Annotated in this window: 114 protein-coding genes and 3 pseudogenes (1 of these 117 running past the window's edge); 53 read left to right on the forward strand and 64 right to left on the reverse strand. The window is 69.7% G+C overall.

Annotated features, from left to right (window positions below):
• Both G6R20_RS18675 and G6R20_RS08420 read left to right on the forward strand, forming a co-directional pair.
• Positions 1–172: pseudogene (locus G6R20_RS18675) on the forward strand (AAA family ATPase); the annotation flags it as partial.
• Positions 173–277: 105 nt separating this feature from the next.
• Positions 278–622, forward strand: a pseudogene (locus G6R20_RS08420) (recombinase family protein); the annotation flags it as partial.
• A gap of 144 nt (positions 623–766) precedes the next feature.
• On the opposite strand, the gene G6R20_RS08425 reads toward G6R20_RS08420, so the two are convergent.
• Positions 767–2,344 carry an MFS transporter gene (locus G6R20_RS08425; RefSeq protein WP_163376118.1) on the reverse strand — a complete coding sequence of 526 codons (1,578 nt, stop codon included), beginning with the start codon at positions 2,342–2,344 and terminating at the stop codon, positions 767–769.
• 117 nt (positions 2,345–2,461) lie between these two features.
• Here G6R20_RS08425 and G6R20_RS08430 point away from each other — a divergent pair, with 117 nt between their 5' ends.
• The gene (locus G6R20_RS08430) at positions 2,462–3,148 is read left to right on the forward strand and encodes a TetR/AcrR family transcriptional regulator (RefSeq protein WP_163376119.1); all 687 of its coding nucleotides are present in this window, start codon (positions 2,462–2,464) and stop codon (positions 3,146–3,148) included.
• Positions 3,149–3,319: 171 nt separating this feature from the next.
• Here the strand turns inward: G6R20_RS08430 and G6R20_RS08435 are convergent, their stop codons facing one another.
• The 4 genes from G6R20_RS08435 to G6R20_RS08450 form a co-directional block, all read right to left on the reverse strand.
• Positions 3,320–4,381 (reverse strand): BtrH N-terminal domain-containing protein, encoded by a 1,062-nt coding sequence (locus G6R20_RS08435; protein WP_063972865.1) that lies wholly within the window; start codon positions 4,379–4,381, stop codon positions 3,320–3,322.
• 120 nt (positions 4,382–4,501) lie between these two features.
• A complete protein-coding gene (locus tag G6R20_RS08440; protein WP_067718087.1) occupies positions 4,502–5,722 on the reverse strand; it encodes an FAD-dependent oxidoreductase in 1,221 nt (406 codons plus the stop codon).
• Positions 5,719–7,059, reverse strand: a complete 1,341-nt coding sequence (locus G6R20_RS08445; RefSeq protein ID WP_067718083.1) for a cytochrome P450 — start codon at positions 7,057–7,059, stop codon at positions 5,719–5,721. The genes G6R20_RS08440 and G6R20_RS08445 overlap by 4 nt, the downstream gene beginning before the upstream one ends.
• Before the next feature lie 71 nt (positions 7,060–7,130).
• The gene (locus G6R20_RS08450; protein WP_163376120.1) at positions 7,131–7,451 is read right to left on the reverse strand and encodes a 2Fe-2S iron-sulfur cluster-binding protein; all 321 of its coding nucleotides are present in this window, start codon (positions 7,449–7,451) and stop codon (positions 7,131–7,133) included.
• 118 nt (positions 7,452–7,569) lie between these two features.
• Between G6R20_RS08450 and G6R20_RS08455 the strand changes: the two genes are divergently transcribed.
• Positions 7,570–8,571, forward strand: coding sequence for an AraC family transcriptional regulator (locus tag G6R20_RS08455; protein ID WP_082924073.1), 1,002 nt, complete (start codon positions 7,570–7,572; stop codon positions 8,569–8,571).
• Between the two features lie 149 nt (positions 8,572–8,720).
• On the opposite strand, the gene G6R20_RS08460 is transcribed toward G6R20_RS08455, so the two are convergent.
• The gene (locus G6R20_RS08460; RefSeq protein WP_017836045.1) at positions 8,721–9,245 is read right to left on the reverse strand and encodes a PaaI family thioesterase; all 525 of its coding nucleotides are present in this window, start codon (positions 9,243–9,245) and stop codon (positions 8,721–8,723) included.
• 296 nt (positions 9,246–9,541) lie between these two features.
• Between G6R20_RS08460 and G6R20_RS08465 the strand changes: the two genes are divergently transcribed.
• Entirely contained in the window at positions 9,542–10,183 is a 642-nt protein-coding gene (locus tag G6R20_RS08465; protein ID WP_067719222.1) for a TetR/AcrR family transcriptional regulator, read from the forward strand.
• A gap of 174 nt (positions 10,184–10,357) precedes the next feature.
• A complete protein-coding gene (locus G6R20_RS08470; protein ID WP_163376121.1) occupies positions 10,358–11,332 on the forward strand; it encodes an IS481 family transposase in 975 nt (324 codons plus the stop codon).
• A gap of 22 nt (positions 11,333–11,354) precedes the next feature.
• Here the strand turns inward: G6R20_RS08470 and G6R20_RS08475 are convergent, their stop codons facing one another.
• The gene (locus tag G6R20_RS08475) at positions 11,355–12,074 is read right to left on the reverse strand and encodes a haloacid dehalogenase type II (RefSeq protein WP_067718764.1); all 720 of its coding nucleotides are present in this window, start codon (positions 12,072–12,074) and stop codon (positions 11,355–11,357) included.
• A gap of 83 nt (positions 12,075–12,157) precedes the next feature.
• Here G6R20_RS08475 and G6R20_RS08480 point away from each other — a divergent pair, with 83 nt between their 5' ends.
• A complete protein-coding gene (locus tag G6R20_RS08480; RefSeq protein WP_163376122.1) occupies positions 12,158–12,895 on the forward strand; it encodes a hypothetical protein in 738 nt (245 codons plus the stop codon).
• A gap of 49 nt (positions 12,896–12,944) precedes the next feature.
• Positions 12,945–13,310 (forward strand): DUF1330 domain-containing protein, encoded by a 366-nt coding sequence (locus G6R20_RS08485; RefSeq protein WP_067718768.1) that lies wholly within the window; start codon positions 12,945–12,947, stop codon positions 13,308–13,310.
• Positions 13,311–13,385: 75 nt separating this feature from the next.
• Here the strand turns inward: G6R20_RS08485 and G6R20_RS08490 are convergent, their stop codons facing one another.
• From G6R20_RS08490 to G6R20_RS08505, 4 genes are all read right to left on the reverse strand, one after another.
• A complete protein-coding gene (locus G6R20_RS08490; protein ID WP_067718771.1) occupies positions 13,386–14,789 on the reverse strand; it encodes an MFS transporter in 1,404 nt (467 codons plus the stop codon).
• Positions 14,786–15,265, reverse strand: a complete 480-nt coding sequence (locus tag G6R20_RS08495) for a MarR family winged helix-turn-helix transcriptional regulator (protein WP_240341348.1) — start codon at positions 15,263–15,265, stop codon at positions 14,786–14,788. Before G6R20_RS08495 ends, G6R20_RS08490 begins: the two co-directional genes overlap by 4 nt.
• 166 nt (positions 15,266–15,431) lie before the next feature.
• Positions 15,432–16,757: a lipase family protein gene (locus G6R20_RS08500; protein WP_067718773.1), complete on the reverse strand. Its 1,326-nt coding sequence runs from the start codon at positions 16,755–16,757 to the stop codon at positions 15,432–15,434.
• Positions 16,758–16,885: 128 nt separating this feature from the next.
• Positions 16,886–17,497, reverse strand: coding sequence for a TetR/AcrR family transcriptional regulator (locus G6R20_RS08505; RefSeq protein WP_067718776.1), 612 nt, complete (start codon positions 17,495–17,497; stop codon positions 16,886–16,888).
• A 129-nt stretch (positions 17,498–17,626) separates the two neighbouring features.
• On the opposite strand from G6R20_RS08505, the gene G6R20_RS08510 reads away from it, so the two are divergent.
• Entirely contained in the window at positions 17,627–18,895 is a 1,269-nt protein-coding gene (locus G6R20_RS08510; RefSeq protein ID WP_163376123.1) for an FAD-binding oxidoreductase, read from the forward strand.
• Positions 18,896–18,931: 36 nt separating this feature from the next.
• Here the strand turns inward: G6R20_RS08510 and G6R20_RS08515 are convergent, their stop codons facing one another.
• The gene (locus G6R20_RS08515; protein WP_163376124.1) at positions 18,932–19,549 is read right to left on the reverse strand and encodes a TetR/AcrR family transcriptional regulator; all 618 of its coding nucleotides are present in this window, start codon (positions 19,547–19,549) and stop codon (positions 18,932–18,934) included.
• A gap of 117 nt (positions 19,550–19,666) precedes the next feature.
• Between G6R20_RS08515 and G6R20_RS08520 the strand changes: the two genes are divergently transcribed.
• Both G6R20_RS08520 and G6R20_RS08525 read left to right on the forward strand, forming a co-directional pair.
• Positions 19,667–21,043 carry a cytochrome P450 gene (locus G6R20_RS08520; RefSeq protein WP_163376125.1) on the forward strand — a complete coding sequence of 459 codons (1,377 nt, stop codon included), beginning with the start codon at positions 19,667–19,669 and terminating at the stop codon, positions 21,041–21,043.
• 88 nt (positions 21,044–21,131) lie between these two features.
• Positions 21,132–21,686 carry a hypothetical protein gene (locus G6R20_RS08525; protein WP_067719124.1) on the forward strand — a complete coding sequence of 185 codons (555 nt, stop codon included), beginning with the start codon at positions 21,132–21,134 and terminating at the stop codon, positions 21,684–21,686.
• A 12-nt stretch (positions 21,687–21,698) separates the two neighbouring features.
• On the opposite strand, the gene G6R20_RS08530 is transcribed toward G6R20_RS08525, so the two are convergent.
• From G6R20_RS08530 to G6R20_RS08550, 5 genes are read right to left on the reverse strand one after another with little or no spacing between them, the layout of a single operon-like run.
• The gene (locus G6R20_RS08530) at positions 21,699–23,033 is read right to left on the reverse strand and encodes an APC family permease (RefSeq protein ID WP_067718784.1); all 1,335 of its coding nucleotides are present in this window, start codon (positions 23,031–23,033) and stop codon (positions 21,699–21,701) included.
• A 55-nt stretch (positions 23,034–23,088) separates the two neighbouring features.
• Entirely contained in the window at positions 23,089–23,517 is a 429-nt protein-coding gene (locus tag G6R20_RS08535; RefSeq protein WP_163376126.1) for a ChaB family protein, read from the reverse strand.
• A gap of 18 nt (positions 23,518–23,535) precedes the next feature.
• Positions 23,536–24,018, reverse strand: coding sequence for a hypothetical protein (locus G6R20_RS08540; RefSeq protein ID WP_096906549.1), 483 nt, complete (start codon positions 24,016–24,018; stop codon positions 23,536–23,538).
• The gene (locus tag G6R20_RS08545; protein WP_240341349.1) at positions 24,015–26,423 is read right to left on the reverse strand and encodes a nitrate reductase; all 2,409 of its coding nucleotides are present in this window, start codon (positions 26,421–26,423) and stop codon (positions 24,015–24,017) included. The genes G6R20_RS08540 and G6R20_RS08545 overlap by 4 nt, the downstream gene beginning before the upstream one ends.
• Positions 26,424–26,430: 7 nt before the next feature.
• Positions 26,431–26,883 carry a DUF4383 domain-containing protein gene (locus tag G6R20_RS08550; protein ID WP_163376127.1) on the reverse strand — a complete coding sequence of 151 codons (453 nt, stop codon included), beginning with the start codon at positions 26,881–26,883 and terminating at the stop codon, positions 26,431–26,433.
• A 159-nt stretch (positions 26,884–27,042) separates the two neighbouring features.
• Here G6R20_RS08550 and G6R20_RS08555 point away from each other — a divergent pair, with 159 nt between their 5' ends.
• The 4 genes from G6R20_RS08555 (at position 27,043) to G6R20_RS08570 (ending at position 31,163) form a co-directional block, all read left to right on the forward strand.
• Complete coding sequence (locus G6R20_RS08555; RefSeq protein WP_067718792.1) at positions 27,043–27,333, forward strand: metal-sensitive transcriptional regulator; 291 nt, start codon at positions 27,043–27,045, stop codon at positions 27,331–27,333.
• Between the two features lie 68 nt (positions 27,334–27,401).
• The gene (locus G6R20_RS08560) at positions 27,402–27,617 is read left to right on the forward strand and encodes a heavy-metal-associated domain-containing protein (RefSeq protein ID WP_007633030.1); all 216 of its coding nucleotides are present in this window, start codon (positions 27,402–27,404) and stop codon (positions 27,615–27,617) included.
• Between the two features lie 7 nt (positions 27,618–27,624).
• Positions 27,625–30,048 (forward strand): heavy metal translocating P-type ATPase, encoded by a 2,424-nt coding sequence (locus G6R20_RS08565; protein WP_163376128.1) that lies wholly within the window; start codon positions 27,625–27,627, stop codon positions 30,046–30,048.
• A gap of 185 nt (positions 30,049–30,233) precedes the next feature.
• A complete protein-coding gene (locus G6R20_RS08570) occupies positions 30,234–31,163 on the forward strand; it encodes a TspO/MBR family protein (RefSeq protein ID WP_240341350.1) in 930 nt (309 codons plus the stop codon).
• A 30-nt stretch (positions 31,164–31,193) separates the two neighbouring features.
• Here the strand turns inward: G6R20_RS08570 and G6R20_RS08575 are convergent, their stop codons facing one another.
• The 9 genes from G6R20_RS08575 to G6R20_RS08615 form a co-directional block, all read right to left on the reverse strand.
• Entirely contained in the window at positions 31,194–31,847 is a 654-nt protein-coding gene (locus tag G6R20_RS08575) for an A24 family peptidase (RefSeq protein ID WP_163376130.1), read from the reverse strand.
• 1 nt (position 31,848) lies between these two features.
• On the reverse strand, positions 31,849–32,757 hold the full coding sequence (locus G6R20_RS08580; protein ID WP_240341351.1) for a type II secretion system F family protein: 909 nt from the start codon (positions 32,755–32,757) through the stop codon (positions 31,849–31,851).
• Positions 32,758–32,826: 69 nt separating this feature from the next.
• On the reverse strand, positions 32,827–33,771 hold the full coding sequence (locus G6R20_RS08585; RefSeq protein WP_163376131.1) for a type II secretion system F family protein: 945 nt from the start codon (positions 33,769–33,771) through the stop codon (positions 32,827–32,829).
• A complete protein-coding gene (locus tag G6R20_RS08590; protein WP_163376132.1) occupies positions 33,768–35,273 on the reverse strand; it encodes a CpaF family protein in 1,506 nt (501 codons plus the stop codon). The genes G6R20_RS08585 and G6R20_RS08590 overlap by 4 nt, the downstream gene beginning before the upstream one ends.
• On the reverse strand, positions 35,270–36,502 hold the full coding sequence (locus G6R20_RS08595; protein WP_163376133.1) for an AAA family ATPase: 1,233 nt from the start codon (positions 36,500–36,502) through the stop codon (positions 35,270–35,272). The genes G6R20_RS08590 and G6R20_RS08595 overlap by 4 nt, the downstream gene beginning before the upstream one ends.
• A complete protein-coding gene (gene cpaB, locus G6R20_RS08600) occupies positions 36,502–37,221 on the reverse strand; it encodes a Flp pilus assembly protein CpaB (RefSeq protein ID WP_163376134.1) in 720 nt (239 codons plus the stop codon). Before cpaB ends, G6R20_RS08595 begins: the two co-directional genes overlap by 1 nt.
• A 10-nt stretch (positions 37,222–37,231) precedes the next feature.
• Positions 37,232–38,176: a pilus assembly protein TadG-related protein gene (locus tag G6R20_RS08605; protein ID WP_163376135.1), complete on the reverse strand. Its 945-nt coding sequence runs from the start codon at positions 38,174–38,176 to the stop codon at positions 37,232–37,234.
• Positions 38,164–38,556: a TadE family protein gene (locus G6R20_RS08610; protein WP_163376136.1), complete on the reverse strand. Its 393-nt coding sequence runs from the start codon at positions 38,554–38,556 to the stop codon at positions 38,164–38,166. Before G6R20_RS08610 ends, G6R20_RS08605 begins: the two co-directional genes overlap by 13 nt.
• A 111-nt stretch (positions 38,557–38,667) precedes the next feature.
• Positions 38,668–38,910 (reverse strand): Flp family type IVb pilin, encoded by a 243-nt coding sequence (locus G6R20_RS08615; RefSeq protein WP_163376137.1) that lies wholly within the window; start codon positions 38,908–38,910, stop codon positions 38,668–38,670.
• A gap of 445 nt (positions 38,911–39,355) precedes the next feature.
• Here G6R20_RS08615 and G6R20_RS08620 point away from each other — a divergent pair, with 445 nt between their 5' ends.
• Positions 39,356–40,093: a superoxide dismutase family protein gene (locus G6R20_RS08620; RefSeq protein ID WP_163376138.1), complete on the forward strand. Its 738-nt coding sequence runs from the start codon at positions 39,356–39,358 to the stop codon at positions 40,091–40,093.
• Here G6R20_RS08620 and G6R20_RS08625 read toward each other — a convergent pair whose 3' ends face one another.
• Both G6R20_RS08625 and G6R20_RS08630 read right to left on the reverse strand, forming a co-directional pair.
• Positions 40,094–40,666 (reverse strand): peroxidase-related enzyme, encoded by a 573-nt coding sequence (locus G6R20_RS08625; protein ID WP_163376139.1) that lies wholly within the window; start codon positions 40,664–40,666, stop codon positions 40,094–40,096. It lies immediately after the preceding gene.
• A gap of 65 nt (positions 40,667–40,731) precedes the next feature.
• The gene (locus tag G6R20_RS08630) at positions 40,732–41,142 is read right to left on the reverse strand and encodes a PPOX class F420-dependent oxidoreductase (RefSeq protein WP_275898241.1); all 411 of its coding nucleotides are present in this window, start codon (positions 41,140–41,142) and stop codon (positions 40,732–40,734) included.
• 149 nt (positions 41,143–41,291) lie between these two features.
• Here G6R20_RS08630 and G6R20_RS08635 point away from each other — a divergent pair, with 149 nt between their 5' ends.
• Positions 41,292–42,701 carry an MBL fold metallo-hydrolase gene (locus G6R20_RS08635; protein WP_163376141.1) on the forward strand — a complete coding sequence of 470 codons (1,410 nt, stop codon included), beginning with the start codon at positions 41,292–41,294 and terminating at the stop codon, positions 42,699–42,701.
• Here G6R20_RS08635 and G6R20_RS08640 read toward each other — a convergent pair.
• On the reverse strand, positions 42,662–44,467 hold the full coding sequence (locus G6R20_RS08640; protein ID WP_240341406.1) for an amidohydrolase family protein: 1,806 nt from the start codon (positions 44,465–44,467) through the stop codon (positions 42,662–42,664). The genes G6R20_RS08635 and G6R20_RS08640 overlap by 40 nt on opposite strands.
• A gap of 215 nt (positions 44,468–44,682) precedes the next feature.
• Here G6R20_RS08640 and G6R20_RS08645 point away from each other — a divergent pair, with 215 nt between their 5' ends.
• Complete coding sequence (locus G6R20_RS08645) at positions 44,683–46,074, forward strand: MFS transporter (RefSeq protein ID WP_163376142.1); 1,392 nt, start codon at positions 44,683–44,685, stop codon at positions 46,072–46,074.
• Positions 46,075–46,128: 54 nt separating this feature from the next.
• Here the strand turns inward: G6R20_RS08645 and G6R20_RS19115 are convergent, their stop codons facing one another.
• From G6R20_RS19115 to G6R20_RS08660, 4 genes are all read right to left on the reverse strand, one after another.
• Positions 46,129–46,362 (reverse strand): hypothetical protein, encoded by a 234-nt coding sequence (locus G6R20_RS19115; RefSeq protein ID WP_346010034.1) that lies wholly within the window; start codon positions 46,360–46,362, stop codon positions 46,129–46,131.
• Positions 46,359–46,748: a DUF1707 domain-containing protein gene (locus G6R20_RS19120; RefSeq protein ID WP_346010035.1), complete on the reverse strand. Its 390-nt coding sequence runs from the start codon at positions 46,746–46,748 to the stop codon at positions 46,359–46,361. The genes G6R20_RS19115 and G6R20_RS19120 overlap by 4 nt, the downstream gene beginning before the upstream one ends.
• Positions 46,749–46,855: 107 nt before the next feature.
• On the reverse strand, positions 46,856–46,996 hold the full coding sequence (locus tag G6R20_RS08655; RefSeq protein WP_163376143.1) for a hypothetical protein: 141 nt from the start codon (positions 46,994–46,996) through the stop codon (positions 46,856–46,858).
• 36 nt (positions 46,997–47,032) lie between these two features.
• Positions 47,033–47,173, reverse strand: a complete 141-nt coding sequence (locus G6R20_RS08660) for a hypothetical protein (RefSeq protein WP_156523631.1) — start codon at positions 47,171–47,173, stop codon at positions 47,033–47,035.
• A gap of 154 nt (positions 47,174–47,327) precedes the next feature.
• On the opposite strand from G6R20_RS08660, the gene G6R20_RS08665 reads away from it, so the two are divergent.
• The 3 genes from G6R20_RS08665 to G6R20_RS08675 all read left to right on the forward strand — a co-directional run bounded on the left by G6R20_RS08665 (position 47,328) and on the right by G6R20_RS08675 (position 49,729).
• Positions 47,328–47,828, forward strand: coding sequence for a carboxymuconolactone decarboxylase family protein (locus tag G6R20_RS08665; protein ID WP_240341352.1), 501 nt, complete (start codon positions 47,328–47,330; stop codon positions 47,826–47,828).
• A 44-nt stretch (positions 47,829–47,872) separates the two neighbouring features.
• Positions 47,873–48,772, forward strand: a complete 900-nt coding sequence (locus G6R20_RS08670; RefSeq protein ID WP_240341353.1) for a sigma-70 family RNA polymerase sigma factor — start codon at positions 47,873–47,875, stop codon at positions 48,770–48,772.
• 69 nt (positions 48,773–48,841) lie between these two features.
• Complete coding sequence (locus tag G6R20_RS08675; RefSeq protein ID WP_240341354.1) at positions 48,842–49,729, forward strand: AraC family transcriptional regulator; 888 nt, start codon at positions 48,842–48,844, stop codon at positions 49,727–49,729.
• Between the two features lie 11 nt (positions 49,730–49,740).
• On the opposite strand, the gene G6R20_RS08680 is transcribed toward G6R20_RS08675, so the two are convergent.
• Complete coding sequence (locus tag G6R20_RS08680) at positions 49,741–50,088, reverse strand: VOC family protein (RefSeq protein WP_163376145.1); 348 nt, start codon at positions 50,086–50,088, stop codon at positions 49,741–49,743.
• An 89-nt stretch (positions 50,089–50,177) separates the two neighbouring features.
• On the opposite strand from G6R20_RS08680, the gene G6R20_RS08685 reads away from it, so the two are divergent.
• Together G6R20_RS08685 and G6R20_RS08690 are read left to right on the forward strand one after the other, a co-directional pair.
• Positions 50,178–51,554 (forward strand): potassium transporter TrkG, encoded by a 1,377-nt coding sequence (locus tag G6R20_RS08685; RefSeq protein WP_163376146.1) that lies wholly within the window; start codon positions 50,178–50,180, stop codon positions 51,552–51,554.
• Positions 51,547–52,227: a TrkA family potassium uptake protein gene (locus G6R20_RS08690; RefSeq protein WP_163376147.1), complete on the forward strand. Its 681-nt coding sequence runs from the start codon at positions 51,547–51,549 to the stop codon at positions 52,225–52,227. The genes G6R20_RS08685 and G6R20_RS08690 overlap by 8 nt, the downstream gene beginning before the upstream one ends.
• An 88-nt stretch (positions 52,228–52,315) precedes the next feature.
• On the opposite strand, the gene thiE is transcribed toward G6R20_RS08690, so the two are convergent.
• Both thiE and thiM read right to left on the reverse strand, forming a co-directional pair.
• Complete coding sequence (gene thiE, locus G6R20_RS08695) at positions 52,316–53,029, reverse strand: thiamine phosphate synthase (protein ID WP_132062953.1); 714 nt, start codon at positions 53,027–53,029, stop codon at positions 52,316–52,318.
• On the reverse strand, positions 53,026–53,928 hold the full coding sequence (gene thiM / locus G6R20_RS08700; RefSeq protein ID WP_120285420.1) for a hydroxyethylthiazole kinase: 903 nt from the start codon (positions 53,926–53,928) through the stop codon (positions 53,026–53,028). The genes thiE and thiM overlap by 4 nt, the downstream gene beginning before the upstream one ends.
• A 69-nt stretch (positions 53,929–53,997) precedes the next feature.
• Here thiM and G6R20_RS08705 point away from each other — a divergent pair, with 69 nt between their 5' ends.
• From G6R20_RS08705 to G6R20_RS08715, 3 genes are all read left to right on the forward strand, one after another.
• Entirely contained in the window at positions 53,998–55,026 is a 1,029-nt protein-coding gene (locus G6R20_RS08705) for an LLM class flavin-dependent oxidoreductase (RefSeq protein ID WP_163376148.1), read from the forward strand.
• Positions 55,027–55,118: 92 nt separating this feature from the next.
• Entirely contained in the window at positions 55,119–56,321 is a 1,203-nt protein-coding gene (locus tag G6R20_RS08710) for an acyl-CoA desaturase (protein WP_163376149.1), read from the forward strand.
• 22 nt (positions 56,322–56,343) lie between these two features.
• Positions 56,344–57,168: a thioesterase family protein gene (locus tag G6R20_RS08715; RefSeq protein WP_163376150.1), complete on the forward strand. Its 825-nt coding sequence runs from the start codon at positions 56,344–56,346 to the stop codon at positions 57,166–57,168.
• A gap of 127 nt (positions 57,169–57,295) precedes the next feature.
• Here the strand turns inward: G6R20_RS08715 and G6R20_RS08720 are convergent, their stop codons facing one another.
• A complete protein-coding gene (locus tag G6R20_RS08720; RefSeq protein ID WP_163376151.1) occupies positions 57,296–58,933 on the reverse strand; it encodes a DEAD/DEAH box helicase in 1,638 nt (545 codons plus the stop codon).
• A gap of 247 nt (positions 58,934–59,180) precedes the next feature.
• On the opposite strand from G6R20_RS08720, the gene G6R20_RS08725 reads away from it, so the two are divergent.
• Positions 59,181–60,737: an adenylate/guanylate cyclase domain-containing protein gene (locus tag G6R20_RS08725; RefSeq protein WP_240341355.1), complete on the forward strand. Its 1,557-nt coding sequence runs from the start codon at positions 59,181–59,183 to the stop codon at positions 60,735–60,737.
• Positions 60,738–60,743: 6 nt separating this feature from the next.
• On the opposite strand, the gene G6R20_RS08730 is transcribed toward G6R20_RS08725, so the two are convergent.
• On the reverse strand, positions 60,744–61,478 hold the full coding sequence (locus G6R20_RS08730) for an LmeA family phospholipid-binding protein (protein WP_163376152.1): 735 nt from the start codon (positions 61,476–61,478) through the stop codon (positions 60,744–60,746).
• Between the two features lie 86 nt (positions 61,479–61,564).
• On the opposite strand from G6R20_RS08730, the gene G6R20_RS08735 reads away from it, so the two are divergent.
• From G6R20_RS08735 to G6R20_RS08745, 3 genes are all read left to right on the forward strand, one after another.
• Entirely contained in the window at positions 61,565–62,125 is a 561-nt protein-coding gene (locus tag G6R20_RS08735) for a type 1 glutamine amidotransferase domain-containing protein (RefSeq protein ID WP_163376153.1), read from the forward strand.
• Positions 62,126–62,138: 13 nt separating this feature from the next.
• The gene (locus G6R20_RS08740) at positions 62,139–63,155 is read left to right on the forward strand and encodes a glycosyltransferase (RefSeq protein ID WP_163376154.1); all 1,017 of its coding nucleotides are present in this window, start codon (positions 62,139–62,141) and stop codon (positions 63,153–63,155) included.
• Between the two features lie 239 nt (positions 63,156–63,394).
• Positions 63,395–63,673 carry a WhiB family transcriptional regulator gene (locus G6R20_RS08745; RefSeq protein WP_163376155.1) on the forward strand — a complete coding sequence of 93 codons (279 nt, stop codon included), beginning with the start codon at positions 63,395–63,397 and terminating at the stop codon, positions 63,671–63,673.
• A 31-nt stretch (positions 63,674–63,704) separates the two neighbouring features.
• Here the strand turns inward: G6R20_RS08745 and G6R20_RS08750 are convergent, their stop codons facing one another.
• Both G6R20_RS08750 and G6R20_RS08755 read right to left on the reverse strand, forming a co-directional pair.
• A complete protein-coding gene (locus tag G6R20_RS08750) occupies positions 63,705–64,196 on the reverse strand; it encodes a hypothetical protein (RefSeq protein ID WP_205475789.1) in 492 nt (163 codons plus the stop codon).
• Positions 64,197–64,198: 2 nt separating this feature from the next.
• Entirely contained in the window at positions 64,199–65,437 is a 1,239-nt protein-coding gene (locus G6R20_RS08755) for a fatty acid desaturase (protein ID WP_067718873.1), read from the reverse strand.
• A gap of 114 nt (positions 65,438–65,551) precedes the next feature.
• Between G6R20_RS08755 and G6R20_RS08760 the strand changes: the two genes are divergently transcribed.
• The 4 genes from G6R20_RS08760 (at position 65,552) to G6R20_RS08775 (ending at position 68,765) form a co-directional block, all read left to right on the forward strand.
• On the forward strand, positions 65,552–66,286 hold the full coding sequence (locus G6R20_RS08760) for an amino acid ABC transporter ATP-binding protein (protein WP_069389523.1): 735 nt from the start codon (positions 65,552–65,554) through the stop codon (positions 66,284–66,286).
• Between the two features lie 57 nt (positions 66,287–66,343).
• Positions 66,344–67,162: a glutamate ABC transporter substrate-binding protein gene (locus tag G6R20_RS08765; RefSeq protein ID WP_163376156.1), complete on the forward strand. Its 819-nt coding sequence runs from the start codon at positions 66,344–66,346 to the stop codon at positions 67,160–67,162.
• A 113-nt stretch (positions 67,163–67,275) separates the two neighbouring features.
• The gene (locus tag G6R20_RS08770; RefSeq protein WP_067718880.1) at positions 67,276–67,938 is read left to right on the forward strand and encodes an amino acid ABC transporter permease; all 663 of its coding nucleotides are present in this window, start codon (positions 67,276–67,278) and stop codon (positions 67,936–67,938) included.
• Complete coding sequence (locus G6R20_RS08775; RefSeq protein ID WP_163376157.1) at positions 67,935–68,765, forward strand: amino acid ABC transporter permease; 831 nt, start codon at positions 67,935–67,937, stop codon at positions 68,763–68,765. The genes G6R20_RS08770 and G6R20_RS08775 overlap by 4 nt, the downstream gene beginning before the upstream one ends.
• Before the next feature lie 155 nt (positions 68,766–68,920).
• Here the strand turns inward: G6R20_RS08775 and G6R20_RS08780 are convergent, their stop codons facing one another.
• The 3 genes from G6R20_RS08780 to G6R20_RS08790 form a co-directional block, all read right to left on the reverse strand.
• Positions 68,921–69,697: an SDR family NAD(P)-dependent oxidoreductase gene (locus G6R20_RS08780; protein ID WP_067718885.1), complete on the reverse strand. Its 777-nt coding sequence runs from the start codon at positions 69,695–69,697 to the stop codon at positions 68,921–68,923.
• Positions 69,698–69,757: 60 nt separating this feature from the next.
• The gene (locus tag G6R20_RS08785; RefSeq protein WP_163376158.1) at positions 69,758–70,186 is read right to left on the reverse strand and encodes a VOC family protein; all 429 of its coding nucleotides are present in this window, start codon (positions 70,184–70,186) and stop codon (positions 69,758–69,760) included.
• 83 nt (positions 70,187–70,269) lie between these two features.
• The gene (locus tag G6R20_RS08790; RefSeq protein WP_163376159.1) at positions 70,270–70,914 is read right to left on the reverse strand and encodes a maleylpyruvate isomerase N-terminal domain-containing protein; all 645 of its coding nucleotides are present in this window, start codon (positions 70,912–70,914) and stop codon (positions 70,270–70,272) included.
• A gap of 108 nt (positions 70,915–71,022) precedes the next feature.
• Here G6R20_RS08790 and htpG point away from each other — a divergent pair, with 108 nt between their 5' ends.
• Positions 71,023–73,116 carry a molecular chaperone HtpG gene (gene htpG, locus G6R20_RS08795; protein ID WP_163376160.1) on the forward strand — a complete coding sequence of 698 codons (2,094 nt, stop codon included), beginning with the start codon at positions 71,023–71,025 and terminating at the stop codon, positions 73,114–73,116.
• Positions 73,117–73,141: 25 nt separating this feature from the next.
• Here the strand turns inward: htpG and G6R20_RS08800 are convergent, their stop codons facing one another.
• The 3 genes from G6R20_RS08800 to G6R20_RS08810 form a co-directional block, all read right to left on the reverse strand.
• Positions 73,142–73,708 carry a hypothetical protein gene (locus G6R20_RS08800; protein ID WP_163376161.1) on the reverse strand — a complete coding sequence of 189 codons (567 nt, stop codon included), beginning with the start codon at positions 73,706–73,708 and terminating at the stop codon, positions 73,142–73,144.
• Positions 73,709–73,973: 265 nt separating this feature from the next.
• Positions 73,974–74,546: an O-acetyl-ADP-ribose deacetylase gene (locus tag G6R20_RS08805; protein WP_163376162.1), complete on the reverse strand. Its 573-nt coding sequence runs from the start codon at positions 74,544–74,546 to the stop codon at positions 73,974–73,976.
• Complete coding sequence (locus G6R20_RS08810) at positions 74,543–75,364, reverse strand: phosphatase PAP2 family protein (protein ID WP_067718896.1); 822 nt, start codon at positions 75,362–75,364, stop codon at positions 74,543–74,545. Before G6R20_RS08810 ends, G6R20_RS08805 begins: the two co-directional genes overlap by 4 nt.
• A 106-nt stretch (positions 75,365–75,470) precedes the next feature.
• On the opposite strand from G6R20_RS08810, the gene aspA reads away from it, so the two are divergent.
• Positions 75,471–76,934 (forward strand): aspartate ammonia-lyase, encoded by a 1,464-nt coding sequence (gene aspA, locus G6R20_RS08815; protein WP_163376163.1) that lies wholly within the window; start codon positions 75,471–75,473, stop codon positions 76,932–76,934.
• Positions 76,935–77,004: 70 nt separating this feature from the next.
• Here aspA and G6R20_RS08820 read toward each other — a convergent pair whose 3' ends face one another.
• The gene (locus tag G6R20_RS08820; protein ID WP_067718902.1) at positions 77,005–77,184 is read right to left on the reverse strand and encodes a hypothetical protein; all 180 of its coding nucleotides are present in this window, start codon (positions 77,182–77,184) and stop codon (positions 77,005–77,007) included.
• Positions 77,185–77,330: 146 nt separating this feature from the next.
• Between G6R20_RS08820 and G6R20_RS08825 the strand changes: the two genes are divergently transcribed.
• Complete coding sequence (locus G6R20_RS08825) at positions 77,331–78,107, forward strand: acetoacetate decarboxylase family protein (RefSeq protein WP_067718905.1); 777 nt, start codon at positions 77,331–77,333, stop codon at positions 78,105–78,107.
• Here G6R20_RS08825 and G6R20_RS08830 read toward each other — a convergent pair.
• Together G6R20_RS08830 and G6R20_RS08835 are read right to left on the reverse strand one after the other, a co-directional pair.
• Complete coding sequence (locus tag G6R20_RS08830) at positions 78,059–79,279, reverse strand: glycosyltransferase 87 family protein (protein WP_067718907.1); 1,221 nt, start codon at positions 79,277–79,279, stop codon at positions 78,059–78,061. The two genes, G6R20_RS08825 and G6R20_RS08830, sit on opposite strands and share 49 nt — an antisense overlap.
• 76 nt (positions 79,280–79,355) lie before the next feature.
• The gene (locus G6R20_RS08835) at positions 79,356–80,861 is read right to left on the reverse strand and encodes a SulP family inorganic anion transporter (RefSeq protein WP_187353586.1); all 1,506 of its coding nucleotides are present in this window, start codon (positions 80,859–80,861) and stop codon (positions 79,356–79,358) included.
• Between the two features lie 192 nt (positions 80,862–81,053).
• On the opposite strand from G6R20_RS08835, the gene G6R20_RS08840 reads away from it, so the two are divergent.
• The gene (locus G6R20_RS08840) at positions 81,054–81,452 is read left to right on the forward strand and encodes a MerR family transcriptional regulator (RefSeq protein WP_067718910.1); all 399 of its coding nucleotides are present in this window, start codon (positions 81,054–81,056) and stop codon (positions 81,450–81,452) included.
• A 61-nt stretch (positions 81,453–81,513) separates the two neighbouring features.
• Here the strand turns inward: G6R20_RS08840 and G6R20_RS08845 are convergent, their stop codons facing one another.
• Positions 81,514–83,202 (reverse strand): glycerol-3-phosphate dehydrogenase/oxidase, encoded by a 1,689-nt coding sequence (locus tag G6R20_RS08845; RefSeq protein WP_163376164.1) that lies wholly within the window; start codon positions 83,200–83,202, stop codon positions 81,514–81,516.
• Positions 83,199–83,795 carry a TetR/AcrR family transcriptional regulator gene (locus tag G6R20_RS08850; RefSeq protein WP_067718915.1) on the reverse strand — a complete coding sequence of 199 codons (597 nt, stop codon included), beginning with the start codon at positions 83,793–83,795 and terminating at the stop codon, positions 83,199–83,201. Before G6R20_RS08850 ends, G6R20_RS08845 begins: the two co-directional genes overlap by 4 nt.
• A 155-nt stretch (positions 83,796–83,950) precedes the next feature.
• Between G6R20_RS08850 and G6R20_RS08855 the strand changes: the two genes are divergently transcribed.
• From G6R20_RS08855 to G6R20_RS08870, 4 genes are all read left to right on the forward strand, one after another.
• Positions 83,951–85,570, forward strand: coding sequence for an FAD-binding oxidoreductase (locus G6R20_RS08855; RefSeq protein ID WP_163376422.1), 1,620 nt, complete (start codon positions 83,951–83,953; stop codon positions 85,568–85,570).
• Positions 85,567–86,526, forward strand: coding sequence for a diacylglycerol kinase (locus tag G6R20_RS08860; protein ID WP_163376165.1), 960 nt, complete (start codon positions 85,567–85,569; stop codon positions 86,524–86,526). Before G6R20_RS08855 ends, G6R20_RS08860 begins: the two co-directional genes overlap by 4 nt.
• 100 nt (positions 86,527–86,626) lie before the next feature.
• Complete coding sequence (locus G6R20_RS08865; protein WP_240341356.1) at positions 86,627–87,235, forward strand: CAP domain-containing protein; 609 nt, start codon at positions 86,627–86,629, stop codon at positions 87,233–87,235.
• A 93-nt stretch (positions 87,236–87,328) separates the two neighbouring features.
• Positions 87,329–89,062, forward strand: a complete 1,734-nt coding sequence (locus G6R20_RS08870) for a BCCT family transporter (protein WP_163376166.1) — start codon at positions 87,329–87,331, stop codon at positions 89,060–89,062.
• Here the strand turns inward: G6R20_RS08870 and G6R20_RS08875 are convergent.
• Positions 89,059–89,841 (reverse strand): pirin family protein, encoded by a 783-nt coding sequence (locus tag G6R20_RS08875; RefSeq protein WP_163376167.1) that lies wholly within the window; start codon positions 89,839–89,841, stop codon positions 89,059–89,061. The two genes, G6R20_RS08870 and G6R20_RS08875, sit on opposite strands and share 4 nt — an antisense overlap.
• A gap of 236 nt (positions 89,842–90,077) precedes the next feature.
• On the opposite strand from G6R20_RS08875, the gene G6R20_RS18990 reads away from it, so the two are divergent.
• The gene (locus G6R20_RS18990; protein WP_256821000.1) at positions 90,078–90,203 is read left to right on the forward strand and encodes a hypothetical protein; all 126 of its coding nucleotides are present in this window, start codon (positions 90,078–90,080) and stop codon (positions 90,201–90,203) included.
• Between the two features lie 32 nt (positions 90,204–90,235).
• Here the strand turns inward: G6R20_RS18990 and G6R20_RS08880 are convergent, their stop codons facing one another.
• From G6R20_RS08880 to G6R20_RS08890, 3 genes are read right to left on the reverse strand one after another with little or no spacing between them, the layout of a single operon-like run.
• Positions 90,236–91,282: a hemolysin family protein gene (locus G6R20_RS08880; RefSeq protein ID WP_163376168.1), complete on the reverse strand. Its 1,047-nt coding sequence runs from the start codon at positions 91,280–91,282 to the stop codon at positions 90,236–90,238.
• Positions 91,275–92,648 carry a hemolysin family protein gene (locus G6R20_RS08885; protein WP_163376169.1) on the reverse strand — a complete coding sequence of 458 codons (1,374 nt, stop codon included), beginning with the start codon at positions 92,646–92,648 and terminating at the stop codon, positions 91,275–91,277. Before G6R20_RS08885 ends, G6R20_RS08880 begins: the two co-directional genes overlap by 8 nt.
• A gap of 11 nt (positions 92,649–92,659) precedes the next feature.
• Entirely contained in the window at positions 92,660–93,004 is a 345-nt protein-coding gene (locus G6R20_RS08890) for a hypothetical protein (RefSeq protein ID WP_163376170.1), read from the reverse strand.
• A gap of 126 nt (positions 93,005–93,130) precedes the next feature.
• Here G6R20_RS08890 and dapA point away from each other — a divergent pair, with 126 nt between their 5' ends.
• Positions 93,131–94,018: a 4-hydroxy-tetrahydrodipicolinate synthase gene (dapA, locus tag G6R20_RS08895; protein WP_067718938.1), complete on the forward strand. Its 888-nt coding sequence runs from the start codon at positions 93,131–93,133 to the stop codon at positions 94,016–94,018.
• 68 nt (positions 94,019–94,086) lie between these two features.
• Here the strand turns inward: dapA and G6R20_RS08900 are convergent, their stop codons facing one another.
• Positions 94,087–95,001, reverse strand: coding sequence for an SDR family NAD(P)-dependent oxidoreductase (locus tag G6R20_RS08900; RefSeq protein ID WP_163376171.1), 915 nt, complete (start codon positions 94,999–95,001; stop codon positions 94,087–94,089).
• A gap of 162 nt (positions 95,002–95,163) precedes the next feature.
• On the opposite strand from G6R20_RS08900, the gene G6R20_RS08905 reads away from it, so the two are divergent.
• A complete protein-coding gene (locus G6R20_RS08905; protein WP_119192546.1) occupies positions 95,164–95,982 on the forward strand; it encodes a DUF1906 domain-containing protein in 819 nt (272 codons plus the stop codon).
• Positions 95,983–96,006: 24 nt separating this feature from the next.
• Here the strand turns inward: G6R20_RS08905 and G6R20_RS08910 are convergent, their stop codons facing one another.
• A complete protein-coding gene (locus G6R20_RS08910; RefSeq protein WP_096906599.1) occupies positions 96,007–96,330 on the reverse strand; it encodes a putative quinol monooxygenase in 324 nt (107 codons plus the stop codon).
• A gap of 84 nt (positions 96,331–96,414) precedes the next feature.
• Here G6R20_RS08910 and G6R20_RS08915 point away from each other — a divergent pair, with 84 nt between their 5' ends.
• Together G6R20_RS08915 and G6R20_RS08920 are read left to right on the forward strand one after the other, a co-directional pair.
• Positions 96,415–97,254: a serine O-acetyltransferase gene (locus G6R20_RS08915; RefSeq protein WP_082924056.1), complete on the forward strand. Its 840-nt coding sequence runs from the start codon at positions 96,415–96,417 to the stop codon at positions 97,252–97,254.
• A 12-nt stretch (positions 97,255–97,266) separates the two neighbouring features.
• Positions 97,267–97,953, forward strand: a complete 687-nt coding sequence (locus tag G6R20_RS08920) for a response regulator transcription factor (protein WP_067718948.1) — start codon at positions 97,267–97,269, stop codon at positions 97,951–97,953.
• 104 nt (positions 97,954–98,057) lie between these two features.
• Here the strand turns inward: G6R20_RS08920 and G6R20_RS08925 are convergent, their stop codons facing one another.
• A complete protein-coding gene (locus tag G6R20_RS08925) occupies positions 98,058–99,545 on the reverse strand; it encodes an ATP-binding protein (RefSeq protein WP_163376172.1) in 1,488 nt (495 codons plus the stop codon).
• 74 nt (positions 99,546–99,619) lie between these two features.
• Between G6R20_RS08925 and G6R20_RS08930 the strand changes: the two genes are divergently transcribed.
• Positions 99,620–100,432 carry a hotdog fold thioesterase gene (locus tag G6R20_RS08930; RefSeq protein ID WP_069388634.1) on the forward strand — a complete coding sequence of 271 codons (813 nt, stop codon included), beginning with the start codon at positions 99,620–99,622 and terminating at the stop codon, positions 100,430–100,432.
• A gap of 66 nt (positions 100,433–100,498) precedes the next feature.
• Positions 100,499–101,062: an NAD(P)H-dependent oxidoreductase gene (locus tag G6R20_RS08935; protein WP_067718956.1), complete on the forward strand. Its 564-nt coding sequence runs from the start codon at positions 100,499–100,501 to the stop codon at positions 101,060–101,062.
• A 117-nt stretch (positions 101,063–101,179) separates the two neighbouring features.
• Here the strand turns inward: G6R20_RS08935 and tpx are convergent, their stop codons facing one another.
• The 3 genes from tpx to G6R20_RS08950 form a co-directional block, all read right to left on the reverse strand.
• A complete protein-coding gene (gene tpx / locus G6R20_RS08940; protein WP_163376173.1) occupies positions 101,180–101,677 on the reverse strand; it encodes a thiol peroxidase in 498 nt (165 codons plus the stop codon).
• 100 nt (positions 101,678–101,777) lie between these two features.
• Positions 101,778–102,581, reverse strand: a complete 804-nt coding sequence (locus G6R20_RS08945; RefSeq protein ID WP_132062913.1) for an adenylate/guanylate cyclase domain-containing protein — start codon at positions 102,579–102,581, stop codon at positions 101,778–101,780.
• A gap of 11 nt (positions 102,582–102,592) precedes the next feature.
• Positions 102,593–103,261 carry a DNA-3-methyladenine glycosylase gene (locus G6R20_RS08950; protein ID WP_163376174.1) on the reverse strand — a complete coding sequence of 223 codons (669 nt, stop codon included), beginning with the start codon at positions 103,259–103,261 and terminating at the stop codon, positions 102,593–102,595.
• 112 nt (positions 103,262–103,373) lie between these two features.
• On the opposite strand from G6R20_RS08950, the gene G6R20_RS08955 reads away from it, so the two are divergent.
• The 3 genes from G6R20_RS08955 (at position 103,374) to G6R20_RS08965 (ending at position 105,749) form a co-directional block, all read left to right on the forward strand.
• Entirely contained in the window at positions 103,374–104,006 is a 633-nt protein-coding gene (locus G6R20_RS08955) for a YdcF family protein (protein WP_163376175.1), read from the forward strand.
• A gap of 74 nt (positions 104,007–104,080) precedes the next feature.
• On the forward strand, positions 104,081–104,686 hold the full coding sequence (locus G6R20_RS08960) for a DedA family protein (protein WP_120285713.1): 606 nt from the start codon (positions 104,081–104,083) through the stop codon (positions 104,684–104,686).
• Between the two features lie 55 nt (positions 104,687–104,741).
• The gene (locus G6R20_RS08965) at positions 104,742–105,749 is read left to right on the forward strand and encodes a pirin family protein (RefSeq protein ID WP_163376176.1); all 1,008 of its coding nucleotides are present in this window, start codon (positions 104,742–104,744) and stop codon (positions 105,747–105,749) included.
• 15 nt (positions 105,750–105,764) lie between these two features.
• On the opposite strand, the gene G6R20_RS19125 is transcribed toward G6R20_RS08965, so the two are convergent.
• The 3 genes and pseudogenes from G6R20_RS19125 to G6R20_RS08975 all read right to left on the reverse strand — a co-directional run bounded on the left by G6R20_RS19125 (position 105,765) and on the right by G6R20_RS08975 (position 108,041).
• A complete protein-coding gene (locus G6R20_RS19125; RefSeq protein ID WP_346010039.1) occupies positions 105,765–106,325 on the reverse strand; it encodes an isochorismatase family cysteine hydrolase in 561 nt (186 codons plus the stop codon).
• A gap of 21 nt (positions 106,326–106,346) precedes the next feature.
• A pseudogene (nadE, locus tag G6R20_RS19130) lies at positions 106,347–107,165 on the reverse strand (ammonia-dependent NAD(+) synthetase); the annotation flags it as partial.
• Positions 107,166–107,237: 72 nt separating this feature from the next.
• Entirely contained in the window at positions 107,238–108,041 is an 804-nt protein-coding gene (locus G6R20_RS08975; RefSeq protein WP_163376178.1) for an alpha/beta fold hydrolase, read from the reverse strand.
• A 45-nt stretch (positions 108,042–108,086) separates the two neighbouring features.
• Between G6R20_RS08975 and G6R20_RS08980 the strand changes: the two genes are divergently transcribed.
• Positions 108,087–108,818: the 5' end (the start) of a hypothetical protein gene (locus tag G6R20_RS08980; protein WP_163376179.1), read on the forward strand. The gene runs 768 nt beyond the window's last position; the window shows 732 of its 1,500 coding nt (coding positions 1–732); its start codon is at positions 108,087–108,089; the stop codon falls past the right edge of the window.

Below are 108,818 nucleotides of genomic sequence, written 5' to 3' on the forward strand. Positions count from 1 at the left end.
CGCTTCCCAATCCCGGCCGGCGTACTGGCTCGAGGCGCTGCCTGACCGGGTCGCCGCGGACTCCATCGTCAACCGCCTGGCCAACAACGCCCGCGAGATCAACCTCGGCGAAGTCGACATGCGCCGACAGCGCGACGACCAAGCCCGAGCCACTACCGGCTACTGGGAGTAACCCCCTGCGGTGCCGGCCCGCTTCACACACGGGCCGGTTCCGGGTCGCCGGAATGGCGGTACCAACTCGCCGGACCCGCGGTACCGACAAGCCCTATCTGCCACCAAGGGCGCGAGTGTGGAGTTTGTCCATGAACGGGCTACCTACGCCGCCGGCGCCCAAGATCCTCGAGCCGATCTGATGCTTTCGCTGCTCGGGGCGTTCGCCGAGTTCGAGCGGGCCATCATTCGTGAACGTCAGGCCGAGGGCATTGCCATCGCTAAGGCGAAGGGCAAGTACAAGGGTCGTAAGCGAGTCCTGACCGCCGAGCAGGTCGACAAAGCCCGGGCCCGCATCGAGGCAGGGGAGGGGCCATCAGTGATCGCCCGCAATCTCGGAGTTGGCCGATCCACGCTCTACCGCGCACTACAGCGCGTTGAAGCGGGCGGGCGTGGACGCACCAGCCACTGACCCCCGCCCTGAAGATGGTGGGTATCGCTAGCCACAGCAGCTCGACCGCCGAGATTCGGCACTCGGGAAGTGACCGCGGTTCTTGCTGACCTTGCGCAGTTTCTCCAGGCACGAGTCAGTGCAGCCGGAAGCCGGACGGGCCACCTATCCGACGCTGTCCCGGTGTGCCGGTGCTGTGGAACTGGCCGTGGTCTTGTGGTCACGCGGAGCAGTGCCCGGGGCAAGGATCGCTAGCAAGACTGCGGCTGCGGCGGTGAGGATTGCCAACGTAAGTGTGGCCTGACTGCTGCCGTTGACAAATGCCTCTTTGGCGTAGTCGACCAATGGTTGCGCCATTGGTCCGGCTTGTGCGGCGATCTCTAGGGCGGCGGCCAGGGAGTCGGAGACCGGACCGCGGGCAGGTTCGGGTAACTGAGGCAGGGCGGGTTGGATGTGGCGGGTGTATCCGGCGGCCAGCACACTGCCGGCCACTGCGATCCCCATCGCAGCGCCGATCTCGCGGGCCGCATCGTTGACTGCGGCGGCGACCCCGTGTTTGCTCTCCGGAGTTTCGGCGATGATCGCGTAGGTCGCTGGGGCTGTGCATAGTCCGAGCCCTGCGCTCATGATCAACAGCGGCCATAGCAGGTCGAGGTAACGTGCATCGACGGTCATCCGGCTGACCAGCATCAGGCCAACTGCGATGGTCGCCAGACCGGCGACGGTCATCACTCGTAGTCCAAATCGCTGTGACAGTCGGGGGGCGATCACCGAGATCACGATCAGGGGGACCGTCATCGGCACCAATCCCAACGCCGAGGCCAGCGGTCCGTATCCCAGGATCAGTTGCAGGTACTGCACCAGGAGTAGGAATACCCCGAAAGTGACCAAGAATTGGATGGCCACCGACAACGAGCCGGCGCTGAAGCCGCGCTTGGCGAACAACCGAACATCCAACAAGGGGGCCGAGGATCGCAGCTCAATCAGGATAAAAAAGGCTGTCGCCAACATGCCGGCCCCGGCGCTGGCGAGAACGATCGGGTCGGCCCAGCCCCGCGCGGGAAACTCGATCGTGGCGAATACGATTCCCGCAACCGCGACTGCAGCTGCCGCCGCGCCCACCCAGTCCACGGGAGGGTGATCATGCTGGCTGGACTCAGCGATCGTGCATGCCAGCGCGGCCAGTAGGGCTCCCGCTGCGGTCAGTCCGACAAATACCGACACCCACGACCAGCGCTCAAGCAACACCCCGGCGCCGAGGATGCCTAACACTGCTCCGGAGCCGGCGACTCCAGCCCACACACCTACTGCTCGGCCGCGATGAACGGCGGCGAAACCAGCAGTCAGAATCGATAGCGTCGAGGGCATTACCAGTGCAGCGCCCGCCCCGGCAATCGCTCGCGCAGCGATCAACCAGGCCGGGTCAGACAGCAGCAGGGGAAGTGCGGACGCAATGGTGAATATCGCCAGGCCTATTACGAGAACTGCGCGTCTGCCATAGCGGTCACCGATCGCTCCAGCGGGCAGGACCAGGCACGCCAGTACCAGCGTGTAGCCGTCGACGATCCAGGTCAGCTGGGCTTGCGTCGCTCCAGTCTCTACCGCAATCTCCGGTAATGCCGAATACAGTGCGGCCATGGCCGCGACGACCAACGCCACGGCTAGGCACGACACCGTGAGCATCCACCATTCGGCTCGGGTCCACCGGGATGACTCGGTGATGGTCTGTTGCGGTGAGTGCATCGCCGGCCCTTGCTGTGAGATGATCGGTCTTGGTCTGAGACAAGTAGTATCACAGTATCCGGCTGGCTGGACAGGTTAGCTTGGACGAGAAGTGACCGTCGGCCGAAGGGGGAGAGCGTGAACGACTGGGGTGCTGATCGGCTTGCTACGGACGACGATCAGCTCGATCCGCGACTGCTGCGCTCACGAAAACGATTGCTCGACGCTGCCACGCATCTCCTGAGCACTGGCGGTGTAGAGGCGGTTACCGTCGAGGCGGTCACTCGAATGTCAAAGGTTGCGCGGGCCACGCTCTATCGGCATTTCGGCGGGACCGCCCAGTTGCTTGCGGCGACCTTCGAGCGGCTGTTGCCTCGCGTCGAAGTCTCTGCCACCAGTGGGTCGGTACGCGACCAACTCATCGCGCTTCTCACGGCCCAAGCCGACCTGATTGACCAGGCGCCGCTGAACATTACGACTCTGGCTTGGCTGTCAATCGGATCAGTCGGCGGCGATCCTGCCGATTCGGCCGCGATCACCTCACTGCGTAGTCGAGTCATCGAGGAATACCGGCAGCCCTTTGACCGCATCCTCACACATCCTGACGTTCGAGCACAGCTCGGCAACGTCGACACCACCTTCGCGATCGTTCAACTCCTGGGTCCCGTCGTGTTCGCTCGCCTTACTGGGCTCTGCACCGTCGACCACGACGGATGCGTGCAACTCGTTGATGATTTTCTTGCTGCCCGCAAGCAGGGAGGCGAACCCATCCCGGCCGAGTCCATCCACGACCTGAACCGCCCTGGCGCCGGCGGATCTCGCTAAATCGGGGCTTCTTCTTGTCGGATGGGTGTGACCGCTCGATCGCCGAGGTCGCCGGGGAGGTGGCGAGGCAACCCTAGAGCCCGGTCGTTTCGGTGCGAGCGGCGGCGAGCCATCCGCTGCAGTCTGAGTGCGGCCGGAACTTCTACCGTCCAGTTTTGACTTCCCGATTAGTCAGGCTGCTGCAAGCGATCGCGAAGCTGACTCCAGAGCTTCAGCCAGTTGAAGCTCGAGCGTGGGCAGGAGGCTAACCGCCGAAGCCACACGTTCCAGCCGAGTACGCACATCGACCTCGTGCTCGATCCCGGCTCGGCCGGCCTCCGTCCATGTCTGTGCACAGTGTCTGGCGGCTACGGCGAGATCTTCGGTCGCGAGGTCACCGGTCAAACGTGCCACGTCCGCGCAGCCGTCAGCGAGCAGCTTTCGGAACAGGCCGCCACCGGTGCCGGCCTTCTCGATGAAAGCGCTCAAGCTGAATAAGAGGATCTCGAGTTCGTCAGCCGGTAGATGGGACCAAGTCCGGACATCAGCGGCGAGCTGGGCGACCGCTGCTAAGCCTTCGGAACCGCTCACCGCGGTCGTGAGATCAACGACTCCTGGCGGAGTTGGGTGGCGCATGTTCGCTGCCGATTGACGGAAAGCCGCTGCGGCAACCTGCGCAAGGTCTGGTAACTCATGCGGCCAGGCGATGCGGTACGTGGTGTGACGTGTCGGTTGTGGGAATGACATCGACGACCGTGCTCGAGCGAGAGCGTCGAACGGAACCTTTTGGACCTCGGCACGGTCGTTGTCAACAACGAAGGCGATCCTCTCCGCCTCGTCGTAACCAATTACCACGATATCGTGGCGACTCATTTGGAGCCGAACCCGCAGGTAGGGCAACTCCGCGATGTCGCCCCATATCAGGGCTGGCCTTCCGGCATCGACCTCCTGGCTAATCCACGACCATCCTTCTCGGGGATCGTCGGTCGTGAGCACTTGGACCTGTGCGCCCAGTAGATGGGGGAGATTTACTTCGAAATCGGAGTCTCTCCCTACCAGATAAAGCGGCGGGAAGAGGTCGCTCGAGCGCAAGTAGGACAGGCCAAGTGACCCCCCGAGGGTGAAGACGAGACCTTCATCGGGCGGTTCTTCCCAGCCGAGGCCTTGCCAGTGCAGGAGGTCTCGCATCGCGGCTGAGCCGCAGTGCCCCCCGACCCGATGTGGATAGTTCTCGATGAGCGTCTGGCGAGTCATCAGAGTTCCTTTCTGAACGGCAGGCGGGCACGAACCGGGCTCTCTTGCTGCGCCAGTGGGATGTCAGCGCCGTTCGTCGAGGCTCCGCCGCTGACCGTGCGAGTCTCGCTCGGGACTGGCTTACCCATTGCGCAAGGAATCGGGAGAACCCGTATGGGCGAAATCGGTCCGGACGAAAGGACGCTGCTGTGTGATGACCTGTTTGCTGAGCATGAAATCACGGGGACGATTGATGCAGTCTGCAGCAAGGAGTTCGCCATCACGGAGGTAGAAGCAGCTGAAGTCGCGGTCCCGGGTGGGGTCACCGCTGAGGACGACTTCGTCGTAACCGGTGTTGAGACCGGCGATCTGCAGCTTGAGATCGTATTGATCTGACCAGAACCAGGGCAGCGACACTGCGCTCTTGGACTTCCCGCAAAGGGTAGCCGCGGCGAGTTTCGCCTGATCGGTTGCTCCGGGTACGCACTCCAGCCGGACTCGGCGACCGTATCGAGAGATGTACTTGCTGGCACAGTCTCCGGCGGCAACGATGGCTGGGTCACTGGTTCGGGCGTGCTCGTCGATCACCACACCATCGTTCAGGGTCAAGCCCGCCGCCTCGGCGAGTTCTGTTCTCGGTTCAACACCGATACCCACGATGACCAGATCAGTCGGAATCGACTCGCCAGTAGATAGTGTGACCTCCCGGACGCAATCGTCTCCGACTAATGCTGCGACTTTGGCGCCCGTTCGGATATCGATGCCCTCCTCTCGGTGGATCCGCTCGAAGAACGTTGATACGTCGGGAGCAGTGACCCGCTTGAGGACGCGAGTGGTCGCCTCGAGCACGGTGACTTCCAGGCCCAGTGCCCGTAGTGAGGCGGCCGTCTCAAGTCCGATGTAGCCGCCCCCGACGATCACCACCCGCCGCCCGGGGGCGGCGGACGTGCGGATCAACTCGACGTCTGCGGCGGTACGAAGGTAATGGACCCCGGGGAGATCGGCCCCAGGAACGCGGAGCTGACGAGGGCGGGCTCCCGTGCACAGCGCGAGCTTGTCGTATGTCAGTGTGTCGCCGGTGCTCATAACGATGTGCCCAGCCGAGCGGTCGATCGCCTCCACGTGCGCGTTGAGAAGCTGGATTCGCTGCTTGGAGTAGAAGTCCGAACTGCGGATGGTGATCTCGTCGAGGGTGGTTTTCCCGGCGAGATACGCCTTCGACAGTGGCGGGCGCTGGTAGGGCACCGTGGGCTCCTCGCCGATGAGGACGATCTCACCGCTCCACCCGTCCTGCCGTAGGCTCGCCGCGAGTTGGGCTCCGGCATGGCTGGCACCGATGATGAGGGCTCGCTGCGATGTCATGTGCCGGATTTCGGGGTGAGGCGCACCATCATCTTGCTGATACCCCGCACGAAGTTGGACTGCACGTACTCGGGTTCGCCGACGACCTCGATGTTCTCGAAGCGGGGGAGCAGCTCTTCCCAGAGGATCCGCAGCTGCATTTCGGCCAGTCGGTTGCCCATGCACCGGTGTACGCCGAACCCGAAGGAGATGTGGTTGCGGACGTTGGCCCGGTCGATGATGAAGTCATCGGGCCGCTCGAACACACGCTCGTCGCGGTTGCCTGAGGCGTACCACATCACGACCTTGTCACCCTTACGGATGAACTGACCGTTCAAGATAGTGTCAGTCTTGGCGATTCGGCGCATGTAGGCCAGCGGCGTTTGCCACCGGATTATCTCGGAGACCATGTTGGGGATCAGGTCAGGGTTGGACTTGAGCTTTTCGAACTGGTCTGGGAACCGGTTCAGCGCCAGAACGCCACCACTCATCGAGTTCCGGGTCGTGTCGTTCCCTCCGACGATCAACAGCACAAAGTTGCCCATGAATTCCATCGGGCGGTCGATCAGATCCTTGGTGTTCTCGTTGCTCTGCAGCATGGTGACCAGGTCGAAACCGGGTTCCTCCCCCTCTGCTAACCGAGCCTTCTTGTCGTACCACAGAGAACTCAGACCGCTCGCCATCTCGCGCATTCCGTCGAACGTCTCGTCGAGGTCCGCAGGACCACCGTTCGCTTCCTCGAACGAAGTTGCAATATCTGACCAGTACACGAGTTTGTGACGTTCCTCGTATGGGAAGTCCAAGAGCGTCGCGAGCATTCGAGCTGTCAGTTCGATCGAGACAGCCTGGACCCAATCGAACGGCTGATTCACCGGCAAGTCGTCTAGTACCTCGCGAACCCGAGACCGAATGAGCGTCTCCATCTCGCGCAGGTTCTTCGGCGCCACCACCCCCTGCACAGCTGCTCGCTGCACGTCGTGGCGCGGTGGGTCCATCGCGATGAACATCTCAATATCGAGAAAACGAGGCGGGGCCCCGATCACTATCATCGGCTCGGCGGAGAAGACCTCATGGTTCTTATCGACCGCGATGATGTCTTCATGTCGGGTCACTGACCAGAACGGCCCGAACGCACTGTTGGGCTGAAAGTGGACCGGAGCCTCGTTTCGCAGGCGCTCATAGTAGGACTGCCAGCGGCCTTGGCGATAGAGAAAGGGATTACTGAGGTCGATGTCGGCGAGCTCGACATCCTCGACGGGAGGAATGGGACTCTCTACGAAGAGCTTCTTCCCATTCGTCCTTGTCACCCAGCGCCGAGTCCTGTCGTACAGATGGGCGCCCCGGATCTGAAGATCCATCGGGATGGCCGACCGGATTCTGTCCCCGACTTCTACATGATTGCTTGACACGACTCTTGATCCCTTCGTCGTTACATCTGGAACTCTGGCACCTGGACGACCAGGCCGTCCCAATCCGCGGACGCGGTCATCTGGCACGACAGTCGAGAGGTCGGCAGCCTTTCCGGGTTCATTGCGAGCATTTCCTCTTCACTTGCTCCCGGGAGGCCGACCTGTTCGGACCACTGCGGATCAACGATGACATGACACGTGCCGCACGCGGCTTCGCCTCCGCAGTCAGCGTCAATCCCGGGCACCGCGTTGTTGACGGCGATCCGCATGAGTGACTGCCCCTCCTCTAAGGGCACCACGTGCTTCTCTCCCTCATGTGAGACGAAGGTTACGACTGTCATCGCTGGCTCCTGCATGGTTGTTCGGGTAAAAGCTGCTCACAGCATTGCTAACAACGACGACTGCGGCTAGGTTGATTGAGGGCAGAAGCTTGTTAATTTGGCTCAGAAGGCGGGGGCGATGAATCTTGATCGCGAGGGCGTGCCACCGCTCGTGTTCGCGCAGTTACTTGAGAGCCCAGTTCTGGAGCAAGACGCCGTTGCACGGTTTCGCGAGATCATGGATCGTGAGCGAAGCGACGTCGAGTCACTTCTCGCCATCAACGCCCAAGTTCCCCTGCGGTGGATCAGGGAAGCCTTGCCCGACCTCGACGTTGACCAAGCAACGACCCTCGGTTTGGCGTTCGCCCAGCATGCTCATCTGACGTCCTTCGGACCATTAAGCGTCCCACTAGTAAGCGCAGGTTCCGCAGGCGAGATATTGGAATTGCTTGCCTACCTGCCGCTAATAACTCCAGCCCTGAGTGCGCAGTTCTACGCAGGTGGACACGGAGTGTCTGTCGCGCTCAATGGGCAGACGGGCGATCGAGTCCTAGACTCCCTAGTGGTCACCTACTGTGGTGCGGTCCTGCTGAGGCTGCTGAATATACTCGTTGGCGATGCACCAGACATCACACTCTCACTGGGTTGGCCCGCTCCGGAAGGTCTGCCCGTGGATCAGGATCGGTTAGCTGGTCGCCTGGTATTTGACGCTTCACTGTCCATTCTGCATTTTCCCGTTGACGCGGTCAATCACGTCTGCCGGTTCTCTGACCCCGTGGCGTATCGACTCGCTATCAGTGACTTGCAGCGAAGGCTCGACGAGCGGAGTAAAATCGCCTCGTATTCGGACAAGGTGAGACGTCTGATAGAGAAGCGTCCCGCAGATTGTGGAAGTCAGTGGATTGCAGACGAACTCTCCATCTCTACGAGCACACTTAAGCGGCGCCTCTCTGAGGAAGGGATGACCTATCGCGGACTGCGCCAGTCGGTCATTCGTGAGTACGCGATTCTTCGTTTACTGGACGGATCTGTGTCCGCGAGCGAGATCGCCACGGACCTCGGATATAGCGACCTCGCCAGCTTTTCACACGCTTTCAAGCACTGGACCGGCCACCCGCCGACGGGGTTCCGTCGTAGGTAGCGCTGCCACTTGGTTGACTCGTACAGGGCAACTGGCAATGCACGGTGCCTTCAGCTTCGCCCTTTCTTTGGGCGTGGCGTTCAATAGCTTCAGGCTCCGCCGACACCCTCGACGTATTCGGGCCTGGTGCTCGCGGCGGTGAGTTTGGCCTAAGCCCTCGAGTTTCTCTGTGACTGCAAAAAGTGTTCAACCTCGACCACGATGAACAGGGCAGTGGCAGTAATAACAGTGCGGCCCTCTGCATCCTCCATCGTGGACTTGAGGTCCAATTTCCGGCCATCGCGAGACCGAACTGCAGCGCGCAGGATGTACGGGGTGTCGAGTAGTGCTGGCGCAAGATACTCGAGCTCGAGACGGCGCGTCACGGCGAGCTCGCCGACCGAATACAGCAAGAAGCCGAAGAGGTCGTCAATCACGGTCGCTACCGCGCCGCCGTGTGCAATGCCCGGTGCCCCGACGTGGCGCTGGTCGAACTGGTGGTGTGCGACGACGCCGTCTCCGTCACGCCGTACCGAGAGGAAGTGACCATTCGGGTTCTCTGGTCCACAGCCAAGGCAGTTGGGGTGGTGGGGAGGAAGCTCGGAGGAACCGGATTCCATGCGCGTGAACGAGGCCACCCAGTTGTCGATATCGGTACCTATCGGCTCGCCGGCCTTGTCGCGAAATGTGTCCATGTCCAGACCTTCCTGTCGATGAAGTTGTACTGGGTGCGATACCTCGGCTTGTGGCGACGGAGATATCGCCGACACCCGCACGTCCGACCCGTGACCCAACCTTTGACCGGGACGTCCAAGGGGCCCTGAGGCCCGATGCGGGTGGCCTGAGCAACTGGCTGTCGACGGCACGATAGTCAGGTCGACAAGGCCGACTGAGCCGGGACACCTTGTACTGTACGAACATACAGTAAGCGGTACCGACGTATAGTCTAGTTTGGGGTCCGTAGGCTCGACCGCAACTGAAGGGGAACCGCGTGAATCGTTCCGCACCAGGCGCCGCGGGCCAGGATCTCACTGCCAAGGCGCGCATCCGCAACGCCGCACTGGATCTCTACGCCGCCAACGGCGAGGACGGCACTTCGTTGCGAACCGTGGCAACCGCGGCCGGAGTGACGGTGGGTCTCGTGGTCCATCACTACGGCACGAAGGACGGCCTTCGCGAGGCGGTCGAGCGACTGGTCGTAGAGCATTTCGCTACCGCACTTGCCTCGGCGCCCGTGGACATCCCAGGCGCCGACATCGCCCGGATCCGCAACGACGCGGTTGCCGACATGCTGGTCAGGCGTCCCGAGGTGGTGAACTACCTGCGCCGCTCATTGCTAGATCCCGGCGGTCAGCGAGGTGAGTTACTCGAGCGACTCACCGAGCTGACACACCGGGAAGTGGCGGCTATGCGGGAATCTGGCGCGGCGTCCAGGGTCCGCGCCGATGCTGTCCAGGTGGTCGACGTCATCGTCACTCAGCTGGGCCGCTTGTTCCTCCAGCCGCTCGTGGACTCGATGTGGTCCCATCTTGGGACGTTCACCCACACCGGAGGCCACGACAAGCCGGAGCTGAGTGTTCGCGTCACCGAGACATTGGCAACCGGTCTCCCCCACAGTGGACTCCACTCTTAGGGGCAAGAGAACGAGATCCTGTGGCACGCCGTTGCCTCTCTGTCGCAGGTGAACCCGCTAGATGTACTGACCACGGACGTTGTGTCACCGGTCGGCATGGCGGGATGACATGAGGAAGACCTCCGTGTGAGGTGTGAAAGCGACCAAGCAACCACACCCACAACGGAGGTCTTCATGTCCCACGCTAACGCCCCGCTGACTCCGACGGGAAGACTGCGTCTGGCTCGGTGTGTCGTCGAGGACGATTGGGTACCGCGGCGAGCGGCGGAGCGGTTCGGTGTCTCGGTCACCACCGCCCGCAAGTGGGCCCGCCGGTACCGGCAGCTGGGCAAGGACGGCATGGTCGACCGCTCCAGCCGCCCGCACCACAGCCCGACCCAGACGCCGCGGCGGCGGGAACGCCGCGTGCTCGGTCTGCGCGTATCCCGCCGGTGGGGCCCGGCCCGGATCGCCTACCACCTGGGCATGCAACCGTCCACGGTGCACAAGATCCTGTCCCGCTACGGCTGCGTCAGGTTGGCGTTCACCGACCCGGCCACCGGCGCGCCCGTCCGGGCGCACACGCGGCGCCCGCGTCGCTACGAGCACGAGGCGCCGGGGGATCTGGTGCATGTGGATATCAAGAAGCTCGGCCGCATCCCCGACGGAGGCGGGCACAAGGTCCACGGCCGCGCCAAGGGCAAACGTGACCGCAAACGCGGGATGGGCTACTGGTACATCCACAATGCCGTCGACGACCACTCACGCCTGGCCTACAGCGAGCTCCTAGAAGACGAGCGCAAGGAGACCGCCGCCGGATTCTGGCACCGGGCCCACGCCTACTTCGCCGACGCCGGGATCACCGTGCGGCGGGTGCTGACCGACAACGGCTCCTGCTACCGCTCCCACGCCTTCGCCGAGGCCCTCGGAGGCAATATCGCACACAAGCGCACCCGCCCGTACCGCCCGCAGACCAACGGCAAGGTCGAGCGCTACAACCGCACCATGCTCGAGGAATGGGCCTACGCCACCGCGTACGTCAGCGAATCCGACCGCGCGGCTCGCCTACCCGCATTCCTGCACCACTACAATTTCCACCGCGGCCACACCGCGCTACGAGGCGCCTCACCCGCAGACCGCGTACACAACCTGCGTGGGCAGTACATCTAGGTTCCGCACCGAGGGGCTGTACTCACCTGAGGCGGCGGGCCAACTGCGTGATGTCCGTGACCTCGAGGTCCGGGCTGGTGAAATGCTTCGGGTACATGCCGTGGGTGCGGTTGATCCATGCCGTTCGCATACCGATCCGGTGGGCGCCGTCGATGTCCCAGGGATGGACGGCCACGAGCATGGCGTCCGAGGGGGCAACGGCGCACTGCTCGAGTGCGAACTCGTAGGCAGGGGCGGCTGGTTTCCACGCGCCGGCGGAGTCGACCGACAGCAGCAAGTCGAAGTCGCGTCGCACACCGGCTGACGTGAGCAGCTTCTCGGCGACCTGTGTCGAACCGTTGCTGAGGGTGACCAATCGGATCCCCAGCTCCGTCAACGCCGAGACGCCGTCGGCGACATCGGGATGAGGATCGAGTCCGACGAACCCGCTCATGATGTGCTCAATCGCCTCGTCGAGAGGTCGGTCGAGCTCCACCTCCGACAGCATGACCTGCAGGAGCCCGGTGCCGATGTCAGCGAACGGGCGAGCGGCACCTGCGGCGGTGAGGGCGAAGCCGTCGCGCAGGAGGTCGGCGAACCACAGGGGATACATCGAGCCGGGTGCCCCGACGTCGGAGAACCGGGCCGCCATCGCCGTGGTGTCGGACAGGGTCTCGTTGACATCGAACACGATCACCTGCGGGCGGCGAAGTCCAGGCCCGTCGGCCTGGTGCTGTTCGGGATTGACTGGCGTCTCGGTCACGTAGAGACCTCCTGGTCACCGGGTTCGCACCATGCTATGCGCCAGCGGGCTGCGCGGCCGGAACACCTGGCTAGGGTGGGCGCATGGACGCCGACATCAACTTCTACTTCGACCCGGTCTGCCCCTTCGCCTGGATGACCAGCAAGTGGGTGCGCCAGGTGCAGGCGCAGCGCGACTACACGGTCGATTGGCGGTTCATCTCGTTGCGCCTGGTCAACGCCGGTGTCGACTACGACGCGCACTTCCCCCCTGAGTACGAACCCGGCCACACCGCCGGGCTGCGGCTCCTGAGAGTGGCGGCTCGAGCGCGAGCCGAGCACGGCCGGGAGGCGATGGCGCCGCTGTACGCCGCCTTCGGGGCGCGCATCTTCGACACCGCTCCGGACGCCGGCGACGACCGCAGCGAAGGCGACGAGCGTGAGCGGCGCGGCACGAGCGAGTTCGCCAGGCTGGTCCTCGCCGACGCTGATCTGCCGCTCGAACTGGCGGACGCCGTCGACGACGAGTCGTGGGACGCCGAGATCCGCCGGGAGACCGACGAGGCGCTCTCGCTGACGGGCAAGGACGTGGGCACGCCCATCATCCACTTCGAACCGCCGACCGGCGTCGCCTTCTTCGGACCCGTGATCAGCCGGCTGCCACACGAGGACTCGGCGGCCGAGCTCTGGGACCACGTGGTGGGGCTCGCCCGCTTCCCGGGTTTCGCCGAGCTCAAGCGCAGCCTGCGCGAGAAGCCGCAGCTCGCCGCGTTCGGAGTCGACGCGGACACGGTCGGCACGCAGGAGGACTGGCACGGCGGAAGCCGTCGGCAGAAGAAATGATGATGGCCGTTCGCGCCACCGTCGCGGGACTGGCGGCGATACTCGCCTGATGGCTATCGATCCCCGCGGAAGAGGCCTCAAGCGCTACCTCGCCGACGACCCCGGCGGCCCGGTCGTGATGCTGAACCTGCTCCGGTTCGCCGATGGTGGGCGAGAGGACTACGCGAAGTACGCTGCGGCGCTGAACGAGACGTTCCTCCCCCGCTACGGCGCTGAGGTTCTCTACGCGGGTGACGGTTCCACAGCCCTGGTCGCCGAGACCGGCCAGGACTGGGATGCCGTTCTGCTGGTCCGATACCCCAGTCGCGCCGCGTTCAGCGAGATGGTCGCCGACCCCGGGTACCAGACCGTCACGGAACTGCGTACGAGCGCCTTGCAGGAAGCGGTGCTCCAGGCCACGACCCCCTGGGCCTGACTCCGACCCGCGGGGGCGGTCGATTCCGTCGCGCATGCCCGAGTGCGATCGCGCGCAGAATGCGGGACGCCGGGGCTACTGCTGGGCTCGTCGTCGTCGACCCGTGACGGCATGGAGCACCAACGCGAGCATCACTGTCGCGCAGCAGATCACACCCACGCCGAACGCCATGGTGATGCCCTCGTCGGTCGAGTACGCGGAGTCGGAGGGGTGCGCGGCGAGGACGGCGGCCGACAGGGCCGCGCCGACCGCGCCGCCGACCGTGCGGAGCACCTGGTTGAAGCTCACCGCGCTGCCGAGCTGGTCCACCGCCACGCTGCGGGCGATGAGCGCGGGCATCGCGGCGTAACCCGAGCCGATCCCGGCGCCGAAGAGGAACATGCCGATCGCCAGCGTCCAGAAGTCGCCGTGCCGCAACCACAACAGCACCGACGCCACTGTCATCACGGCCGCGCCGACGGGCAGGAACACCGCCATGTCGTAGCGGCGGGACAGGGCACGGACCGTGCGGTTGGCCACCAGGCTGCCCACCGACAGCGGCGCCATCATGAACCCCGCCCACATCAGTGGCACGGCCAGGCCGAAACCGGTGTCCGCGGGTGCCTGCGCCACGAGGCTCGCGATGGACAACCCAATGTACATCGCGGTGCCCAGGCCGATCGCGGTGGCGTTGGCCAGCAGGACCTCCGGCCGGCGGACCACGCGGAGGTTGACCAGGGGATGCAGGGTACGGATGCTGTGCACGATCCAGAAGAGCAGAGTGTTCAGCGCGACCACGAGGACGACGAGCGCCGTCGCGGACCCCCAACCCCAGGTCTGCCCCTCGGAGATCCACAGCAGCAACGCGGCCAGCCCGCCGCCCAGCAGCAGGGCCCCGCCGATGTCGAACGGCGTGCGGGGCGCGAGCGGATCGGGGCCCGCAGGGATGAAGCGCCAGACGCCGAACGCCGCGGTGGCCACGAACAGCGCCGCGAAGGCGAACGCGGCCCGCAGGTCGAACGTCGCCGCGAGGATGCCGGTGAGCGGATAACCCAGTCCCATCCCCACCGACACGGTGACCGAGAGCGTCGAGATGGTGGGCTGCGATTCGGTGTAGGTGAGGTGTCGGCGCGCCAGGGCGATGGTGATGGGCACCGTGCCGTAGAGCAGTCCCTGCAACGCGCGGCCGACGAGGAATACGGTGAAGTTCGGCGCGACGGTGGCGATGATCGATCCGAGGAAGATCACACCGAGGCTGGTCAGCAGCAGTTTCCGGGTATGGGGGCCGTCGGCGAGGCGGCCCATGATCGGGGTCGCGACCGCGCCGACGAGCAGGTTGGCCGTGAGCATCCACTGCGCCGTGCTCACGGGGATGCCGAACTCCGCGGAGACCGACGGCACCAGCAGCATGCCGAGGGAACTGACGATCGAGCTGGTCAGGGCGGCGTAGACCAGGGCCTGGACGAACCAGCGGGGCGCCGGGCGCCGGTGAGGGGTCACCGGGCGTCCTCGGAGTCGAGGCGGCGGAGCAGGGGGACCGCGGCCGCGAGACGGTCGCGCTCGGCGTCATCGAGGTGGTCGGCGATCGCGTGGGCCAGCCAGTCCTGGCCCGCGGCGCGCTCGGTGCGGAGCTGCTCGCACCCGCCTGCGGTGATGGAGACGAGGGTGCGTCGGCCGTCGGCGGGGTCCGGGCTGCGGGAGACGAGTCCGAGATTCTGTAGTTCGCGGACGGCGTTGGCGACGGCCTGGTGGCTGATCCGCTCGAGGCCCGCCAGGTCGGTCGCGGCCAGGGGTCCGCGCTGCTCCAGGTGGGACAGGATCCCGACCTTGCCCATCGACAACGTCCGGTGGGAGTTGAACCGTCGCCACAGGGGGCGCAGCGCGTGGCGGAGATCGTCGGCCAGGGCGGCGACGTCGGGCGACGGGGTAGCGGTCGGGTCGGCGGGTGGTCCAGCGGGCGGGTCGGCGGGTGTCACTCCGACGAGTCTACAACCAGATTGCGCAATCTGCTTGCGCAAGGGTGGGGGTGCGCGGTGGGGCGCATCGACAAGAGCGTTCCGCACACCTGCCTCTCGGCGAATGTGTGCGGAACTGCCTTGTCGACGCCGGGCCCGGCGGGCCGGGCCCCCGGAGCAGTCGGCCTCAGTAGGTCCCGCAGTTGCTGGGCGCCGGGACGCCGCGCACGCGGTCGTCGAGGTACCGCAGGGTGCCCTCCAGGCCGGTGAGCATGGGTGCGGCGTGACCGATCACCAGGCCGGGCGCGACTGGGGGCATCGGGTCGATGACCATCTCCACGGTGACGCCCTGCGCGCACCAGTCGCGACCGAGCTGCTGGGACTGGTGGCCGGGGACGACGTCGTCGTTCACGGGCGAGAGAACGCGCACGGGTGTGGTGGGCGCGAGCCGGCCGATCCGCTGACGCTCGAGGAATCCCGTGAGTACCGGCTCGGAGCGCACGATGTCGCCGGCCGACCGGCCCGAGACCGTGTAGGCGGTGGTGCGCTGGTGGAAGAACTGGACGGCGGTCTCGCCGATGCACTGGTCGGCGGTGGTGGCGAGCATGGCCCGGCCCCGGTCGTTGAAGTACGGGTCGATCAGCGGGCCCATCTCCGGGTAGGCGTCGAGCAGGCTGTTGAGCGAGTAGCCGATCACGCCGGCGATCGCGGTCCCGTCGACCTGCTCGAGGGTGGCCAGCAGATCGGCCGGCGGAGAGCCCGCGGCGGTGCCGACGAGGTTGACCTCCGGCGCGTACTGCGGGTGCAGTTCGGCGGCCGCGGCGACGGCGCCACCGCCCTGGGAGTAGCCGGTGAAGACCGTGCGGGCGTCCGGGGCGATGTCGGCGCCCGGCACCGACGCCGCGACTCGCGCGAGGTCGAGGACGGCACGGGCCTGGGATTCGCGATTGATGTACGAGTGCAGGCCCGGCGTGCCGAGGCCCTCGTAGTCGGTCATCGCGACGGCGTACCCGCGGGCGAGCAGGGCGTAGGCCTGGATGAGCTCGTACCCGAACCCGACGCCCGGCGGGTCGGTGCGGACGGTGGCGAGGTTCTGGAACGTCTTGGATGGCGCGCAGTGGTCGGCCTGGCCCTGGGTGCCCGGCGCGACGACCGCCAGCGGACGCGACCCGGGTCCGGTCCACGGTGCGCGCGGCTGCAGGTAGGCGCCGGTGACCGCGATCGCCTGGCCGCGCGACCCGACGGAGGTGTACATGATGCGCTGCGCGTCGGTGGACAGCGGACCGGCGCCGTCGGAGATCGGTTCGGCGCCGGGGATCGGCGGGATCGCTCCGGCCAGCGGGAACGGCTCGGTCTTGATGAGCTCGCCGGAGGTCGCGGGCAGGTCTGCCGGCGGCTGGTAGAAGGCGGGCGCCGGGTCGTTGGACGATCCCTGCGCTCCGGCGGCGGGGGCGACCAGGGCCCCTCCGGCGACAGCGGTGGCGATGGCGGTGGCGAATGCGGCTGCGCGCATCGCGGTTCGACGAAGTGGCACGGTCCCCCCGGACTGATTGTGTTCTGGCTCACGAAGTTGAGCAGAGTCTAAGTGAATGCTGTGTGCGGCGGGCACTCCGGTCGTGCGTCGCCCGTCAGCGCGGTTGGTCACCGCGGCCGGGTGGCGGCGAGAATCACGTCGACCACCCGGTCCACGGCGTCCGGGGGCAGCGGGCGGCCGCTCATGAGCGGCGTCAGGAGTAGCGGTGCCACGAGCGTGGTCACGACGGTGTCCGGATCGAGGTCGGGGTTGAGGTCACCTCGCGCGCTCGCCAGCGACGCCATCTGCCGCCAGGCGTCCAGGGCGGGTTGGTAGCGCGCGGTGACCACGTCGGCGAGCTCGGGATGTGACCGAGTGGCGAGGAGCGCGCCCGTGGCGAGCTCCACCGGGTCGGCCGCGAACGCGGCCAGGGCGTGGGCGAAGTCCCGCACGTCGCCCTCCCAGTCCCCGGACGTCGGCACGGGAACCCGGAGGACGTGCTGGTCGAGGGCCTCGGCCACGAGGTCGGTGGTGGTCGGCCACCACCGGTACAGGGTCCGTCGGTTCACGTCCGCCCGTTCGGCGACCTCCACCATCGAGAACTGCCACCGCCCCTCGGCGAGGAGCGACAGGACCGCCTCCCCGACGGTGCGACGGACGCGGTCGCTCCGGCCGCCCTCGCGAACCCGGCGCCGTTCCGGTCTCGGCGCGGGCGGCCGGGTCGGCGGTTCCTGCTCCACGTTCGCGCCCCCGGATCCGGTCTGGTGGATTTCGTTGAGACTACCTCGCCCTAAGTGCACACTGTGATGACTTAAGTGTGATGCACTCGCAGCATCAGTCCACCCGCTCAGCGACCGTCCAGGGGACCCATGACCGCCGATCCCACCTACGACCACATCGTCATCGGCGCCGGGCCGATCGGCGCCGCGACCGCCCGGCACCTGGCCGAGCGGGGGGATTCCGTCCTGGTGATCGGCCCCGAGGAGCCCGCGGGCTTCGCCGACCATCAGGGCACGTGGGCCGGGCACTATGACCAGGGTCGGATGTGCCACGTTCTCGAGATCCCCGTGGTCACCGGGGTGCTCACCACGCGGTCGATCCGCCGGTTCCCCGAGCTCACGCGCCGCACAGGGGTCGAGTTCACGACCGGCGTCGAGTGCCTCTCGGTCAACCCCGCCGACGCCGCCGGTGACGCGGCCGGGGAGTGGTTCGACCGCGACGTCCTGGCCGCCAACGCCCGCGACCTGGGCGTCGACGTGCACCTCCTCGACGAGGAGGGCCTACGTCGGCGGTACCCCGCGGTGCGGTTCGAACCGGGCCACGTGGGCGTGGTGCAACCCGGCGGGATGATCGTCAACCCGCGGGCGCTGGTCCGTGCCGAACTGGCCGCCGCGTCGGCGGCGGGGGCGGTACTCGTCCGGGACGAGGTGGTCGCGCTCGAGGGCGGCGCGGGGGGTGGCGATGACAGCGGCGATGACGACGACAACAACGACGACAACAACCACAACGACGACGACAAGGTGGTCGTCACGGCCGGGGGAGTGCGACTGCGAGGTCGGTCGATCGTGCTCGCGCTCGGCGCCGCCGTCAACGCCTCCGGCCTGCTGCCGCGGCCACTGCAGCTGTTCACCCTCGGGGCGACCGTCGTGCTGGTGGAGGTCGACGATCCGGGCGGGATCGACCTGCCCGCGACGATGTATCTCAAGCATCGCGACGGCGCGCAGCAGTTCGGCGGAGTGGTGATGCCGCCGGTTCGGTACCCGGACGGTCGCTGGTACCTCAAGGTCGCCGGCAGCAGTGTGCGCGAGACGCCCCTGGGCTCTGCCGAGGAGATCGCGTCCTGGGTGCGGACCGGCGGCGCCTCCGCGGACGTCGACGACGCGCTGGCGGTGTTGACCGATCTCCTGCCCGGCGTCCGCCTGGGGCGGGCGCACACGCGCCCGTGTCTGGTGTGCGCCACCAGTACCAACCACCCCTACATCGACCGTGTGGACGACCGCACCGTTCTGGCGGTCGAGGGAGAGCGGGGTGTCATGGCCGCGGACGAGATCGGCCGACTCACCGCGGATCTCGCCGCCACGGGGAGGTGGACGGATCCGCTGCCCCGGGACGTGTTCCGTGCCCGGTGGGCGGCGTAGCGGCGGGGAAGTCGTCGACTGTGGTCGGCCGGCGGGTCAGGCGTGCATGCCCACGGTGAACCACCGGGTCGCCTCGTCGACGATGTCGTCGATGCTCGCGCTGGTCTCGGATTGGAGCCAGGCGGTGATGAGTTCGCCCAGGCCGCCCACCAGGAGGCGGGCGCTGATCTCGTCCCGGGGGGTGGGCAGGGCGCGGTCCCCGAACAGTGTCCGGGCCTGGGTCACGACGAGGGCCGCGAAGTCGCGGTACAGCTCGTGGCGGCGCTGGCGGAGGGTCGGGACGGTGGCCGACTCGATGATCGCGACCCGTCCCTTGCGGGGGTCGTCGGTGAGTAGTGCCGCGAAGGCGGCCAGGGCGGCGTGGGCCCTGGCCGCGGCGTCGCCCTCGGTGTCGGAGAGTGCGGCCAGGACGGCGGTACGGACCTGGTCGGCGATCTCGTCGACGAGGGCGAGGAGCAGCTGGTCACGGGCGGTGAAGCTCTCGTAGAAGTAGCGCTCCGTCAGGCCGGCCTCCGCGCAGATCGCCGTCATCGTCGTCCGCTCGACACCGCGGGTGCCGACGAGCTCCAGGGCCGCGTCGAGGAGTTGGCGCCGGCGGGATGCGCGCCGCTCCTCCGCGCTGACGCCTCGGTAGCGGCGCGGGGTCGCGTTCATCCCTCAATCTTGACAGGGCCCCCTGTCTGATTCAAACTCGTTCCAAACTGACAGGACCGTCTGTCAGACAGGTGGTGGGGCCGTCGCGAACGGACGTCTCCACTCGGAGGTCAGGGGATGCTCGTGACACGAACGCTGGCGAAGGCACCGATGGACAGTGGGCTGGCTCCGGTCCCGGGAGACGGTGGTCTACCGCTCCTCGGTCACGGTCTGGACTACCTGCGGGATCCCATGCGGCTGTGGGAGAAGCGCTACCACCGGTACGGGCCGGTCTCGTGGTTCCGCGCGTTCGGGACGAGGATCGTGGCGCTGCTCGGGCCGGAGGCGTCGGGAGTGGTCCTCCAGAACCGGGACAAGGCGTTCGCCAACGGCGAGGCGTGGCAGTTCCTCATCGGGCCGTTCTTCGACCGCGGCCTGATGCTCCTGGACTTCGACGAGCACATGGCCCACCGCCGCCTCATGCAGGAGGCGTTCACCTCCGACCGCCTCGCCAGGTACGCGGCAGCGATCGACCCGGCGGTCCGCACCGCCGTCGAGCAGTGGCAGCCGGGGGAGCGCGTGGAGGTCTATCCCCGGCTCAAGCAGTTGACGCTGAACCTCGCGGTGGAGGTCTTCATGGGCGGCGCCCCCGGCGCCAGCCAGGCGCGCCTCGATCAGGTCAACGCCGCGTTCATCGACTGTGTCCAGGCGGCGACCGCGCTCGTGCGGTACCCCGTGCCGGGCGGGCGTTGGCACCGCGGCCTGGTTGGTCGACGCCGGGTGGAGGAGTTCCTCCGCGAATACCTGCCGGCCAGGCGGGCGGGCGACGGCGACGATCTGTTCTCCGTGCTGTGCCGGGTGGAGGTCGACGGCGAGCGGTTCAGCGACGACGACGTCATCAACCACATGATCTTCCTGCTCATGGCCGCGCACGACACGTCCACCATCACCATCTCGACGATGATGCAGTACCTGGGCCAGCACCCCGAGTGGCAGCAGCGGTGCCGCGAGGAGTCCCTGGCGATTCCGGGCGACACGATCAGCTATGAACAGCTCTCGCAGTTGAGGTCGCTGGACCTGGTGATGAAGGAGTCGCTGCGCCTGGTGTCGCCGGTGCCCACGATCGCGCGCACGGCCGTCAAGGACACCGAGGTGCTGGGTCACTTCATCCCGGCGGGGACGATGGTGGCGATCGCCCCCTACTTCACCCACCACCTCGAGCAGTACTGGCCCGATCCGGAGGTCTTTGACCCCGGCCGGTTCTCCGACGAGCGCCGCGAGGACAAGGTCCACCGTCAGGCGTGGCAGCCCTTCGGCGGCGGCGTGCACAAGTGCATCGGCATGCACTTCGCCGGCGCCGAGGTCTCACTCGTGCTGCATCACCTGCTGCGCACCTTCGAGTGGCACGTCGACCCGGACTATACGGCCCCGATGGACATGAAGTCGCTGCCGTTCCCGAAGGACGGGCAGCCGATCCGTCTGCTGCGGCGGGCCGGAAATTCAGAGAACTCATAGCCGCAGGGGTAGCGAAAGGTGTCATATCAACATAGTCTGTGGTGTACCTCACATACCGCATGTGGGACAACACGGAAGGGTGATCATCATGGCTGCTCACGCGACCCACGCTCCCGAGCCGGTGGCCTCCACGGACGGCACGCCGGCCAGGAGGAAGAAGGCGATCCCGATCATCCAGAGCCGCATCGGCGCCCCGGTCGCCTTCGTCGGTCTGGCGATCGCCCTGCTCAGCCTCTACCTGCCGTGGGTGACCGGCGGCGGGCAGTCGCTCTCCGGCCTCGTGCTGCCCGAGGTGCTGGGGCTGAGGGAGATCACCCCGGTGAACTTCCTCGGCCTGGTGGCGCTGTCGTTCCTCACCGTGGTCACGCTCGTGGCCCGGCTCGGCATCTTCGCGATCCTCAACGCCGTGACGGCGGGGCTGGTCCTCATCGCCCACCTCGCGTTCATGTGGGTGCTGTACGGCTCCACGGGCACGGCGGACCCGATCCTGTCGGGGCTGTCCGCCGAGGCGTCGGTCGCCTATGGGCCGTACGTCGCCATCGTCGGATTCGTGCTGGTGATCGTGGGTTCCGCGGCGGCCGCCGTGTCGGCCGAGTATCTGCTGCCCGACCGTGCGGAGGCGAGGCACCGCGACCGCGACTGACGGGCGCGCCGTTCACGCCCCGGCGTGTTCGTGCTCGTCCCCCTCGCGATCGTCATCGCCGCGGCGCCTGACGGTGACCCACTGCGCGGCGAAGATCGCGAGGGCGACGCCCGCCGTCAGGGCGATGGTCAGCGGATCCGACCCCGCCTTGAGAGCGACGAAGGGGACCAGTACGGCCAGGTCGAGCACGATGGCGACGCACGGGATCCACACGGTGGCGTCGACCTCGTCCCGGAGTCGGCGGATGACGCCCAGGTGGATGGCGATGTCCATCGTCAGGTAGAGGATCGCGCCGAGGGCCGCGATCCTGGACAGGTCGAAGAAGGCGGCCATGAGGATCGCCAGGCCCGCGGTGATGTAGAGCGACTGGTGGCCTTCCCGGCCCGGCAGCCCCGGGGCCTGCCCCATGTCCCGGAGCATGTCGTAGAGCTTCGAGACGGAGAACAGGCTCGCGATGAGTCCCGACAGGGTCGCCACGACCGCCACGATCACGGTGAGGCGCACTCCCCACGGGCCGAAGAGCGGCGCGGCCGCTTCCGCGAGCGCGTAGTCACGGGCCTCGACGATCTGCGGCACGCTCAGGCTCCCGCTGACCGCGACGACGATCAGGAGGTAGAGCATCGTGCACAGGGCGATGGAGATGAGGATGGACCTGCCGAGGTTGCGTTCGGGCCTGCGCAGGTCGGCGCCGTGATTGGTGATCGTGGTGAAGCCCTTGTAGGCGAGGATCGTCAACGCCACGGCGGCCAGGAATCCGGCCCACCCGTGATCCGGCGGGGTGCGGTCACCGGCGTCGACCAGCCGGGACAGTGACCCCACGCCGGTGGCGAGGATCCCGGCGATGGCCAGCGCGGCGATCCCGCCGATCTTGACCGCGGCGGTGATCATGGCCGAGCGTTCCACCAGTCGGTTGCCCACCAGGTTCACGGCCGCGGCGGAGGCGATGGCGAGAACGGCGAGGACCGGCACCCATATGCCCGGGTCGCTGACGTCGAAGGCGCGCAGGAGGTAGGTGCCGAAGGTCCTGCCGAGGAGGGACTCGGCGAGGATCATCGACACGTACATGAACAGGGAGAACGAGCCGGCGACCACGCCGGGGCCGTACGCGGCCTTGAGCAGCATGGCGATTCCGCCGGACGACGGGTTGGTCGCCGAGTACCGGATGTACGAGTACGTGCTGAACAGCACGACCACCGCGCCGGCGAGAAACGCCCACGGCATCCACCCGCCGGCCAGCTCGCCGACCTGGCCGACCAGCGCGAAGATGCCGGCGCCGATCATGACCCCCGTGCCCAGCGCCACTGAACCGGTGAGTGAGAGTGATTTCCGGTCACTGGTGTGGTTCATTCTGTGGTCACATCCTCGGTGGGGCAGGGGCGGGGCGGTCCTCCTCCTGCCGGGCTCACGAGTCGTCTCGGCTCTCCCTCGTCTTCCGGTCGATGGCCTTGCGCAGCGCCTCCACGAGCTCGTCCTTCGTCATGTCGGAGCGGCCCTCGATGTCGAGCCGCTGCGCCTGCTCGTAGAGGTGGTCCTTGCTGGCGTTGGCGTCCACCCCGCCCTTCGACTCTCCGGAGGGGTTCGGGCCGCCGCTCTCCGAGCGTGAATCCGAGGGTCCCTTGCCGTCCTTGGGCTCCCAGTGGTCGCCCACCTTCTCGTGCGTGTGCTTGACGGCGCTCCAGGCGGTCCGCGCGACACGGGACTCGTCGCTGTACTCCTCCTCCGCCGAGTCATAGGCCTTGGCGAAGGTGTCCTTGGCCTTCTGGTCGCTTCGCTGCAGCGTCGAGGGCAGCTCGCTGTCCTTCGCGTTCCCGTCGCTGTCTGTCTTCGGCATGGCGATTCCTCTCGTTTGTCAGCTCACCAGGATCTGGGTGGCGGTCTCTTTGAGCTTGGCCTGGGCCCATGTGGCCTGGCGCGTGGTCTGGGGTTGGCATTTCTCCGCGACTTCGAGAAGGTCGCGGTGCCGTAGGCCCTGCGCGGCCTGGGCGATGAGGAGCCAGTCCATGGCGACCCCGGAGGCCTCCATGTAGACGGTCCGTAGGTCCTCGAGCAGGAGCAGCTCCGGGGTGTGGTGTCTGCCGAGCAGTTCGCTGCCCTTCTCCCGCGCCCGTTCGGCCAGTCCGAGTTCGAGTCGGGGGGCGGGGTCGAGGTCCTGGCCGTAGTCGCCACCGATCCGGGCGATCCCGGCGATGTGGCTGCGGGACCAGCCCACCAGGTCCCGTGCGACGTGGTAGATCTCATGATCGACCTTGTGGCGCTCGGAAACCTGCAGAAGTTTGTGCGCGAGCCCGACCTCGGAGCGGTGTAGTTCGCGGAGAACGGGTCCGAGCCTCATGTCGGGCCTCCTGTCGATACGCGTGTCGGGCGGCCACGGGAGGTGGTGTCGCGGTCGGCGACCCGGGCGATGCGTGCGGCGGCGGTCTTGAAGATCGGCTGTTTGGAGGCGGGGTCCCAGTCCGTGGGGGTCAGCTCGTTGGCCGCGGTCCCCACGGCGTCGCCCTCTGGTCCGGCACTGTCGCCGGTGTCCCAGTAGCCGTAATGGAACGGCAGGAAGATCACTCCCGGTCGGATCCCGGTGATCCGGGCGGCCGCCCGCACCCGTCCGCGGGGGGTGGCGATCTCCGTGAGGTCTCCCTCGGTGATGCCGGCGGCCGCGGCGTCGGTGGCGCAGATCTCCACCCACACCTGCGGGGCGGCGGTTTGCAACTCGGGGGCTCTGCCGGTTTTGGTGCGGGTGTGGAAGTGGTAGATGGTCCGGCCCGTGATCAGCTGCAGGGGGAAGTGCTCGTCGGGCGGTTCGTGCGCGGGGAGGTATTCCGCGCCCTTGAGCATCGCCTTGCCCTCCGGATTCATCGCCTTGTACTCGGTGGCGTCTTTCGGGGCTCCGGTGACCAGGTCGCGACCGTAGTTCTCGCAGTAGTCCGGGTCCGCCCAGAATCTGCCGTCGGAGTAGAGGCGCTCGGTGCCGTCGGGGTTGTCGTCGTTGCACGGCCATTGGATACCGGAGCCGCCGCGCAGTCTGTCGTAGGTCAGTCCGGTGTAGTCGCACGGCCGGCCGGCGGTGCAGTCCTTCCACGCTTCGAACGCCGATTCGGGGTCGTGCCACTTGATCAGCGGCTCGCCGTCCTTGTCCTTGAGCCCCAGGCGGTGGGCGAAGTCGATGAAGATGTCCAGGTCGGCCCTGGCCTGGCCGGGCGGATCGACGGCCTTCTCCGACAGGTGCACGGTCCGGTCGGTGTTGGTGAACGTGCCGGTCTTCTCGCCCCATGTGGCGGCCGGCAGGACGACGTCGGCGAGCCTGGCGGTCTCGGTGAGGAAGATGTCCTGCACCACCAGTGTCAGTCGTTCCTGGGACAGGATCGAGCGGATGCGTGTGAGTTCCGGCAGGGAGACGGCCGGGTTGGTGCCGCTGACCCACAGCAGCCGGATCGAACCGTCCTCCACATACCGCATCATCTGCATGGCGTGGGTGGGTGCCGAGTAGTGCGGGATGTCCATCGGGTCGACGTTCCACACCCGGGCCAGGTCCTGCACGTGCGAGGTGTTGGACCAGTTCCGGAAGGCCGCCAGGTCGCCGTCGGCGCCACACTCACGGGTGTTCTGGGCGGTGGGCTGGCCGTTCATCTGCAGCACGCCGCACCCGGGCCGGCCGAGCATCCCGCGCAGCAGGTGGATGTTGTTGACCTGCACAGCGGCCGCGGTGGCCTGGTTGGACTGGTAGAAGCCCTGGAGCACCGTGGACATCAGCCGCTCGGCGCCCCCGATGAGCCGGGCGGCCCGGCGGATCTGCTCGGCCGGAACGTCACAGATCTCGGCCACCCGCTCCGGCGGGTAGTCGGCGACCTGCTCGGCCAGTGACGAGTATCCGACCGTGTGCTGGTCGATGTAGTTGCGGTCGATGTGGCCGGCGTCGAGCAGTTCGTGGATCAGGCTGTTCATCAGCGCCAGGTTGGTGCCCGGCCTCGGTGTCAGATGGATAGTGGCGTGTTCGGCGACCGGGGTGGGGCGTGGGTCCACGCACAGGATCGCGGGCGGGTCGTCCCCGGCCAGGCGATCCAGGATCCGCATCCAGGTCACGCTCTGCGTCTCGGCCATGTTGTGTCCGTAGAGGCAGATGACGTCGGCGTGGTCGATGTCGGCGTACGAGCCGGGCTGACCGTCACATCCGAAGGACGCCTTGAGTGCCGCGGCGGCCGTCGCGGTGCACAGCCGGGTGTTGCCGTCGACGTGGTTGGTGCCGATGCCACCGTGGGCGATCACACCGAGGGTGTAGTACTCCTCGGCGAAGAGTTGCCCGGTGGTGTAGAAACCGATCGCGCTGGGGCCCTGCTCGTCCAGCAACTCGGTGGTCCGGCCGACGACCCGGTCCATCGCCGTGTCCCAGTCGGTCTCCACCAATACGCCGTTCTCGCGTACCAGCGGGCGGGTCAGCCGGTCCGGTGAGGAGTTCGCCTGCCAGCCGTAGAGGTCCTTGACCCCCAGCCGGCCCCGATTGACCCGATCCTCTGCACGTCCACGCACCCCGCAGATGCGGTCGTCCTTCACGGCGATGTCCAGTCCGTCGCCGTTGGAGTGCAGGATCGACGCCGTCTGTACCCAGCGGTCGACATCCGCCTCGGCCATTCCGTCGGCCAGGTAGGTGTCCACTCGGACCGGCCACTGCTCGCCGGGGCCGTAGGGGGTGCGTTCGCCCCACGGGTGAGTGACCCGATCGGGCGTCGAGTCGCTGCCGGGTGTCATGGTGCTCCTAGGCTCGGCGCGGCTGCCCGCGGTGGAGGAAGGACAGGGCGACCATGGCGAGGCCCAGGATCAGGTGCAGCCAGTTGTCGGCCGTGTTGAGCGGCACGAAGTTGGCCGCCGAATCGTGGCCGATCACCAGGCCATAGACCCACAGGGCCAGGTAGACGATGCCGCCGGCCAGTAGGTAGATACGAGCCTGTGGGGCGGTCCGGGACATCAGGATCCCGACGACGCCGTAGAGCAGGTGGACGATGTTGTGGAGGATCGACACCTGGAACAGGCCCAGCAGCATGGCCTCGGATTCGTGGCCGGCGAACTGCATGGTGTCGTACGCGGCGGTGATCCCGGGGATGAAGCCGGCGATCCCCACGAGCAGGAACACCACGCCGAAGGCGAGGGCTACGTACTGGACGGGGGAGCGGTGCCGGGCCGGGCGAGCGGTCTGGGTCGTGTCCGTCATGAGTCCATTCCTTTCTCGACTGATCGACATCGGAAGTGACGCTGTCCCGACCTTAAACAGCAGGGGCCGGATTGAAAACCGGTGCCGGGGGTCGGAGCGCTCGTCGGAGAACGCGATCCACCGTTGCAGCACTTACCCTAGGGGGGTACCGTATGTGCCATGGCCGAGCATGGATACACCCCGCACAAGGAGGACCACCTCAAGCGGCTGCGCCGCATCGAGGGTCAGGCCCGCGGGCTGCAACGGATGGTCGAGGAGGACAAGTACTGCATTGACATCCTCACGCAGGTCTCCGCCATGACCCGGGCCCTGCAGTCCGTCTCGCTGAGCCTGCTCTCCGAGCACCTCGGGCACTGCGTCGCCGGCGCCATCGAGAACGGCAGCCCGGAGGAAGCCGAGGCCAAGCTCGCCGAGGCCAACGCCGCCATCGCCCGCCTGGTCAGGTCCTGATCACCGCGCCGACTGATCGCGGGCCCCGACAGTCACCGCACACCCACCACCCGAACGAGGAGAACACCATGTCCGCCACTGCCACCTACACCGTCTCCGGCATGACCTGCGGCCACTGCGTCGCCTCCGTGACGGAGGAGGTCTCGGAGATCTCGGGAGTCACCGAGGTCGAGGTCGATCTGGAGTCGGGTCGCCTCGTCGTCGTCTCCTCCGACCCGGTCGATCCCGCGGCGGTCCGCGCCGCCGTGGACGAGGCCGGGTACACAGTCACAGCGCAGGAGTGAGCACCCCATGACCACCACCGACAGCCGGGACACGGCGCCCTCCGCCGGGACCACCTTGGTCGAGCTGCAGATCGAGGGCATGACCTGCGCCTCGTGCGCCAACCGGATCGAGCGCAAGCTCAATAAGCTCGACGACGTCACCGCCGAGGTCAACTACGCCACAGAGAAGGCCCGCGTCCGTATCCCCGAGGGCCTGCAGCCGCAGCTGCTGCTCGACACCGTCGAGCAGGCCGGGTACCACGCACAATTGCCGCGGCCCCGGAACACTCAGCCCCGCACGTCCGCGCCCGGCGCTGACGGTTCCGCGGCCGACGCCGGGCGGTCGACCGGCCACGCCGGCAACGCCACCGACGACACCGCCGCGCCCGACCGGGTCGACGAGTTGCGCCAGCGTGTCATCATCTCCGCCGTCCTGTCGATCCCCGTGATCGCGATGGCCATGGTCCCGGCGCTGCAGTTCACCAACTGGCAGTGGCTCTCGCTGACGCTGGCCGCCCCGGTCATCGTGTGGGGCGCGTGGCCGTTCCACCGCGCGGCCGCGATCAACCTGCGCCACGGCGCGTTCACTATGGACACGCTCGTGTCGCTCGGCACGTCCGCGGCGTTCCTCTGGTCGCTGTACGCCCTGTTCTTCGGCCACGCGGGCATGCCCGGGATGACCCACGGGTTCGAGTTCAGCCTCTCGCCCAGTGACGGCGCCGGCGACATCTACCTCGAGGCCGCGGCCGGGGTGACCACGTTCATCCTGCTGGGCCGCTACTTCGAGGCGCGGTCCAAGCGCACGGCGGGCGCCGCATTGCGGTCGCTGCTCGAGCTGGGCGCCAAGGACGTCGCCGTGTTGCGCGGCGGTGTTGATGGTGGGCGTGTGGAGACCCGCATCCCGGTGGAGGATCTGCAGGTCGGCGACGAATTCGTCGTCCGCCCCGGCGAGAAGATCGCCACCGACGGCGAGATCGTCGACGGCGCCTCAGCGGTCGACACGTCGATGGTCACCGGCGAGTCCGTACCCGCCGAAGTCGGTCCCGGCGACGCCGTGGTGGGCGGCACCGTCAACGCCAGTGGCCGCCTGACCGTGCGCGCCACCCGCGTCGGCTCCGACACCCAGCTCGCGCGGATGGCGCAGATGGTGGAGGACGCCCAGTCCGGCAAGGCCGCCGCGCAGCGCCTCGCCGACCGCATCTCCGGGATCTTCGTCCCCGTCGTGCTGGTGCTGGCCGTGGCGACGTTCGCGTTCTGGATGCTCACCGGCGGTGGCGCGACCCTGGCGTTCACCGCCGCCGTGGCGGTGCTCATCATCGCCTGCCCGTGTGCGCTCGGCCTGGCCACGCCGATGGCGCTGATGGTGGGCACCGGCCGCGGCGCGCAGCTGGGCATCCTCATCAAGGGCCCCGAGGTCCTGGAGTCCACCCGCAAGGTCGACACGATCGTCCTGGACAAGACCGGCACCGTCACCACCGGGCAGCACGCGCTGGTCTCTACGACTGTGGCGGCCGATGAGGATCGCGCAGAGGTGCTGCGCCGCGCCGGGGCCGTGGAGGACGCCTCCGAGCACCCCATCGCCCGCGCCATCGCCGCCGGCGCCCGCGAGGAGGTCGGCGACCTGCCGGACGTAGCGGACTTCGCCAACCACGAGGGTCTGGGGGTGTCGGGGCGCGTCGGCACTGCTCCCGGGCGCGCGGCCGCGGAACCCGCTGTCGATGGTTCCTCCGGGGCCGACGACGACGAGGTGGTCGTCGTGGGCCGTCCCGCCCTACTGGCTGAGCGGAACATGCAGTTCTCGCAGGAACTGGACAGCGCGATGGCCGAGGCCGCCCGGGCTGGCCAGACCGCGGTCGCGGTGGGCTGGGCCGGGAGGGCCCGCGGGGTCCTCGTGGTGGCCGATCAGATCAAGGACAGCTCCGCCGAGGCCATCGAGAAGTTCCGCGAGCTGGGTCTCACCCCGATCCTGCTCACCGGGGACAACGCCGCGGTGGCCGCCTCGGTGGCCGCCGAGGTCGGCATCGACCCCGGCCCCCAGACGGTGATCTCCGAGGTCATGCCGGCGGACAAGGTCGATGTGGTCCGCCGGCTGCAGGCCGAGGGGCGCGTGGTGGCGATGGTCGGCGACGGCGTTAATGACGCTGCCGCCCTCGCCACCGCCGACCTGGGCCTGGCGATCGGGACCGGCACCGACGCGGCGATCGAGGCATCCGACCTCACGCTGGTGCGCGGGGACCTGCGCTCGGCGGCCGACGCGATCCGACTCTCGCGGAGCACGCTCGGCACCATCCGAGGGAACTTGTTCTGGGCGTTCGCTTACAACGTCGCGGCGCTCCCGCTGGCCGCGGCGGGGCTGCTCAACCCGATGATCGCGGGTGCCGCGATGGCGTTCTCCTCGGTGTTCGTGGTGGCCAACAGCCTGCGCCTGCGGAGGTTCCGCGCGACCGTCTGACCGAACCCGCCCGGCCGCCCCTCCCCTCCAGATCCGCTACTCCGAATCGGCATCCGCTAGTCCAATTGGGCTCGCCGATCCCGATTCGGAGTAGCCGATTTCGCGGCTGGGGGCGGTCGGGGCGGGCCCCGACACCGGCTGCACCGTCGGGTGTCGCGTGGTTCGGTGGAGTTATGAGCTCTCACATGACTCCCGCGAGCGACAGCCGGGCGAGCGGTAACCCCGCTGGCCGTGGCCGAGCGACAGGCCCCGGGCCCGCCGGTGTGCCGGGCGGGCCCGCCGACGCCGGCGGACCCGGTGAGCTGGGCGCCCCCACCGGCTGGGCGCTGCCCATCATCACCCTGCTGGGGGCCGCCGCCGCGATCGTGGCCGCGTTCATCGGCAGCGGAGCGCTGGGCGGGACCCCGATCGCCGAGGCCGCCGGTGGCGTCCTGTCCGCCGACGCGACCCCGGTGGCTCCCGCCGGGTCGGCGTTCAGCATCTGGAGCGTGATCTACCTCGGGCTCGCCGCGTACGCGATCTGGCAGCTCACCCCGGTGGCCCGGCGCTCCGCCCGGCAGGCTGCGCTGAGGCCGTGGGCCCTGGCCTCGGTGCTGCTCAACGCAGCGTGGGTCTGGTCGGTGCAGCTCGAGCTGATCCTGGGCTCGGTGATCGTGATCGTGCTGCTGCTCGCGGTGTTGATCCGCATCATGTTCATCCTCGGTGCGCCGCGCATCGGCGGGGTGATCGAGACCGTGGTCACGGACGACACGTTCGGCCTGTACCTCGGCTGGGTGTCGGTGGCGTTCTTCGCCAATACATACGCGTGGCTCGCGAGCGCGGGGGTCGACGTGGTGACCGAGGTGCCATTCGGGATCGTCGGCATCGTCGTGGCCGCGGCTGTCGGCGTGGCGACCGCGCTCATCAGTGGCGGGCGCATCCCGCCGGCGCTGGCGACGGCTTGGGGTCTGGCGTGGGTGGCATACGGCCGCACCTCGGGCGAGCATGAATCGGCCGCCCTGGTGTGGACTGCTGCGATCTCCTCGGTCGTGGTGGTCGTGGTCGCCCTCGTCCGGCGACTCACGGTCCGCAAGCGGCAGCCACGTGGTGCTGCCGAGGTCGGGCGCACGGCTTAGCGGGCCGCCGGGCCTAGCTTGGTCCGGGCGTCAGCCCGCCAGCGCCGCAGAGCGCACGGCCCAGTAGGCGGCGCCGACGACTGCGCCGATCACCATGGCCGGGCCGAACGCGATGCCGCTCTTGGCCCCCACCCGACCCGCGGCCAGCAGTATAAGTGCGACGGTGGCGTTGATGACGAACGCGGCGAGCGTCCCTGCCAGCACGGCCGGCCAGCCCAGCCAGCCGAGGAACGCGCCGAGCACGCCCGAGAGTTTGACGTCCCCCAGGCCGAGACCGGACGGGTTGATGAGCGCCAGCACGAAGTAGAACGCGAGCAGCGCCGCCGCGGCGGCGGCGGCCCGGCCGAGCGAACCCCAGACGTCGAACATCGCGGCCGTCACCGCGAGCCCGCCGAACACGATGGGGTACAGCGGGAGGACGATCTTGTCGGGCAGTCGGAAGACCGCGAGGTCGATCGCGATCAGCAGCGCGCATCCCACGGCCAGCGCAGCGAACGTCACCAGGTCGGCCCAGCCCAGAGCCAGATACGCGGCTCCGAAGCCGCCGGCCGCCGCCAGCACCACGTGCAGGCCGCTGCGCAACCACCGGGAATTGGACTCGGCGAGGGACCGCATCCACCGTCCGAGCACCGCTGCAACCCCACCGGATGCGACGGCCGCGGCCGCGGCGATCACGAAGAGCATGTCAGGAGAACGCCTCCATCATGTTGATCGCGGTGGGTCCGAGCAGCACGATGAACAGTACGGGCAGGATGCATGTCAGGAGCGGGAAGATCACTTTGACCGGCACCTGCTGGGCCTTCTCCTCGGCGCGCTGGCGCCGCTTGAGCCGCATCTCGGCGGCCTGGGTGCGCAAGACGTCGGCGACGGAGATGCCGTAGGCGTCGGCTTGGATGATGGCGCGGACGAAGCGCCGCAGGTCGGGAACGTCGGTCCGCAGGGCAAGCGATTCGTACGCAGTGCGGCGTAGTTGGCCCACCTGGATCTCCTGCAGGGTGCGGATGAGTTCCTGGGCGAGCGGGCCGGTGCCGTTGCGGCCGGCGCGGGCCATGGCGGCATCGAAGCCGAGGCCCGCCTCCACCGCGATGGTCATCTGGTCGAGGGTGTCGGCCAGCTCGAGCTGGATCTCGTCGTTGCGCTCCTGGCTACGGCTGCTGAGGAGTAGCTCGGGCAGGAAGTAGCAGACGGCGGCCGTCCCCAGCGTCAGGAGCAGGAGGAGCGGCTCCGGGTTGGCCCGCAGTAGCGCCAGGCCCAGCAGGATCACGACGAGGGGCACGACGATCTTGGCGATCACCAGGCGCGGAAGGGACCAGCCCGTGGGCCGTCCGGCCCGGATGGTCAGCCTCTCGAGCCTGCGGATGGTGCCTGCCGGCGTGAGTCGGCGGGCGAACTCGTACAGGCGACTGCGGGAGTCGTCGTCGTCGACCCCCGTGAGGTCCACGGGTGCAGCGGCGTATCCCTCGTCGATCCCCCGGCGGAGGTTGGCGACGGTGCGCGCGCGGACGGTGTCACGGCCGGCGAATACCGCGAAGGCAAGCATGAACATCGACGCGGTGAGGACGAACACGGCCACCGCGGCGGGCAGTGAACTCACGCGGGGCTCCTTTCGAAGGGCGAGAGGGGAGGGGGAGGAGGGGCGGCTCTGAGGGAGGAGCCGACCCTGTCAGAACTTAATACGGACGACTTTGCTCAGCCAGATGCCGCCGATAATCAGCATCACGACGCCGGCCGCGATCATTCCCCAGCCGAGCAGGCTCTGGGTGAGCACGCCGATGTAGGACGGGTTGGAGATGAAGAGGAACCCGCCGATACCGAACGGCAGCGCCATGAGGACGTACGCCGACAGCTTCCCTTCGGCGGCGAGCGCTGCCACCTGCCGGCGGATCTGGTTGCGTTCGCGGATGGTGTGGCCCACGGCGTCGAGAACCTCGGCGAGGTTGCCGCCGACCTCGCGGTTGATCGCGATGGCCTGGGTGACCCACACGAAGTCCTGGCTGCCCATCCGGTTGGCGGTCTCCTCCAGGGCGGGGCCGAGGTCGCGGCCGACGCGGGTCTCGTTGATGATCCGCGCGAACTCCTCGGACGTAGGTTGTTCGGCTTCGCGTGCGACGGAGGCCAGCGCCTGCAGCATGGAGTGTCCGGCGCGCAGGCTGCTGGACATGAGCTGCAGGGAGTCGTCGAGTTGGTCGGCGAACTTGGCGCGACGGCGGGCGGCGAGGATCTGGAGAAGGGCGTAGGCACCCGCGGGAGCGAGAAGTGCCAGGAACGCGCCCATCAGCGGCCCGACGAGGATGAGGCCGAGGGCGAACGCGACGATCGAGGCGACGACGACGAGGAAGACGTAGTCCTGGAGCCCCATGCGGACTCCGGCGCGTTCGAGCTGGCCGGCTCCGGTGGTCCCGCGGCGGCGTAGGAGGGAGTCGATCGCCTCGGTGGCGGCAGTGGCCGCGCGGCTGATCGGCCCGGGGCCCTCGGCCATGCCGGGGCGTCGGCGATCTCGGGGTATCCGCCCCGGCGCGGGGGAGAGGATGAGGTAACCGCCCGTGAGCAGCGCGAGCGTGAGGGCGGCGATCGCGAACCCTGCGGGGGACAATAGCGTCTGGCTCATCGGATGGATCCGGGGTTCTCGGTGGTCGCGCCGAACACGCGCGGCGACAGGGTGATGCCGAGTTCGTTGAACCGGTCGGTGAAGCGAGGCCGGACGCCGGTGGCCTGGGGCTTGCCGAGGAACTTGCCGTCGGGGCCGAGGCCGGCGGAGTAGTCGAAGAGGAAGGCGTCCTGCAGGGTGACGGTCTGGCCCTCCATGCCTTGGACCTCGGTGACGGCGGTGACGCGGCGGGTGCCGTCGCGGAGCCGGGTGAGCTGGATGATCACGTCGACGGCGGAGGCGATCTGCTCGCGGATGGCGCGCAGGGGTAGGTCCATGCCGGCCATGAGGACGAGTGTCTCCAGTCGGGCGATGGCGTCACGTGGCGAATTGGAGTGGACGGTGGAGAGTGACCCGTCGTGGCCGGTGTTCATGGCCTGGAGCATGTCGAGGGTCTCTCCGCCGCGGACCTCGCCCACGACGATGCGGTCGGGCCGCATACGCAGCGAGTTACGCACCAACTCGCGAATGGTGATCTCGCCGCGGCCTTCGATGTTGGCCGGGCGGGACTCGAGACGGACCACGTGATCCTGCTGGAGCTGCAGCTCCACGGCGTCCTCGATGGTGACGATCCGCTCGCCCTCGGGGATGTAGGAGGACAGGACGTTGAGCAGGGTGGTCTTGCCGGAGCCGGTGCCGCCGGAGACGATGATGTTGAGCCGTGCCTCCACGCAGGCCTGCAGCAGTTCGGACATTTCCGGGGTGAGGGTGCCGAACCGGATGAGGTCGTGCACCTTGAACGGATCCTTGGAGAACTTCCGGATGGTCAGCGAGGAGCCGTTGACGGCCAGCGGCGGGATGACGGCGTTGACGCGCGAGCCGTCGGCGAGTCGGGCGTCGACCAGCGGGGACGACTCGTCGACGCGGCGGCCGATGCGGGAGACGATCCGCTCGATGACCTGCCGGAGGTGTTCCTCCGAGGCGAACCTGGAGGGATGGCGGGTGAGCTGGCCTGCGCGTTCGACGAAGATCATGTCGGGGCCGTTGACCATGATCTCGGTGATCTCCGGGTCGTCGAGCATCTTCTCGAGTGGGCCGTGGCCCAGCACGTCGGCCTGCACGTCGGTGATCAGACGCACCCGCTGGTCGCTCGTGAGTGGGACCGTCTCGTCCTCGACGACCTTGTTGAGCTCGCTCCGCACCATCGCGTGGAGCTGCTCCTCGGTGAGCGACGGGTTGTTCAGGCGAGCACCGATGCGCTCGAACAGAGCGCTGGCCGCGCGTTCCTTGAGGGCGACCAGCGGATCGACAGTGGGATCGTCGGCGGGTGCGCTCCCCGCGGTCTTCGTGGACGGAGTGTTGGTGGCAGTGGCCGGCTTCGTCGTCGTCCCCGTCGGAACGACCACGGTCGGCGTCGAGGGGGGCGCGGCGGGGGCCGACGATGCAGCGTTGGACGCGGGCGCGTCGCTGTCGGTGGCTCCCGGGGCGAACCGGGCGGCGCGGAGGCGTTCGGACAGGCTCATGCCTTCACCCGCTTCCGGCGGAGTCGGTGCCGACCACCTTCGGCGGCCAGTACGGCCGTCGCGGTGGGGCGCATGGGGGCGGGGGTGAACCGGTCGACCAGCTTGCGCAGTTGCTTGGCCATCGCATCGCGGCCGTCGCTCTGCAGAAGGGGGACTCCCTGGTTGACCGACACAGGGACCGCCTTGCTGCGGGGGAGGACCAAGTCGACGCCGGTGCCGATGGTGGCCTCGACATCGGCTTTAGTCAGCCCGCTGCGGGGGTCGGCGAAGTTCACCACGACGTGCCGCTTCTCGAGGTTCAGCCCCAGGTCGCGCAGGATGTTCAGCTCCTTGCGCAGACCGCGAACCCCGGGCACGTCGAGGCTGGTCAGCGTGACCAGTTCGTCGGCTTGGTCGATCGCGGCGAGGGCGTGGTCGTCGAGTCCGGGGGCGGTGTCCACCACGACGTACCGGAACTCCGAGGCCAAGGTCTTCAGGAGTTGGGCTACGTCGGCGGCGGTGATGTCGTCGGCGTCGGCGGGTGAGGTCGGCCCACATACGGCGTAGAGGCCGGTCTGATGCTGGGTGAGGAAGGTCTTGAGGACCATGGAGTCCCGCACAGCCGGGCCGCGGACCACGTCGAGGAGGGTGTGCTCGGGGTCCAGGTTGAGGGCGCTGGCCACGTCGCCGAACTGCACGTCGAGGTCGACGATCACTGTTGAGAGGGGGGCTGTCCGGGCGAGGCCGACTGCCAGATTGGTGGCGACAGTCGTTTTGCCCACTCCGCCCTTGGGGGAGACGACGCTGATGACGCGGCCGCGAGTGCTGGCGTTCCCGCTCATGGCAGGGTCGCCCGGCCCCTGGGGAGCGGTCGAGGCGGCGATCTGTGCGGCCCTACCGAGCACCGCAGCGAGCTCGCCGACCTCGGCGTCGGGGTGAACCACGTCGCACGCGCCGGCCCGTAGGGCGGCGAGGGCGAAAGTGTCGGGATGCTCGCTCACCAACACCACGGCCATTCCGGGGCACTCGGCGGCGAGGCGGGACGAGAGCTGCAGTGCCTCGTTGCGGCCGGCGGCGGTGTCGATCACGACGACTTGGGGGATGGCGACGCCTGGCCCGAGCTGCTGGAACAGCTGTGACGGGCCAGTCGGCAGGGGGCTGCCGGCGATCACTGAGATCGGCTCGCCGGTCGCGGTGGCGACCCTCCCGCGGAGGTCAGCGGAATCGGTGGCGATCAGTACGCGGCTCATCAGTAGAAGTCCCTCGAATCGACCTTGTCAGTGCCGTCCTGCGGAACGGTGGAGTCCTCGAGGGACAGCCAGATGCTCCCGTGCTCGGCCGAGAACACGACCGATTGGGCTTGGTCAGTAGTGAGCGCCATCGTGATCATGGCGCCGCTCTCCGGCACGGGTGCCGCGTCGGGGTTCTCGATCCCTTTGTTAGGTTGAGTCGCACCGAGTCCGCCCTGGACGCGGGTCACGAGAATTTTCCGGAGGACGAGGTGGGTCGATCCGTCGTCAAGGGTGACAAACACGCCCACCGTGTCTCCGGGGGTCACGGTGCCACCGACGACCCGCGGTGCGTCAAGCGGGATGGTCACCTGGTGGTAGCCCTCTGGGACCGGGATTCCTCCGAACCGCTCTAACGACTGGCGGGTGACGAATCGGGCGCCCAGAACCTGCTCGCCAGGCTGGAGGTCGGTCGCGGCAACGCGGCCGACCACCTCTGCGAGTGACCGGACGGCATCGGGACCGACCGCAGCCTTGGGTAGGCGCTCGGTGGTCACCGATGCGGCAACTTCTTCGGCAGGTGTCCCCTGGGCGATGGGTGCGGATACGACCAGCACCTCGATCGGATCCATGTTCGCTATTGCGCGGCTGTCGGCGTTGTTGACGTAGCTGACGAGCAGCACTGCGCCGAGGATCGCGAGTACGCCGGCTGCAATGGCCGAGACGAGGCGTCGGTTCATTGGTCTCTCACTAGTCGGGTAGTAGAACGACGGCGGCGGCGCCGAGATCGGGCCCACCCGGTCCGTAGTCGAAGTCGGGGTCTTCCTGGAGCATGGTGGTGAAGTAACCGCTGATGCACCGCTGGCTTCCCCCGCAAGGCGGGTTCCAGCTTTGGCCGGAGAAGTGGTACCCGGTTACTGTGAACGCCGCGTAGCCGTACACCATGTACCAGGCGCCCCTCCCCTGCCCGCCTTTCTCATCCGGGTCGGCGTCGTCGAAGATCGGCACGAGGATCGTTCGGTCGCGGATTGTCGAGAGATCGCAGTGCTTTGCCGTGTTGCCCGGTTCGCTCTCGGCGCGGGTGCCGATCCGCGTTGTGGCGTTGCAGCTTTTCTTGACGTCGGTCTCCAACCAACCGAAGCCGCCGGGAAGGTACGTCGGAGAGCCGTCCACGGAGTCCGTGCATGTCCCCGCCGGCGTGGTGACGATCACCTGCTCTCGGCCCGACGGGCGCCCGTCCACAGAGTATTTGTTGAAGTCGCAGAGGGAGAAGATTATTGGCAGCGCAGACGTGCCGCCTGTCGGGGAGCCCCAGCCCGCCGTGGCAGAAGCCATGAGCTCTGTAGAGTCGACGCCCAATACCGGAGCAAACCAATGTTGCCGGACTGCCGAGGTGTGAACAGTGACTCGCCCGGAGTCTTCTGTGGGGACCGGGTCGACCTTCGCAACTGCGGCCCCCGAGTTGCTATTGAGCGTTGCCAATGACTGCGCGGTGTCCGCTGGCGCTCCGCAGTTCTTACGAGCGCAGTCCTGGGCGATTGCGAGCGCAGCTGCGTCCGCGCCGGTCTGGAGCTGCTGCCTCTCGGCATGGGTGGCCGCTATGTCGAGGGATATGGCGGTGAATCCGAGGAGAGGGATGAGGAGGATCGCGATGAAAACCGCGATCGCCCCGCGATCATCATCTAACCGAAGCATCGCATGGTCCCCTTCCCGGTGAGGATGAAGTCGTCGATGGGAAGAAACCCCGAGACCAGAGAGAACGGGTACTCGATCGTGACCGAGGCGAGCCCGGCGCCCGTCAGGGCGGACGAGCAGCCGGCAGTCGGGGTGACGGTGATGTCGGCATTGGCGAGGTCAAGGGGGCTAGCAGAAGTCTCCGCCGCCGCGATCGCGGCGGCGGAGCTATCCTGCAGTGCCATCACCCGGACGCCGTCTCTTGCAGCATTGGAGAGGGTGGTCTGAACGTGGTACGCGCGGCCGAATTCGAGGATTCCGATGACCAGGAGCACGAGGACTGGCAGCACTAAGGCGAACTCAACTGCTGCTGCTCCGCGGTCACGTGAGGGCGTGAACATTGCGGGTCCTGCCGGGAGGGGGGTCGGGGGTCTGAATCGAGGTGGTAGAGGGGGTGGGACTGGTTCCGGCGCAGCACCAGTGATGAGTGCTGCGCCGGGACCGGGCCAGGTTTATTCGACCACGGGAGGGGCAGCCGCGCCGGCGCCGGCCGGGTTGGCCACATCGTCAGCGACGCCCTGGAACAGGCCCTCTAGGTTGTTGCCAAGCGCAAGGACCGCCACAATGATGATCACCGCGATGAGCCCGACCATCAGGCCGTACTCCACGGCGGTCGCGCCGCGGTCCTTGCGGTTCTCGAAGCGATCGTCGAGGAACGCCTGGAAGGTGGCCATGAGGGCATAAACCTGGTTCATGATGAACCCTTTCTTGCGAGGGATTGAGCCGGTGGCTCGAGGGGGAGGGACGCCCCCTCCGCTGTCGGAACAGTCTGTGATGGGGCTGAGAAGAGTATGCACCCGCTTCTCAGGTTGTGCAAGCGTTCAGATATGTTTGCGTGATGAACTTCATAGTCAGCGCGCATTTGCCGTGCTCGCGGGCCCTTCTCCTGCGAGATGGTGACCAGCGCAACGGGTCTCGGAGGCGCCGGTCTGCCTGCTCGAGCAGAACATCAGGACGTCGGTCCGTTAGTGCGGCTGCGAGGTGAACGACACCTGAGTAAGAAAAGCAAGTGACTTCTTACTTTGTGGTAGGGGCCGCCGGTGTGTGATCTGCCAGCGAAAATGCGTGCCGCAGACGCGGTTGCACGTCGGGTCCGCCTCGGTACCGTCACCCTCACGACGCCGTCCGAGGAGGTTCTTGATGACCGCACGCACCGTGTCCACCGCCCGCCGCGCCCGGAGGGGTTCGACCTTCGTGGCCCTGTCCGCAACCGCGCTCCTGCTAGCCTCATGCGGCACCGGAGAGGACTCTCCAGCCGCAGGGGGCGACGTCACGCCACAGGACGGCGCGGGCAACACGTCCGAGACCAGCACCTCCGAGACCAGCACCTCCGACACCACCACGCAGACGTCCGGCGAGAACACCGGCGGCCAGGCGTTCGCGACCGCCGAGCTGGTGAATCCCAAGGGCGAATCGCGGGGTATGGCCGAGTTCGCGGAGGCCGATGGCGGCACGCTCATCACGGTCAACGCGACCGACCTGGAGCCTGGCTTCCACGGCCTGCACATCCACGGCACGGGCTTGTGCGAGCCCGACAGCGAGAACCCGACCCAGCCGGGCAAGCGGGGCGCGTTCCTTTCCGCCGGCGGCCACCTGGCCGGTCCCGGCGGCGAAGCCGGCCATCCCGAGCACGCCGGGGACCTGCCGACCCTCTACGTGACCGAGGACGGCACGGCCCGGATCGTCACGCTCACCGACCGTCTGGACCGCGACCTGCTCCTGGACGAGGACGGCTCGGCCGTGATGGTCCACGAGAACTCGGACAACCTCGCCAACATCCCCGAGCGCTACGCGCCCGAGGGGGCCGACGAGGAGACGCGCAACGCCGGCGACGGCGGGAGCCGCATCGCCTGCGGGGTGGTCGCCGAGGAGGGCTGACTACTTCTGCCGCGGCACCCGGCCCATGAGGTAGAACTCCGGGTTCGGGCGCATGTCGGTGGCGTTGGCCAGCCGGTTGCTCAGCCCGAACAGCCCGGTGATCGCGGCGATGTCCCAGGCGTCCTCGTCGTCGAGGCCGTGCTCGTGCAGGGCGGCGAAGTCGGCGTCGCCCAGTTCGTCGGAGTGCAGGTTGACCTTGGTCGCGAAGTCGCAGATCGCCCGCTCGCGCGGGGTGAGGTCGGCCTTGCGGTAGTTCACCGCCAGCTGGTCGGCGAGCATCGGCGCCTTCTTGACGATTCGCAGGATCGCCCCGTGCGCCACCACGCAGAACAGGCAGCTGTTCTGCCCGGAGATGGTCACCACGATCATCTCCTTGTCCGCCTTGGACAGGTTGCCCTCGCGCTCCATCAGTGCGTCGTGATAGGCGAAGAACGCCCGCGACTCGGCGGGGCGGCGCCCGAACATCAGGAACACCTCGGGCGCGAACCCGGCCTTCTCCTGCTCGGCGAGGATCCGCTCGCGCAGGTCGTCGGGCAGGTCGTTGAGCTCGGCGAGGGGATAGCGGTCCGACATGGGGGTCTCCGGGGCGTAGACGGGCGAGGGGTCGCCTCAGCGTAGGACGCGCGCCCCACCCGCGCTCAGGACTCGCGGAGCTGCCCCCACACGTGGACGTGGTCGATCTCCACCCACGCGTCCACGCGGGCGCGGTCGCGCACCGGGTACGGCTCGCCGGTGTAGTGCGTGCTCAGGGCGTCGATGCCGGACAGGTCCGGGTCGTCGGCGATCTCCACGACCCGCCCCTGGATGCTCGCGTGGGTGTACCAGTCCTCGGACGCGATGACGGACAGTGCCACCCGCGGGTCGCGTCGGAGGTGCTGCAGCCGCACCCGGTCGGCGTCGAGGTTGAGGTGGATCCGGTCGCCCTCCACAAGTCGGTACCAGGTCGGCACGGTGACCGGGGAGCCGTCCTTGCGCAGCGTCGCCATGACGGCCGGGTTGGGTGCGAGCAGGACGGCGCGGGTGTCGTCGTCCAGGCGGGAATCGGTCACGGCGGGGATCCTTCCATCGGCGTTGCGGTCCGCCCCCAGTGTGCGCCGCCCGACCGCGAGAGCGCACGAACCGACCGGTGGCCTCATACCGGGGAGGGTTTTACGGTGGTTGATGTACCTGTTCCCCCAAGGAAAAAGGACGCAGCACAATGCTTTTCGAACGCATCTATGACTACGACCTGGCCCACGCCAGCTACTTCATCGGCTGCCAGAGCAGCAGCGAGGCGATCGTCGTGGACCCCAGTCGCGACCTGCGGGCCTACTTCGACATGGCCGATCAGCACGGCATGACCATCGTCAAGGTCACCGAGACCCACATCCACGCCGACTACCTGTCCGGCACCCGCGAACTGGCCGCCGCGACCGGCGCCACCGTCTACCTCTCCGACGAGGGCGGTGACGACTGGCGCTATGGGTTCGAGGGTGAGCGGCTCCGCGACGGCGACACCATCGAGCTCGGCAACGTCCAGCTCAAGGCCGTGCACACCCCCGGCCACACGCCCGAGCACTTGATGTTCCTCGTCACCGACGGCGCGTTCGCCGACGAGCCCGGCTACGCGCTGACCGGCGACTTCGTGTTCTGTGGTGACCTCGGCCGACCGGACCTGCTCGACGAGACCGCCGGCGGCAGCGAATCCGACGGCGAGGAGACGCGCTTCGAGAGCGCCAAGCAGCTGTTCGCCAGCCTGCGCGAGCGCTTCCTCACCCTGCCCGACCACGTCCAGGTGTTCCCGGCCCACGGCGCGGGCTCGGCCTGCGGCAAGTCCCTGGGGGCCTTGCCGTCCAGCTCGGTGGGTTACGAGCGGAAGTTCGCGTGGTGGCCCAAGTACGTGGAGAACGACGACGAGGAGGGCTTCATCTCCGAGCTCCTCGACGGCCAGCCCGACGCGCCGGCGTACTTCGGGCGGATGAAGCGCGAGAACCGGGACGGCCCCTCCGTGCTCGGCAATCCGTTGCCGGAGCTGCACGAGCTGCCAGCCCAGGAGGTGGCCTCCGGCATCGAATCCGGTGACCTCGTCGTCGTCGACCCCCGCCCCGCCGACGACGTCCACGGCGGCACCGTCGACCGCGCCATCAACCTCCCCGCCGGCCAGGCGGGCACCTACGCCGGCTGGGCGATCGACCCCGAGAAGGACGCCCGCGGCCTGGTCTTCCTCGCCGAGGACGCCGAGGAGGCCGACGAGCTGCGGCGCCACGTCATCCGGGTGGGAGTCGACACCACGCGCGGGTACGTCACCTCCACAGACGGACTGCCCACGTTCCGCCCGGAGACCGTGGACCCGAAGGACCTGGAGTCTCACGAGCACGCCATGGTGCTCGACGTCCGCGCCACCTCCGAGTACGAGGACGGACACGTCCCCGACGCCACCCAGCTGCACGGCGGCCAGGTGATGTGGGAGCGCGACGAACTGCCCGACTCCGGAAAGATCGTCACCTACTGCCAGTCCGGAACCCGCAGTTCGGTGGTCGCCAGCTCACTGCGCAGCGTCGGCTACGACGTCACTGAGCTAGAGGGCAGCTACTCCGCCTGGGAGGACGCCGGGATGCCCACGGAGTGACCGGCCGACCGTGGGGCCGCAGTCGGCCGTGGCCCCACGGCCTCGCCCGACGGTAGGAACCGGCCCGCCGCGAACTCCCGGCCGTAGCCCTCGGCGAACTGACCGTCGGACCACACCACGTGGCCGCCGATGATCGTCGCCGCGACCGCCCGGTCGTTGCGGTTGACCATCCGGCGGATCCCGCCGAACTCGTCCATGGCCTCCTCGTGGTACTCGAGGGACTCGCCGTCGAGCTCGGACGGATCGACCACCACCACATCGGCGCGCGCGCCCACCTGCAGGCGCCCGGCGTCGAGGCGGTAGAAGTCCGCTAGCTCGCCGGTGAGCTTGTACACGGCCTCCTCGGTGGTGAGGAACGGCGTGCCCTTGAGTTGTGCCTGGTGTACGCGCTCGAGCAGACGGATCCCGAAGTTGTAGAACGCCATGTTCCGCAGGTGCGCGCCGGCATCGGAGAAACCGATCGTCACGCCCGGGGTTCGCGCCAGCCGGTTGGCGACCTTCTCCCGCGCGTTGGCGATGGTGGTGGTCCACCGGAAGTCGGTGCCGTACTCCACCACCAGGTCGAGGTAGGCGTCCGCCGGGTGGAGCTTCCGGGCGCGCGCGACGTCGCCGACGGTCTGACCGACCAGTGACTCGTCGGGGCAGGCCACGATGAGCGCGTCGTCGAAGTCCCGGTGCCACACGCGCGGGCTGAACCGCTTCTCGAAGTCGCGGCGGAACCAGCGCCGGTAGCTTTCCTGCTCCAGCAGGTCGGTGCGGGCCATCTCGTCGACGAGGTGCAGTGCCTCGCGGCCGGAGCCGAACTCCTCGAACACCACCAGGTCGATCCCGTCGGCCCACACCTTGAACGTCGTGGGCAGGTGCTGCCACACGAACTTGCCCTTACCCACTGTGTTGGCGGCCCAGGCGATGGGCCGGAAGATGCGGTTGACCCACGGCTCGGCCAACGTGTCGGCGGCGGCCAGCAGGGAGACACGCAGGGGCTTGCGGAAGAGTCCGGTGCTCGTGGCGGCGTAGAAGGCCACGTCGACCTTGGTGTTGAGGTTGGGTACGCCCTGCAGGACCCGGTCACGGCGGCGCAGGAGCCGGCTGATCCGCCGGAACTCGCCCCACGAGGCGTGCGTGGAGGGCAGGGTCCGCGAGCGGTAGCGGTCACCGTCCATCTTGTCCCACGGATTGGTCATGGTGGACACGCCCAGGAAACCCTCGTCGAGAGCAGCGTTGATGCGGCGGTCGATCTTCCGCAACTCGTCGCGGCTGGGGGACTGCTTGGGGTCGGTCGCCCGGCCCAACCCCATCACCGAGGCGCGGACGTCGGAGTGGCCGAGGAACGACGCGACGTTGGGCCCCAGCGGCAGGTTCTCGACCGTGCGCCGCCAGTCCGCCGGGCCCGACCAGGTCTTCTTCTGCTCGAGCGCCGCCAGCACCGAGTCGCGGGGCAGGGCCTCGACGCGGCTGAACAGGTCGGCGACGTCGACGGCGCCCGAGTACACGCCCGAGATGGAGCAGTTGCCCACCAGGACGGTGGTCACCCCGTGCCGAACGGATTCGCCAAGGCCCGGGGAGACGAGCAGCTCGACGTCGTAGTGGGTGTGGGTGTCCACGAACCCGGGCGTCACCCACCTCCCCTCGGCCTCCACGACCCGCGTGCCGGGGGAGACGGGCAGCGGCGCAGGGCTGATCGCGGCCACGACGCCGGCCCGGATCCCGACGTCCGCGCGGACGCCCGGGGCGCCGGTGCCGTCGAAGACCGTGCCTCCGCGGATGACGACGTCGAAGTCCGTCCCGCCCGGGCTGGCGTTCTCGGCGCTCTCAGCGTTCTCAGCGCGATCGGCGCGATCGGCGTTCTCGGTGATGCTCACGAGGAGCTCCTCTTGTTGTGATGTGGAACACAGCTACCCGCAGGCTACTCGGACATTCGTCCACGTCCAGCCCAGGTTGGCACCAGGGTGTGTCGGGGGCGCCGAGTAGCGTTGCCGCCATGACGACCCGCACGGAGCGCCTGGACGGCCTGCCGTTCACCCGCAAGCACCGCAAGCTGCTGCTCGGCTCCGGCGTGGGCTGGGCACTCGACGCCATGGACGTCGGCCTCATCTCCTTCGTCATGGCCGCGCTGGCCGTCCACTGGTCGCTCTCGCCCACCGAACTGTCCTGGATCGGGTCCATCGGGTTCGTGGGGATGGCGATCGGCGCCGCGCTCGGCGGGCTGCTCGCCGACAGGATCGGCCGCCGCCAGGTCTTTGCCGCCACCCTGCTGATCTACGGCCTCGCCACCGGCGCGGCGGCGCTGTCGACCGGCATCGCCATGCTCATCGTGCTGCGCTTCATCGTCGGCCTCGGCCTGGGCGCCGAACTGCCGGTGGCGTCCACCCTGGTCAGCGAGTTCGCGCCGCGGCGGATCCGTGGCCGGGTGGTGGTGATCCTCGAGGGGTTCTGGGCCGTCGGCTGGATCTTGGCCGCCCTCATCGGCTACTTCGTGGTGCCGGTCGGCGACGACGGGTGGCGGTGGGCCCTGGCCATCGGGGTCATCCCGGCCGCGTACGCGCTGGTCGTGCGATTCGGACTGCCCGAATCGGTGCGCTACCTGGAATCGACGGGCCGCGTCGACGAGGCCGAGCGGATCGTCCGCGACTACGAGGCGTCCGCAGGGGTCGAGCCGCCGGCCGCGCCGTCCACGGCCGCGCCCGCTCATGCCGGCGCCGACGCGGCCGCGCCCGTCGCCGACGGCGTCGGACCCGCATCGCCCGCCGAGACCGCCGAGACCGCCGAGCCCGGCGAGCCCGGCGAGTCCATCTGGTCCGCGCGCCTGCGTAGGCGCACCGCCGCCCTGTGGATCGTGTGGTTCGGGATCAACTTCTCCTACTACGGCGCCTTCATCTGGCTGCCCAGCCTGCTCGTCTCGCAGGGCTTCGATCTGGTGAAGTCGTTCGGCTACACGCTCATCATCACCCTCGCCCAGCTGCCGGGGTACGCGGTGGCGGCGTGGCTCATCGAGATCTGGGGTCGGCGGGTCACGCTCGCGGTGTTCCTCACCGGTTCGGCGGTGGCGGCCGGACTGTTCGGCCTGGCGGACTCCCCGGCCACGATCATCGCCGCGGGCATGGCGCTGTCGTTCTTCAACCTCGGCGCGTGGGGCGCTCTGTACGCGATCGGCCCGGAGCTCTACCCCACCGCGACCCGCGGGTCCGGCACCGGCGCCGCGGCGGCGTTCGGGCGGATCGCCTCGATCATCGCGCCACTGCTCGTGCCGCTCCTGCTCGATCTGGGCGACACGGTCATGGTCTTCGGGGTCTTCGCCGCGGCCTTCGTCGTCGCCGCCCTCGCCGCCTTCACCCTCCCGGAGCGCAAGGGTTACGCACTCGAGGACACCTGACCGCAGACGCCTGGCGCCCGCACCACACGCCCCGCCCGCGCCCGGAGGGACGGATCAGCCCCGGTTCTCGCGCCCGTCACCCAGCTCGCGGATGCGGTCCTCCGCTGCGCGCAGCCGGTCTTCGCGCGCCTTCTGATCAGCCTTCTTGATCTTCTCGTAGGTCTTCTCGTCCGAATCGGTGAAGCGCAGGATCGCCCGCGGTGCGCCCAGCGTGACGATCATCGTCGGCCACACCATCCATGCGTACTGCCAGCCCACGATGAACTGCAGGACCAGGAACGCGATCATGGTGATGCCAAAGACGATCCCGTCGAGCGACTCGACCAGCTGCCGCGCTTACGGAGGTCGTCCAGGTCGGCGTCGGGGTCGCGGGTGGCGGGAGCCGAGGACTGCGTGGGAGATAAAGACGACGACGACGAGGCGGGCATCAGCTCGCCGCGCCCGGCGGCCGCCGACTGGACGATCATGCCGTCGACCGAGGTCAGGGGGGTGCCGCCGGGCAGATCGCGAAACGAGCCGTGCAACTGACCCAGCGTGCGGGCGGCAGCCACGTCGCCGGAGCGGGCGTGGAAGTCGGGATCGTCGAGTCGGCCGGACGCGTAGTGGTCCCCGAGCGCAGTGAGGGCGTGCAGCCGCTCGGCATCGGAGAGCAGGAGATCGTCCGGGTCGGTCATGGGCTCAGGGTAGAAGGGAACGACGCCGGGCGCGACAGGGGATCGTCCCGATCCGCACCATCGGGCTACTGCCCCGAACCCGCTCGACGCGGCGGGGCGGGGGCGCATCAGCTCCCGAGGTCGGCGATGTCCCAGGCCCACATGGTCAGAGACGTGATCGTCTCGACCGGGGCGTTCATCCGGGACAGCCCGTCGACGAGGTTCATCACGGCCGTGGAGATCGGGCCGAGGAAAGCAGGGTGTGGCATGACGATGCTCCTGACGTGAGCGAGTCGGGTCCGGGGTTACAGGCCGAGACCGAGTTCCATGACGCCGATGGCCATGTCGTACAACACATGGGCGAGCGGCTCCGCGGGGGTGTCGACGAGGAAGTCGATCGGAGCCATGAGCGAGCCGGAGACAGGGCCGAGAACTGAGGGATCCATGGGGGCCTCTCGTGCGGGTAGGGGGAAGCGGAGCGTATAGACGACAACCGCCTTACGGTCCACCACACCACAGATTTCGAAGGAAACTATTACATTCGCATCACACTTCCCACCGTGTCTGTCACATCGGGCCGGCCTCGTGCGTCGAAGAGACATGAGCACACCACGACGCAGTACCGAACAGCGCAAACAGGTCAGCGCGGGCGCGATGGCACCCATGCTGGCACTCGAGGCCTACTCGCGGGCGCGGGTCTCCCGTGAGGACAGCCACCTCATCCGGCTCCGAGTCTCCGCGGTGAACGGCTGCCGCTACTGCCTGGCCATGCACCGACGCGATGCCCGCAAGGACGGCTGGAGCCAGGCCCGGATCGCGGTCTCCGAGAACTGGCACGCCCACGCCGACGAACTGTCCCCGGCCGAGCGGGCGGTCCTGGCGTTCGCGGACGCCGTCACCCACATCGACGGCGAGGACTCCGTGCCCGACGAGCTGTGGGACGAGGTGGTCCGCCACCGGGGCGAAGGTGGGGCTGGACAGCTGGTCATGGAGATCGTCACGATCAACGCATGGAACCGGATAGCGATCGCCACCCGCAAGGACCCGGCGACGCTGCGCGGACTCGTCCCGAGCGACCTGGAACCGGCGACCCGGCGATGACCGTGGCCCCACCCGCGACCCCCGTGGCCGATGGGGCGGCGCCGGTGGCTGACCGTGCCGCGGCCAGCACGGCCGGCACCGTGCTGCCGGACCGCGCCGCGCTGGAGCGGGTGCGGGGCCGACTGCTCGGGGTGGGCTACCGCATCACCGGGACCTGGGCCGACGCCGAGGACGCCGCCGACGAGGCGCTGGCGCGGTGGGTGGCGCTCGATCCGTCGTCCGCGCCCCGGAATGTCGACGCATGGCTGACCACCGTGGCGACGCGGCTGTGTCTGGACCGGCTGCGCAGGCGCAAGCGGGAGGACTACGTGGGCGAGTGGCTGCCCGAGCCCGTCGACACCGCCCTGCTGCCGGCGGACCGGGCCGAGCGTCGCGACGATCTGCGGATAGCCGTGCTGCTGGCCTACGAACAGCTGGGCCCGGATGAGCGTGCGGCGTTCGTCCTTCGTGAGGCGTACGACCTGCCCTACGCCGAGATCGCCGACACCCTGGGCGCGGCCGTGGCCACCGTCCGCCAGTGGGTGAGCCGGGCCCGGCACCGCCTGGCGTCCGACCTCCGTCCACCCGAACCCGCCCCGGACGCGGTGATCTCGACCCTGGTCGAGGCCGTCCTGGCCGGCGATCTCCCGCAGACGATCGCCGCCCTCACCACGGACGCCCGCGTGATCTCGGACGGCGGAGGCAAGGTCAACGCCGCCCGGCGTGACATCGTGGGGGCCCGCAAGTGCGCCTACTTCCTCATCAAGGCCACGGAACTCTCGGGCGGGATGATCGCGCCCGTCGAGGTCAACGGCGAATTCGCACTGGCGATTCTCGCCCGCGGGGTCCTGCGGGTGGCGCAGGTCGGCGTGGTCGACGGCCAGATCTCACGCCTCTACTTCCACAGCAACCCGGACAAGCTCACCCGGCTCGCACTACCCGCGGGGTTCGCGTCGGCCGGATGATCCGACCCGACAACCACGGTCCCGGAAAGTCGGGCGGCTGCGCGTGACCGTCGAGGACAGTGGTGTCTCGTGGAGGGAGGTACCGTGATCGAGATCCTCAACCGGCTCGTGGACCAGATCGAGTGCAACCTGTCCGGGGAGATCGACGTCGGCGCCGTCGCCGCGTCGGGCGGTACGACGGACTATCACCTGCGACGCATGTTCTCGTCCCTGGCGGGGATGCCGGTGTCGGACTACGTTCGTCGTCGTCGCATGACCGTCGCGGCCGCGGACGTGGTCGGTGACGAGGACCTGCTCACGATCGCCGTGCGCTACGGCTACGGCTCGACCGAGGCGTTCGGCCGGGCCTTCCGCGCCGTGCACGGAGTGAGTCACGGCGACGCCCGTCGCGGCGGTGGCCCCCTACGCAGCCAGCCCGTACTCAGGTTCCGCCTGACCGTCGAAGGGAGCCGTCCCATGGACGCCCGCATCCTCGAACGCCCCGCATTCCGTCTGATCGGCCACGCTGCTCGTGTTCCACTGATCCACGAGGGGGCGAACCCGCGCATCCGGGACCACGTCGCCTCGATCCCCGCGGCCGAACACGAGCGCCTCAAGGCCCTGTCCGAGACCGACCCGGCAGGGATCCTGCAGGTCAGTGCCGACGTCGACCCGGACTACTCGGAGGGTAGCGAACTGACGTACCTGCACGGGGTCGCGGTGGACGCCGACTCCGCGGTCCCGGACGACCTCGATGTACTGGACCAGCCGGCCGGCACCTGGGCGGTCTTCCGGTCGTCGGGTGCGCACCCGTCGGCGCTGCAGGAGATGTGGGCGGCGACCGCCACCGACTGGTTCCCCTCCAACCCGTGGCGGCTGCGGCCCGGCCCGTCGATCCTGGCGATCCTTGACCACTCCGCGGACTTGACCACGGCGACCTGCGACCTCTGGCTGCCCGTCGAACGGGACGGGCGGTGAAGAGGGGCCGATCAGGCCGGCACCCACATCGCCATCTCGCTCCCGCCGGGCTCACGGAAATGGAAGCGGCGGCCACCGGGGAAGTCGAACGGCCCGAACGTCACCACGCCGCCGGCGGCCTCGACCTGCTCGCGGGCCTCGTCGAGGTCCGGCACGCGGATCACCATGAGCGGGGCGGGGGACTGCTCGTCGTCGTCCCCCTGCACGCCCACGTCGATGCCCCCGCCGGCCAAGCAGGTGTACGACCCCCCGTACACGGTGGGCTCCCAACCGCAGACCGTCGCGAGGAACTCGCTCGTGGCAGACATCGACGTGCTGGGGAACTCGACCAGCGTGATTTCGAGAGGGATCCGTGGCATACCGCCGACGTTACGAGTGTTGACGCCGTTCAGTAATGACTTCCCGCACCAACTGTGGCCGACGCGGCGGCCGGGATTACTCTCTCGGCATGGTCTCGACGATTCCGGGGGTCCTGTCCTCGGGCGCGAAGGTAGCCCGGGCCTTCACCTATAGTTCCCCGGCCCGCTCGGCGCTGCTGGCTTTCGCCGCGGCGATCGTGGTCTTCACGGTGCTGCTGCTGATGCCCTGGGCCACCGCCTCAGGGGACCGGGCACATCTGCACGACGCGGTGTTCACCGCCACCTCCGCCGTGTCGGTGACCGGCCTGACCACAGTGGACACCGCGACCCACTGGTCCACGGCCGGGCAGGTGGTGATCCTCGCGGGCATCCAGCTCGGTGGCCTGGGGATCGTCACGATCTCCTCCCTGTTGGCGCTCTCGGTGACCCGGCAGTTCGGGGTGCGTACCCGGCTGCTCGCCCAGACGGGCGTGTCGGCGGGTGGACTGGGCGAGGTCCGATCGCTGATCAAGACCATCGTCGTCTCGTCCGCCCTGGTGGAACTCGTCATCGCGCTCATCCTCGCGCCCCGGTTCATCGCCCATCAGGGCACGTTCGGGGACGGGCTGTGGCGCGCGGTGTTCTACGCGGTGTCGGCGTTCAACAACGCCGGGTTCGTCCTCCACCCCGACGGCCTGGCTTCGGTGGCCGACGACCCGGTCGTGTTCTGGGCGCTGATCTGCGCCGTGTTCCTGGGCAGTCTGGGCTTCCCCGTCCTGTTGGTGCTGTGGAAGCACCAGTGGCACCTGGGACGCTGGAACCTCCACACCCGCCTCACGGTCGAGGTCAGCGTGCTGCTCATGCTCGTCGGGGCCCTCGGGTTCGCCGCGCTCGAGTGGAGCAACGGGGCCACCCTCGGTGGCGAGGGCGTGGTCGACAAACTGCAGCACTCGGTGTTCGCCTCGGTGATGATGCGCTCCGGGGGTTTCGCCATCATCGACCCCGTCGACACGACGGCGTCGACCATGCTCATCACCGACGCCCTGATGTTCGTGGGGGGCGGTTCGGTCTCGACCGCCGGCGGCGTTAAGGTCACCACCCTGGCCGTCATCTTCCTGGCCTTCCTCGCCGAGGCCCGGGGCCGGGAGGACGCCACGGCACACGGGCGCGCGCTGCCCACCTCGTCGATCCGGGTCGCGGTGTCCGTGGCCGGGATGGGGCTCACGCTGGTCGCCGGATCCGCCCTGGCCCTGATGATCCTCACCGGTGAGGACCTCGGACGCCCCCTGTTCGAGTCCATCTCCGCCTTCGCCACCTGCGGGTTGAGTTCAGGTCTCAGCGCCGAACTCGAGCCGGCGGGGGTGTACCTTCTGTCCGGGCTGATGTTCGCCGGACGAGTCGGCATCATCACCTTCGCCACCGCGCTGACCATGCGAGCAAAGCGGACCAGGTATCGCCTACCCACAGAGAGGCCGATCATTGGCTGATCGCACCCGCCGCCAGTCCCCAGTCCTCATCATCGGCCTGGGCCGGTTCGGCGTCTCCCTCGCCACCCAACTCGTCGGCCAGGGCCGGGAGGTCCTCGCGGTCGAACGCGACCACGGACTCGTCCAGAGGTACGCCGACTCCCTGACCCACGTGGTGGAAGCCGACGCCACCGACCTCGAGGCACTCCAACAGCTCGGGGCCCAGGACTTCTCCACCGCCGTCGTCGGCGTGGGCACCTCGATCGAGTCGTCCGTGCTGGTCGCGGTGAACCTCGTCGACCTGGGGATCGAGCAGGTCTGGGCCAAGGCGATCAACCAGGCCCACGGCAAGATCCTCACTCGCATCGGATGCGACCACGTGGTGTTCCCCGAGCACGACGCCGGCGTCCGCGTGGCCCACCTGGTGGCCAACCAGATGATGGACTTCATCGAGTTCGACGAGGACTTCGCCATCGTCAAGATGCGGCCACCACGGGACGTCATCGGCAAGTCGATCGACTACTGCCACCCGCGCAAGCGTCACAAGGTCAACATCGTCGGCATCAAGGCCCCGGGCAGCCCGTTCCAGTACGCCCAGCCGGAGACCATCATCGGCGCGGACGACGTCGTCATCGTGTCCGGCCACGTCCGCGACCTGGAGCGGTTCGCCGACTTCTCCGAGCGCAAGAGATAACCAGCGCCACGCGCCCGGAGGGCCGGGTCGGACCTGCGCCCAGGACCTGCACGCGCGCCCGGGCCCGGTCCCTGCACCCGTGCTCGGATCAGCGGCGTGCGGCGTCCCAGCGGGCGAGCAGGTCGGCGGCCGCGGCCCGCGGGTCGGGGGCGGCCATGATCGACGAGACCACGCAGACCCCGTCCAGCTCGGTGGCGGCCAACCGCGCGACGGTCAGGGGCGTGACCCCGCCGATGCCCACCGCGCGGATGCCCGCGTCGGTCCCGCCGGTGACGCCCCCGGCTCGACGGTACGAGTGCGCGGCCCGGGCCAACCGGTCCGCACCCTCGGGACCGAGCGCCTCGGCGGTGTCGGTCTTGGTGGCCGTCGACCACACCGGGCTCACCCCGATCACGTCCGGTGCCGGTCCCGGCCCCGTCATCGCCGCGGCCAACTGCGCGTCCGACTCGATCGACAACCCGAGCATCAGCCCGTCCGGCAGCGCCGCGCGGGCCGCCGCGAACGGCACGTCCCGCTGGCCGATGTGCAGGTGCAGTCCCAGCTCCCGCGCGACGTCGAGACGATCGTTGACGAACACCGGCACGTCACGGCCCGTCTCGGTGCACGCCCTCGCGACGGACTCAGCGACGGCGGCGGCGTGTGTGGCGAACTCGTCGTCGTCGCACTCCTTGTCCCGCACCTGGACCACACCCACCCCGCCCAGCACCGCCTCGTGGACGATCCCCGGCACCGCGTCGCGCCCGCCGCCCAGGTGGGGGTCGGTGACCAGGTAGAGCCGCCAGTCGACGCCGGCGCCGCTCACGCCTCCGACACCGTGACCAGGCCCGCGATCTCCTCCGGGGTCAGCGTGTACAGGGCGTCGAGCCACGCCACGGCGAAGCTGCCCGGGCCCGCCGCGGTGCGCGCGGCGACCGTCCCCGCCGCGCCGGCGTGGGCGTGCGCGGCGACCACCGCGTCGTGGTCCGCGATCCCGGCCGACCGCGCCGCCCCGAGATAGGCCGCCGTGAGCGCCCCGAGGGCGCAGCCGGTGCCGATGACCTTCTGCAGCAGCGGGTGACCCGACTCGACCCACGTGGTGCGGGTGGGAGGCGCGGCCTCGCCGAGATGCGGGGGGCGCTGGGTGACGACGAGGTCCCGCGGCCCCGTCACGGCGACCACCGCCCCCGACCGGGCCGAGAGGTCCCGGGCAGCGGACTCGGCGGCGAGGACATCCTCCGTGGAATCCACGCCCCGGCCGCCCGCTCCCGTGCCGGCGAGCGCGATGGTCTCCGACGCGTTCGCCCGGATCGCGGCGGGCCCGGCCTCGAGCCAGTCGGTGGCCAGCCCCGTCCGCAGGACCAGACCGCCGACCGCCACCGGGTCCAGCACCCACGGGGTGCCGGCGGCGCGGGCGGAGGCGATCGCGGCGTGCATGCCCTCGACCTGCTCGGCCGTCGGGTTGCCCACGTTGATGAGCACGCCGGAGGCGATGGCGGCGAAATCGGAGGCCTCGTCGGGGTGGTCGACCATCGCGGGCGCCGCCCCGGCGGCGAGCAGCACGTCCGCGGTGATCTGCCGGACCACCGAGTTGGTCAGGCAGTGCACGAGCGGGCCGGTCTCGCGCATGACGGTCACGAGGCGGGCGAGGTCGACGGGACGGCCGGCGGGGCTGTCGGGGCTGTCGGTGGGGCGGTCAGCGGGGCGGTCAGCAGCGGGGGACATGCCCCCAGTCTGCCGCCCCCGCCCGGTCGCTACAGGAATAGCCTGCCGGGGGCCCGGGTTGCACGGGGCATGACCTCCCCCGAGACCAGCTCCCCCCAGTCCAGTGCCGCCCTGCCTCTGTCCGTCATCGACTTCGCGACCGTCCGCCCCGGCCAGAGCATCGGGGAGGGACTGCAGGATTCGGTGGCGCTGGCGCAGAAGGCGGAGGAACTGGGCTACGAGCGGGTCTGGTACTCCGAGCACCACAACATGCCGTCCATCGCCTCCTCGGCGCCGGCGGTACTCATGGCGCACATCGCCGCGCAAACGGAGCGGATCCGGCTCGGCTCCGGCGGCGTGATGCTGCCCAACCACTCGCCGATCGTGATCGCCGAGCAGTTCGGCACCCTCGCCGAGCTACACCCCGGACGCATCGACCTCGGCCTGGGGCGCGCCCCCGGCACCGACCCGCAGACCCTGCGTGCGCTGCGCCGCGAACCGTCGGCGGCGGAGAACTTCCCCGACGACGTCCGCGAACTGCAGGCGTTCCTCGGCGACTCGCCCTCCGACTTCGCCCGCACGCGCGGGATCGCTGCCATCCCCGGGCGGGGCACCAAGGTGCCGCTGTACATCCTCGGTTCGTCCCTGTTCGGCGCGCAGCTCGCCGCCGCCTACGGGCTGCCGTACGCGTTCGCCTCGCACTTCGCGCCCGACGCCCTCGAACAGGCCTCGCAGGTCTACCGCGAGCGCTTCCAGCCCAGTGAGCAGCTGTCCGAGCCGTACATGATCGCCGCCGTCAACGTGGTGGCCGACGACGACACCGAGCGGGCCGAACGCGAACTGCAGTGGTACCGCCGCCAGCGGGTCAAGCTCATGGCCGGCCGCGGACGCGAGTTCTCCGACGAGGAACTCGACATGATCATGGAGTCCGCCGGCGGTCGCCAGATCCTGCACATGATCCACTACACGGCGGTCGGCGACGGGCCGGCGGTGCGCGAATACCTCACCGACTTCGCGCGCACGGCGGGGGCCGACGAACTCATGATCGCGCCGGTGGGGTCGACGGTCGAGCGGGTCCACGGCTCCCTGGAAGTGTTGCGGCGCGCCTGGAGTGACTGACGTGGTCGGATCGGGTGCCCTTGATCACGAAAGCAGGGCTGCCGGACCCGCAGCCGTAGCCGCGGGCACCCGAACCGGCCTATCCTGGATGTATGGCGATCTCCGATGTCGGCGAATACGCCCACCTCAGCTCCGACCAGATAGAGGAGCTCGGGCGGGAGCTCGACGCTGTCCGCGCCGAGGTCATCGCCTCCCGCGGTGAGCGCGACTACCGCTACATCCACAGCATCATCAAACTCCAGCGAGGCCTGGAGTTCGGTGCCCGCGCGCTGCTGTACCTCGGCGCCCGCAACCGCACCGTGTGGGCCCTCGGGACCGGCACACTCGCCGTGGCCAAGATCCTCGAGAACATGGAACTCGGCCACAACATCATGCACGGCCAGTGGGACTGGATGAACGATCCGGAGATCCACTCGACCAACTGGGAGTGGGACCTCGTCGGCAGCTCCGCCGACTGGAAGCACACCCACAACTACCTGCATCACAAGTACACCAACATCGTCGGCATCGATGACGACGTCGGGTTCGGTGTCCTGCGCGTGACCCGGGACATCCCCTGGGAGCCCCGGTTCGCCGGGAACATCCTCGTCAACGCCGTCCTCATGCTCGGCTTCGAGTGGGGCATCGGCCTGCAGGCGGTCGACACGGCCGACGCGTTCGACCGCGACGCGTCCCCGGCCGACCGCCGCCGGGCCCGCGCGTTCCTGCGCAAGGCCGGCCAGCAGATCCTCAAGGACTACATCCTGTTCCCGGTGCTCGCCGGACCGAGCGGCCGCCAGGCCCTCACCGCCACGATCACGGCCAACATCATCCGCAACATCTGGACCAACGCCGTGATCTTCTGCGGGCACTTCCCCGACGGCGCCGAGAAGTTCACCCTGTCGGACATCGAGACCGAGACGCAGGCGGAGTGGTACCTGCGGCAGATGCTCGGCAGCGCCAACCTCGACGGCGGCCCGGCGATGAACCTCATGTCCGGCAACCTGTCGTTCCAGATCGAGCACCACATGTTCCCGGACCTGCCGTCCAACCGGTACTCGGAGATCTCGCTCAAGGTCCGCGAACTGTGCGAGCGATACGACCTGCCGTACGTCAGCGGGCCGCTCTGGAAGCAGTACCTGCAGTCGTGGCGCACCATCGCGAGGCTGTCCCTGCCGGACCGTTTCCTCCGCCGCACCGCCGACAACGCCCCGGAGACCCGCAGCGAGAAGATGTTCGCCCTCGGGCCGCGCATGCCCGGCCTGGCCACCGCGCTGGACGGGGTCCGGAAGGGACGCGCCCACCAGAGCCGCTGACCCCCGGTGACAGAATGACCGCATGTCGCTGACGAACATGTTGGAGGCCGCTGCGCGCGGCGGGACCGTCGAGGTCGAGCAGGGTTGGACGCAGGGCAGGGCGATCTTCGGGGGCCTGACCGGCGCCCTGCTGCTGGCCGCGATGAAGGGGTGCCTGCGTAGTCGGGACACCGGAGACGGCTCGGCCCCCGTCGTCCACCCACTGCGGTCGATCACCGTGTCGTTCATCGGCCCCGCGACGACCGGCCCCGTCGAGGTCGACGCCGAGATCCTGCGCGTGGGCTCCAACGTCGTCCAGTGCCAGGCGACCGTTCGGCAGGAGGGCGCGATCGTCGCGACCGCGCTGGCCGCGTTCGGCAAGCACCGGCAGTCGTCGATCTCGGTCGCGCCCGCCCATCCGATGCCGGCGCTGGGCGATCCGACGGCGATCGAGGCGTTCCCCTACATCGAGAGGCTGACTCCGGAGTTCTACCAGTTCGTCGAGCTGCGGCAGGTCGGCGGCCAGTTGCCGTTCTCCGGTTCCGAGACGGCCGACCTGTCCGGGTGGGCGTCACTGCGCGAGGCGCCGGAGCGGTTCGAGGAGGAGCACCTGGTGGTGTTGGCCGACGCGTGGCCGCCGGCTCCCATCCAGATGCTCGACGGGTTCGCGCCCGGCAGCAGCCTGACGTGGACGCTGGAGCTGATCGCCGAGGTGGGCCCGGAGGCGTTCCCGGCCGAGTCGATCCTCGGCTACGCCGCCGCCACCGATGCCGCCCGTGACGGATACGCGCACACGCACGCGATGCTGTGGCGGCCGGACGGCGAGCTGGTGGCGATCAGCCGGCAGACGATCACAGTCTTCGGCTGACCGGCGCCCCAACGCAAAAATCCGCTATTCGAAATCCGGATCGGCTAGTCCGATTGGAGTAGCCGATCCGGATTCCGAGTAGCGGATTTCCGGGAGGGGAGGGGAGGGGAGGGCGGCTCCCCTCAGGTCAGCCGGCGGTGCGGGTGGAGCGGCGACGCTGGTCGCTGCGGGGCCGCCCGGCCGCCTGGCCCACCGACTGGCGGGCGCCGGAGCCCTGGGTCGCGGAACCCTGGCCGGCCGAGCGCTGGCCGCCCGAGCCCCGGGTGCCGGAGCCCTGACGTGCGGAGCCCTGACGTGCGGAGCCCTGGCGGGGCGCACCGTGGGCGTCGGCGGTCTGGGGACGACGACGACGAGCGCCGCCGGTGCCGGAGCCCTGCTGGTCGCGGCCACCGCGCTCCGAACCACCGCGCTCCGAACCACCGCGGCCGGCGCCGTCACGGCTCTGCCCGCCGCTGCGGCTCTGCTCGCCGTCACGGCCCTGACCGCCACCGCGGCCCTGACGCTGCTGGTTCTGGTTCTGACGGCCCTGGCCGCGGCTGCGACGGGCCTGCCCGCGAACGGACTGGCCCTCGGCGCCGTCGTCGGACGGCACGTGCGCGGGCGGCTCCGGGGCGTCGGCCAACGCGACGGCGGCATCGGCGCCGATGGGCAGCTCGATCTCGCCGGCGGTGACCCCGGCCGCGCGCAGCAGCGACCGCACCTCGCGCACCTGGTCGGAGGTGGCGACGGTCACGACGGTGCCGATGGCGCCCGCGCGGGCGGTGCGGCCCGAACGGTGGACGTAGGCCTTGTGCTCGGCCGGCGGATCGGCGTGGACGACCAGCCCGACGTCGTCGACGTGGATGCCGCGGGCGGCGATGTCGGTGGCCACGAGCACGGTCGCGGCACCGGAGGAGAACGCGTCGAGGTTACGCACGCGGGCGTTCTGCGACAGGTTGCCGTGCAGGTCCACGCTCACGACGCCGCGGCCGGTGAGCTGCTTCGCGAGACGTTTGGCACCGTGCTTGGTGCGGGTGAACATCACGGTCCGCGGGTGCGCCACGGCCAGGTCGGCCAGCGCGCGGACGCGGTCGTCGGCGTCGACGCGCACCACGTGGTGGGCGGTCGGGCCGGAGGTGGCGGTGCCGTCGTCGACCGAGTGGTCCACGGGATCGGTGAGGAACTTGGTGACCAGCTTCTGGACGCCGGAGTCCAGGGTCGCGGAGAACAGCAGTCGCTGCGCACCGGACGGGGTCGCCGCGAGGATGCGGGTGACGCCGGGCAGGAAGCCCAGGTCGGCCATGTGGTCGGCCTCGTCCAGCACGCTGATCTCGATCGAGTCCATGCGGCAGTGCTTCTGTCCCATGAGATCCTCGAGTCGACCCGGGCAGGCCACGACGATGTCGACGCCACGATTGAGCGCCTCGACCTGACGGCCCTGGGAGACGCCGCCGAAGATGACGGTGGTCTTCAGGCCCATGGAGGTCGCCAGCGGCTCGAGGGTCTCGTTGATCTGCCGGGCGAGCTCACGGGTCGGCGCCAGGATCAGCCCACGCGGGGAGTTGCGGGCGCGGCGGCCGCCGGACGCGGCGAGGCGGGCGACCAGCGGGATGCAGAACGCGTAGGTCTTGCCGGAGCCGGTGCGGCCCCGGCCCAGCACGTCACGGCCGGTCAGTGCGTCCGGCAGCGTGGCCGACTGGATGGGGGTGGGGGTGGTGATCCCCGCGCTGCCGAGAACGTCGAGCAGGGGGGAAGGAACGCCGAGATCGGCGAAAGAACGTGACAAGGGAGAAGGCTCCGTACATAGAGAATGGCGTCTTGCCCGGCGCGCTCGCGGGGAGTCGCATCCACTTCGGTGAGCGATGCGCCCGGTGCGCGACCACGGGGAGGTCGACAACCGCACGGCCCGAGGCAAGAGTGGTGCGGGCCGTCCGAGGACCACCCTACGCGTAGCGGGCCCCACACCCCAGCCCCGCGGCCCGGGTGTGACGAGGGCATCACTATCGCCTCCCCGTGGTGGCACGATACGAGGCGTGCGAATAGACCTGTCCCTGCTGCGTCGACCGGAACTGGGGTCGGTGCTTCTCGGCCGGGAGGAGGAGTCCGCCCGCCTTCGCGCGCTGCGCGTCCGGATCCTGCTGGTCCTGACCCTGCTCGCCTCCAACCTGGTGGGCGTCGCGGTGGCCGTGGTGCTGGTCTTCTTCGTGCTGCCGGGCCCGGCGGTGCTGTCGCGGGAGTTCCTCGTCCCCTCGGTGATCGTGGTGCCCGTCTACGTGACGATGGCGGTCATCGTGGGCACGATCTGGGTCACCGGTGCGGTCTACCGCCGCGTCCGGTGGTTCCTCGACGGCCGCGAGCCCACCGACCGTGACCGCGCCCGGACCCTGCGTCTGCCCGCCCGCATCACCCTCATCCAGGCCTTCCTGTGGCTGCTCGGCGTCGCTGTCGTCACCCCCGCGTACGGCCTGGTCGACCCCACGTCGATCCCGGTGGTCGGGTTCACCATCTCCTTCGCCGGCATGGTCGTGTGCGGCGCCGCGTTCCTGCTCGCCGACTTCGGCCTGCGGCCCGTGGCGGCGGTCGCACTGTCCACGGGCCGCGCCCCGCGGGCCCGGTTCCTCGGCGCCATGACGCGGCTCCGGGTGGCGTGGGCCCTGGGTAGCGGGGTGCCCGTCACGGGCCTGATCATCGTCGCGATCTACACACTCGCGGGCCGTGCCCTGTCGCTGGAACGCCTCGCCGTCGTCGTCATCGTCCTGGGTGCCACGTCCCTCCTGGCCGGGTTCCTCCTCATCTCCCTCGCGACGGGGTCGATGATCGCCCCGCTGCGCAGCGTCCGGTGGGCGATGCAGGACATCAGCGACGGCACGCTCTCGCGGCGCGTGGTGGTCTACGACGCCACGGAGCTCGGTGAGCTGCAGCGCGGGTTCAACGAGATGGCCTCGGGGCTGCAGGAGCGCGAACGGCTGCGCGACCTGTTCGGTCGACACGTCGGGCGCGAGGTTGCCGAGGCCGCGGAGCTCGACGATCCCGAGCTGGGCGGGCGCGACTCGCGCGTGGGCGTGGTGTTCGTCGACCTCATCGGCTCCACCGAGATGGCCGTGCGGTCCGAGGCCGGCGAGGTGGTGGACGTGCTCAACCGGTTCTTCTCCGTGGTGGTGGAGACCGTGGAGGAATACGACGGCATCGTCGACAGCTTCCTCGGCGATGCCGCGCTCGTCGTGTTCGGTGCGCCCCGGTCGATGGCGGACCCGGCGACCGCGACCCTGGCCTGCGCGCGGGTGCTGGCCGAGCGCCTGCCCGCGCGGGTGCCGGACTGCCGCGCGGGCATCGGGGCGTCCTACGGGGACGTCGTGGCCGGGTACGTGGGCTCGGATGACCGCTTCGAGTACACCGTCATCGGCGACGCCGTGAACGAGGCCTCGCGGCTGTGCGAGCTGGCGAAGGAGCAGCCCGGCCTGGTGCTGGCCTCCGGCGTGGCGGCCGACGCCGCCGCGGAGTCCGAGCGTGGCCGCTGGCAGGAGGTCGGATCCGAGGTCGTGCGCGGTCGCACCGAGCCCACGAGACTGTGCGCGCCGGCGCCCGACTGACCACCCCTAGCGCAGCACCACGTCACGCCCGCCGAGCATCACCTCGAGGCCGTCGTCGACCACGCGCGCGTCCTCGATCACCACTCCCTCGGGCAGTGAGGCCATGGTCGTGTCGACGGTGCCGGTGATGCCGGAGAACAGCCCGTCCGGCAGCGGGAACCCCAGCAGCGAGGTCTGCTGCGGCGTGAGCGTGAGCTGCCCGTCGTTCACCCCGGGCTGCACCCCGATCTCCGCGATGCCGCCGATGTCGGCGCGCAGCAGGCCGGCCGGTGCGTCGGGGCGCACCGAGCGCACCTCCGTCATGCCCGCGATCGGCGAGCCCTCCGCTGGGTTGCCCTCCGCGGCGGCCGCCGCGAGCTGGTTGGCGCTGAGTGTGGCGGTGCCGTCCGCGGACTCGGCGCGGATACCGCCGTCGACCTGCGAGACCGAGTAGCCGGTCACGTCGATCCGCGGCACGGTGGCGTCACCGGGGGAGGTCAGGCGGACCGTGCCCACGGCCTGCTGCGTGGCCAGGTCCCACAACACGGGGCTGGTCCCGAACTCCACGGACACCGGCGCCCCGAGCTCCGCCGACGCCTCGCGCTCGGCCCGGTCCGACAGGTACCAGCGCGCGCCGAACTCCGCGGCCACCACCAGACCCGCCAGAAGCAGGAGCAGCAGGACCAGCGAGCACCCGCACCCGCACCCACCGCGCCTATTGTCGCGACGCCCTCTGCGGTCCATCCGATCTCGTCTGCCCATGGGGGTATCGTGCCGGACCGGAGCACCCGGGTCTACCGTCGCCGGACCGGTTGCGGCGCGGCGGGCAGGACCTCACGATCGGGATCATGACCGAGACACAGGATGCACTCACTGACACCCGTACCGTCGCCTTCCTCGTGGCCTCCGAGGGGATCGAGCGCGTCGAGCTCACCGAACCGTGGGACGCCGTCTCCGACGCCGGCTTCCGGCCGGTCCTCGTCAGCACGGAGGACGGCGAGGTCGGGCTGGTCGATCACCTCAGCCCGGCCGGCACCCGGCCCGTGGACCGCACGAGTGCGGACATCTCCGCGGCCGACGTGGACGTGCTCGTCCTGCCCGGCGGCGTCGCGAACCCGGACGCCCTGCGCGGGGACCAGCACGCGGTGACCCTCGTGCGCGAGATGGTCGAGGCCGGCAAGCCCGTGTTCGCCATCTGCCATGCGCCGTGGGTCCTCATCGAGGCGGACGTGGTGCGCGGCCGGAAGGTCACCTCCTTCCCGAGCCTGCGGACCGACCTGGTCAACGCCGGCGCGGAGTGGGTCGACTCCGAACTCGTCAGCGACGACGGGGTCTTCACGAGCCGCCGGCCCGACGACCTCCCGGCCTTCTGCGAGGCCATCGTCGGCGCCGCCCGGGGGTCGGCCTAGGGACGACCGGGCGATGATCGGCGTGTACGTCCACAACCGTGGACGGGGGCACCTGCACCGGGTGCTGCCGGTCGTCGCCGCGCTCCGCGACCGGGGCGACGAGGTCACGATGCTCGTCACCGGCCCCTTCGACGACACCCAGCGTCCCCCCGGGACCCGCGTGGTCCACCTGCCGACAGAGCCGGACGCACGGACCGGGCCCGCCGCCGCGCACGCGGCCGGACCGCCGGCGCGGGACGAGATCACCCTCGCCGCCCGTCGTGCCGCCGTGGCGTGGATGGACCGTGAACGCCCCCGCGCGCTGTGGGTCGACGGCTCCCCGGCGATGTCGCTGGCCGCCCGCATGACCGGTACACCCATGGTGAGCACCCTTCCCCCGGGCGTGCGCGACGACGAACCGCATCTGCTGCGGTGCCGGGCGGCCGAGAGGCTCATCGCCGCCTGGCCGCCGGGCGTGCACCGGGAGGCCGTGGCGCGGGCGGAGAAACGGGTGAGCGAGATCGGCGGCGTCTCCCGGTTCGAGCGACGCGGACGCGAGCCGCGGGCTCGTCGTCGTCCCCGTGTCGTCCACCTCAACGCCTCCGGTACCGGCGGTGACCACCGCTTCTGGCGCGCCGTACGGACCACCGCGGCGGAGCTGGGCGTGACGGACTGGCTGGAGTTGGGCGGGCCCGACGGCGAGTGGCACAAGGATCCCTGGCCGGCGCTGAGCTCCGCGGACGTCGTGGTCACCGGCGCGGGACAGGCGTCCGTCGCCGACGCGGCCTGCGCCGATGTGCCGCTGGTCGTCGTCCCCGGTAAGCACGAGTACGGCGAACACGACGCCACCGCCGAGGCATTGGCCTCGATCCCCGGCGCGTCGGTCCTGCGCTACGGCGACGGTCCGACGGCGGTCGCGCGCGAGGTGCGCGCGCAGGTGGACCGCGCCCTCGACGGCGAGGCCGCCGGGATCAGATCGTGGTGGGGGGTGGACGGGGCGGCACACCGCGCCGCGGAGGTCATCCGTGCGACGGCGACGACGACGAAGTAGGCCCCTTTTCGGGTGATCCACGCCACCCGGACCACGCCTAGGGGTTTTCTCACGATGTCATCACGAAGGCTGATAACTGCTGCACACATGCCGTCCCCGGGGGCGATACTCGATCTCACGACCCCGAAAGTGCGGCCCGAGGTCCCCGGAGCCCTGACAGTATTGCGTCATCGACTGCGAACGACGAACTTTCAGGGCTCGAGGCAGGGCACTTCGCGAGGCGCAGGGACGGAGGATGAATGCCGAGATACAGGAACCTCGAACCCACCTCGGACTTCTGGTCCTGGCGTGACAACGCCGCGTGCATCGGGCACGAAGACCTGTTCTACAGCCTGGAGGAGGAGTCGAAGGGGGAGCGGCGCAAGAAGGAGGAACAGGCCAAGTCGGTCTGCGCCACGTGCCCGGTCTTCGATACCTGTCGGCAGTTCGCCCTCAGTTCCGGTGAACTCTACGGAGTGTGGGGAGGGCTGACCGAGGCCGAGAGACACAGGATCTCCGGCCGCCACCGAACGGGCTGATCTCGCGGCGGGCGGGGCCTCGGCTGGCGGTTCAGGTGGCGGGCCGGCGGTCCGGGTCCTCGTTGTGATCCTGCGGGGTCGCCTCGTGCCCCGCGCGGCCGCCGGTCCGGTTGGCCTCCTTCATCTCCGCCTCGTGGACATGCCGTCGTCCTCCGGTGAGCTCGTCGCGCACCGCACTGTCCAGGGCGCGGGCCGTGCTCCAGAACCCGTCGTCGAACTCCTCGACGATCTGGAACGTCCAGCGGCCGTGGAGGACGTTGACCCCCACCATCTCGTCGCGGATGCGTGCGGCGAGCTCGGACCGTCCGGCCTGCGCCAGCTGGTCGGCGGCCTCCTGGAATAGGATGTCCGCCCGGCCGATCAGCTGGTGCAGGTCGTACAGGTGCCCGCGGGCGCGCTCGATGTACTCCATCGCCTCGCCGACGGTCCCGGCCGCCTCGATCTCGGCGTCGGTCGCGCAGTCGGGTCGGCGATGGGTCCCGTCGACGCTCGGGGTCCGGTCGCCGGGTCCCGGGCCTGCCACGCTCAGACCGTCCGGGTCAGACGGCGGAGCTGGTCGGGGTCGGTGTGGTGCTTGAGCGCGGTGACCAGGCCGGAGCGCGGACCCACGGCGTCGTCGTAGGTCGTCGGCTCGCCGGCGAACATCTTCTCCGAGCGGGTCTCCGGCGCGTCGTCCGGCGTGGCCTTGAGGAACCGGTTCGGGAGCGAGAGCTTGGCGATGGTGCGCCAGGACTGCCAGTACTGCTTGTACAGCGGCCCGGTGGTGTACGGCAGGTCCCACCGCCGGCAGACGTCCTGGACCTTCTCCGAGAGCTCCGCGTACCGGTTCGACGGGAGCGTCGGGAAGAGGTGGTGCTCGATCTGGAACGACAGGTTGCCGGACATGAAGTGCGTGAGCTTGCTGCCGGTGAAGTTCGCGGAGCCGAGCATCTGGCGCAGGTACCACTGCGCCTGCGTCTCGGACTCGAGATCGTCGAGCGTGAACTTGTCGGCGCCGTCCGGGAAGTGGCCACAGAAGATCACGGCGTTGGACCACAGGTTGCGGATGATGTTCGCGGTCATGTTGGCGCTCATGGTGGACTTCCAGTTGGGCCCCGACAGCAGCGGGAACCACACGTAGTCCTTGCCCACCTGGCGCCGGGCCTTGCGGAGGAACTGGCCGATCCGCTTCTTGCGCTCGGCCCGCCCGGAGGAGTTGATCGTCGCCGGCGCGATCTCCAGGTGCTGGACGCCGACGCCCCACTGGAAGGCGAGGGCGAGGATCGTGTTCCACACCAGGTTGAGCGAGTTCGCCGGGTGCCACGGTTGGTCGCGGGTCACCCGCACCACGCCGTACCCGACGTCGTCGTCCATGCCGACGATATTGGTGTACTTGTGGTGGTGGTAGTTGTGGGTGGCCTTCCAGTGCTCGGACGTGCCGACGATGTCCCACTCCCAGGAGCTGGAGTGGATGACCGGGTCGTTCATCCAGTCCCACTGCCCGTGCATCACGTTGTGCCCGAGCTCCATGTTCTCGATGATCTTCCCGGCCGCCAGTAGTCCGGTGCCCACCAGCCACGCGGGTCGGTACCCGGAGAAGAGGAGGACGACCCGGCCGCCGGTCACCAGTCCGCGCTGCAGGCGGATGGTGTTCTGCACGTAGCGGCGGTCGTCGTCCCCGAGGGAGTCGACGACCTCCTGGCGGATCGCGTCCAGCTCCTCACCGATGGCATCGACGTCCTCGGCGGAGAGATGGGCGTATTCCCTTACATCAGATATCGCCATGTAAGAACGGTACGTAGCGGTCAGCGTCATGTCGACCGTTCCGGGAAACCCGAACTGCGGACAACTACTGCCGAGTTGACCGGCAAGCGTTCATCGGACGCTTATGATCCCACCATGGCTCTCGTCGAGATCTCAGGCGTCAATAAGCACTTCGGTGACTTCCACGCGCTCAAGGACATCAACCTGTCCATCGAGCAGGGGGAGGTCGTCGTGGTGATCGGCCCGTCGGGGTCCGGGAAGTCGACGTTGTGCCGCACGATCAACCGGCTCGAGACCTTCGAGAGCGGCTCCATCACCATCGACGGCAAGCCGCTGCCCGAGGAGGGCAAGGCGCTGGCGAGACTGCGGGCCGACGTCGGGATGGTGTTCCAGTCGTTCAACCTGTTCGCGCACAAGACGATCCTCGAGAACGTGACGCTGGGTCCCATCAAGGTCCGCAAACAGTCCAAGTCGGAGGCCGAGAAGCGCGCGATGGAACTGCTCGAACGGGTCGGTGTCCACGAGCAGTCGTCCAAGTACCCGGCGCAGCTGTCCGGCGGTCAGCAACAACGCGTGGCGATCGCCCGGTCGCTGGCGATGGACCCCAAGGTCATGCTCTTCGACGAGCCGACGTCCGCCCTGGACCCGGAGATGATCAACGAGGTCCTCGACGTGATGACGGGGCTGGCCAAGACCGGTATGACCATGGTCGTGGTGACCCACGAGATGGGCTTCGCCCGCAAGGCGGCCGACCGCGTGATCTTCATGGCGGACGGAGAGTTGGTCGAACAGGCCACCCCGGAGGAGTTCTTCACCAATCCGCAGAGCTCCCGGGCCAAGGACTTCCTGTCCAAGATCCTCACCAACTAGTCGGGCCCGTCCGCGGACCCGAACGAGACCCATCCACCCATCCCACGAGGAGAACCCATGAACATCCGACGGATCGGAGCGGCCACGGCGGCCGTCGCCCTGGCACTCGGCGTGAGCGCGTGCGGTAGCGACGATGGCGGCGGCGAGGACCAGCTCAAGGTCGGCATCAAGTTCGACCAGCCGGGACTCGGGCTGAAGGAGGGCAACGACTACACCGGCCTCGACGTCGACGTGGCGCGCTACATCGCCGACAAGCTCGGGACCCCCGAGGACGAGATCGAGTGGGTGCAGGCCCCCAGCGCCCAGCGCGAGACGCTGCTGGAGACCGGTCAGGTCGACATGATCGTGGCCACCTACTCCATCACCGACTCCCGCAAGGAGAAGGTCGGCTTCGCCGGCCCGTACTTCATCGCCGGTCAGGACCTGCTGGTCCGCTCCGACGACGACTCGATCACCGGTCCCGATTCCCTCGACGGCAAGCGTCTGTGCTCGGTCACCGGGTCGACCTCGGCCCAGACGGTCAAGGAGCAGGTGCCGGGCGTGAACCTGCAGGAGTTCGGCACGTACTCGGAGTGTGTCTCGGCACTGGTGTCCGGCGCGGTCGACGCCCTGACCACGGATGACACGATTCTCGCGGGGTACGCCGCCCAGGACCAGTACCAGGGCCAGCTCGAGGTGGTCGGGGAGCCGTTCTCCGAGGAGCGGTACGGCGTCGGTATCGCCAAGGGTGACACGGAGATGTGCGAGCAGATCAACGAGGCCATCCGCGAGATGATCTCCGACGGCACCTGGGACACCGCCGTCGAGGAGAACCTCGGCGCCGCCGGCTTCACCCCGGGCGAGGGCAATCCGCCCGAGCCGGAGGCCTGCGCCTGATCTGATCCGACCCGGCCGGATCGGCACCCGATCCGGCAGACCACCGCCTCCCTCCCCGCGCCGACCCACCGGCGCGGGGAGGAGGGCGGGCACCTCACCACGGAAGGTGGACCATGGGCGACATCTTCGCCGACTACGACGTCCTCGGGGCGGTCTGGGTGACGATCCAGCTCTCGGTCCTGGGCACCATCGGGGCCATGGTCCTGGGGACGATCATCGCCGTCCTGCGCGTGTCCCCGGTGGCTGTCCTGCGCGGCCTCGGTACCTCGTACGTCAACACGTTCCGGAACCTCCCGCTGACGTTGCTGATGGTCTTCAGCATCCTGGGGTTGTCCTTCATCCTCCAGCTGTCGGTCTCGGACGACTTCGCCCGCAACGCCTTCTGGTGGGCCGCGATCATGTTGGCCGTCTACCACGCCGCGTATGTCTGCGAGGCCCTGCGCTCCGGCGTGAACACCGTCCCGGTGGGGCAGGCGGAGGCCGCCCGCTCGATCGGTCTGGCCTTCGGCCAGTCCATGCGAGAGGTCATCCTCCCGCAGGCGTTCCGCGGGTCCATCGCCCCGCTGGGGTCGGTGGTCATCGCGCTGATCAAGAACTCCACCGTCGCGGCGGTCATCGGTGTCGGGGACTCCGCCGGCCTGCTCCAGGTCATCACGGAGAACGAGGGCGCGAGCCTGCTGACGTTCTTCTTCTTCGCCATGGTCTTCGTGGTCCTCACCCTCCCGATCGGACTGTGGACCACCTCCCTCTCCCGGAAGCTGTCGGTGAAGCGATGAGCACACAGGCGGTACTTTTCGACGTACCCGGCCCCAAGGCCCGGCTGCGGCACAGGATCCTCACCGCTGTCGGCGTGGTCCTCGTGGTCGCCATCGCCTACGTCATCTATCTCCAGTTCGAGAAGGCCGGCCAGCTCAAGGCCTTCATGTGGGAGCCGTTCGTCACCGACCCCGAGGTGTGGACGTCCTACCTCATCCCGGGCCTCAAGGGGACGTTCACGGCGGCGGCGATCTCCATCGTGCTCGCCGTGGTCTTCGGGCTGCTCTTCGGCATGGGGCGGCTCTCGCCGTTCGCACCGTTGCGCTGGTTCTGCAGCGTGATCGTCGAGTTCTTCCGCTCGGTGCCCGTGCTGCTGATGATGGTCTTCGCCTACTTCGGGTACTTCGCCACCTCCAACATCGTGCCCAACCAGCACGCGCCGCTCGCCGCCGTCGTCACCGCGCTCACCCTCTACAACGGCGCGGTCATCGCCGAGCTCGTCCGCTCGGGTGTCCACGGGCTGCCCGCGGGGCAGTCCGAGGCGGGACTGGCCGTGGGCCTCACCCCGGGGCAGGTGCTGCGCTCAATCCAGCTCCCCCAGGCACTCACGGCGATGCTCCCGGCCCTCGTCGGCCAACTCGTCGTCGTCCTCAAGGACTCCGCACTGGGCTACGGCATCACCTACCTGGAGCTGCTCAACTGGTCCAAGACCCTGGGTTCGGCGTACGCGAACACCGTCCCCGCCTACATCGTGGCGGGCATCCTGTTCATCCTCGTCAACTACACGCTCACCAAGTTCGCCGTGTACCTCGAGGGCCGGATGAAGAAGCGCCGCGCGAAGGCCTGATCCGCACCCGCACCGTCGAGGCCCCACACCGACGAGGCCCCACACCGACGAGGCCCCACACCGACGAAAAGGACGTTCCGCGCACATCGCCCGAGAGGGGAGTGCGCGGAACGTCCTTTTCGATGCCCGGGGGTGTGGTCGATTCTGGGGGCGTGCTACTTCGGTGGCATCCGGATGCCACCGTCGACGCGGATGGTCTCCGCGTTCATGTACGGGTTGGTGAGCAGCTCCATGACCATGGACGCCAGCTCATCGCCCGAGCCGAGACGCTTCGGGAACAGGACATTCGAGCCGAGGTTGGCCTTGAACGCCTCCGAGTCCGGGCCCTCGCCGTAGATCGGGGTGTCGATGAGGCCGGGTGCCACGGTGTTGAGGCGGATGCCGGCGGCCGATAGGTCGCGCGCGACGGGCAGGGTCAGGCCGACGATGCCACCCTTCGAGGCGGAGTAGGCGGCCTGGCCGATCTGGCCGTCGAACGCGGCGACGGAGGCCATGTTGACGATGGCGCCCTTCTGGCCGTCCTCGTCGGCCTCCTGCGTGCTCATCTTGGTGGCGGCCAGCCGCAGCATGTCGAACGAGCCGATGAGGTTGATGTCGATGACCTTGCGGAACGAGTCGATGTCGAAGGCCGACGAGTACTCGCCGTCGCGGCCGATGGTGCGCTGCGCCCAGCCGATGCCGGCCGAGTTGACGAGGTAGCGCAGCGGACCGAGCTCGAGAGCGGCGGCGACGGCCTTCTCGTTCTGGTCGGTCTTGGTGACGTCGACGGAGACGAACACGCCCCCGACCTCGTTCGCCAGGGCCTCACCCTTCTCGGCATTGAGATCGGCGACGACGACCTTGGCGCCCTTGGCGGCGAGCTGACGGACGACGGCGGCGCCGATTCCCGACGCACCGCCCGTGACGATGGCACTTGCTCCAGAGATTTCCATGCCAGAACGGTAACAAGCACGGGCGCTGGATAAGGGTGGCTTGGCCGGGTCAGTGCGTAATCAGTCGCCGGTACCCGGCACGACGACGTCCCAGCGGATGCCGAACCGATCGTGGACTTGCCCGTACCGGTCACCCCACGGGGCGACCTCGAACGGCATCGCCATCTCGCCCCCGCTGCCGGTGACCTTGTCCAGGAACGCACGGGCCTCGTCCTCGGTGTCGAATCCCAGCAGGAACGAGTAGACGTCGCTGCGCGGCTGCGGGAGGCTCTCGCCCATGGCGTCACCGCCGGTCAGGCTGATCCCGGGGGCCTCGAGGGTCGCGTGGGCGACCGAACCGTGCGGTGGGTCGAACGGGAAGTCCTCGGTGGAGGGGAACTGGTCGTAGGTCATCACCTCGAGCTTCCCGCCGAAGAGTTCCTGGTAGTAGGGGAACGCCTCCGCCGCATTGGCGGGGAAGGAGATGTAGGGGACGCAGGTCATGGCCATGTCGGAGCCTCTCGTCGTGGGCGACCGCGTGCCGGTGCTACCCGGTATACGCAACGCTAGACCCGTCTGCGGCGCCGGACACGTTAAATCTGGTCGCTGTCGCTGTCGCTGTCGCTGTCGCTGTCGCCGTCGCCGTCGCCGACCGGTCCGGCCGGGGAGGGGCGCCGTCCGGACAGTGCGAGCAGTCGGGCGCGCGAATCCGCGCCGAGCGTCACGGGGCTCGCCTCGGCGAGCACGTCGAACGACCGCATCAACTCCACCACGCTCCGCGCGTGGTCGAGGGTCCAGGCGGCGAGGTCCTCCGCCTCCGTCGAGTCCCACGTCCGCGGGTCGAGATCGTGGGCGTGGACCAGGAGTTCGAAGACGCGCAGGGCGAGGAGGTCGCGGACCGGGATCTCGGCGAGCCGGTGCTGGACGATCGCGTCCGCGTCCCGGGCCCGCGCGAGTTCCCTGCGCAGACCCGCGGACGTGCGGTGCAGTGCGGGGATCGGCTTCTCACCGGCGTGGTCGGCGGTGCGGGTCCACTCGATCTCCGACTCCGGCAGCCGTGGGAAGTAGGCGGCGTAGCGCAGTCCACCGCCCAAGACGTGGTTGGCGCAGTCGCGGCGGGTCCATCCCGGGCAGGCCTCGCAGTCACCGTCGAGTCCGCCGGCGAGCGCGCGGCCGAACAGGGTGGTGGCCCGGTCGAGGACCGCGAGGTCCTCCGGGCTCAGCGGGGTCGGGGTCACGGGCACCTCACCTCCAGGAATGTCTGGGCTTCACACTAGGTTGACTGGGACGGTGTGAACAGATCGCGCCAGCCCTTCAGCCGTGACGAGAAAGGACCGATACCCGCCATGAGCCCGCAGACCTCCGGTGCAGCAGAGACCCGGGAGTTCCAGGCCGAGACCCGGCAGCTGTTGGATCTGATGATCCACTCGATCTATTCGAATCCGGACACCTTCCTGCGCGAGGTCATCTCCAACTCCTCGGACGCGCTGGACAAGCTCCGGTTGGCCGCGCTGCAGGATTCCTCGCTCGGCGCGGACACCTCGGATCTGCACATCGAGCTGATCCCGGATGCCGCCGCCCGGACGCTGACGATCCGCGACAACGGCATCGGCATGTCCCGCGACGAGGTGGTGGACCTCATCGGCACGCTCGCCAGGTCGGGCACCGGGCAGATGCGGGAGGCACTCTCCGCGGCGCGCGCGGCGCAGGAGTCCGGTGAGGTCTCGGAGCAGGCCACCGCGGACCTCATCGGCCAGTTCGGCATCGGTTTCTACTCGACGTTCATGGTCGCGGACACGGTCACGCTGGTCACCCGCAAGGCAGGCGAGAGTGCGGGGACGCGCTGGACGTCGAGCGGCGAGGACACGTACACGATCGAGGACGCCCCGGACGCTCCCCAGGGCACCTCGGTGATCCTGCAGCTCAAGCCGGCCGGTGGGGACGCGGCGCTCCCGGACTACACCGAGGAGCACACGCTGCGCCGGGTGGTGCGCACCTACTCGGACTTCATCGCCTGGCCGATCCGCATGGACGTCGAGCGCCCGGCGCCGGAGCCGGAGTCGACGGATGAGGCCGGCGCGGACGGGGCCGGCGCAGACGATGCCGCAGACGATGCCGCCGCCGAGGACGCCGCGCCCGAGGCTCCCGGCACGGTCACCGAGACGGAGACGCTCAACTCCCAGAAGGCCCTGTGGACGCGGCCCCGCTCGGAGGTCACCGACGAGGAGTACGCCGAGTTCTACCGTCACGTCTCGCACGCGTGGGACGAGCCGCTGGAGACGATCACCCTCAAGGCGGAGGGCACGTTCGAGTACCAGGCGCTGCTGTTCCTTCCCACGCAGGTGCCGTTCGACCTGTTCTCCCCGGACACCAAACGTGGGGTGCAGCTCTACGTCCGTCGTGTCTTCATCATGGACGACTGTGAGGAGCTGGTCCCGCCGTTCCTGCGCTTCGTCAAGGGCATCGTCGACGCCCAGGACCTGTCGCTCAACGTCTCCCGCGAGATCCTCCAGCAGGACCGCCAGATCCGGGCGATCCGCAAGCGCCTGGTCAAGCGGGTGCTGCAGACGATCGAACAGATCAAGACCGACCGGCCGGAGGAGTTCCGCAGCTTCTGGGCCAACTTCGGTGCCGTCCTCAAGGAGGGCCTGATCGCGGACGTCGACGCCCGCGAGCAGTTGCTGGCCGTGAGCACGTTCGCCTCCACGCGTCCCGCCCAGGCGGGCGCCGGGGACGCCGCGTCCGGATCGGACGAGACCCCGCGCGACGACGAGCGTGACGACGACGAGGTGGGCACCACCATCGCCGAGTACGTCTCCCGGATGGCCGACGGGCAGGAGGAGATCTACTACCTCACCGGGACGTCCCGCGCGGCGGTGGAGAACTCCCCGCACCTGGAGGCGTTCCGTGCCCGTGGTGTCGAGGTCCTCATCCTCACCGACCCGGTCGACGAGGTGTGGGTCGACGCGGTCGGCGAGGTCGACGGCAAGCGCCTGCGGTCGGTGGCCAAGGGTGACGTGGACCTGTCCGGCATCGGCTCGGAGAGCGAGGATCGCGAGGACGAGCCCGACGCGGCCGAGTTCGCCGACCTGCTCGCCTGGCTGGGCGAGGAGCTGTCGGACGAGGTCAAGCAGGTCCGCCTGTCGCACCGGCTCACCGAGTCGGCCGCGTGCATGGTGGGCGACGAGTTCGACATGACTCCGCAGCTCGAGGCCATGTATCGCGCTTCGGGCATGGAGTTGCCCACGAGCAAGCGGATCCTCGAGCTCAACCCCACGCACCCTCTGGTCGAGCGGCTGCGCGAGCAGTACGCATCGGATCCGTCGGCGCCGGGCCTGGCCGATACCGCCCGGCTGCTGTCGGGTGCGGCCGTCCTCGCGGAGGGCGGCACGTTGTCCGATCCGGCCGCGTTCGCCAAGTTGCTGGTCGACCGCATCTGACTCGACTCCGCCCCCGGGGCGGCGGCTACCCGACCACCGGTGTCCGGCCGCCGCCCAGGGAGCCGCAGGTCACGCCGATCATCGCCCCGAGCGCGGTCTCGGTCGGGGTGTGGTGGCTGATCCGCACGCGCGCCCACGCCACCGTCGGTACGAGGGCCAGCAGTCGCCAGTAGCGGGGTGAGAGTTCGCGGGCGAGGACCGTGGCGACCCCGGCGAGCACGGCGGTGTGGAACGAGACCTTGATCCGGAGCGTCGCGGCCCCGGCCACGCCCAGCGCCACCAGTGCGGCCCGCGTCATCCGCTGCAACTCGTCCGGGGCGTCGCCCCACCGTTGGGCCGCGAGCAGGGTCGCCACCGACCCGGCGATGCCGACGATCACCAGGGGGCGGTCCTCCCGCCGGGTGACGTGGTGGTCGGACAGCGCCTTGCGTCGGACCCGCCAGGTGATCGCGGCCTGCGGAACGATGCCCAGGCCGGCGGCGGTCGCGAGCCCCCACCCGGTCGACCCCACCGCCCGGCCGAGGTGCACCGACCCGACGGTGAGCACCACCCACGGGGCGCAGACCTCCGTCAGAACCGTCGCCGGGAGCACGCCACGCGTCCGCCCATCCGGCGCGACCGAACCCCGGGCCGACGCACCGCTCTCGACCACCACGCTCTCCGCCACCCCCCGAAAATCCGCTATCCCGAATACGGATCCGCTGGTCGGATTGGACTAGCGGATCCGGAGGGAGAGTAGCGGATCTGGCCGGGGCGGATCGGAGTGCGGTGCGGGGTGGGGTGGTGCGTGCGGTGCGGTGCGGGGTGGCGCGGGGCGGGGCGGACCGGAGTGCGAGGCGGGCCGGGCGCGGGGCGGGTCAGCGGGGCCGGATCTCGGCGAGGCACTGCTCGGCCAAGCTCAGGGTGGCTGCGTCGAACAGCAGCAGCGTGGCGGACTCCACCTCGGTGTCGATGCCGGCGAGAGTCCCGAGCGCGGTGCGGATCGCGTCCTCGCGCGGCCAGCCGTAGGCCCCGGCGGAGATGAGCGGGAAGGCCACCGTGCGGGCGCCGAGCTCATCGGCCACGGCGAGGGAATTGCGATAGCAGCCGGCCAGCAACGCTCCGCCGCCGGTGCCGCCCGTGCCGCCCGTTGCTTCCGCGCCGCCGGTGCGTTCGTAGACCGGGCCCACGGTGTGGATGACCCAGCGGGCGGGGAGATCTCCGGCACCGGTCGCGACGGCCTGTCCCGTCGGCAGCCCGTCTCGCAGGCGGCCCGCCCTCAGCTCCCGGCACTCGGCCAGGATCGTCGGCCCGCCCGCGCGGTGGATCGCCCCGTCCACACCGCCGCCCCCGAGTAGGGAACTGTTGGCCGCGTTGACCACCGCGTCGACGGTCATCCGGGTGATGTCGCCGTGGCCCAGCTCGATCCGGGCGCGCCTCGTCGTCGTCATCCCGACACCCCGGGCGCCACGGCCTCGCGGGCCGACCTCCGGCGGGTGATCATCGGCGTCGGCGAGTCGTCGAGGCGGTCCATCAACCACATGATGGTCGCCACCTCGCCCACCCACGCCAGGCTCACGCACCAGCCGGCCAGGATGTCGCTCGGGAAGTGCACACCCAGGTACATGCGGGTGACGCCGATGGCCGGGACGTACCCCGCGGACCCGACGATCACCGGGTAACGCCACGCCGTGGGCCAGGCCAGGACGCAGGCGCACCCGGCCAACGCCGCGCTCGCCATGGCGTGACCGCTGGGGAACGAGTAGCTCTTCTCCTCCACGATGTGGGTGAAGAACGTGGGCCGACCCCGCCGGTACAGGGCCTTGAGCACCGAATTGATGATCGTCGACCCCACCAGGGACACCGTCAACAGTGCGGCGGGCCGGCGACTGCCCCGGACGGAGACCAGATACGCCGAGGTGGCCAGGGCGAACAACGGCACCGCAGTGACTCCGCCGAGTTCGGTGACGGCCCGGACGATGCGCGTGTTGCGCGGCGAATGGCGACTCTGCAGCCACAGCATGACGGGCCGGTCGAAGGGCAGGCCCGCATCGCCGCGGATGCGCTCGGCCAGCTCGACGAATCCGATCACCGGGGTCGCGAACCCCACGAACGCCACCCCGAAGATCGTCCACGTCCCGCGCGGCAGCGGCATCTCGCGCCGGTCGACGATGCTCCCCAGCACCCCGTCCGACGGGTACAGCTGCCGCAGGATGTCCCGAGCAGAGTTGAACGCTCGGGAGCGACGGGAGGTCGTCGTGCGCGACATGCCACCACACTAGGCAGAGCGGCGGCCTTCCCGCCGGTGGATCGCCGCGAGGTCGGGTGCGGCGCGGTTAGGGTGGGCCGCAGGCGACCCGAGAGGCGGAGGACGAATGAGCCAGACCCGTGTGGAACATGACCTGCTCGGTACCAAGGAGGTCCCGGCGGAGGCCTATTACGGCATCCACACGGTCCGGGCCGTCGAGAACTTCCCGATCACCGCCACCACCATCAGCGACATCCCCGACTTCGTGCGCGGCATGGTCATGGTGAAGAAGGCCGCCGCGCTCGCGAACCTCGAGATGGGTGTCCTCGACGAGACGGTGGCGAAGGCGATCGTCGGGGCCTGCGACGAGATCCTGGTCGACGGGCGCTGCATGGACCAGTTCCCCTCCTGCCAGTTCCAGGGCGGCGCCGGCACCTCGGTGAACATGAACACCAACGAGGTCGTGGCCAACCTCGCCCTCGAGCGCCTCGGCCACCCCAGGGGCTCCTACGACATCGTCAGCCCCAACGACGACGTCAACCGTTCACAGTCCACCAACGACGCCTACCCGACCGGATTCCGCATCGCCCTGTGGCACGCGCTGGAACGGCTCGAACCGGCGATCGTCGCCCTGCGGGAGGCCTGCTACGACAAGTCCGAGGAATTCCGCGAGGTCCTCAAGATGGGGCGCACGCAGCTGCAGGACGCGGTCCCCATGTCGATGGGCCAAGAGTTCGGCGGCTTCGCCGTGACGCTCGACGAGGAACTCCACGTCCTCGGCGCCGCGGCCCGGATGCTGCTCGACGTCAACCTCGGTGCGACCGCGATCGGCACCGGAGTCAACACCCCGCCCGACTATCGTCGCGCCGTCATCAAACATCTGCGGGCCGTCACCGGACTGCCGGTCACCGGCGCGATGAACCTCATCGAGGCCACCAGCGACACCGGCGACTACGTCAACGTCCACGCCGCCCTCAAGCGGACCGCGGTGAAGGTCTCCAAGATCTGCAACGACCTGCGGCTGCTGTCCTCGGGGCCGCGCGCCGGCTTCAACGAGATCAACCTGCCGGAGCTGCAGGCCGGGTCGTCGATCATGCCCGCCAAGGTCAACCCGGTGATCCCCGAGGTCGTCAACCAGGTGTGCTTCAAGGTGATCGGCAACGACGTCACCGTGACCATGGCCGCCGAGGCAGGTCAGCTCCAGCTCAACGTCATGGAGCCGGTGATCGCCCAGGCGATGTTCGAGTCGATCTCCCTGCTGACCAACGCCATCGAGACGCTGACCGAGAAGTGCGTGGAGGGGATCACCGCCAACGTCGAGGTGGCCCGCCAGAACGTGATGAACTCGATCGGGATCGTCACCTACCTCAACCCGATCATCGGCCACCACAACGGTGACCGGGTCGGCCGTGAGTGCGCCCGGTCGGGCCGCGGGGTCCGGGAGGTGGTGCTGGAGATGGGGCTGCTGTCGGCGGCGGAGCTCGATGACATCTTGTCGCCGTCCAACCTCCTGCGGCCGAAGTACAAGGGAAAAGGTGGTACACGGGACGTGGCACAACCCGGGCAGGATATGACCGGCCCCACGGCCTGAGCCGCCGGGTCGGAGTCGGACCAGGGCGGTCCGACTCCGACCCGGGTGAGCCGTGTCAGGGTGAGCCGTGTCAGGCGGGGGGCTCGCCGACGCGGCCGATGCTGCTCACGGCGAGGTTCCCCAGCGAACTGTCGAAACCGAACTGCTGGTCGATGAATGCGGACGAGCCCGAGATCGCGGCGTTGATGGCGGCGGACGAGCCGACGGTGTAGTCGAACTGGGCGAAGAAGTCGGCGATGGCCTTGAGCATGAGTGCCTCCAGATGGATCGGTGGTCGCGCCGCGAACCGGGCGGCGGGACGTGAGCTGGCCTACACAGGTGATATCGGACCCGCCGCCCCGATCGTTAGCCGCGCAAACTGATGATTCCGGCCCGCGCGACCGCTACCGTCGCACCATGAGCTCTCCCACCTCCCGCGTCGTCGCCGGGCGCGAGATCACCTTCCCGGTCCCCGTCGTGTCCGCCTCGGTCTCCGGCGCGGCGTTCCTCACCCGGGCAGCCGTCGTCCGCCGGCTCATCGCGGCCGGCCGTCAGTCCGCCGTTCTCGACGCTGCGGGCGCCGAGCCGGTGGCACTACCCGGCGGCCGGACCCCCGCGATCATGATCCACGTGCGGTACCACGACGTGCCCGGCAACGTCCTGGGTGCGTACCACGAGATGGGAGTGGCTTTCCAGCTCAAGGTGCCGGGCCACGGGACGCTGGTGCACATCCACGAACTGCCGGTGGACCAGGACTTCACCCTCGCGGCGGGCAACGAGCTGTGGGGCTTTCCCAAGTGGAAGGGCGACATGGTCGGCACCGCCGGCGGGGCGCTCGACGATGCCCGTCTCGGGGCGGTCGGGTCGGCGGGCGCGGGCGGGGTCGATCTCAGGCTGGATACCCGCGTCGGTGTCCCGATCCCCGGCAGCCAATCACTCGCCATGAACTGCGTGCAGGTCCTCGACGGTCAGCCGGTGCGGGTCACGGCCGAGGCCACCGCCCGAGGTGGGCGGATGCGTCCGCTGAGCGGCGCTCGCGTGACGATCGCGACGGGCGCGGATGACAGCGACGCCGATGTCGCGCGGTTCGCCGAGGCGGTACGCGAACTCGGGCTGGACCGCGCCCGCGCCCTCGCCACCTTCTCCTACGACAGGTTCGAGGCCGAGTTCCAGGCGCCCGAACGGATCGGCTGACGCCGCCCGGGGGCGCCGCCCAAAGCCGCGCCGCCCAGAGCGGCGTCGCCGAGCAGCATCGCGAACGCGGCGATTCCGCTCACACCCTGCGCGTTGCCGATGAGCCACTGCAGCACGTGGGCGGCTGGGTCGACCGCGGTGAGCGCGTAGGCGTAGTGCGTGCCGATCAGGTGGGTGAGGACCAGGACCGCCACCGCGATCCGGACCGGTCTGCGCCGGGCGGTCAGTAGTAGCGGGATGGCGATGATCACGCCGGACCAGTGGTGGGTCACCGCCACCGGAGAGGCGATGAAGACCCCGAGGGCGACCAGGAGTAGGGCGTCGACGGGCCGGTTGTCCCGGGTCAGTCGCCAGGCTCCCCAGGTGGCTGCCGCGGCGACGAGCAGGAAGAAGCCGTAGACGGGCGGGTCGAGGTGCTCGGCGGGGATCCGGGCCCGGGCCAGCAGGCCGCTCAGGGCCTGGTTGGGGACGAAGTGCCGTGTGCCGCCCCGTTCGGTGAGGAAGAACTCGGCGGTCCAGAAATGCCAGGACTCGGCCGGGCGGATGAGGTGCCCGAGGCCGATCGTGGCCGCGACTGTCCCAACCGCCCGTGCCAGGGACGCCCAGTCTCTACGGACGAGGAACAGAACGCCGAACGCGGCCGGGGTGATCTTGATGCCGGCGGCCAGGCCGAGCAAGACGCCGCGGGCGCGGCGGGGAGTGAAGCCCAGGACGTCGGCGGTGACCATGAGGAACAGGAAGATGTTGATCTGGCCGAAGCCGATGTTCGCGCGGACCGGCTCGAACAGCAGCGCCACGCCGGTCAGTGCCAGGGCCAGGGTCCGTGCGCCCTGAAGCTGGAGCCGGGACGCGGCCATGGCCAGGATCGCCCAGACCGCGACCACCGTGGCGGCGGTCCAGGCGAGTTGGGCGACAGTGGCTCCGAGTGGCGCCAGCGGCAGGAAGACGACGGCGCCGAACGGCGGGTAGATGAACCTGAAGCCCGAGCGGGTGGGAAAGCCCTCGGAGTACAGGTCCGCCCCGGCCAGCAGGGCCCGTCCGGCGTCCTGGAACACCTGGAGGTCCAGCATGAACTCGGTCGCGGCTCGCACCATGACCGCGGTGATCACGGCCGCGGTCAGGATCAGACCTGCCAGGCGCAGCGCGCTCCCCGGCTTCGGGAGGGTGTGCATCGGGTAGCGCTCCTTTCGGTCCGGAACGGGGTGCGGTCGACCAGGATACGGTCTGGTCAGGCCGGGTCGGGTCAGGTCAGTGCCCCTCACCGAGGTTGCCGGAGAGCTTCTCCAGTCGCTCCTGGCTGGCCCCGTCGAGGCCGATGATCTCGACCGTCTTGCCCTTGGCCGCGTACTTGTGGCTGATCGCATCCAGGGTGGCCACGGTGGAGGCGTCCCAGATGTCGGCCTCGGTCAGGTCGATGACAACGTGCTGGGGATCGCCCGAGTAGTCGAACTGGTAGACCAGATCATTGCTGGAGGCCCAGAACAGTTCCCCGCGGACCCGGTAGGTACGGATGTCGATGGTGCCGTCGTGATTCACGTCGAGCTCCGAGACCTTCTCCAGGCTCGTCATGTGCGCGACCCGGCGGGCGAACATGACCATCGCGGTGAGGACGCCGAGGACGACGCCGATGGCCAGGTTGTGGGTGATCACGGTGGCGGCCACGGTGACGATCATGACGACCGTCTCGCTGAGCGGCATCAGACGCAGGGTGCGGGGATGGATGGAGTGCCAGTCCAGGGTGGCCACGGAGACCATGATCATCACCGCGACGAGAGCGGCCATGGGGATCAGGCCGACGATGTCGCCCAGTGCGACGACGAGGATGAGCAGGAAGACGCCCGCCAGGAGGGTCGACAGGCGGGTGCGGGCGCCCGACTGCTTGACGTTGATCATGGTCTGGCCGATCATCGCGCAACCGCCCATGCCGCCGAAGAAGCTGGTGACGATGTTGGCCACACCCTGGCCCCAGCCCTCGCGGGTCTTGTCGGTGCGCACCTCGGTGAGGTCGTCGACGAGTTTGGCGGTCATCAGGGACTCCATGAGCCCGACCAGGGCCATCGCCAGGGCGTAGGGGGCGATGATCTGGAGCGTCTCCATGGTCCACGGCACGTCGGGGATGAACAGCGACGGCAGCGAGTCGGGCAGTTCACCCTGGTCGCGCACGTTGGGCATGGTCCAGCCGAACAGCACCACGACGGCGGTGATCGCCACGATCGCGATCAGCGGTGCGGGAACCGCGGCCGAGAGCCGGGGGAAGAACACCATGATGCCGATGCCGGCCGCGACCATCGGGTAGACCAGCCAGGGCACCCCGAGCAGGTGCGGGATCTGCGCGGTGAAGATGAGGATCGCCAGGGCGTTGACGAACCCGACCATCACGCTGCGGGGGATGAAGCGCATGAGCCGGCCCACGCCGATCAGGCTGAGGACCACCTGGAAGATGCCGGCCAGCAGCACTGTGGCGACGAGGTAGTCCATTCCGTAGTCACGCGCCACGGGGGCGATGACCAGAGCGATCGCGCCCGTGGCGGCGGAGATCATCGCCGGCCGCCCGCCGGTGAAGGCGATCGTCACGGCCATCGTGAACGAGGCGAACAGCCCCACCCGCGGGTCGACTCCGGCGAGGATCGAGAACGAGATGGCCTCGGGGATCAGCGCGAGGGCGACGACCAGTCCTGCCAGCACCTCGGTGCGCAGCCGCCGGGCCGAGGAAAGGGCGTACCTGAATGACGCGAGGACACCGACGGGCGCCAGACCGTCATCGTCGACGCCGGGAGCGGGAGCGGCCCCGGGCGTGGTCGCGGGAGCTGTCACGGAGAATTTTCCTCACCACGTAGGGGCATGACACACTCTCCCGTAGCGGGAGATTCTGAATGTACCGTAACGGTAGAGTTGGCCGAGCGCGAACCCGAGCCCATGAGTGTGAACAAGCCCACAAGGAGAACGATGTCGGACGACGCGGTGCGCAAGATCGGCGAGGTCGCCGAGATCACCGGATTGTCGATCCGCACCCTCCGCCACTACGACGAGCTCGGCCTGGTGGTGCCCTCCGGTCACACCGCCGGTGGGTTCCGGCTCTACACCGATGCGGATGTCCAGCGACTGCTCCTGGTGCGGCGGATGAAGCCCCTGGGGTTCTCGTTGGAACGCATGAGGCAGTTCCTCCGGGCGACGGACGTCCTCTCGGCGGGCCGCGGCTCGGGTTCGGTGGAGCTCGACGACTGGCACGCGGCCCGGACGACGGTCGAGGAGATCCGCTCGGAGGCGGAGGCCCGCTATCGCGACCTGCAGACCCAGCTCGACTACGGCACGGAGTTTCTGCAGCTGGTCCGGAGATTCGACTAGGGCCTCCCGGCGCCGGTCGGCTCCAGTCGGGTCGCAGCAGGCGCGGTAGGCGTACCGGCAGTCAGTCCGCGGCGGCCCGTCCCGCGGCGAGGGCCTGACGGGCGACCGGCTCGGCGGCGGCCCGATCGGTGGCCACCAGCCCGATGCGGCTGCGACGGTCGAGGACGTCGTCGACGGTCAGCGCCCCCTCGTGGGTGACCGCGTAGGAGAACTCGGCGCGGGTGACGTCGAGGCCCTCGGCCACCGCCTCCAGCGGCCGGTCCAGCAGGCTGGCCGCCACCACGGTGCCGGCCTCCTGGCCGTAGCGCGCGACCAGGGAGGCGGGGAGGAGTCCGGCGGAGGTGGCCGACACCGCGGCCACGGGATGCCCCGGCGCCCCGACGAGCGGGAGGTCGGCGGTCCGGCACGGACCGGCGGGGAGTCCTGCACGCCCCGCGACGAGGTCGACCACCTGCTCGGCCATGAGCCGGTACTCCGTGAGCTTGCCGCCGGTGATCGTGACGAGGCCGTTGTCCGAGGTGAGCAGGGCGTGATCGCGGGAGAGGTCGGCGGTGTCGCCGTCGCCGGAATCGACCAGGGGGCGCAGGCCCGCGAAGGTGCCCAGCACGTCGTCGCGGGTCAGCCGCACCTCGAGCGCCCGGTTGACGACATCCAGCAGGAAGTCGATCTCCGCCTCGGTTGACTCCGGCACGTCCGGCACCGGGCCGGGGGCGTCGACGTCGGTCAAGCCCACGTGCAGTCGCCCGAACTCGGCCGGGATGGCAAAGCAGAAGCGGTTGGTCTCACCCGGCACCGGCACGGTGAGGGCGCCGACGGGATGGCCCAACGCGGCCGCGTCGAGGACCAGGTGGGTGCCACGCGAGGGACGCACGCGCACGCCGGGAGTGGTCTGGCCGGCCCACACGCCGGTCGCCGACACGACGGCCCGCGCGGAGAGGGTGAACTCGTCGTCGTCATCGTCGCTCCGCGCCGCGCCGCCGGCCCCCGGGCCGCCCACCACGGCGCGGCCCGCGACGCTCGCGCCGAGCTCGTCGCGGACGGTGACCCGCGTGCCGCTCGCCTCCAGCACCCGCGCCCGCGTGATCACCCGGGCCCCGTGCCCGGCCGCGGTGCGCGCGACGGCGGTGACCAGGCGGGCGTCGTCGACGAGCTGACAGTCCCAGTTGAGGTGGCCGAACCGCAGGCCGTCGCGGCGCACGCCCGGCACGTACTCGGCGACCCGGCGCGGGCCCAGCACCCGCGCGCCCGGCAGGCGGTCGGCGCGCGTCCCGGCGAGACGGGAGAGCACGGTACCGGCGACGAACCCGAGGCCCGGCAGCACGGCCCCCACCGGCTGGGTGTCGCGGTAGACGGGCACCACCTGCGCGAGCGGGCGCACGAGGTGGGGGGCGGTGCGCTCGAGCATGATGCCACGCTCGACGGCCGAGCGGCGCGCGATCGCGACGTTGCCGGTCGCCAGATAGCGCAACCCGCCGTGGGCGAGCTTGGAGGACCACCGGCTGGTACCGAACGCCAGGTCGTGGGCCTCCAGCAATACGGTCTCGAGTCCGCGAGAGGCGGCGTCGAGCGCGATCCCCGCGCCCGTGATGCCGCCGCCGATCACGATGAGGTCCACGGGAGTGGAGCGGCCGCGCAGCTCGGCGAGCTCGCGCGCGCGTCGACCGGCGGACAGCGCGGTGGACGGAGCCCTCGCATCGGTGGGCCCGGGGCGCGCGGTGGGCCCGGGGTCCGCTTTCGCGTGCCCGGTCACAGGCCCAGGTACCCGGTCACGAGCAGGTGGAGCTCGGCGCGCCACGAGTCCGCGTCGAGCGGCGGGTCGGCCAGTGGAGCGGACAGCACGGCGCCCTGGACCGCGAGGTAGAGCATGGTGGCCATGCGGTCGGGGTCGCGGCCGGCGAGGCGGGCGTCGGCCGCGATGGCGCGGGCGAGGACGTCGCGGAGGAACCCGATGAGTCGGTGCTGGGACGTGCCGAGCCGGCGGAACACGTACTCGGCGAGCATGCCGCTCTCGTGTCGGCGCAGCGCGTCGAGCAGGGGGTCGGTGCGCACCTCGTCGGCCATCGCGCACAGCAGGCGGGCCAACTCGCCGGCATCGTGGACCGCGCCCTCCAGCAGGTCCGGGCCGACGCGCTCGACCACGCCGGTGAGTTCGCGGGTGAGGAGGTCGGCGACCAGTGCCCTGACGTCGGGCCAGTGCCGGTAGAGGGTGGTGCGTCCGACGCCGGATCGGCGCGAGACCTCGACCATCGTGGTGCGGCTGGGGCCGATCTCGAGGATCGCGGCCCGGGCGGCGGTGAGCGCGCGGTCCCGCGTGGTGTGGCGCGAAGGGGAGGAAACGGTCACCGGGCCTCCTTCGCGGCGGGTCCCGCGGGGCGCGGATCGGTGCCGGGTCACCCGACGAAAACCCGTGAGCGGAACAGATCGTGCTCTAGTGTCCCAGTATGAGCGACGTGAACCCCGCTGACAAGCACCGATCCGGCCGCCTGCCGCTACCGCCGATGGACCTGCCCCGGTGGGGGACGGCCGCCGAGGCCACGGAGCTGAGCGAGAGCATCCGCGCCCTGCTGCGCGACGTGCTCGGCGTGACCGCGGAGACCGGGCGGACGTTCGACCCGGCCGCGGTGACCGCCTCGCCGTCGCGACTCACCGACGCCGATCTCGCCGCACTGGCCGACATCGTGGGCCCCGGCGACGTCTCGGTCGACGACGCGCAGCGCCTTCCGCGCGCCCGCGGCAAGTCGACGCCCGACCTGTTGGCGTGGCGGACGAGGCCGGCCGTGGACTGCCCCGATGCGGTGGTGGCCCCGGGGGACGACGACGAGGTGGCCGCCCTCCTGGACTGGTGCACCACCGAGAAGGTCGCGGTGGTCCCCTTCGGTGGCGGCACCTCCGTCGTCGGTGGCCTGGACCCGGACACCGGGACGAACAGGGCCGTGCTGAGCGTCGACCTGGCCCATTTCGATGGTCTCGAGTCCATCGACCCCGAGTCGGGGGAGGCGGTCCTCGGGGCGGGTGTCACGGGCCCTCGGGCCGAGGAACTGCTGGGTGAGCACGGTTTCTCGCTCGGGCATTTCCCGCAGTCCTTCCCCTACGCCACGCTGGGCGGCTACGCGATGACCCGGTCCTCGGGACAGAGCTCCGCCGGATACGGGCGCTTCGACGAGATGGTCCGCGGGCTGACGGTGGTCACCCCGGTCGGCGTGATCGAGGCGGGCCGGGCCCCGGCATCGGCCGCGGGCCCGGACCTGCGGCAGTGGCTCCTGGGATCGGAGGGTGCGTTCGGCGTGTGCACCCGGGTGCGCGTGCGGATCCATCCGGTGCCGGAGGTGGTGCGGCACGAGGCGTTCCGCTTCCCCGATTTCGCCACCGGCGCCGCGGCGCTGCGCGCGGTCGAACAGCAGGGGACGGGCCCGACGGTCATCCGTCTGTCCGACGAGACGGAGACCATGGTGAACCTCGCGACCGCGACCGAGTCGATCGGCGAGCGGGCAGGAGGTGCTGACGCGGACGCGGAGGACGAGGACCGCTCCGGAGGGTGCCTGTGTCTCTGCCTGTTCGAGGGCACGGCCGCCCATGCCGGGTCCCGGCACGCGGAGACGCGGGAGGTCCTGATCGCCCACGGCGGCACCTCGCTGGGCCCGGGGCCCGCCCGGTCGTGGGAGCACGGCCGCTTCGGGGCCCCGGTCCTGCGCGATGCGCTGCTGGACAACGGCGCGCTGGTGGAGACCCTGGAGACCGCCACCGACTGGTCCCGCCTGCCGGCACTGCGGGCCGCGGTCACGGAGGCGTTGACCACCTCGCTCGAGGCCTCCGGAACGCCGGCGCTGGTCATGTGCCACATCAGCCACGTCTACCCGACGGGTGCGTCCCTCTACTTCACCGTGGTCGCCGGTCAGCGTGGGCAGGACCCCGTCGCCCAGTGGCTCGATGCCAAGCGGGCGGCCTCCGAGGCGATCGTGGCGGCCGGCGGCACGATCACCCACCACCACGCGGTCGGGGTGGACCACCGCCCGTATCTGGAGTCGGAGATCGGCGAGGTCGGCCTGCGGATGCTGCGAGCGGTGAAGAACGCCGTCGACCCCCACGGCGTGTGCAACCCGGGCACACTCATCCCATGAGCGCGCAGCTGTCCGACCGCCGGATCGGCGCGGTCACGCTGCTGGTCAACCCCGCCGCGGGCGGTGGGCGCGGGGAGAAGGTGGCGGACCGGGCCGCCGGCCGCCTGCGTGCGCACGGACTCGAGGTCACGCGACTGGCTGGCGGCGGGGCGACCGAGTCCCTCGCGTTGGCGCGGCGGGCGGTCGCCGACGGGACCGACGCTCTGGTGGTGTGCGGCGGAGACGGGATGGTCTCGATCGCCGTGCAGGCGCAGGCCTTCACCGATGTGCCCGTGGGCATCATCCCGGCGGGCACCGGCAACGACCTGGCCCGCGAGTACGGCATCCCCCTGGGCGATCCCGAGGCCGCCGCGGACGTCGTCGCAGACGGCCGGGTCGAGACCGTCGACCTCGGCCGGGCCACCCCGGACGGCGGGGAACCAACGGTGTTCGCCTCGGTGCTGTGCGCCGGGTTGGACTCGAAGGTCAACCGGCGGGTCAACGAGATGGGACTCCTCCGCGGGCCCCTGCGCTACGTCCTCGCCTCGATCATCGAGTTCCCGACCTACCGTCCCCGGCGCTTCCGGATGGTCTTCGACGCCGGGCTGCCGAGCGAGGACACCGTCGAGACCGAGGTCCTGCTCAGCGCGTTCGCGATCACCCGCAGCTACGGCGGGGACATGAAGATCGCACCCGACGCCGACCGGAGCGACGGGTTGTTCGACGTCTGCTACGTCGGGAAGATCTCCAAACTCCGCTTCATGCGGCACTTCCCCTCGATCTACTCCGGTGCCCACGTGGGTCTGCGCGGCGTGTCGACGAGGCGGTGCCGGACGGTCCGACTCGAGGCCGCGGACGTCGAGGCCTTCGCCGACGGGGACGCCATCGCGCCCCTTCCGGTGACCGTCGAGGTGCTCCCCGGAGCGGGTCGGTTCCTCGTACCCCGTGAGCCACTCCAGTCACACCAGCATCGCTGATATCTGCTGGTCACAGCATTGACGCCGTCCCGCGCCCGTCCTGTTACCTCATCGGCCAATCGGTTCGCTTCAGGCGCACCGAGACGGCATGATCACCACCATGCGCACCAGTCCCATCGCGTCACTCGCGACGATCGCCGTCACCGCCGCCACCCTTCTGGGTGGGGCCGCGACCGCCTCTGCCCAGACGGCTGACCGGACCCTGCCGTCCTTCATCCCGCAGCACCTGATCCCGGCCCACCTGGTCCCCCAGGTGGACGGTCTCGTCTCCCAGGTGCGGGCCGCACTGCCTCCCGAGGCGTGGGCTGCGGTCGGCTCCAGCGAGATGGCCTACCAGGACATCACCGCCCTGGCCGTCGGCGGCGGGTTGCGCGAGGGCATCGTCCGCGAGATCGACGCGTACCGCATCGGCCGCGCGCTCGGGACGCTGGCGCCCAACCCGGAACTCGACCGTGAGGCCCAGGCCTGGGCCGACCGACTCGCCGCCCGCGACGAGGTGGTCCACAACACCGCCCTGATCGGCCGTGGCTACGGGGAGAACATCGTCGCCGCCGGGACCCACTGCGGCGCGACCTGCCTCGTCGACCTGTGGAAGAACTCGCCCGGACACAACGAAAACCTCCTCGATCCCGGGTACCGGTCCGCCGGTATGGGAATCGCCTATTCGAGCGGCGGGAAGGTATTCGTGGTACACAACTTCGCGTACTAGAAGCAGGATCACGCACGTCGAGCAGAACTCTGACTGAACCACTCGATCCGGCGGCACCGGCGCCCGGGTAGAGCCGAGACGACGGGGGAGACCATGTCCGAACGGATACTGAGAGCACTGAGGCTCAAGACCGATCCGGGGGTGTTCTTCACGACTGTCGGGGTCATCCTGCTCTTCGTCGTGGTGACGTTCTTCGCCGGCGAATGGGTGGGCAGCGTATTCGGTTCCGCCTCCGGGTGGATCATGACCAACCTCGGCTGGTTCTACATCTTCGGTGTCACCGCGTTCCTCGGCTTCCTCATCTGGATCGCGCTCAGCCGGTTCGGTCACGTCCGCCTGGGCGGGGACGACGAGCTGCCCGAGCACTCCACACTCACCTGGTTCGGCATGCTGTTCGCGGCCGGGATCGGCACCATCCTCATGTTCTGGGGCGTGGCGGAGCCCATCTCGCACTTCGCGACCCCGCCGCGCGGGGGTGTCGAACCCGGCAGCCGGGAGGCCGCCACCGAGGCGATGGCGTTCACGCTGTACCACTTCGGCCTGCACACCTGGACGATCTTCGCGCTGCCCGCCCTGGCGTTCGCCTACTTCATCTACAAGCGCAAGATGCCGCCGCGGGTGAGCTCGATCTTCGCGCCGCTGCTGGGCGACAAGATCTTCGGCCCGCTCGGCAAGACGATCGACATCGTGGCGCTCGTCGGCACCGTGTTCGGTGTGGCGACGTCGGTCGGCCTGGGCACGCTGCAGATCAACGCCGGCCTGGACGAGCTGTTCGGCATCGCCATGTCCCCGGTCGTCCAGGTCCTCGTCATCGTCGTGGTCACCACCATCGCGTGCATCTCCGTGGCCCTGGGCCTGGAGAAGGGCATCAAGCGGCTGTCCAACCTCAACATCGCGGTCGCGGTCGCGCTGCTGATCTTCGTCGTGGCGACCGGGCCCACCCTCTTCCTGCTCAAGGGCACCGTCGAGTCGCTGGGGATCTACCTGTCGACCCTGCCGGAGCTGGCGCTGTGGAACAACGTCTTTCCTGCCAACGACGACCTGGCCTCGTGGCAGAACACGTGGACCGTCTTCTACTGGGCGTGGACCATCACGTGGTCGCCGTTCGTGGGCATCTTCATCGCCCGGATCAGCCGCGGCCGCACGATCCGACAGTTCGTCTTCGGCGTCCTCGCCCTGCCGGTGGGCTTCTCGGTGTTGTGGTTCGGCATCTTCGGCATGGCCTCGTTCCACATCGAACTCTTCGGTTCCGGCGGCCTCACCGAGGCGGTGGTCGACGACGGCGACATCCCGGGCGCGCTGTTCGCGTTCCTGTCGAACTACCCGCTGGCCACGCTGCTCTCCGGTATCGCGGTGCTGCTCGTCGTCGTCTTCTTCACCACGTCCGTCGACTCGGCGTCGATGGTCGTCGACATGATGGCCTCCGGCAAGGACGACGACTTCGAGCCCTCGCCGACCCATCAGCGCGTCATCTGGGGCGTGCTCATGGGCGCGGTCGCGGCGACCCTGCTGGCCGGCACGGGCGAGGGCGGACTGACCGCGCTTCAGGAGGTCATCACCGTCATCGGCCTGCCGTTCTTCATCATGGGTTTCGTCATGATGTACAGCCTGGTGCGCGGGATCAGCAATGACATGGGGGAGAGGCCGCCCACGATCACCCGCCAGTGGCGCCGTGCCTACTCGGCCGAGGAGCTCGAGAAGCACGAGGAGGCGCCCTCGCCCGAGCCGGTGCACCCGCTGTACCACATCCCGGGGGACGGGGAGCAGGACGACGGTGCCCCCCTGTCGGCCGGCGACGACAAGGGGACGGCAACCGAGAAGGACTAGTGGCCGCGGACGTCGAGCATCGTCATGCCCGCGTGCATCTCCCACGCGAGGATCTCGGCGCCGTGGTCGCCGGCGGTGACACGCCGCCCCCCGGCGGCGGTCATCCGCGCGGCGTCGCCGGTGTCCAGCAGGCCCTCGCCCTCCAGCGTCACCGAGCCCAGGGGCACGTAGAGGTGGAGGTGGGGCGCGTCGGGGAGGTGGACGGACCGGCCGGGTCCCAGCCGCGCTGCGTGCAGCGCGGACGTGCGGTCGCGGATCCGGATGGCGGCACGGTTCGAGTAGGTGGGTAGCCCTCCGGCGACGACGACGAGCTGGTTCTCCAGCTCCGCCGGTTCGATCTCGAGCTGTTCGTACCCGGGATCCCCGCCGGTCTCGTCCGGGACGACCCACATCTGGACGAGGTGGACCGGGTCGGCGGGGGCGGCCTCGGTGCGGACCGAGCCGTCACGCCAGGCGTCGTTGCGTTCGGAGTGCAGGATTCCCGTGCCGGCGCTCATCCGCTGCGCGAGTCCGGGGTAGATGATCCCGCTGTGTCCCTCGGAGTCCTGGTGCACGAGCGAGCCGGACAGGACCCAGGTGACGATCTCCATGTCCCGGTGGCCGTGCGTGTCGAATCCGGAGCCGGCGGCGATGCGGTCGTCGTTGTTCACCAGCAGGCGGCCGAAGTGCGTGTTCATCGGGTCCTGGTAGTTGCCGAACGAGAACGAGTGGCGGGAGTCCAACCACCCGCCGGCGTCGTGTGAGCGCGACCGGGACCGGTGGATACGGATGTCGGACATGGGCTCTGTGCCCCCTCCCCAGAGGTGGATGACGCATCAACTATAGCATCGGCCGGTGGCGGGATGACGCTCTCGCGCGTTCGGTGGCGGCGATGGAGGGGGCACTTTAGGGTTCGAAACGACTGTTCGGGCGATCGTTCAGAACGCCCGTCCAGAAAGATTGTTTATCTGTCAGTGGCCCGGCGCCGACGAGCGTAGAGTGACGGGTGTCACACCGACTAGCAGGAGGTTCCACGATGTTGCAGAACGCGCTGGCCACCACGGTGCGAGTAGGTGTGGCCACGTACAGCGGGGTGGCGCAGATCGTCGTGGACAACACTCTCGGGCGGGTGCTCGACACCAACCCCGACAAGGTCCGGTAGGTCGTCGGGGCCCTTTCTGCTCCTCGGGCGCCCTACTGATCGGCTCCGGGCGTCGCATCCCTGACCTCGCCGACGAGTTCTGCCAGGACGTCCTCCAGGACCAGCAGCCCACGCGGGTCGGGTTCGCCGTGTTCGCGATCGTCGACGACCGCCAGGTGGGCCCGGGCCCGCTGCATCGCCTCCAGGACGTCGTCGAGAGGGGTCTCGGCGGGCACGATCCCCAGTTCACGGATCCGCTCGCGGCGCAGGGGCTGGGACAGATCGTCGCCGAGGGTGTCCTTGACGTGGACGTAGCCGACGTACGCGCCGCCGCGGCGCACGGGGAACCTCGAGTGCCCCGTCCGCACGCACAGTTGCTGCACGTCTCCGGTGGACCAGTCCTCCTCGATCGAGTCCACCTCCGCGATCGGCCGGAGGACGTCGGCGGCGGTGATGTGATCGAACTCGAGCGCGCCCTCGAGCAGCAGCGTCTCGTCCTCGTCGAGGAGGCCGGAGTCCTCGGCCGCGGCGACCATCCCGTGCATCTGGTCCACCGTGAAAGTGGTCTCCACCTCGGAACGCGGTTCCACCCGCAGTACGTACCTCACCACCGCGTCCGCGGACTTGTTCATCAGCCAGATCGCGGGCAGGAACACCAGCACGAAGACCCGCAGGACCGGGCCGAGCAGGAGGGCCGCGGCCGCGGGCCGGGCGATCGCCATGTTCTTGGGCACCATCTCGCCGAGCACCATGTGCAGGAATGTGACGATGAGCAGGGAGATCACCAGAGCGATCGGGTGGGCGAACCCGGTGGACACGCCCAGCCAGCCCAGCGGCTGCTCGATGAGGTGGGCGATGGCGGGTTCGCCGACCGCGCCGATGAGCAACGAGCAGGCCGTGATGCCGAGCTGCGTGGCCGCCAGCGAGAGCGACACGTTCTCCATGCCGCGCAGCGACCACAGTGCGCGCGTGCTGCCCTCGGCAGCGTGCGGCTCCAGGTTGTCGCGCCGCGCGGAGACCATCGCGAACTCCGCGGCGACGAAGAACCCGTTGCCCAGCAGGAGGGCCACCAGGACCAGCAACGCCACACCGTCACTCATCCGGGTCCACCGCCTCGGGCTCGTCCCGCAGGACGGTGGCACGCACCCGCTCGGCCCGGTGCGCGCGCAGTGATTCCACCCGCAGGCGCACACGCGCCCGCGTCGGCAGGTCGTCGTCGTCGCGGTTCTCGTGGTCGTGCGCGTCCAACTCGGTCTCGTCGCCGACCCGGGGGAGTCGGTCCACCGCCTCGGACAGGAGCCCGGACAGGGTGGACACCGTCTCCACCGGCGGGATCTCCAGTCGCAGGATGGCGCCCAGTTCGTCGGGCCGCATCATCCCGCCCACGAGCACGGTGTCGTCGTCGACCCACTCGTGGGTGCGCGACGCACGGTCCTGCTCGTCATCGATCTCGCCGACGATCTCCTCCACCAGGTCCTCCAGGGTGACGATCCCCGCGGTCCCGCCGAACTCGTCCACCACCACGGCCATCTGCAGATCGGTCTGACGGAGCAGCCGCATGAGCGGGTCGAGCGTCATCACCTCCGACACCACGGTCGCCTCGGTGGCGATCTCCCGCACCGGCGTCCGGGCGCGCTCGTCGACAGGCACGGCCAACGCCTGCCGGTAGTGGACGACGCCCACCACCTCGTCGACGGTCGCGCCGAGGACGGGGAACCGCGACCGGCCCGTCGCGGCCACCGTGTCGAGCAGGTCCTGTGCGGTGTGGTCACGCAGGAACGTCACCAGCGGACGGGGCACCATCACGTCCGCCGCGCGGTGTTCCCCGAACGAGATCGAGCGGGTCACCAGCTCGGCCGTGTGCGGGTCCATCGCGCCCTGGCGGCCCGACCGCGCGGCCGACGCCCGTAGCTCCTCGGGTGACCGTGCCTCGCCGGGTTCCTCCTGCGGGGTGAACCCGAGCAGCCGCAGGACGACGTTGGCGGTGGTGTTGAGGCCCGTGACCAGCCAGCCGAACACCGCCATGAAGATCCTCTGGGGGATCACGACCAGCCGCGCGACCCGCATCGGAGCGGCGATGGCCCAGTTCTTGGGGACCAGTTCGCCGAAGACCATCTGGAGGAAGGTGACGACGACGAAGGCCACCGTCATCGCGATGCCGCGGGCCGCCGGTTCACCCATCCCCGACAGGCCGAGGGCGCCGGTGATCAGCTCGCCCACGGAGGGACCGGTGAGGTATCCCGCCAGGAGGCTGCTGACCGTGATGCCCAGCTGGGCCCCCGACAGGTTCGTCGAGGTCCTGGCCAGGGACCCGTCGAGAGTCGTGGCGATGCGATCGCCCTCCGAGCCGGCCGCTCGCACGTCGTCCCGGTTGACGGTGAGGAACCCGAACTCGACGGCCACGAACAGGGCGTTGGCACTGATGAGCAGTATCAACGCCAGCGTGAGCGTCAGGGCGATGGCCACGTCAGGCCCGGCTACTGGCCGTCTGCCGTACCGTCCGAGCCGCCCACGGCGTGATCCGGCTGCTCAGGGGTCTGGTACACCTTCTTCTGCTCGGCGCGCTCGGCGGCGCCGTCCCCGCCCGCGCCAGACGTCGCAGCGGAGCTCGCCGCTCCCGCGGAGTCGTGCGGGGTCGCGCCCCCGGCGGCCCGGTCGGTGGCGGACTCGGTGGCGGTGGACTCGGTGGCGGTGTCCGCCTCGTCCCCGCCCCGGGAGGTGCTGCCGTCGCCGGCCCCCGATCCGTCGATGGTGTTGCCGAACGACTCCGCGGGCTCCTCCGGGATGCGCGCGGGGTCGTCGGGTCGGGTCTGGTCGGTCACAATCGCCTCCGCGGTCTCGGTGGTGGACGCCGGGCCCCGGCGCCGGGGTGCTGACGACCCTAGTCCCGTGGGGACCCCTCACGTCGGAATCTCCCGACCGCGTCACCGTGGCTTAGTCTGGTGCGCATGTCGGACAATCCCTTCGGTCGGGTCATCACCGCGATGGTGACCCCCATGCATGACGACGGCTCGATCGATTTCGACGGCCTGCAGCGGCTCGCGGTGCACCTCGCCGATCACGGCCACGACGGTCTGCTGGTCAACGGCACGACCGGCGAGTCCGCGACGACCACCGACGACGAGGACTACGACAGCGTGGCCGCCGTCGTCGAGGCCGTCGGCGACCGGGTGAAGGTCATGGCCGGCTGCGGCACCAACGACACCGAGCACTCGATGCGCGCGGCGCGCGAGATGGTCGCCCGCGGCGCCGACTCCCTGCTCGTGGTGACCCCGTACTACAACAAGCCCACCCAGCACGGGATCGTCGAGCACTTCCGGATGATCGCCGAGGCCGCCGACCGCCCGATCATGGCCTACGACATCCCCGGCCGCACGGGCACCGCCCTGGCCACGGACACCATCCGGCGGATGGCCGAGATCCCCCGGGTGCTGGCGGTCAAGGACGCCAAGGGTGACCTGTTCGAGGCCAGTCGACTCATGGCGGAGACGGACCTGCTCTGGTTCTCCGGCGACGACGTGCTCAACCTGGCCTTCCTGGCCCTCGGTGCCACCGGCATCGTCTCGGTCGTCGGCCACGTCGCCGGCGACGACTACCGGGCGATGATCGAGGCCGTCGACGCCGGCGACCTGCCCCGCGCCCGCGAGATCCACACCCGCCTCATCCCGGCCGTGGACGCGATCATGCACACCTCGCAGGGCGCCATCCAGGTCAAGGCGGCGCTGAAGGAGGCCGGCCTCATCGGCTCGGACCGCCTGCGCATGCCCCTCCTCCAGGGGCCGCCCGAGCACCGGGCCAAGTTGCGCGACGGGCTGGCCGCGGCCGGGCTCGGCTGACCCATCCCGGCCACCGGCCGACCACGGTCACCACTCTGCGGGGGATGACCTCGTCGTCGTGACCCTCGTCATGCCCGCTGGAACGCGGCCATCTCCGTGCACCGCCGCCACAGGGCGGCGGCCGTGGTCCGGTCGTGCGAACGGCGACCCGACCGGGCGGGCTTCGGATGCCCGCGCAGGCCCCCGAGGCGATCGGGGCCGACGAACTCGCCGCCGGTGAGGCCGGGCACCGTCGCCGCGTACAGCACGGACAGTGCGCCCATCTCCGGTGTCAGGCCCGCCCACGTGATGGAGTTGCCCAACTCGAAGAAGCGGTCCGCCAGTGGGTTGCCGCTCTGGCGGATGAGGTCGGTCGCCGTGTAACCGGGATGGGCGGCGACCGACCGCAGCCCGCTGCCGGACCGCTCGAAGTGGCGCTGCCACTCGTAGCCCAGCATGATGCACGCTAATTTGGACTCCGCGTACGCCGCCATGGGTCGGTAGCCGCGCACGTCCATGTCGAGATCGTCGGTGTCGAGTCGTCCGCGCAGGTGGGCGAGCGAGCCCAGCCACACGACCCGGTCCGTCAGCATCTGCTCCAGCCCCAGGGTGAGCGCGTGATGTGCCAGCACGTTGACCCCGAACTGCATCTCGTGTCCCTGCGCGGTGCGGGCGTGGGGGATGTTCATCACACCGGCGTTGTTGATCAGCACGTCTACCGGCGCACCCTCCGCCGCCGTGGCCGCCACGAACGCGTCGACGGAGTCCAGGTCCGCCATGTCGAGCAGGCGCACCTGCGCGCGCTCCCGGTCACCGGCGGGGAGCGTCGCGCGCGCCTCCTGCGCCTTCTCCTCGTTCCTGCAGGCCATGACGACCCGGGCGCCCCGGGCCGTGAGTGCGGCGGTGGTCGCCAGCCCGATCCCGCCGTTGGCGCCCGTGACCACGAAGGTCCGGCCCGTCTGGTCGGGGATGTCGGTGGCGGACCATCTGTGCGCGCGAGTCATGAACGTCAGTCAACCAGCCGTGCCTGCGCTGTGGTGGTCCGTCCGTGTGGTAACGCCGGGATATCGTTCGCGATGTCCTTGTGACACACTCGTCGGGTGTGCGGGTCCCACGTGTCACACGTGCCCCCGCGTGCCCCTTCCTCGAGATCCCGGAGTAGCCCCATGACGTTCGACCGCCGAACCTTCCTGCGCCGCGCCGGCATCGGCGCCGCCGGGGCGGGCGCCCTCGCCGCGGGCATCACCCCCGCGGTGGGTGCCCAGTCCTCGATCCCCGCCGGGCTCGGTGCGCTGCCGGGGGCGGGTGTCGGCGTCCCGATCGGCACACTGCTCGACTACGCCTCCGGCCCGCCGTCGGCGGCGTCGATCCGCGCGGCCGGCCACATGGGCGCCGTGCGGTACTGCTCCAACCGTCGCCCCGGCGCCGAGTGGATGACGGGCAAGCCGCTGCTGCGCCGCGAGGTCGACGACTTCCGCCGCAGTGGCCTCAACATGGTCTCCTGCTACCAGTACGGGCGTGCCGAGACCGCCGACTGGAGGGAAGGCGCCGCGGGCGGCGACCGCCACGCCCCGATCGGGATCCGGATCCACCGCGAGGCCGGCGGGCCGTCCGGCGTGCCGATGTACGTCGCGATCGACGACAACCCCACCCGGTGGCAGTTCGACAACCAGATCCGCCCGTACCTTGAGCGCTGGCGCGCCCATCTCCACGGCGCGGGGATGGAGCTCGGCGTGTACGCCAACGCCCCCACCATCGACTGGTGCCGTCAGACCGGCCTGGGGCGGTACTTCTGGCAGCACGACTGGGGCTCCGGTGGGCGCCTCAACCCGAGCGCGACGATCCACCAGCTGCCGGTCCGGCAGCAGGTCACCGTCGGCGGGGTCGTGTCCGACCTCAACCGTGTCTACGCACTCGACTACGGCCAGTGGTGGCCGGTCGACCCGATCGCGCTCGCGCAGTCGGCGCTCGGCAGCTCGATCTGACGCGACGTCTGGCAGGGTCGTCGCCTACTCGACGGTGATCTCGCCCATCGCCCCCCACTCCTCGCCCTCGGCGGTGGTGTTGATGATCCGCGGGGTCCGCTCGAGGTAGCGGGCGGCCGAGCCGGTGAACTCGGCGAAGTGGTCGGAGTTCACGTGCTGGGCGGGGGCGTCGCCCTCCCGGAAGGCCTCGCACAGCAGGAAGGTGTTCGGAGACTCCGGCGACCGGTACCAGTCGAAGAAGAGATTGCCAGGCTCGGCGCGGGTGGCCTCGGTGAACTCGCGGGTGAACTCGAGCCAGGACTCGGCGAACTCGGGCTTGACGTCGAAACGCACGTTGATGAGGATCATGGCCCCATCCTGCCGCGTGGGGAGCGGGCCGTCGAGGGAGGTGCGACTCGCCCCGATCGCCGGGGCAGGCATACGCTGTATCAGGTGACCATCGAGATGAGCACCGAGAACCCGTGCGTCCCGCGGGCAGAGGCCGACTCCTCCGTCCGCGCCGTCTGGAACCGCCTGTCGCTGGACGCGACCTCGAGCAGGAACGAACCGCTGATCGCGGGACTGGTCCTGGATCTCATCGACGGCTGTGATGACCTCGGCGAATCCCTCGCGCGCCTCGCCGCCTCCCGGGTCGCGACCCCCGAGATCGGTCGGCACGTGCTGGAGAAGGAGATCCGGGCGGTGCTGGTGGAGCATCCCCACGTCCTCGAGGCCGTCGCGGCCGACCTCGTGGTGAGCTTCGAGCGCAACCCCGCGTACCCCAACTACCTGGTGCCCTACCTCTTCGCCAAGGGCTTCCTCGGCCTGCAGGTGCACCGCGTGGCCCACGAGATGTGGAACTCCGGGCGCGTCATGGCGGCGTCGTTCCTGCAGAGCCGGATCTCCGAGGTGTTCGCGATGGACATCCATCCCGCGGCCCGTGTCGGCTCGGGCATCCTCGTCGACCACGCCACCGGGATCGTCGTGGGCGAGACCTGCGTGATCGGCGACGGCGTGTCCATCCTGCAGGGCGTCACCCTCGGCGGCACCGGCAACGAGGACGGCGACCGTCATCCCAAGATCGGCTCCGGCGTGCTGCTGTCCGCCGGATCGATCGTGTTGGGCAACGTCCGGGTGGGCGCCTGCTCCAGGGTGGCCGCGGGATCGGTGGTCCTGCACGAGGTCCCGCCCCACACCACCGTGGCCGGGGTCCCCGCGAAGGTGGTCCGGCGGCACGCGGATTCGCTGGTCCCCGCAGAGCGGATGGACCAGGAGATCGACCCCGAGGGGTAGGGAAACACGCCGATGCGGGTCCTGGTGGTCGACGACGAGCCGGCGCTGCGCGAGAGCGTGCGCCGGGGGCTCGTCACGGGCGGCTGGGCCGTGGAGACCGCCGCCGACGGTGACGCGGGCCTCGAGATGGCCTGCGCCGACGACTTCGACGTGGTCGTGCTGGACATCATGATGCCGCGGCGCAGCGGGTACGAGGTCGTCCGCGAGATGAGACGCCGCGAGGTCTGGACCCCGGTGCTCATGCTCACCGCCAAGGACGGCGAATACGACGAGGCCGACGCCTTCGACCTCGGCGCCGACGACTACCTGGTCAAGCCGTTCTCGTTCGTCGTCCTCGAGGCGCGGCTCCGGGCCCTGGTGAGGCGGGGGGCACCGGAGCGCCCGGCGACGTTCGAGGCCGGCGACCTCGTGGTGGACCCGGCCGCGCGGGAGGTCCGCCGCGGGGATACGCGGATCACCGTGACCGCGCGCGAGTACGCGGTGCTCGAGTACCTCATCCGCCACCGCAACCAGGTGGTGTCCAAGGTCCAGATCATGCGGGCCGTGTGGGACGCCGCCTACGACGGTGACGACAACATCGTCGAGGTCTACGTCGGCTACCTGCGACGCAAGATCGACGCCCCGTTCGGGGCCCGCGCCATCGAGACCGTTCGCGGGCAGGGCTACCGACTCGTCGACAGCGTCGCGGCGCGCCCCTGAGCCGGGCCACTTCGCCCACTCCTCGCCGGCGTCTGCGCGTGGCCATCCGTCCTGCCACAGCCGCCCGCCGGCGCAGGGGGCGGGACCCTGTGCGGGATGACCGCTCAGGCGGGCCGGGCCGGGCCGGTGGGGATGTCGTCGACGTCGTCGTCCAGTGACTCGACCGGCAGCTCGACCACGAACCTCGCGCCCCCGCCGGGGGCGTCCTCCGCCCGGACCGAGCCGCCGTGGGAGCGGGTGATCTCGGCGACGATCGCCAGACCCAGGCCCGATCCGCCCTTGCCCCGCGCGCGGTCCGCGTCCAGGCGGGCGAAGCGATCGAACACTGAATCCCGTTGATCAGGGGGAACGCCCTCGCCGTCGTCGTCGACACAGACTACCGCGCGCGGCGCCCCGGGGGTCGTGCGGTCGACGGTGAGCCGCAGCGCGATCCGGTCGCGCGCGTGGCGGCGGGCGTTGTCGACGAGGTTGCGCACCACGCGCTGCAGGGCATCGGCGTCGCCCACGAGGCGCGCGGGCTCCACCGAGGCCGCCACCTCGAGCCCGCCGCCGATGCTGTCGCCGCTGCCGCCGCCTCCGTCGCCGCCGCCGCCGAGCCCGCGGAGCCGGGCGGCTTCGGAGAGCACGATGTCGTCGAGGTCCACGTCGTCGCGCCGCAGTGGCCGGCCGCGCTCGTCGTTCTTGGCCAGCAGGAGCAGGTCCTCGACCATCGTGCGCATCCGCTGCACCTCCGGCAGGAGCAGCTCGTCGACGGTCTCCACGTCCACCGGGGTGCCGGAGGTGGAGGACAGCTCGAGCATCGTCGACAGCGTGGACAGCGGGCTGCGCAGTTCGTGCGAGGCGTCACCGACGAACGCGACCTGAGCGGTGCGGGCGGCGTCGAGGCGCGCGAGCATGGCGTTCATCGTGCGGGCCAGGCGTGAGATCTCGTCCTCGGCTTCGGGGACCGGGACCCGTTCGCCGCGGCCGGAGGCGGAGATCTCGGCGACGCGGGAGCGGATCGACTCGACCGGCCGCAGCACCCGCCCCATGGCGTAGTGGACGAACACCGCGGTGGCCAGGCCGGCGACGGGGACGAACGCCAGGAACAGCACCGCGCCGGTGGCCAGGAGGGAGTCGTAGCGGTCGGTGTCGGTGGCCACGTCCACGGCGAACGTTCCCCCGCGGACCTCCACGCCGACGGAGGTGAGGCGGAGGTCGGCGCCGTTCGGGGCGTCGAGGTCGCGCTGGATGACCTGACCGGGGGCGGGAGAGGGGAGCGCGGGGACGTTCTCGAGGCCGCGGGTGACCTGACCGGCCAGGACGCGGCCGTCGGGCGCGACGACCCGCACCAGGTCCACCCCGGACAGTGGTTCGGAGACCAGCTCGAGGGACGCCTGCGGGCCCCGGGCCGCGAGCCCACCCGCCACTTCGACCGCCCGGGCACGGTCGGCGGAGTCGATCGCGCCGTGCACGGCCGACCGCAGGAGCAGCCACGCACCGCCGGCCGCTGCCGCCAGCACGAGGATGACGATGCCGGTGGCGATCACGGTCGTGGCGACGCGGATGGGCCAGCGGCGGGGGGTCGTGAGGGCCTCGCGGTTCAGTGGCACGTCACCATTGTGCGGACGCGATCCGGCGCGCGCGGTCGCGGGGAGTGAACGAGAACACGTGTTAGCGTCGGCGGGTGAGAGAATCGCAGCACGACGGCCCGGAGCCCCGCCTGGGGTTGACGTTCAGCCCGAACCCGGACGGGTCGGTGAGCTGGCACCAGCCGGTCGGCGACCAGTTCATCGACCCGTCGGGGCGTTTCGCCACCGGCGGTCTGGCGGTCCTGGTGGATTCGGGCCTGGGGTCGGAGAACCACCGCCGCCGCCCCGAGGGGATGTGGACGGTCACCACCGAGCTGCGGATGGACCTGCTGGCGCGACCGCGCGCGGGATCGGCGGGACTGGGCATCCGCACGGACCACCTGGGCGACGACGGTCACTGCCTCACGACGCGCGGCGAGGTCGTCGACGACGACGGCGAGGTGATCGCCTCCGGACTGGTCAAATCCATGGAGATCGCGGGAGCCGTGGACCCGGACGGGTACGACGACGAGCCGCCGTGGCCGTCCAGACTCGCGCCGGGAACGCTGGCCGAGGTCCTGTGCCTGACGCTGGACGAGCGGGACGACGGCCCGGGCGGAACCCGCGTCGTGGAGGGCGTGATCGCGCCGGAGCCGACGTTGGCCAACCCGCTGGGCAATCTGCACGGCGGCGTGTTCGCGGCGGCCGCGGAGGTCGCCGGGGCGGCGGTGTTCCCGCACGAACGCGAGGTCAGCTCGTCCTCGCTCGACGTGCGGTACGTACGACAGATCCCGCTGGTGCAGCCGGTGACGGTCCGGGCCGAGGTCCTGCACGACGGCCGGAGTTGGGGCATCGCCCAGGTGACGACGAGGGATGAGCGGGGGCGCGTCTGTGCCGTGGCGACGGTCACGGTCTACGGCCACCGGTAGTAGGTGTCACGTCAATCAAGTAGAGTTCTCGTCATCAGCAACCCGCACGACGAGAGGGGACCGTACGTGAAGATCGGCATCATTCTGGGCAGCATCCGCGAGGAGCGTTCCGGGCAGACCGTGGCCGAGTGGGTCGCGCAGGAATCGCAGGCGCGGCAGGACGCCACCTATGAGCTGGTCGACCTCAAGTCGTTCGACGTCCCGCTGCTCACCTCGGCCACGGTGCCGGGCGCGGCGAACAAGCAGTACTCCGACGAGCGGGTGCAGCGCTGGAGTTCGACCATCGACTCCTACGACGCCTTCGTCTTTGTCACCCCCGAGTACAACCACAGTGTCCCGGGCGGCCTGAAGAACGCCTTCGACTCGCTCGGTAGCGAGTGGGCGAACAAGCCCGTCGCCTTTGTCTCCTACGGAGCCGAGGGTGGTGTGCGCGCCGTGGAGCACTGGCGGCAGATAGTGGCCAACTTCCACATGTACGGCGTGCGTCAGCAGATCTCGCTGAGCTTGTTCACCGAGTTCGGCCCCGAGGGCGTGCAGCCCGCGGAGCGCCGCTCCGAGGAGCTGGCGACGCTGTTCGATCAGCTCGAGCAGGCCACCCGCCGCTTCTCCCTGGTGGACGCGAGCGCCTGAGTCGCGGCGCGCTACACAGGCGCAGTAGCCGGACGCAGTAGTTGAGCAAGGAGGCCCGCCCCCGTTTCTTCGGGGGCGGGCCTCGTCGTTCGCTGCGGTGCGTTCGCTGCGGTGCGCTCAGTTCACGGCGGCGAGCGCGGCGTCGTAGTCCGGCTCGGTGGTGATCTCGTCGACGAGCTGCGTGTAGACGACCTTGCCCTCGGCGTCGACCACGACGACCGAGCGGGCCAGCAGGCCCTCCATGGGGCCGTCGGTCATCTTGACTCCGTAGTCCGCGGCGAAGTCGCTGCGGAAGGTCGAGCCGGCGGTGGCGTTCTCGATGTCCTCGGCGGCGCAGAAGCGCTTGTGCGCGAACGGCAGGTCGGCCGAGATGTTGACGACCTCGGTGTTCTCCAGGCCGGAGGCCTTCTCGTGGAAGGTGCGCACCGACTGGGCGCACACGCCCGTGTCGACGCTGGGGAAGATGTTGAGGATGAGCTTCTTGCCGGCCAGCGACCCGGAGGTCACGGGAGCGAGGTCGGTGCCGACGAGTTCGAACTCCGGGGCCTTCGAGCCGACGGCGGGGAGCTCGCCGGACGTGCTGACGGGGTTGCCCTTGAAATTGGTGGTTGCCATGCGTCCGTTCTACCGGATGCCGGTGGTCGGCGGTGGTCCGGCCGGTTCCGGGGTGGGGCGGCGGATGGCGGGTTCCCCGCTCCCGGTCCCGCCGAACTCCTCAGCGCGGGGTCGCCACGTAGACGGCGATCCCGTCGGGCACACCCTTGACCCCGCCCCACCGGAAGGTCCGCTTGGGGCGGGTCGCCACGCTGTCGGGGTCCAGTCCGGCGCGCGTGGACTCGCTGATGAGGATCTCGCCCGCGCCGGCCTTCTCCGCGAGCCGCGCGGCGACGTTGACGTCCATGCCGAGATAGTCGTCCCCGATCCGGCGCGGGCGCCCGGTGTGGACGCCGACCCGCAACCGCGGACGCCAGCCCGCCACCTCCACGCCGGCGACCCCGTCCAGGCAGGCGGCCACCGCGTCCAGCGCCAGCTGGGGAGACGGGAACGTGGCCATCAGTCCGTCGCCGAGACGTTTGACGACGGCGCCACGGTGGGCGAGCACCTCGGGTTCGGTGGCCGCGGCGACCCGTCGGAGGAGCTGCAGCGACTCCTCGTCGCCGGCGCGCATCGCCCAGTCGGAGAACCCGACGATGTCGGTGAACACGATGGTCACCTCGCTCCCGCCGCCGGCCCGCCCCGTGCGCTCGAGCACGGCGTGCCACACCTGGAGCCCGCCGAGCGTCACCTCCCGGGACGCGGTGGGCTGCTCGTCGAACAGTCGGCCGGCCACCCGGGCGATCGTCCCCGCGCTGTCGCGGCCGGCGGCCGAGAGCGGGTCGCCGAAACCGGCGTCCCCGGGCAGGGCCCGCCGGGCCCGCCGCAGCAGTTCGACCGACGTGGGATGACGGTTGACGTCTCGTGCGCCCGCCGCGGCGCGGGCCGTCGCCGCCCGCACCCGCTCCCAGTAGAGGTTCGCCATGGTCGTGAAGCCTAGGACGAGGAGGTGGGCGCCGGGGCCGCCTCGCCCGTCTGGTCCACCGCCCGCCACAGGTACCAGGACGCCACCGACCGGTACGGTGCCCAGCCGGCCGAGTGGTCCAGCATCATCGCGGGGGAGGCCTTGTCGTCCAGACCCAGCACCCGTTCGAATCCCCGCCGCACCCCGACATCGGCCACGGGGAACACGTCGGGTCTGTCCAACAGGAAGATCAGCAGCATCTCCACGGTCCATCGGCCGATCCCGCGGACCGTCGTCAGGGACGAGATGACCTCGTCGTCGTCGTAGTCCCTCAGTTCCCCCAGGGTCGGGATCCGACCCCCACGCACCGCGTCGGCGAGGTCCCGCAGGGCGGCCACCTTCGGCCGCGAGATCCCGCACGCCCGCAGCTCCTCGTCGGACAGTGCGGCCACGAGCGCGGGGTCGAGCTGGGCGTTGCTCGTCGCCCGCCCGCGCAGCCGGCCCGCGATCGTCGCGGCGGCCTTCACCGAGAGCTGCTGGGACAGGATCGACGAGGCCAGCCGGTCGAAGAGGGTGTGCGGCCCCGTGTCCGGCGTCGGGGTGAGGGTGCACGGACCGACGGCGTCGATGTGCGCGCGCAGGTGTGGGTCGGCATCGTGGAGGTACCGCACGGCCGTGACCCTGTCGTATCCTTCCGGCATGCCGTGAAGGGTACGCGGGTCGATCATGACCTCCCCGTGTCACAGGTAACGACCTTCACGCACAATGCGATAACCAACGGGTCACGACACTGCTCGGGAGAGGACCGCTATCGTGCGTAGAACTCAGAGGCGTCTCGCCGCCGTCGCGGCCGCCGCCGCTCTCGCGCTGGGCGCCGGAGCGGGCACCGCCTCCGCCGGGTCGGCCGAGGTGCCGTCGGGCGTCGCGCTGTACAGCGGCCTGACGATGCTCGGCTGCCAGAACGTCGGCCAGGAGCTACTGGCGGTGTGTGGGGACTTCGAGGTCCCCACCGTGGACGATCCCGCGGTGCTCACCGTCAACCCGTTCACCACCGATATCGTCATCCTGGGTGCCGGACTGCTCCCCGACGGCGGCATCCGCCCCGTGCTCGAGGAGCGACTGCGGACCGGATACCGGTTGGCGCAGTCGTACCCGACCGCCCGCATCATCGTCACCGGCGGCGTGCCGCAGAACGGGCGCACCGAGGCACGCGCGATGGGCGACTGGCTGCGTGGCGCCGGGATCGCGCCGTTCCGGATCACCGAGGAGGGGAACTCCGCCTCCACGGTGCAGAACGCCCAGTTCACCGACCGGATCTTCCGGGAGCGCGGCACCACCGGCGCCGTCGTCGTGACCACCGGTGACCACGTCAAGCGCGCAGTGCTCAACTTCCGCCAGGCCGTGGACGGCCGGATCCCGGTCACCGGCGTGGTCGCGCGGGGCTGATCGAGGTCGCCGCTCCTGTGGTCCTTTCGACCGAGGGTGATCTCGGCGGGATCGCCGGCTGGGCCGTGGGCGTCATGGAGGCGCTCGGCGGGCCCGGCGCGGCCCTCGTCGTGGGTCTGGAGAACGTCTTCCCGCCCATCCCCAGCGAGGTCATCCTGCCGCTGGCGGGGTTCAGCGCGGCGCAGGGCACGTTCACCCTCGCCGGTGCGATCTTCTGGACCACCCTCGGGTCCGTGCTGGGGGCGATCCTCGCCTACGGTCTGGGTTTCTGGCTCGGTGCCGAGCGGGTCCGCGCGCTGTTCGACCGGGTCCCGCTGATCCAGGTCGCGGACTTCGACAAGGCCGAGGGCTGGTTCACCCGCCACGGGCGGGGCGCGGTCTTCTTCGGTCGGATGGTGCCCGTCGTGCGCAGCCTCATCTCCATCCCGGCGGGTGTGGAGCGGATGAGCCTCCTGCTGTTCGTGCTGCTCACCACGGCCGGCAGTCTGATCTGGAACTCGCTGTTCGTCGTGGCCGGGTATCTCCTGGGTGAGCAGTGGCACCGGATCGAGTCGGTGGCGGGATGGGCGTCCAACGCCGTCGTCGCGGCGATCGTGGTGCTGCTGGCGGTGTTCCTGGGGCGGCGTGCCTACCTGGAGTTCAGGGAGCAGCGGGAACACCGCGACGCCCCACGCGGTTAACTGATGTGACAGCAAAAAGTCGTGTCAGCTCACCCGTGCACCCCAGGAGGAAACCATGTCCGCCATCCGCCAGGTCGTCCCGCTCGGAGGCCAGTGGCCGGGCCTCGACCCGTTCCTGTTCGCCGTCCATCACCGTGACGAGTTCCCTCCGGCCGAGGGCGAGACCATGCGTCCCGCCGCCTCTCTCGCAGGCCGGTCCCTGGGGCAGGACTTCTCGGGCCAGGACGGGTGGTCGATGTACCACGGTGAGACCGTCCCCGGCTTCCCCCAACACCCGCACCGCGGGTTCGAGACCGTGACCGTGGTGCTCGACGGCGTGGTCGACCACGCCGACTCCCTCGGCGCGGCGGCCCGTTTCGGCCACGGCGACACCCAGTGGCTCACCGCCGGTTCCGGGATCTCGCACTCGGAGATGTTCCCGCTTCTGGACACCGAGCGGCCCAACACCATGGAGCTGTTCCAGATCTGGCTCAACCTCGCGCCCGAGGACAAGTCCGCCGAGCCGCACTTCGACATGTTCTGGTCCGAGAAGACCCCGGTCGTCGTCCGCGGAGCCGACGGGGCCGCCGCGAGGTTCCGCCTGATCGCCGGGGAGATCGACGGCGTGCGGGCGCTCGACCCGCCGCCACACTCCTGGGCGGCGCGACCGGAGAACCACCTGGCCATCTGGATCGTCACGCTCGACCCCGGCGTGAGCACGGAACTGCCCGGTGCCGACCCCTCCGCGAACCGGGTGCTCTACAACTACGGCGGGCCACTGACGGTCGACGACCAGCAGTTGGGGTACGACGCCGCCGTCCTCGCCCCGGAGACGGTCACCGTGACCGCCGGAGACGAGGGCGCGTCGTTCCTCGTCCTGCAGGCCCGGCCGATCGGTGCCCCGGTCGTCCAGCAGGGGCCGTTCGTCGGCAACACCCGCGAGGACATCGTCACCGCCATGCAGGAGTACCGCGCCGGCGTGTTCGGCACCTGGGACCTGCCGCAGAACGACCCCGTCCATCCGCGCGGCGAGACCCGGTTCGCCCGCTACCCGGACGGCCGCGTCACGCGGCCGGTGGGATAGTCGGCGGCCGTCGGGTCAGTCCCCGTCGGGCCAGGCTCCGGTTCGCAACAGCTGGAGGCTGGCCTCCTGGTCGATGATCGGCTGGCGCATCTGGTCGGCGCAGAAGTCCAGCAGCGCCTCCGAGAGGGCGGAGTTGTCCGACGAGATGGCACCGCGGGCGACCGCGACGTGGAGGTTCTCGGCGAACCCGTCGATCGCCGTCTGCGACACGCAGCTGTGCGTCGACACCCCGCACAGCAGCAGGTGGTCCACGCCGAGTTGCTCGAGCCGGGCCTTGAGCTCGGTGTCGAAGAAGGCGCTGTCGCGGGTCTTGACCACCTCCACGTGATCGCCCGTGGCCAACTCGTCGAGGAACTGCGCCTGCTCGGTGCCGGGAAACGCGAAGCCCTCGTCGTCCTCGCACATGTTGAGCGTCCACGTGGACTTGTCGCGGGAGTGCTCGGTGCGCACCAGCACGACGGGTCGTCCGGCGTCGTGGGCGGTGCGGATGAGCTCGTTGACCCGCGGCACCAGCTCGTCGCGCACCTTCGCCAGTTCGGGGAACTCGAAGTACGAGTTCTGCATGTCGATCACCACGAGGGCGGTCTGCTCGCCCGGACGCCACCACGTGTCCGAGACCTCGACCGGCGTGGTGCGCTTGTGCCGGTTGCGGTGCCACACCGTCTCGATCGTCCGCGCCACGTGCTCGGGGACGTCGCGGCCCTCGAGGTAGTCGTCGATGTCGTCGTACCGCAGACCGAGCTCGTCCTCGTCGGTCTGGCCCTCGTTCTCGTCCAGCAGGTCGGCGGTGGGCACCTTGTCCCACAGTCGCTTCGGGGCACCCAGTTGGCGGAGCAGGGCGCGACCCTGCCGCTTGTTCAGCCCCGACAGTGGCAACACGTCCGCTGCGCCGTCGCCGAACTTCGTGAAGAACCCGGTGACGTTCTCGGCGGCGTGGTCGGCGCCGATCACCAGCAGTCCGCGGTCCCCGGCCAGCGCGTACTGGGCGACCATGCGGTGACGCGCCTTGGCGTTGCCCTTCGTGAAGTCGGTGAGCTCGGCCCCCGTGCCCTCCCGGATCGCCCCGTTGAGGGCGTCGACCCCCGGTGCGACGTTCACGGTCACGGTCTCGTCGGCGTCCACGAACTCCACCGCGGCGACGGCATCGGCCTCGTCGTGCTGCACCCGGTAGGGCAGGCGCATCCCCACGAACACCGCGTCGCCGCCGTCCGCGCGCACCCGCTCCACCGCGATCTGGGCCAGGCGTCCGGCCAGAGTGGAGTCGACCCCGCCGGAGATGCCCAGCACGAATCCCTTGGCGCCGCTGGTGGTGAGGTAATCAACGAGGAACCGCACCCGTCGCTCCACCTCGGTGGCGGGGTCGATGTCGGGCCGGACCCCGAGGCTGTCGATGATCGTCCGCTGTAGTTCTCGCATGGCCCCATTGTGCGAGGCCGGCGCCGCGGTGCCACCGCTCGGGCGCCGCCGGGACGCCGGGCGCCGACCCTTTCAGCCGCCGCCGGCGCGCACGAAGTCGCCCACGACCCGCGGCCACGAGGCCACCTCGGCCGGGGTCCGAGCCACCTCCAGTCGGGCGTCGGGCAGCAACTCCAGGAGCTCCTCGGCCACCTCCAGCGGGTGCGAGGCGTCCAGGGGCCACGCGAGCAGCAGCACCGGCATCCCGAGCCGGGCCACCTCCTCCCTGGGCGGCAGGTCGGTCGCGGCCGCGCCCCGGAACGCCGCGGGCAGCCACTCGTCCGCCACATCGGGCGCGGTGACCGGCCGGGCCGGGTCGATGGCCGGCGAGGTGGGCGGCTGCCGGGTCACCTCGGACCACCGGGCCCCGCCCCAGCGTTCCACCTGCCGCGCGGCCAACTCGTACAGCCGCGACTGTTCCCGCCGCCACTGCCACACCGTCGGCGGGATGCCCAGGGTGAGCGATGCGAACCGCTCCGGCTCGGCCACCGCCGCGGTCAGCAGCGTCGCCGACCCCATCGACTGACCCACGCCGTGGACTTGCTGGCCTCCGAACTCCTCGTCGAGCAGGGCGAGCAGATCGCGGGCCAGCGCCGGCCACGTGTAGTCGTCCGGGTCCGCGGTGCCCGGGGACTCACCGTGACCGCGGGCGTCGTAGCGCACGACCCGCAGGCCGTCGCGGCCCGCCGTGAGGTCGAGGCCGAACACCTCGTCGCGGCGCCGGCTCGAGCTGAGCCCGTGCAACTGCACCACCGGCAGCCCGTCCCCGCGTACGTCGCGGGCGAGCGCGGGCCCGTCCCCGCCGGGCCGGGCGTCGAGCCGTCTCGTCGTCGTCACACTCCGCGCCTTTCCCCGTAACACGCCGCCCCTACCGTCCGGGCCATGAGGCTCACCACCGTAACGCGGATGTCGCTCCCCGACGGCGTCGTGCACCGGTTTGCGACCGATGTCACCCCAGCTCACGGCGAAGATCGATCCCCCTCGTTCGACCAGGCGCGCCACGCCTCGCTCGGCCCCCGCCCGGGCTCGTGGATGGCCGTGGCGTTCACGCTGCCGTTCCCGGCCGACCGGGACGAGGTCGCGCGGGCGTGGCTCGCGGTGGTCGCGCGCCACGAGACGCTGCGCACGGTGCTCACCGGAGGCGGGCACGACCGCGACGAGCACGAGGGGAGGACCGACCGCGACGACCGTGACGACGACAACGACGACGAGCTGCGCCTTCGGCCCGTGACCGTGCGGCCACTCGGGTGGCGGACCCCGCCCGCGGAGCCGGGGGAGGACCCGAGGGCCGTCCTGCGCCGGGTGTTCGACAAGGCGTGCTGCCCGTTCGCCCGGCCGGCGCACGCGCTGTGCCTGGTGGAGCCGCGGGACGAGCGGGAGCGGCCGGTCGTGGTGATCGGGCTCGACCACTGCCACGTCGACGCCTGGTCGCTGCTGGTGCTGATGCGCGACTTCTGCTCGTGCCTCGACGACCTGGCCTGCGGACTCGAACCGGGCACCTGCCTGCCGCCGGCGACGGCGTTCGCCGCCCACACCGCCGAGCTCGCCGCCCGCCCGCCCGCGCCGGACGAGGTGCACCGACGCTGGGCCGCGATCCTGGCCCGCGGCGGCGGT

Origin of the sequence: Dietzia sp. Alg238-R159, from assembly GCF_900537145.1 — a bacterium.
Classification (GTDB): Bacteria; Actinomycetota; Actinomycetes; order Mycobacteriales; family Mycobacteriaceae; genus Dietzia; species Dietzia kunjamensis.

What these genes read in the sequence shown, in the direction of transcription:
- G6R20_RS08425 (WP_163376118.1), bottom strand. Translation starts at nt 2,344, where the DNA reads ATGCACTCACCGCAACAGACCATCACCGAGTCATCCCGGTGGACCCGA.
- G6R20_RS08435 (WP_063972865.1), bottom strand. Translation starts at nt 4,381, where the DNA reads ATGACTCGCCAGACGCTCATCGAGAACTATCCACATCGGGTCGGGGGG.
- G6R20_RS08440 (WP_067718087.1), bottom strand. Translation starts at nt 5,722, where the DNA reads ATGACATCGCAGCGAGCCCTCATCATCGGTGCCAGCCATGCCGGAGCC.
- G6R20_RS08445 (WP_067718083.1), bottom strand. Translation starts at nt 7,059, where the DNA reads ATGGATCTTCAGATCCGGGGCGCCCATCTGTACGACAGGACTCGGCGC.
- G6R20_RS08450 (WP_163376120.1), bottom strand. Translation starts at nt 7,451, where the DNA reads ATGACAGTCGTAACCTTCGTCTCACATGAGGGAGAGAAGCACGTGGTG.
- G6R20_RS08455 (WP_082924073.1), top strand. Translation starts at nt 7,570, where the DNA reads ATGAATCTTGATCGCGAGGGCGTGCCACCGCTCGTGTTCGCGCAGTTA.
- G6R20_RS08460 (WP_017836045.1), bottom strand. Translation starts at nt 9,245, where the DNA reads ATGGACACATTTCGCGACAAGGCCGGCGAGCCGATAGGTACCGATATC.
- G6R20_RS08470 (WP_163376121.1), top strand. Translation starts at nt 10,358, where the DNA reads ATGTCCCACGCTAACGCCCCGCTGACTCCGACGGGAAGACTGCGTCTG.
- G6R20_RS08480 (WP_163376122.1), top strand. Translation starts at nt 12,158, where the DNA reads ATGGACGCCGACATCAACTTCTACTTCGACCCGGTCTGCCCCTTCGCC.
- G6R20_RS08485 (WP_067718768.1), top strand. Translation starts at nt 12,945, where the DNA reads ATGGCTATCGATCCCCGCGGAAGAGGCCTCAAGCGCTACCTCGCCGAC.
- G6R20_RS08500 (WP_067718773.1), bottom strand. Translation starts at nt 16,757, where the DNA reads ATGCGCGCAGCCGCATTCGCCACCGCCATCGCCACCGCTGTCGCCGGA.
- G6R20_RS08510 (WP_163376123.1), top strand. Translation starts at nt 17,627, where the DNA reads ATGACCGCCGATCCCACCTACGACCACATCGTCATCGGCGCCGGGCCG.
- G6R20_RS08515 (WP_163376124.1), bottom strand. Translation starts at nt 19,549, where the DNA reads ATGAACGCGACCCCGCGCCGCTACCGAGGCGTCAGCGCGGAGGAGCGG.
- G6R20_RS08520 (WP_163376125.1), top strand. Translation starts at nt 19,667, where the DNA reads ATGCTCGTGACACGAACGCTGGCGAAGGCACCGATGGACAGTGGGCTG.
- G6R20_RS08525 (WP_067719124.1), top strand. Translation starts at nt 21,132, where the DNA reads ATGGCTGCTCACGCGACCCACGCTCCCGAGCCGGTGGCCTCCACGGAC.
- G6R20_RS08530 (WP_067718784.1), bottom strand. Translation starts at nt 23,033, where the DNA reads ATGAACCACACCAGTGACCGGAAATCACTCTCACTCACCGGTTCAGTG.
- G6R20_RS08535 (WP_163376126.1), bottom strand. Translation starts at nt 23,517, where the DNA reads ATGCCGAAGACAGACAGCGACGGGAACGCGAAGGACAGCGAGCTGCCC.
- G6R20_RS08540 (WP_096906549.1), bottom strand. Translation starts at nt 24,018, where the DNA reads ATGAGGCTCGGACCCGTTCTCCGCGAACTACACCGCTCCGAGGTCGGG.
- G6R20_RS08545 (WP_240341349.1), bottom strand. Translation starts at nt 26,423, where the DNA reads ATGACACCCGGCAGCGACTCGACGCCCGATCGGGTCACTCACCCGTGG.
- G6R20_RS08550 (WP_163376127.1), bottom strand. Translation starts at nt 26,883, where the DNA reads ATGACGGACACGACCCAGACCGCTCGCCCGGCCCGGCACCGCTCCCCC.
- G6R20_RS08555 (WP_067718792.1), top strand. Translation starts at nt 27,043, where the DNA reads ATGGCCGAGCATGGATACACCCCGCACAAGGAGGACCACCTCAAGCGG.
- G6R20_RS08560 (WP_007633030.1), top strand. Translation starts at nt 27,402, where the DNA reads ATGTCCGCCACTGCCACCTACACCGTCTCCGGCATGACCTGCGGCCAC.
- G6R20_RS08565 (WP_163376128.1), top strand. Translation starts at nt 27,625, where the DNA reads ATGACCACCACCGACAGCCGGGACACGGCGCCCTCCGCCGGGACCACC.
- G6R20_RS08570 (WP_240341350.1), top strand. Translation starts at nt 30,234, where the DNA reads ATGACTCCCGCGAGCGACAGCCGGGCGAGCGGTAACCCCGCTGGCCGT.
- G6R20_RS08575 (WP_163376130.1), bottom strand. Translation starts at nt 31,847, where the DNA reads ATGCTCTTCGTGATCGCCGCGGCCGCGGCCGTCGCATCCGGTGGGGTT.
- G6R20_RS08585 (WP_163376131.1), bottom strand. Translation starts at nt 33,771, where the DNA reads ATGAGCCAGACGCTATTGTCCCCCGCAGGGTTCGCGATCGCCGCCCTC.
- G6R20_RS08590 (WP_163376132.1), bottom strand. Translation starts at nt 35,273, where the DNA reads ATGAGCCTGTCCGAACGCCTCCGCGCCGCCCGGTTCGCCCCGGGAGCC.
- G6R20_RS08595 (WP_163376133.1), bottom strand. Translation starts at nt 36,502, where the DNA reads ATGAGCCGCGTACTGATCGCCACCGATTCCGCTGACCTCCGCGGGAGG.
- cpaB (WP_163376134.1), bottom strand. Translation starts at nt 37,221, where the DNA reads ATGAACCGACGCCTCGTCTCGGCCATTGCAGCCGGCGTACTCGCGATC.
- G6R20_RS08605 (WP_163376135.1), bottom strand. Translation starts at nt 38,176, where the DNA reads ATGCTTCGGTTAGATGATGATCGCGGGGCGATCGCGGTTTTCATCGCG.
- G6R20_RS08610 (WP_163376136.1), bottom strand. Translation starts at nt 38,556, where the DNA reads ATGTTCACGCCCTCACGTGACCGCGGAGCAGCAGCAGTTGAGTTCGCC.
- G6R20_RS08615 (WP_163376137.1), bottom strand. Translation starts at nt 38,910, where the DNA reads ATGAACCAGGTTTATGCCCTCATGGCCACCTTCCAGGCGTTCCTCGAC.
- G6R20_RS08620 (WP_163376138.1), top strand. Translation starts at nt 39,356, where the DNA reads ATGACCGCACGCACCGTGTCCACCGCCCGCCGCGCCCGGAGGGGTTCG.
- G6R20_RS08625 (WP_163376139.1), bottom strand. Translation starts at nt 40,666, where the DNA reads ATGTCGGACCGCTATCCCCTCGCCGAGCTCAACGACCTGCCCGACGAC.
- G6R20_RS08635 (WP_163376141.1), top strand. Translation starts at nt 41,292, where the DNA reads ATGCTTTTCGAACGCATCTATGACTACGACCTGGCCCACGCCAGCTAC.
- G6R20_RS08645 (WP_163376142.1), top strand. Translation starts at nt 44,683, where the DNA reads ATGACGACCCGCACGGAGCGCCTGGACGGCCTGCCGTTCACCCGCAAG.
- G6R20_RS19115 (WP_346010034.1), bottom strand. Translation starts at nt 46,362, where the DNA reads ATGATCGCGTTCCTGGTCCTGCAGTTCATCGTGGGCTGGCAGTACGCA.
- G6R20_RS19120 (WP_346010035.1), bottom strand. Translation starts at nt 46,748, where the DNA reads ATGACCGACCCGGACGATCTCCTGCTCTCCGATGCCGAGCGGCTGCAC.
- G6R20_RS08655 (WP_163376143.1), bottom strand. Translation starts at nt 46,996, where the DNA reads ATGCCACACCCTGCTTTCCTCGGCCCGATCTCCACGGCCGTGATGAAC.
- G6R20_RS08660 (WP_156523631.1), bottom strand. Translation starts at nt 47,173, where the DNA reads ATGGATCCCTCAGTTCTCGGCCCTGTCTCCGGCTCGCTCATGGCTCCG.
- G6R20_RS08665 (WP_240341352.1), top strand. Translation starts at nt 47,328, where the DNA reads ATGAGCACACCACGACGCAGTACCGAACAGCGCAAACAGGTCAGCGCG.
- G6R20_RS08680 (WP_163376145.1), bottom strand. Translation starts at nt 50,088, where the DNA reads ATGCCACGGATCCCTCTCGAAATCACGCTGGTCGAGTTCCCCAGCACG.
- G6R20_RS08685 (WP_163376146.1), top strand. Translation starts at nt 50,178, where the DNA reads ATGGTCTCGACGATTCCGGGGGTCCTGTCCTCGGGCGCGAAGGTAGCC.
- thiM (WP_120285420.1), bottom strand. Translation starts at nt 53,928, where the DNA reads ATGTCCCCCGCTGCTGACCGCCCCGCTGACCGCCCCACCGACAGCCCC.
- G6R20_RS08705 (WP_163376148.1), top strand. Translation starts at nt 53,998, where the DNA reads ATGACCTCCCCCGAGACCAGCTCCCCCCAGTCCAGTGCCGCCCTGCCT.
- G6R20_RS08710 (WP_163376149.1), top strand. Translation starts at nt 55,119, where the DNA reads ATGGCGATCTCCGATGTCGGCGAATACGCCCACCTCAGCTCCGACCAG.
- G6R20_RS08715 (WP_163376150.1), top strand. Translation starts at nt 56,344, where the DNA reads ATGTCGCTGACGAACATGTTGGAGGCCGCTGCGCGCGGCGGGACCGTC.
- G6R20_RS08730 (WP_163376152.1), bottom strand. Translation starts at nt 61,478, where the DNA reads ATGGGCAGACGAGATCGGATGGACCGCAGAGGGCGTCGCGACAATAGG.
- G6R20_RS08735 (WP_163376153.1), top strand. Translation starts at nt 61,565, where the DNA reads ATGACCGAGACACAGGATGCACTCACTGACACCCGTACCGTCGCCTTC.
- G6R20_RS08740 (WP_163376154.1), top strand. Translation starts at nt 62,139, where the DNA reads ATGATCGGCGTGTACGTCCACAACCGTGGACGGGGGCACCTGCACCGG.
- G6R20_RS08745 (WP_163376155.1), top strand. Translation starts at nt 63,395, where the DNA reads ATGCCGAGATACAGGAACCTCGAACCCACCTCGGACTTCTGGTCCTGG.
- G6R20_RS08755 (WP_067718873.1), bottom strand. Translation starts at nt 65,437, where the DNA reads ATGGCGATATCTGATGTAAGGGAATACGCCCATCTCTCCGCCGAGGAC.
- G6R20_RS08760 (WP_069389523.1), top strand. Translation starts at nt 65,552, where the DNA reads ATGGCTCTCGTCGAGATCTCAGGCGTCAATAAGCACTTCGGTGACTTC.
- G6R20_RS08765 (WP_163376156.1), top strand. Translation starts at nt 66,344, where the DNA reads ATGAACATCCGACGGATCGGAGCGGCCACGGCGGCCGTCGCCCTGGCA.
- G6R20_RS08770 (WP_067718880.1), top strand. Translation starts at nt 67,276, where the DNA reads ATGGGCGACATCTTCGCCGACTACGACGTCCTCGGGGCGGTCTGGGTG.
- G6R20_RS08775 (WP_163376157.1), top strand. Translation starts at nt 67,935, where the DNA reads ATGAGCACACAGGCGGTACTTTTCGACGTACCCGGCCCCAAGGCCCGG.
- G6R20_RS08780 (WP_067718885.1), bottom strand. Translation starts at nt 69,697, where the DNA reads ATGGAAATCTCTGGAGCAAGTGCCATCGTCACGGGCGGTGCGTCGGGA.
- G6R20_RS08785 (WP_163376158.1), bottom strand. Translation starts at nt 70,186, where the DNA reads ATGGCCATGACCTGCGTCCCCTACATCTCCTTCCCCGCCAATGCGGCG.
- htpG (WP_163376160.1), top strand. Translation starts at nt 71,023, where the DNA reads ATGAGCCCGCAGACCTCCGGTGCAGCAGAGACCCGGGAGTTCCAGGCC.
- G6R20_RS08805 (WP_163376162.1), bottom strand. Translation starts at nt 74,546, where the DNA reads ATGACGACGACGAGGCGCGCCCGGATCGAGCTGGGCCACGGCGACATC.
- G6R20_RS08810 (WP_067718896.1), bottom strand. Translation starts at nt 75,364, where the DNA reads ATGTCGCGCACGACGACCTCCCGTCGCTCCCGAGCGTTCAACTCTGCT.
- aspA (WP_163376163.1), top strand. Translation starts at nt 75,471, where the DNA reads ATGAGCCAGACCCGTGTGGAACATGACCTGCTCGGTACCAAGGAGGTC.
- G6R20_RS08820 (WP_067718902.1), bottom strand. Translation starts at nt 77,184, where the DNA reads ATGCTCAAGGCCATCGCCGACTTCTTCGCCCAGTTCGACTACACCGTC.
- G6R20_RS08825 (WP_067718905.1), top strand. Translation starts at nt 77,331, where the DNA reads ATGAGCTCTCCCACCTCCCGCGTCGTCGCCGGGCGCGAGATCACCTTC.
- G6R20_RS08830 (WP_067718907.1), bottom strand. Translation starts at nt 79,279, where the DNA reads ATGCACACCCTCCCGAAGCCGGGGAGCGCGCTGCGCCTGGCAGGTCTG.
- G6R20_RS08840 (WP_067718910.1), top strand. Translation starts at nt 81,054, where the DNA reads ATGTCGGACGACGCGGTGCGCAAGATCGGCGAGGTCGCCGAGATCACC.
- G6R20_RS08855 (WP_163376422.1), top strand. Translation starts at nt 83,951, where the DNA reads ATGGACCTGCCCCGGTGGGGGACGGCCGCCGAGGCCACGGAGCTGAGC.
- G6R20_RS08860 (WP_163376165.1), top strand. Translation starts at nt 85,567, where the DNA reads ATGAGCGCGCAGCTGTCCGACCGCCGGATCGGCGCGGTCACGCTGCTG.
- G6R20_RS08865 (WP_240341356.1), top strand. Translation starts at nt 86,627, where the DNA reads ATGCGCACCAGTCCCATCGCGTCACTCGCGACGATCGCCGTCACCGCC.
- G6R20_RS08870 (WP_163376166.1), top strand. Translation starts at nt 87,329, where the DNA reads ATGTCCGAACGGATACTGAGAGCACTGAGGCTCAAGACCGATCCGGGG.
- G6R20_RS08875 (WP_163376167.1), bottom strand. Translation starts at nt 89,841, where the DNA reads ATGTCCGACATCCGTATCCACCGGTCCCGGTCGCGCTCACACGACGCC.
- G6R20_RS18990 (WP_256821000.1), top strand. Translation starts at nt 90,078, where the DNA reads ATGTTGCAGAACGCGCTGGCCACCACGGTGCGAGTAGGTGTGGCCACG.
- G6R20_RS08880 (WP_163376168.1), bottom strand. Translation starts at nt 91,282, where the DNA reads ATGAGTGACGGTGTGGCGTTGCTGGTCCTGGTGGCCCTCCTGCTGGGC.
- dapA (WP_067718938.1), top strand. Translation starts at nt 93,131, where the DNA reads ATGTCGGACAATCCCTTCGGTCGGGTCATCACCGCGATGGTGACCCCC.
- G6R20_RS08900 (WP_163376171.1), bottom strand. Translation starts at nt 95,001, where the DNA reads ATGACTCGCGCGCACAGATGGTCCGCCACCGACATCCCCGACCAGACG.
- G6R20_RS08905 (WP_119192546.1), top strand. Translation starts at nt 95,164, where the DNA reads ATGACGTTCGACCGCCGAACCTTCCTGCGCCGCGCCGGCATCGGCGCC.
- G6R20_RS08910 (WP_096906599.1), bottom strand. Translation starts at nt 96,330, where the DNA reads ATGATCCTCATCAACGTGCGTTTCGACGTCAAGCCCGAGTTCGCCGAG.
- G6R20_RS08920 (WP_067718948.1), top strand. Translation starts at nt 97,267, where the DNA reads ATGCGGGTCCTGGTGGTCGACGACGAGCCGGCGCTGCGCGAGAGCGTG.
- tpx (WP_163376173.1), bottom strand. Translation starts at nt 101,677, where the DNA reads ATGGCAACCACCAATTTCAAGGGCAACCCCGTCAGCACGTCCGGCGAG.
- G6R20_RS08945 (WP_132062913.1), bottom strand. Translation starts at nt 102,581, where the DNA reads ATGGCGAACCTCTACTGGGAGCGGGTGCGGGCGGCGACGGCCCGCGCC.
- G6R20_RS08950 (WP_163376174.1), bottom strand. Translation starts at nt 103,261, where the DNA reads ATGCCGGAAGGATACGACAGGGTCACGGCCGTGCGGTACCTCCACGAT.
- G6R20_RS08960 (WP_120285713.1), top strand. Translation starts at nt 104,081, where the DNA reads ATGGAGGCGCTCGGCGGGCCCGGCGCGGCCCTCGTCGTGGGTCTGGAG.
- G6R20_RS08965 (WP_163376176.1), top strand. Translation starts at nt 104,742, where the DNA reads ATGTCCGCCATCCGCCAGGTCGTCCCGCTCGGAGGCCAGTGGCCGGGC.